This is a genomic window from Streptomyces sp. NPDC048560 (assembly GCF_040650955.1).
Lineage (GTDB): Bacteria > Actinomycetota > Actinomycetes > Streptomycetales > Streptomycetaceae > Streptomyces.
On sequence record NZ_JBEZIJ010000001.1, the window covers coordinates 1,229,897 to 1,341,028 of the forward strand.

Genomic DNA, 111,132 nt, shown 5'->3' on the forward strand with positions numbered 1-111,132 from the left:
GGAGAACGGTCGTCTCCAACGAACTGAGCGCGCCGCCCCCGCCGATCGCGAGCGCGACCGCGGCCATGGACACGTTGTCCGGGGCTTCCCAGAGGCTGTAGCCGTCGTGCCTGCCGAAGGCGTACCAGAAGCCGTGGAGCTTCCCGCCGACGGACTCGATGTACGACTGAGCGGCCTTCGCGCGGTCCTCGGGGTGGCTGATCAGCCTCGCCCAGGTTTCCGGCGTGTAGCTGAATCTCGATAGATAGAGCGGCATTCCGTCTCTCCTTTCGGTGCATCAAGAAGGATGCGCACCGGGCGGGAGACTGAGGGCCGGGCCCGCGACCGGGCGACCCCCGGCTCGTGCGGTACGGCCCTCGCCGTGGGGCTAGTCCCGTTCGCCCTCGGCCTGGGACGGCTCCGTGCGTGGAACCTCCTTGTGCGTCTCGGGGCGGCCTCGTTCGGTGGGTTCGTCGCGCTCACCCTCGGCCTGCGAGGGGGTGTGGGAGTACAGGCCCTCGGGCTCGGTGGATTCCATGGTCGGCCTCCTTCGCCCCCTCCCATCGTGCGCCTCCGGGGCCGCCCCGTCGCGGCGACCGGAGGGCGCCGGCTCAGATCTCGGCCTTGCCCCGCCCGGCGCCCACCTGGCTGCGCACCGCGCCCATGCTCGCGCCGATGACCAGGGCGATGGCCAGCGCGTCCGTGGTCGACAGGGCCTGGTCGAGGATCAGGAAGCCGGCCGTTGCCGCGATGGCCGGTTCCAGGCTCATCAGGATCGCGAACGTGGAGGCGGGGAGCCGGCGCAGGGCGATCAGTTCCAGCGTGTACGGGAGGACCGAGCTGAGCAGGGCCACGGCGGCGCCCAGAGCGACCGTGGACGGGACGAGGAGTTTCGAGCCGGCGTCCACGATGCCCAGGGGCAGGGAGAGCAGCGCGGCCACGACCATCGCCAGGGCCAGGCCGTCCGCCTGCGGGAAGCGGCGGCCGGTGCGGGCGCTGAAGATGATGTAGACCGCCCACAGGGCGCCCGCCCCGAGGGCGTACGCCGCGCCGACCAGGTCCAGGCCGCCGAAGCCCCCGCCGCCGAGCAGGAAGACACCGGCGACCGCGAGAGCCGCCCAGACGAGGTTGACCAGGCGGCGGGAGACGATCACCGACAGGGCGAGTGGGCCCAGCACCTCCAGGGTGACGGCCACGCCCAGCGGAATCCGCTCGATCGACTGGTAGAAGAGGATGTTCATGCCGCCCATCGCGGTACCGAACGCGACGACGGTCCCCCAGTCGGCCCGCGAGTGGCCGCGCAGTTTGGGGCGGCACACGAGCAGAAGGACGACGGCGGCGGCGACGAGCCGCAGGGTGACGACACCCAGGGCGCCGGCCCTCGGCATCAGCAGGGCCGCGACCGCCGCGCCGAACTGCACCGAGAGGCCGCCCGCGACCACGAGAGCGACGGGGCCGAGTGCCATGCCCCTGCCGCCCGGGCGCCCACGCCGTCCGCTGCCGTGCCCCGGCAGCGCGGCGACCGCCTCGGGTACGGCGACTGCTGCGGCCGGTTCTGCGGCACTGCGCGGGACATCCACGTGGGTCCGGCCTTCCGGGAGAGGGATTCACGTCAGTGCACTTCAATGCACTGACGAATACAAGATACTGCACTCAGCGCGTACGCCTCATCCCTTCACCGTAGAGAGGCGGGCGGTTCGCGTGAAATGCCTTTTGCGCTCCGGTTATGCTCCGCACGCATGAACCCGGGACCCGCCGTCGGCCGCACCATCGAACTCCGGCACCTTCGCGCCTTCCTCGCCGTCGCGGACGAGGGCAACGTCACCCGCGCGGCCGCCCGCCTCCACCTGACCCAGCCCGCCGTCTCGCGCACCCTCGCCGCCCTGGAGAAACACCTGGGCGTCCGGCTCGTCGACCGCTCCACCCACCACCTCGCCCTCACCCCCGAGGGCACCGCCTTCCGCGACAAGGCCGCCGCCGCTGTCGCCGCGTTCGACGAGGCGCTCGACCCGGACCGGCTGCGCCACTGGCCACTGCGGATCGGCCACGCCTGGTCCGCCTTCGGCCCGTACACCACCCCGCTGCTCAGGGCCTGGCAGGAGAACCACCCCGAGACCCCGCTCGAACTGCTGCGGATCGACGACCGCACGGCGGGCCTCACGCGTGGCGAGGTCGACGCGGCACTCCTACGAGGGCCGGTCGCCACTCCCGGGCTGGTCACCGAGGTGCTGTTCACCGAGGACCGGGTCGCGGCCGTGACCGCGGACGGCCCGCTCGCCGCCCGCACCTCACTGAGGCTCGCCGACCTGACGGACGGCCCCGTCGTCCTGAACACCGTCTCCGGCATCACCACCCTCGACCTCTGGCCCCCGCACGACAGACCCGCCGCCACGCTGACCGTCGCCAACACCGACGACTGGCTCACCGCCATCGCGGCGGGCCGCGGTTCCGGTGTCTCCGCCGCGTCCACCGCCGCCATGCACCCCCACACCGGAGTCGCCTACCGGCCGCTCGACGACGCCCCCGCCGTACCGGTCCTCCTCGCCAGGCGGGACGCCCCCGGGCACCCCGCACTCCCGGAACTCGCCGCCCTCGCTCGGGAGATCGTCGGCGGAACTCGGATCTGACCAAGGGGAGTTCGGCCCACAGCCGGGCTTCCGGCCACCGCCGCCTTGGCTAACCTGCACGGGTGACCACCGACCTGACCTTCCTGCCGCGTGTCGCCCATCGCGGCCAGGAGGTGACCGCGCCCCGCCTCCGCGGCCTTCTCGCGCTGCTCGCGGGCGACCTGCGCACGGGCTGCAGCAGCGAGCGGCTCGTGGCGGGGCTGTGGCCCGACGAGCTGCCGGAACGGCCGGCCAAGGCCGTGCAGGTCCTCGTGTCCAGGGCGCGGGCGCTGCTGGGCGCCGACGTCATCGCCAGTACGCCCACCGGTTACCGGCTCGCTCTCGCCGAGGACCAGGTCGACACGTCCGCCCTGCTCCTGCACGCCGCCGCGAGCACGGCCCGGGCCAGGGCCGGTGACCACGCGGGATCGCTGGCCGCCGCCGAGGCCGGGCTCGCGCTGTGGGAGGGCGCCCCCGACGGGGCGGGTGACACCGACGACCCCGTGAGCGCGTTGCGTGCCGAACGCGCCCCCGTCCGAGGCACCCTCGTACGCGCGCAGGCACTCGCGCTCGCCAGGCTGGGGCGGCACGCGGAGGCGGCCGGACCGCTGGCCGCGGCCGCGTCGGAGCATCCGCGCGACGAGGAGGTACTCGCCGAACTGCTGCGCGGCCAGGCGGCGACGGCGGGCCCGTCCGCCGCGCTGACGCGGTACGAGGCCTACCGCCGCGAACTCCGCGACGAGCTCGGCACCGAACCGGGCCCCGGGCTCAGGGCCGTGCAGCAGGAGCTGCTGCGCGGCGAGGCCCCGGTCGTCCGGCACGGCGTACCGCACGAGCCGAATCCGCTCCTCGGCCGGGACGAGGACGTCGCGGCGGTACGGGGGCTGCTGCGCACCTCACGCGCCGTCACCGTCGTGGGCCCGGGCGGCCTGGGCAAGACCCGGCTCTCGCACGCCGTCAGCCGCGGGGCCGAACAGCGCGTGGTGTACTTCGTGCCGCTCGCCGGTGTCACCGCGGACGCGGACGTGGCCGCCGAGGTGGCCTCCGCGCTCGGCGCGGGCGAGGGACGGCCCGGCACCCCGGGCGGCCACGGGCAGGCCGACTGGGTGTCAGGCATCACCGGCGTCCTCGGCCCCGGGCCCGCGCTGCTCGTGCTGGACAACTGCGAGCAGGTCGTCCGGGGCGCCGCCGACCTCGTCCAGGCCCTTGTCTCGTCCTCGAAGGGCCTGCGGGTTCTCGCCACCAGCCGGGCCCCCCTCGGTCTCACGTCGGAGGCGGTGTACGCGCTGCCGGAGCTCAGCACCGTCACCTCGGCCGAGCTGTTCACCCAGCGGGCCAGGGCCGCCAGACCCGGGGTGCAGCTGCCGCGTGACGCGGTGGCCGAGCTGTGCCGTCACCTCGACGGGCTGCCGCTCGCCGTGGAACTCGCCGCGGCACGGGTACGGGTCCTGTCGGTGCCGGAGATCGCCCGGCGCCTCGGCGACCGGTTCGCGCTGCTGCGCGGCGGTGCCCGCGACGTGCCGGAGCGCCACCGCACGCTGCACGCGGTCGTGGACTGGAGCTGGAACCTGCTCGCCGAGGACGCCAGGGCGGCACTGCGCACGCTCTCCGTCTTCCCCGGCGGCTTCCTGGGCGGGGCGGCCGAACAGGTCCTCGGCGAGGACGCGCTGTTCCTGCTGGAGCAGCTGGCCGACCAGTCGCTGATCACCGTCGCCGAGACGCCGGCCGGTGTGCGGTTCCGGATGCTGGAGACCGTACGGGAGTTCAGTGCGGCCCGGCGTGCCGAGGCGGGTGAGGACGAGAAGGCCGTGGACCGGTTCCTCCTCTGGGCGCGGGAGTTCGGGGTCGCGAACCACGACGTGCTCTTCGGCTCGGAGCCGAAGGCGGCCCGTGAGCGGATCAAGGCCGAGCAGGACAACCTCGTCCTGGCCCTCCGGCACGCCCTGGACCGTACGGACGGCCCCACGATCGCCGCGCTCACCGCCGTACTCGCCACGCTGTGGTCGTCCGACTCCCACTTCCCCCGCCTTGCCGCACTCGCCGCGGAGACCGGTCCGCCGCTGTCGCACTACCACCCGGCGCCCGAGTACGTCGAAGCCACCCGGGCCGCCGCGGTGGTGTGCACCGCGGGGCTGTTCATGGGCCACGGCCCGGCCGCCGTGCGCCAGCTCGTCACCCTCCGGCGGCTGCCCACGGCGCCGCCGGACACGCTGCTGCGCGCCGCCGCCGTCGTGCTGAGCGCGGTCCCCGAGATGCTGCCCCCGGACCACGACGTACTGCGGAGGCTCTGCGACAGCGACCGGCCGCTGGTCGCCGGCGTCGCCGAGTCCATCGCCACGTACGTCTGGGAGTACGAGCACGACATCGACCGCGCCCTCGCGTCGGCTCGTCGGACGCTCACCGGACTGGCCCCGGTCGACAACCCGTCCATGCAGCTCATGGGCCACTCCCGGCTGAGCGAGCTGTGCCTGCGGACAGGGCGGGGCGAGGAGGCGTACGAGCACCTCAAGGCGACGCTCGACGTGATGCCCAGGATCGGCGACGGCCGCGACTACATCTTCATCCGCTGGCTCCTCGTCCTCGCCTGCCTCCAGCGCGGCGACCCGGACGAGGCCGAGTTCTGGCTGCGGCAGGCGGAGAGCGACAACGCGCCCCAGCAGGATGTCTTCTACCGGCCCGACCGCGGCGGGCGCGCCGAGATAGCGCTGGCCCGCGGACTGACGGAGGTCGGGCTCGGACTGTGGCGCGGCGCCGTGGAGCGGACGTACGAGACCGGCTCGGTGCACAGCGACACCCCCTGGCTCGACCCGTGGGCCCTGCAGGTCCAGTCGGCCGCGGTGACGGCGCACGCGCACGCCTGCCGGCTCGAACCGGTCGCGGAGGTCGTCGACCGGCTGCGGAAGGGACTGCGGACGCTGCTCGCCGGTCCGTCCGGTTCGCCCATGGAACTGCCCGTGCTCGGGACGGTGCTCCACGCCCTCGCCATGGCGGGGCTCGCCACCGACGACGGCGATGCCGCTTCTGCCGTACGGATGCTGGCGCTGGCCGAACGGCTGCGGGTGCTGCGCGACTTCCAGCCGACGATGTCGGCGGACCGCGCCCGGCAGGCGGCCGAGAACGCCGACAGGGCGGCGTACGCCGACGCGGTGTCGGAGTATGCCGCCCTGGCACGCGACGAGCTGCGGGACGCAGCCCGCGCGCTCACTTCGGGTCGCGGTTGAACTGGGCCATCGACCAGCGGTAGCCGAGCGCGATCAGTGCGACGCACCAGGCGACCGCGATCCACCAGTCGTTGCCGATCGGGGTGCCGAGCAGCAGGCCGCGCAGGGTCTCGATCGCGGGGGTGAAGGGCTGGTACTCGGCGATCGGCCGGAACCAGCCCGGCATGGTGTCGGCGGGGATGAAGGCGCTGGAGATGAGCGGGAGCAGGATCAGGGGCATGGCCATGTTGCTGGCTGCCTCGGCGTTGGGGCTGGCCATGCCCATGCCGACCGCGATCCAGGTGAGTGCCGTGGCGAACAGCGCGAGCAGTCCGAACGCGGCGAGCCATTCCAGGGCGGTGGCGTCCGTGGACCGGAAGCCGATGGCGACGGCGACGGCGCCGACGAGGACCAGGCTGGCGAGGACCTGCAGCACGCTGCCGACGACGTGCCCGACGATCACCGAGCCCCGGTAGACGGCCATCGTGCGGAAGCGGGCGATGAGGCCCTCGGACATGTCGGTGGAGACGGATACCGCCGCACCGATCACGGTGGAGCCGATGGTCATCATGAGGATGCCGGGAACGATGTAGGCGATGTAGTCGGAGCGGTCGGCGCCGCCGATGCCCGCGCTCATCACGTCGCCGAAGATGTAGACGAAGAGCAGCAGCATCATGATCGGCGTGAGCAGGAGGTTCAGCGTCATGGACGGGTAGCGCCGGGCGTGCAGCAGGTTGCGGCGCAGCATCGTGGAGGAGTCGCGGACGGCGAGGGAGAGGGTACTCATCGGGCGTTCTCCTTGGTCTGGTCGGCCTGGTCGGCCTGGCTGGGCACGGTGGAGCTGGTCAGGGCGAAGAACACGTCGTCGAGGTCGGGGGTGTGCACGGTCAGTTCGTCGGCCTCGATGCCGGCGGCGTCGAGCCAGTCGAGGATGGCGCGCAGTTCGCGCTGGCTGCCGCCGCTCGGGATCTGGAGCGTCAGTGCCTCGTCGTTCCGGGTGGTCTCGCGCAGGGCGACGGCGGCGTTCTGGTAGGAGTCCGGGTCGGCGAACCGCAGTCGGACGTGTCCGCCGGGGATGAGCCGCTTGAGTTCCTCGGCGCTGCCCTGGGCGGCGATCCTGCCGTCGTGCAGTACGGCGATGCGGTCGGCGAGTTCGTCGGCCTCCTCCAGGTACTGGGTGGTGAGGAAGACGGTGACGCCGCCGGAGACCAGCCCCCGGATGATCTGCCACATGTTGTGCCGTGAGCGGGGGTCCAGGCCGGTGGTCGGTTCGTCGAGGAAGATGATCCGGGGGGCGCCGACCAGGGTCATGGCCAGGTCCAGGCGGCGCTTCATGCCGCCGGAGTAGCTGGAGACCGGCTTCTTCGCGGCGTCGACCAGGTCGAAGCGTTCGAGGAGGTCCGCGGCGACCCGTCGGCCCTCGTCCCTGGGCAGGTGGTGCAGGTCGGCCATGAGGAGCATGTTCTCCTCGCCGGTGATCAGCCCGTCCACGGCGGAGAACTGTCCGGTGACACCGATCGCGGCACGCACGGCCTGCGCGTCGGTCGTCAGGTCGTGGCCGCCGACGTGCAGTTCGCCGGCGTCGGCGCTGATGAGGGTCGAGAGGATCTTGACGGCCGTGGTCTTGCCGGCACCGTTCGGGCCGAGGAGGGCGAAGACGCTACCCGCCGGAACGTGGAGGTCGACGCCGTCGAGGACCGTCTTCTCCCCGTAGGCCTTTCGCAGCCCCTTGGCCGCGATGGCGAGTGAGTGCGCTGTCGTTGTGTTCATGCCGCAGAGCTTGCGGCAGGGCGCATTCAGCGCGGTTTCACGACGGTTTCAGCGCCCTGGAACCGGCTGCGGATGCCCGCGGGGCCGCCGCCCCGCGGGCATCCGCGCTCAGCTGTCCAGGCCCTCCGCCAGCACCTCCGCCAGGTGCCTCGCACGCCTGCCCGCCAGGTGGTCCAGCTGCGTACGGCACGAGAAGCCGTCGGCCAGGAGTTCCGCACCGGGCGCCGCCGCCCGTACGGACGGCAGGAGCCGCTCCTCCGCACACGCCACCGACACGTCCCAGTGGCCGCGCTCGAAGCCGAAGTTGCCGGCGAGCCCGCAACAGCCGCCGCTCAGTTCCCCGGCCAGACCGGCCCGTTCACGCAACCGGCGTTCGGCCGCGTCACCGAGGACGGCGTGCTGGTGGCAGTGCGTCTGGCCGACCACCGGACGGTCGAGGCGCGGCGGGCTCCAGTCGGGCGCGTACTCCTCCAGGTACTGCGCGAAGGTGCGCACCGATGCGGCCAGTCCGGCGGCGCGCGGGTCGTCGGGAAGCAGCTCCGGCAGGTCCGTACGGAGCGTGGCGGCGCAGCTCGGTTCGAGCACGACGACCGGACCGCCGGGGAACGCGCCCGTCCGGTCCAGCGTGCGGCGCATGACCTTGCGGGCCCGGTCGAGCTGGCCCGTCGACACGTAGGTGAGCCCGCAGCACACCCCGCGGTCCGGGGGCAGCACGGTCTTGCCCGCCGCCTCCAGGACGCGCACCGCCGCCCGGCCCACCTCCGGCGAGAGGTACTCGGTGAACGTGTCGGGCCACAGCACCACCACCTCGTCGTTCGACAGGATCACCGTGCCCTTCGGCCGGCGCCTTCGCACCCACCGCCCGAACCGTTCCCGCGCCGGCACCGGCAGGGCCCGTTCCGGGGCGATACCCGCCAGCCGCTTCACCAGCGCGACGAGGGGGCCGATCCGGGCCAGCGCGCCGATGACGCCCGCGAAGGGGGCAGCCGCCCGGAGCCACGTGGGCAGCCGGCCCAGCGCGTAGTGCGCCGCGGGACGCAGCCGGCCCTTGTAGTGGTGGTGCAGGAACTCCGCCTTGTACGTGGCCATGTCGACGCCGACCGGGCAGTCGCTGCGGCAGCCCTTGCAGGACAGGCACAGGTCGAGCGCGTCCCTGACCTCCTTGGACCGCCAGCCGGCCGTGACGACCTCCCCGGCCAGCATCTCGTGGAGCAGCCTGGCCCGGCCCCGGGTCGAGTGGGCCTCCTCGCCGGTCGCCCGGAACGAGGGACACATGACGTCCGCGCCCGCCGCCTCCGTCGTACGGCACTTGGCGACGCCCACGCAGCGGCGCACCGCGGCCGAGAAGTCGCCACCGTCGTGCGGGTAGCCGAAGGCCACGTCGACCGGCCGGCGCGGCAGCACGTCGAAGCGGAGGTTCTCGTCCAGCCGTGCCGGGCGGACGAGGATGCCCGGGTTCATCCCGCCGTCCGGGTCCCAGAGGTCCTTGAACCGGCCGAAGAGGCCGACGAGTTCGTCCCCGTACATCCGTGGAAGCAGCTCCGCACGGGCCTGTCCGTCCCCGTGCTCCCCGCTGAGCGATCCGCCGTGCCCGACGACGAGGGAGGCCAGTTCCTCGGAGAAGCGGCGGAAGGCGGCCACGCCCCGTGGGCTGAGCAGGTCGAAGTCGATACGCACGTGGATGCAGCCGTCGCCGAAGTGCCCGTACGGCGTGCCGCGCAGTCCGTGCGCGGTGAGCAGGGCGCGGAAGTCGCGCAGGTACGCGCCGAGGCGGGCGGGCGGTACGGCGCAGTCCTCCCAGCCGGGCCATGCCTCGCTGCCGTCGGGCATCCGGGTGGCGGTGCCCGCGGCGTCCTCGCGGATGCGCCACAGGGCGCGCCGGGCCGCGGCGTCCGTGACGACCGCGCCGTCGACGGCGCCGTCCGCGCCACCGGCCCGCACGATCCGCTCGGCGTGCGCGCGTGCCTCGGCTGTGGTGGCGCCGCCCGTCTCGACGAAGAGCCACGCCCCGCCGCGCGGCAGCCCCGCCGGTTCGCGTACGAGGTCGGCGGCCATGCCTTCGACGGTGAGCGGGTGGTACGGGAGGAGGCCCGGGGCGGCCTCCGCCGCGGCGGACTCGTCGGCGTACCCGAGGACGGCGAGCGCGCGGGCCTTCGGTGCGTCGACGAGCCGCACGGTCGCCTCCGTGAGCACGGCGAGGGTGCCCTCGCTGCCGCAGAAGGCGCGGACGAGGCCTGTTCCCCGTCCCCGGTCGTGTTCGGGGAGCAGGGCGTCCAGGGCGTAGCCGGAGATGCGGCGGGGGAGGTCGGGGAACCGCGTACGGAGGGTGGCGAGGTTGGCGTCGACCAGCCCCGAGAGCCCCTGGAGTGTGCCGGCCCCCGCCGGTCCGAGCCGCAGACGCTCGCCGCCGTAACGGATGACGGACAGGTCGAGGACGTTGTCGGCGGTGGTGCCCCAGGCGACGGAGTGCGAGCCGCAGGAGTTGTTGCCGATCATCCCGCCGAGGGTGCAGCGGCTGTGGGTGGACGGGTCGGGCCCGAAGGTCAGTCCGTGCGGGGCGGCGGCGTCGCGCAGGTCGTCGAGGATCACGCCGGGCTGGACGACGGCGGTGCGGGCGTGGGGGTCCAGGTCCACGATCTCCCGCATGTGGCGGGTGAAGTCGAGCACGACGCCGGTGCCGGTGGCCTGACCCGCGATGGAGGTGCCGCCGCCGCGCGGGACGACCGGTGTGTCGTGCTCGCGGCAGACGGCGAGTGCGGCGGCGACGTCGTCGGCGTCGCGTGGGGCGACGGTGCCGAGGGGGACGCGGCGGTAGTTCGAGGCGTCCATGGTGGTGAGCGCGCGGGCGGACGTACCGAAGTCCACCTCTCCGCGGACGGCGGCGGCGAGGGCGCGGGCGAGGTGGGGTCGGGCCATGGGTTCAGCATGTCGTGCCTTCGGGTTTCCGGAGCCCCGGTCCTCGGGCCGGGGGCCTTCGTCCGCAAGCGCCGGACGGGCTGTCCGGCGGAGCCCCGGCCCGTCGGTTGCCCCGTTCGGGGTGGTCCGGCCGGAGTGTGCGGCGTGGGCCGTGCCGCCGGGGGTACGCCCGACCCGGCCCCGCCGGCGGTCAGCCGGACCACGCGGGCCGCACCCGGTCGGGCGACCCGGACACCCGGGCCCGGCAGGGCTACTTCGCGCAGACCGGCTTGTCGGCTTCCACACGCTGGATGTCCTTCGGCGCCTTGGACGGCGCCGTCAGCGGGGTGCCCGCCGCCGTGAAGTCCGGGCCCAGGGTCAGCCGCATCGGTTCCGTCTCGCCCGCGTCCGTCGTCGTCGGCTTCAGGGCCGCGGCCGACAGCCCCATGATGTCGGCGAGTTGGCGGGCCTGGTCCGCCTGGTCGGGGCCGTAGACGAGCTGCGTCTTCGCGACCTTCTCCGGCGCGTTCGCCCTGTTGCTGGACTTCAGGACGCCCTCCGAGTTCTGCAGCCAGTCGATGGCCTCCTGCGCGGATCCGGCCGGAGCGCCGCCGTTGTAGACGTCGACCCGTACGTCCGCCGATGCCGCGCGGGGCCCCTTGAGCTTCGCCTCGGCCTGGGCCTTCTTCTGCTTCTTGACCTCGGTGAGGGAGATGTCGTCGCGGATCATCGAGAAGAGCTGCGGAGCCTTCGTCTTGTCCAGGACGACGGTGGCCTTGACCGTCTCCGCCGGATTGTCGATCACCGGCACCGTCGTGAACGTGATGTTCTTCATCTCGACGGAGCTCAACTCCATGCCGAGCTTGCGCAGTTGGTTGATGTCGTTGATCCGCTCGTCGACCGTGAGCGCCTTGGTCGCGGCCTCGGCGAGCTTCCACATCTTGGTGGGGCTCGTGAGCGTGTCGTTGGACTTCAGCTTCCGCATCAGCGAGCCGAGGAACTGCTGCTGGATCTCGATGCGGCTCAGGTCGCCGCCGAAGCCCACGGAGTGGCGCGTGCGCAGGAAGGCCAGCGCCTCCTCGCCCTGGAGGGTGTGGTCGCCCTTGGGGAGTTTGAGGTGCGAGTCGGGGTCGTCGATGTCCTTGGCCAGGCAGACGTCGACACCGTCGACCGCGGAGGTCAGCGTCTTGACCGCGTTGAAGTCCGCCACCATGAAGTGGTCGGCCTTGACGCCCGTCAGCTCGGTGATGGTGCGCATGGTGCAGCTGGGTGTGCGGTCGTACTGCCCGAGGCTCTCGTTGAACCGCTTGCCCGGCGTTCCGGGGATGTCCTTCGTCGAGCCGTCGCTCTGGGTGGTGGGACAGTCCGGGATGTCGGTGATCAGGTCGCGGGGGATGCTGAGCGCGGTGGCGTTGGTGCGGTCCTTGGAGACGTGCAGCAGGATCGTCGTGTCGGCGTGGCCGGCGCTGCCCGCGTCGCCGTAACCCTCGTTGCCCGCGCCGGTGCGCTTGTCCGTGCCGATCACCAGGACGTTGATCGCCCGGTCCTTGCTGAAGCCGCCGGTGCCCGCGCCGTCGTCCGGAATGGCGGTGATGTTGCCGTTGAAGTGCTGGTAGACGAGGTAGCCGCCGGTGCCGACGGCCACCAGCAGGAACGCCGTGACACCGCCGGTCCAGACGAGCGCCTTCTTCTTGCCGGCCTTCTTCGGCTTGGGCCTGCGGCGCCCGGTCTGCTGTTCCGGCTGCCGGGAGGAGCGTCCGCGGGACTGCCGGGACGGCTGTGGGTCGGGGCGTCCCCGCTGGCCGGGGACCGTGGCGCTCCGAGCGCCGCCGGACCGGCGGCGCTCGGAGCGGCCGGGTACGGAAGGGGCTGCCGGTTGCTCTTCGGACGGAGTCAGTCGCAGTTCGTAATCGCCGGTGTCCGGGTTGAGCACCCACTGGTCAGCGGGGTCGACAGCCTCGCCCCGACCACGGCCTTGCGCGTCCACGGTTCCCTGCTTCCTCGATCGGGTCGCTCAGCCTATCCGCCCGGTCCTCCCACCGGCCCGGGGCCGGTGGGAGATCCTCACATCTCGCCGCCCGTCAACCCGGCGCACACGCTCCGAACGCCCCGGCGCGTAGGCGGCCCTACAGAAAAGCCAAACAGAAATGACCACAAGGAATCCCCAAACAAGTCGTCAATTCTCCTATAGTTGCCGAGACTTGATCAGGAATTGTCAGCTCCAGTTATGACGTTCCGCCCTTCATCAAGCGAATTGCCCCGCCCCGTACCGTCCGCCCCCAAGGACTCCGATTGCGCCCCATTTTCCGGCCGACCGCACTCGCCCTGCTGGTCTCCGCAGCCGTAACCGGTTCCCTGTGTCTGTGGGCGGTCGCCGCCGCCCCCGAATCGGTGCGGGCCCCACTCGCCTGGGGTGCGGGCTCCGCCGCCGTGCTGCTGTGCGCCGCGGTGACCGTCGCCGTCCACTGCCTGCTCACCGCACGTGGTGTGCGCGCGATGCGGGCCGCCGACGCCCAGCGGTTCACCTCCGAGACCTCACGGCTCGTCTCCTCGTCCGCCGCCGACGCGCAGCGCTTCACCGCCGAGACCGCCCGGATCAGGGCCGCCGCCGCCACCGAGACCGCCCGGGTCACCGCCGAGGCTGCCGCCGGGACGGCCCGGGTCACCGCCGAGGCCGCCGAGGAGCGCGCCCGCCTCGGCGACGAGGTGAAGCGGCTGACCGCACGCGCCACCCGCAGCGAGACCGAGCGTTCCGCGGCCGTCGCCGCCTGCGCCAACGCCGCGGGACGGATGCAGGCGCTGGCCACGAGCATGCTGGCCGACCTCCGGGAGATGGAGCACCGGCACACCGCCGAGGACGTGCTCGGTGACCTCCTGTACCTGGACCACCGCACCGCCCAGGCGGGCCGGCTGGCCGACTCCATCGCCGTGCTGACCGGAGCGCGCTCCGGCCGCCGTTGGGCGAAGCCGATCGTCATGGAGTCGATCCTGCGCGGAGCGATGGGCCGCATCGGCAGCTACCAGCGTGTACGGCTGCACTCGACCAGCGACGTCGCGATCGCCGGGCACGCCGCCGAGGGCATCATGCACGCGCTCGCCGAACTCCTCGACAACGCGGCGAACTTCTCGCCGCCCACCGCCGAAGTACACGTGTACGTCGAGGAGGTGCCGGCGGGCATCGTCATCACCGTCGAGGACAGCGGCCTCGTGATGAGCGATGTACAGCTGCGCCGCGCCGAGCGCGCCGTGTCGTCCGAGCACCAGGACCTCACCGGCCTCTCCGGCACCCGGCTCGGTCTCGCCGTCGTCGGCCGGCTGGCCCGCAAGCACGGGCTCACCGTCTCCTTCAGGCCGTCCGCACGCGGTGGCACGGGCGCGCTGATGATGCTGCCGCAGGAGCTCATCTCGCGTACGGCGGTCCCCGCGGCCCCGGAGTTCCCCGCACCCGCACCCCTGCCCGCGGTCCCGGAACCGGCGCCCGAACCCGCCCGGACACCGGACGCGGACACGGGCGCCACGCAGGAGGAGCCGCAGGAACCGCAGTCCTCCGGATCGGAGACGACCGGCTCGCTCCCGCAGTTCGGTGAGAGCGGCCTTCCCAAGCGCCGCCGCGGCCGCACCCTCGCCGCCGCCGAATCCCGTACCGGCAACGCCTCTTCGGGCGACGCCGACACCCCCAGGCCCCGTACCACCGACCCGAAGGTCCAGGCAGCCCGCTTCAGCACCTTCAGCAAGGCGGTCCGGGCCAACTCCCCGCACCTGGAAGGCAACACCCGATGACCGCGACCACCGACGAGAAGCTCAACTGGCTGCTGGAGGGGCTGCTCGACCGCACGCCCGGCGCCCGGCACGCCCTCGTCCTGTCCAGGGACGGCCTCAAGCTGTGCCGTACCCCGGAGCTCTCCGTCGACCAGGCCGACCAGCTGGCCGCGATCTCCGCCGGCATCCAGAGCCTGTCGCACGGCGCGTCCATCGAGTTCGGTGACGGCACCGGCGGCGTGCGGACCGCGATGGCCGAGTTCTACGGCGGCGTGCTGTTCATCGTCGAGGCCGGCGCGGGTGCGCACCTCGCGGTCGTCGCATCGGAGGACTCCGACGTCGGCCTCGTCGGCCACAACATGAGCGAGCTCGTCGAGCAGCTCGGCGAACACCTCGTCGCCCCGCCGCGCACCCCCGCCGAGGCGGCTGCGCACGCGGCGGCCGCGGAAACCGCGGACGTATGACGGCGGCGCCCCGTCGCCGCCCGGGCCGCGACGACGATCCGGACCGGCTGTACACCCTCACCGGTGGCCGCAGCCGGTCCGACTCGGCCGCCTTCGACCTGGTGACACTCGTCGTCTCCGAGTGCGAGCCGTCCCCCGGGATGCAGTCGGAGCACGTCGCGATCCTGCGGATGTGCGAGCGGCCCCATGCGCTCGTCGAGATCGCCGCGAGCCTGAACCTGCCCGTCAGCATCGTGCGCATCATGCTGTGCGATCTGCTCGACACCGGCCGGATCAGCGCCCGCCACCCCCGTACTGCCCGTGTCGCGGACCGGCTCCCCGACCCCGACATCCTGGAACAGGTGCTCGTTGGACTCCGCAACCTCTGACCGTGACGCCCTGCAGGCGACGGCCGACAACGGACTGAAGATCGTCGTCGTCGGCGGCTTCGGGGTCGGCAAGACCACCATGGTCCGTTCCGTGAGCGAGATCCGTCCGCTCAACACGGAAGAGACCATGACCCGCGCGGGCGAGGCCGTCGACCACCTCGACGGCGTGCAGTCGAAGACGTCCACCACGGTCGCCTTCGACTTCGGCCGCATCACGCTCGACGCCCGCTCGGTCCTCTATCTCTTCGGCGCCCCCGGACAGGAGCGCTTCTGGTTCCTGTGGGACCGGCTGTTCTCCGGCACCCTCGGCGCCGTCGTCCTCGTGGACACCCGGCGGCTGTCCGACTCCTGGTACGCGATCGACCGGCTGGAGCACCACGGGACGCCGTTCATCGTCGCGTGCAACGACTTCGGCGGTCCGCTCCACAGCGAGCAGCAGATACGGGAGGCACTCGACCTCTCCCCCGACGTCCCGCTCGTCGAGTGCGACGCCCGGGACCGTTCGTCCAGCAAGTACGTGCTGATCACCCTGGTCGAGCACCTTCAGCAGCTGGCTGCCGCCCGCACCACCGAGGCGGCCCTGGCGGCGGCCCCTGCCGCCCTGACTCCGGAGCCCACCCCGTGACCCAGTGCCCCGTGTCCCACGGCTCCGCCTCCCTGCCCGTGCCGCTGTCCGGCCCGCGGTTCCAGACCGACCCCGTCCAGCTGTACCGGGACATGCGCCGCGACCACGGAGCCGTGGCCCCGGTCGTCCTGGACGGGGACGTACCCGCCTGGCTGATCCTCGGCTACCGCGAGCTGCACCAGGTCACCAGCGACCCGGTGCTGTTCAGCCGGGACTCCGAGCTGTGGAACCAGTGGGACCGCATCCCGGACGACTGGCCGCTGCTCCCCATGATCGGCCGCAAGCAGCCGTCGATCCTCTACACCGTCGGCGAACGGCACAGCCGGCGTGCTGCGATGATCAGCGAGGCACTGGAGGGGGTGGACCCCTTCGCCCTCAAGCGGTACGCCGAGGAGTTCGCCGACGCCCTCATCGACCGGTTCTGCTCCACGGGCCGTACGGAGATCATCGCCGAGTACGCGACGCTCCTCCCCGCCCGTGTCCTGGCGAAGATCTACGGCTTCTCCAACGAGACCGGAGAAGCGCTCGTCGGCTCGATCAACGACATGATCGACGGCCGCGAGCGGGCGCTCGCCGGGCAGATCCATCTCGCCACGTCCATGGTCGAACTGCTGGCGGCCAAGCACGCCGAGCCCGGCGACGACGTGGTGACGCGGATGATCGCCAACACGGACGGCTTCTCGGACGAGGAGATCGCCCAGGACCTGATGGTCATGATGGCCGCCGGCCACCAGCCGACCGCCGACTGGATGGGCAACTCGCTGCGGCTGATGCTCACCGACGACCGGTTCGCCGCCTCGCTCTCGGGCGGCCGGCACAGCATCGGCGAGGCGATGAACGAAGTGCTCTGGGAGGACACCCCCACCCAGAACGTCGCGGGCCGCTGGGCCGCCCGCGAGACCCGCCTCGGCGGGCGCCACATCCAGGCCGGCGACCTGCTGCTCCTGGGCATCGCCGCGGCCAACGGCGACCCGCAGGTACGCACGGACGGCTCGGCGCTCACCGGCGGAAACAACGCGTTCCTCTCGTTCGGTCACGGTGAGCACCGCTGCCCGTTCCCCGCGCAGGAGACCGCCGAGGTCATCGCCCGTACCGGCATCGAGGTCCTGCTCGACCGGCTGCCGGACATCGACCTCGCGGTGCCGGAGGCGCAGCTCACGCGGCGCCCGTCCCCGTGGCTGCGCGGTCTCACGGACCTGCCGGTCCGCTTCACTCCCACGCCCGCCCTCGGAGGCCAGCAATGACCCGGATCGTCCTCGACCCCTTCGTCACCGACCTCGACGCGGAGAGCGCCGCACTGCGGGCGGCCGGGCCGCTGGCCGAGGTCGAACTGCCGGGCGGGGTGCACTGCTACGCCGTCACGCATCACGCGGCGGCACGCGCGCTCCTCACCGACAGCCGTGTCGTGAAGGACATCAACGTGTGGGGCGCCTGGCAGCGCGGCGAGATACCCATGGACTGGCCGCTGATCGGGCTCGCCAACCCTGGCCGCTCCATGCTGACGGTGGACGGGGCCGACCACCGCAGGCTGCGGACGCTGGTGGCGCAGGCGCTGACGGTGAAGCGGGTGGAGCGGCTGCGTGCGGGCATCGAGGCGCTGACGAACGCGAGCCTGGACCGCCTCGCGGCGCTCCCCAAGGGCGAGAGCGTCGACCTGAAGGCGGAGTTCGCCTACCCGCTGCCGATGAACGTCATCAGCGAGCTGATGGGCGTGGACGCCGCCGACCACCCCCGGCTCAAGGAACTGTTCGAGATGTTCTTCTCGACGCAGACACCGCCGGAGAAGGTCCCGCAGATGATGGCGGACCTCGGTGCACTCTTCACGAAGATCGTGGACGGGAAGCGCGCGAACCCGGGCGACGACCTGACGAGCGCCCTGATCGCGGCCTCGGAGAACGGTGACCAGCTCTCCGACGAGGAGATCGTCAACACGCTCCAGCTGATCGTCGCGGCCGGCCACGAGACGACGATCAGCCTGATCGTCAATGTCGTCCAGGCGCTCCAGACCCATCCCGAGCAGCGCGAGCGGGTGCTGAACGGCGAGGTCGCGTGGGAGAACGTGATCGAGGAGACGCTCCGCTGGAACACGCCGACCTCGCACGTCCTGATCCGCTTCGCGACCGAGGACGTCAAGGTCGGCGACAGGATCCTCCCGAAGGGTGAGGCGCTGATCATCTCGTTCGGCGCACTGGGCCGGGACGAGGAGCAGTACGGGCCGACGGCGGGCGAGTTCGACGTCACCCGCTCCCCCAACCGCCACATCGCCTTCGGTCACGGCCCGCACGTGTGCCCGGGTGCGGCCCTCTCCCGCCTGGAGGCGGGGGTGGCGCTTCCGGCGCTCTACGAGCGCTTCCCGGAGCTGGATCTCGCCGTGCCGGCCTCCGAACTCCGCAACAAGCCGATCGTCACCCAGAACGACCTGTTCGAACTCCCGGTCGACCTGGGCTGACCCGGCCGCCGTCCACGAGCTGGAGCGCGCGTCTCATCCGACGGACAGGGCCTGCCACCCTGCACCGGACCGACTACGCTCCGGCTCGTGGCCGACATCCAGATCCCCGCTGACATCAAGCCCGCCGACGGACGCTTCGGCGCCGGTCCTTCCAAGGTGCGGACGGAGGCGCTCGACGCGCTGGCCGCCACCGGCACCTCCCTCCTCGGTACGTCCCACCGCCAGGCTCCGGTGAAGAACCTGGTCGGCGAGGTACGTGACGGTGTACGCAGCCTCTTCTCCCTCCCCGAGGGTTACGAGGTCGTCCTCGGCAACGGCGGCTCCACCGCCTTCTGGGACGTCGCGACGCACGGTCTGATCGAATCGAAGTCCCAGCACCTGAACTTCGGCGAGTTCTCGTCCAAGTTCGCGAAGGCCGCCAAGCTCGCCCCGTGGCTGGCCGACCCGACCGTCATCGCCTCCGACCCGGGCACCCACCCGGACCCGCGGGCCGAGGCGGGCGTGGACGTCTACGCGTTCACCCACAACGAGACCTCGACGGGTGTCGCGGCGCCCGTCAAGCGGGTCGCGGGCGCCGACGAGGGCTCCCTGGTCCTGGTGGACGCCACCTCGGGCGCGGGCGGCCTCCCGGTCGACATCACCGAGACGGACGTCTACTACTTCGCCCCGCAGAAGTCCTTCGCCTCCGACGGTGGCCTCTGGATCGCGGCGTTCTCCCCGGCGGCCCTGGACCGCGCGGCGCGCATCCACGCGTCGGGGCGCCACATCCCGGAGTTCTTCTCGCTCCCGACGGCGATCGACAACTCGCTGAAGAACCAGACGTACAACACCCCGGCCCTGGCGACGCTGTTCCTCCTGAACGAGCAGCTGAAGTGGATGAACACCCAGGGCGGCCTGGACTTCACCACCGGCCGCACCGCGCAGTCGGCGCAGAACCTGTACGGCTGGGCGGAGGAGTCGAAGCACGCGACCCCGTTCGTCACCGACCCGGCGAAGCGCTCGCAGGTCATCGGCACGATCGACTTCTCGGACGACATCGACGCCTCGGCGATCGCGAAGGTGCTGCGCGCCAACGGAATCGTCGACACGGAGCCGTACCGCAAGCTGGGCCGCAACCAGCTGCGCGTGGCGATGTTCCCGGCGATCGACCCGTCGGACGTCCAGGCCCTGACGGCCTGCATCGACTACGTGATCGAGAAGCTGTAGCGCTGACGCACCTCGGAGGAACGGCCCCGCACACACCCCGTGTGCGGGGCCGTTCCCGTTTCACTCGACCGGGTGGCCCATCGCGTACAGGACACGCGTCCGGGCATCGTCCTACGATGATGCTCTCGACACCAGCCATTCCAGGAGGCCCGCAATGTCTGCAGCAGCAGTCGAGCACCCCTGTGACGGTGAGCCGGAATCCCTGCTCGACAGCGCCGGCCGGCTCTCGGAGCAGCTTCCCCCGGGTTACCGCGTCGAGATCATCGGAGGCGTCATCACCGTGGCCCCACCCCCGGACGGCCCGCACGCCGACGCACTGACCAGCCTCATGGTCCCCTTCCTCGCCGCAGGACTCCACGGCGAGGAGTCGAGGGTCCTCCAGGGAATCGGCCTGTGGCTGCCTGGCGGGCCCGAGGACTACGCCATCCCCGACCTCGCCGTCGTCGACGCGGATTTCGACGATCACCGGGCCGAGAACTCCACCTACGACCCCGCCGTCTTCCGCCTGGTCCTGGAGGTCACCTCCAGCAACTATCAGAACGACCTGCGCCACAAGGTCGCCGCCTACGCGTACGCCAAGATCCCGGTGTACGTGATCCTCGACCGCCGCCATGGCCGCGTCCACGTACTGACAGAGGCCGTCGGCGGCGCCTACGACCGGCACGAGGTGTACGCGCCGGGGCAGTCGGCCGTTCTCCCCGCGTCCATCGGCGCCGAAGTAACCCTCGACGTAGCCGAGTTGGTCAAGGCCGGCCGGTCCCGCCCGTGAACGCTGTCAGTGCCCGCTGCTAGTTTCCCCGGCATGACGAAGCCCGTGCCGTACACCGCAGGCGGCGAGAAGGAATCGCTGCACGCCAGCCTCGACAACCACCGCGATGTGATGCTGTGGAAGCTGGAAGGGCTGGACGACGAACAACTGCGCCGCCCCATGACACCCACCGGGACGAACCTGCTGGGACTGGTCAAGCACCTCGCCACCGTCGAATACGGCTGGTTCTGCTCGGCGTTCGGCCGCGAGACCGAGAAGCTGTGGTTCGACCCGTACACGGACGACATGACGGTCTCCCCTGACGAGACGACCGAGCAGATACTCGCCTTCTACGGCCGCGCCCGCGCCGCCGCGGACCGGGCCATCGAGGAGACGGACCTGGACGAGGCGGGCACCTCGTGGGACGGGAAGACCGTGTCGATGCGCTGGGTCCTCATCCACATGCTGGAAGACCTTGTACGCCATGTCGGGCACATGGACATCGTCCGCGAACTGGTCGACGGGGCGACCGGCACCCACCGCACCGACTGAGCGTCACCCCGCCGCCCTCGCCAGCACCTCCCGGAGCTCGGTGATGCCCGCCGCCCACAGTCCGTCCGCCCCGGCATCGGCCCACAGCTCGGGGAGTTCGGACTCCGCGCCCACCACCCGGTCCAGAGCACTCACCGCCAGGGCGCGAAGCTCGGGAGCGAGCGGGGGCAGCGGTTCGTCCGGCCCGTACGGCGTGGTCACCGGCTTCCCACCGGGGCACTGCGCGGCGATCAGCGCGGCGGCGGCCACCGCCACCGCCGCCTCGTCGCCGTCGAGGTACTCCCCGGGCCCCGTGCCCGTCACCGCCGTCAGCGCGTCCCTGAGCAGCGCCTCACGCTTGCCCGGCGGGGCGTCGTCCAGGGTGCCGCCGAAGTCGGCGGCCGTGTCGTTGTCGAAGTGACCGATGTCCCAGGTGCCCATGACGGCCTCCCCCTCAGTTGGTGCCACCATCCTCGCGCGCACCACTGACAATCGGCTTCCGCGCCAGCAGGAACGCCTGCGGGGTCCTCTCCGGGAACTCGCCCTCGGTATCGGTCTCGCGCACCATGCGGGCCGTCATGGTCAGCCCGGCCTCGATCAGCTGCCCTGCCATCCACTCCGGCCGGCGGCGGCGGAAGTCGAGGTCGATGTCGCTCCCCCACGCGTCCGTCAGGTGCAGCACCTCGTCCCCCGTCTGGAACCCCAGCAGGAGGTGACCGCCGGGAGCCAGCACCCGGAAGAACTCGCCGAACGCCTGAGGCAGCCGCTCGTCCGGCACGTGGATCGTGGAGTACCAGGCCAGCAGCCCGCCGAGGCCGCCGTCCGGCAGGTCGAGGCCGAGCATCGACCCTTCCTCGAACCGCACTCCGGGAAGGTTCCGCCGGGCCACCGCCAGCATCCCCGGCGACAGGTCGATGCCGAACGCGTCCAGGCCGAGCCCCCGCAGATGGCCCGTCACCCGCCCCGTACCGCAGCCGACATCGGCCACGGGCCCGCCCCCGCCCTCCCGGACGAGTTCGGCGAACCCGGCGAGCACCGCCCGGTCCAGCGGCTTGGCGGCCAGCTCTTCACGGAAGCGCTCGTCGTATCCGACGGCCATGGTGTCGTACGAGGTCCGGGTGGCGTTCAGGAAGTCGGCTTCGGTCATGGTGGCGCACCTTAGAGGCAGTGCGCGTCCACGCGCCACCGCACCTCGCCGTCCTCCCGCTCCTCGGTCGGGGAGAGCCCGGCCGCCGAGGCCACGGCGGCGGAGGCGGCGTGGTGCGGGTGGATGTGTGCGACGACCGTACGGACGACTCCGCCGCCCAGCAGATGCACGACCAGGCCCCCCGCCGCCTCCTTCGCGTACCCCCGGCCCTGCATACCGGTTCCCACGACCCAGGCCACCTCCGCCCGGGAGCCGCGCACGGTCGCCTGCACATAGCCCGCCAGGCGGTCCTCCTCGCGCACCCGGAGCACCCAGTTCCACCAGAGTTCCGCCGGGTCGGGTGATCCCGCGCTCTGGCGTTCGTAGCGGGCGCGCAGGGTGTCCGCGTCCTCCGGCGCTCCCCCGGTGTACGTGTGCAGGGCGGGGTCCAGGAGGACTACGGCCATTTCCTGCGCGTATCCGGCTTCCAGGGGCAGTGCGTCGAGGCGCGCGGTGGAGAAGGGCCGGGGCCCGTTGATCGGCATGGGGCCGGAGCTTAGGGGGTGCGCGGCGGACGCGCCCTGCCGCTCCGTGCGGCGACAGGCGTTTCGTGCGGCAATGGAGGTATGGACACCGTTCCGGAGCTCCGCCCCTTCGTCAGGCAGTACACCGTCCTGCTCAGCAGCCGCCGGCCGGACGGATCCCCCGCCCACACCCCCGTGAGCATCGCCGTCGAGGGCGATCACGCCTACATCCGTACCTTCTCGTCGGCGTGGAAGGTCGACCGGATGCGCAACCACCCCGTCGTCGACATCGCCCCCTGCACCGTGCGGGGCGCGCCCACGGGGCCGCCGGTCCGCGCCTGGGCGCGGCTGCTGCCGCAGGACTCCGAGGAGAACACCCACGCGGCACGGACACTGTCGCGCAAGTATCCGGCGCTGCACGGCGTGGCCGTTCCCCTGATCCACAAGATCAAGCGCGACCGGACGCTCCACTACGAGCTGCGCCCCGTCACGGACGAGGTCTGACGCGCCCGGTTCACCCGGCCCTGCGGCGCCGCCTCAGGACCAGCGCGCCGACGGCCGCCGCCCCGACGATCACCGCGCCGAGCGCGGCGCTGCCCTTCTGGCCGTCGCCCTCGTCGCCGTTCGCGCCCGTGTCCGCCGCGGCCCCGTCCCCCGGCTTCCCTGACGGCGCCGCCGAACCCCCTCCGCCCCCGTCCCCGACGTCCACCCGCACCACACCGCTGCCCGCCCCCTCCGAGCCGAACATCAGCGCCGAACCGTCCGCCGTGTACGTCACCGACTCGGCCTGGCCCTGGAACGGCGCGTCCACCCGGTTGTCGTCGCCGAGCCTGCCGTCCTCGAAGGCGTACCCGCGCGCGCTGAAGTAGGAGCGCAGCACCAGGCGCGTACCGTCGGGCGAGAACGCCCCGTCCGTCACCCACGGCACCTCGCCCACCCGCCGGAACACGTTGTTCCCGCCCGTGGAGAGCCGCGCGGGCCCCTCGTACAGCCCGCCGCCGTCCTCGTTCTTCGAGGCGATGTAGACCCGTCCGGTCTTCGGGTGCACCATCATCGCCTCGGCGTTGCGCGCCCCGTCCGCGTACGTCACGTCGAACTGGGTCGCCCGCACCGTGGCGTCGCCCAGCCGCTTCGGCTCGGGGAAGCGGTAGATCCAGACGTGGTCCCACGACCCGTCGAGGTTGTCGCCGATGTCCCCGACGTACAGGTTCCCGTCCGGCCCGATCGACACCGCCTCCACGTCGCGGGGCTCCCCCACCCCTCGCATGGTGATCGTCGCGACGGTCTTCCCGGTGCGGGAGTCGACGGCGTACAGGTAGGGGCCGTCCTCGCTGTCGTTGTGCGTCCAGTAGACGCCCGGGTGGAGCCGGCTCGCGGCGAGGCCGCTGGACTCGGTGATCCTGGGGTCCTCAATCGTGAAGCTCTGGTCGGCTCCGTCGTCGGCCACGGCCGGGGCCGCCCCCGTCAGCACGAGCAGGAGGGCGGCCGCGGAAGCAGTCAGATACGCACGCATGGCACAAGTGTCCATCGTCACGTCGCAGGCCGGAGCGTTGATCGGCAATGATTGCGCCATGCGTTTTCTCTTCGTCGGCGACTCCATGACCATCGGGAGCTCCGGCGACCTCACCTGGCGCTACCGGATGTGGCAGCACCTGGAAGCGACTCTGCCCGGCGGGTACGAGATCGTCGGCCCGCGCACGGAGCTGTACGACACCGGGGCGAACGCCCCCGTCTCGTACGCGTACGGCGACCACGCCTTCCCCGCCGCCGCGCGGCGGCACCTGGCAGGCTGGGGCGAGGGCTGGCTCCACATGGCCCCGGCGATCGCGAGCACGGTCACCGCGACGGGCGCCGACGTCCTGCTTGTCTCGCTCGGCCTGATAGACCTCGGCTTCTACACGAACAGCGAGCAGACCGCCGCGAACGCGAGGGCCTTCATAGCAGCGGCCCGCACCGCGAACCCGCACGTCAGGGCCGTGCTCCTGCCCGTGATACCGAACGTCCGCGCCGAGTCCGACGCCCCCTTCGCCGCCGAGTGCGACCGCTTCAACGTGCTCCTGGCCAAGGCTGTCGCCGACCTCGACGAACCGACGTCCCCCGTCCTGCTGGCCTCGCACCCGTCGGACTACGACATCCACGAGGACACGTACGACGGCACCCACCCCGGCCCCACCGGCGAACACAAACTGGCCGCCGCCTTCGCGGACGCGATGCACCAGGCGTGGGGCGTCGGCGGACCGTACGTGGCCGCGGGCCCGAGAGTCTCCGCCACGTCGTGCACGGCGGCGCCGTCATCCGTCGCCCAGGACTCGATCATGACCGCGGCGGTCTCACAGCCGGCCGGGTAACCCGGCGTACGCCGGGCACCGTGATCCCGCCTGCTCCGCTGCCCGGCCCGTCCCCTATCCGGCCGTCAGCAACGTGAGCGCCAGGTACGTCAGTTCACCCGATACGTCTTCCGGCCGTGCCCGGCGGGGGCGGCGGCTGTGGTGGGCCATGAGTTCCAGGATCGTGTTGACCATGACGATCACGTCGGCCCTGTGGTCGGTGTTCACCGCCTCGCCCCGGCCCACCGCCCGATCCGTCGCGGCGGCGTAGAACTCGACCCAGGTCTCCCGCCAGCGCCTGCAGTGCTCGTCCACGGCCGGGCTGACTCCCAGAACCTCGACGAACGCCACGCGCGCCTCGCGCGGATCCCGCGTCACGGCCGCCACGTACGCGTCGAAGAGCCGCCGCACCCGGGCCTGAGGAGTGCACTCGTCGATGTCCTCGGCGAGCTGGACGTTCTCCGCCGCGCGCATCCCGTTCGTCGACACCCGGTTGTGCAGCGCGATCAGCAGACCTTCGGGGGAGTCGTACTCCTGCCGGAACACCTCCTCCGGCACCCCCGCCTCGTCGCACAGGGCATCCACGGTCGTATCGGCGTACCCGTACACCCCGAACAACTCCAGCCCCGCTTCGAGCAGTTGTTCGCGCACCTGCGTCCGAAACCGGTCCCCCGATGCTCCGGTCCGCTGCTCCACCTTGGTGTCCGTCACCGGTCCTCCTCAGGATCATGGGCACAGCAGGCGGCTGCACCACCCCGTCTTGGGAGCCCCACATTGTCCTCGCCCCACGGGCGGGGCGTCGGCTACGCCACACCATCGGCCGCCCGCACCTGCGACCGTCAGAGCTCGGACTCGCGGGCACGCAGCGCGGCCAGTTCAGCGAAACGCTCCCGCCAGGGGAGAGGTTCGGGCAGGGTCGCCGCCTCCTCCTTCCAGGCCGCCCAGACCTCCCGCAACTCCTCCCGCCCGCACGGCCCGCAGTGTGTCGCACCGCCCACGGACCGGAACACGTGCTCCTCGCCCGGCCCGGCACACATCACGAACTGCGGCGCGGGCTCCGGGGACCGCGGCTCAGACGGCACGGCCTCGCCGGGCAGCTTGTGTACGAGCCGATGGCGCAGGAATCCGACCGCCGACCGCACACCGCCCTCGGGCAGCCCGCTGGTCAGCGCCCTGCGCAGGTCATCCGCGCCGACACCCCGCCGCAACCACTCGGCGGCGGTCTCCGCAAGCCCTCTGGCCTCCCGCACCCCGAGGTGCAGCCCGCGCCGCTCATGCCGCAGGGACAGCAACACGCGCTCGGCCTCGGCGACTTCGGGAGCCGTCTCCGCTTCGGGAGGGAGGTGGGGTGTGTTCTTCTCAAGTTCTTCGTCCACCGGTAGTGAGCCACCGGCCGTCCGGTCCCTCGGACGGCCGACCGTCGGAGACTGCTTACTCGGCGGGACCTCGCCGTCGGCCGCGCCCCCCACCCGCAGTCGCGCCGCCTGGTCGTCGGTCAGCGGCACATTGGAGAAGAGCTGCACGGTGACCCAGCGCCCGCCTCCGGCGGTCTCCCGCCGCTCATGCACGAACCCGTGCATGACCAGCTCGGCCTTGGCCCGCTGATACGCCCGCCCGGTGATCCCGAGCTTGCGCGCGTGCTCACCGAGCGGCCGGTCGATGTTCTCGCCGGGGAGCCCCTGCACGTACAGGAGGAGGATCTTCGCGTCACTGCACAGACGCGGATGCCGCACGACATCGTGCGAAGCCTTCGTGAAGCGCCGAGAGGGCGCGATAGCATGCCAAAGCATCCTGGTGGACTCGTGCTTCCACTGGTGGGTGAAGGTCCCCGGAGAGGTGTTGGTAGCACCGCCGGGGACCGCCCTATGCGCGGACGCGCACAGAGCGTAATGACGCGATCACGGTACCGCAGATCCCGCCGCCTTCGATATCAAACCCCTCCAGGGACAGCTCGTGGGCCGGAGATTCGGGGGGTGCTCGCAGTGCGGAGTCTTCGTGGCGCGTACCGGCCCATCCGCTCCTCAATGGCTCTGGGCCAGGACCCCCAGGGTCAGTTCGTGCAGCAACGACGGGTCGACGTACGGCACCTCGGCCGACGGCCGGGAGCGCCAGTCCAGTGGCCAGGTCGCCCCGTCCAGCGCGGGCACCCCGACGAACGCAGCCCCCCGCCCGTCCCTCGTGAGCGCCCGCGTCCCCGGGGGCCAGTGGTAGGCGGCCACGGTCTGCGGCGGCAGCAGGAAGAACATGCTGCGCTCACCGATGCCCGAGCGGACGATCGGCCCGGCCTGGAAGTCGGTGAACTGCATGATCTCGTACGCGATCTGCTCCCCGAGCAGACCGATCGCCCGTACCGCGTCGGAGTGGATTCCCGCGTGCCGGATGGCGTGCCCGGAGGCGGGCACCCAGCTCGGCACCGGAGTAAGTGAACTTCGCTGTTCCATGCGTAAAGCGTTGCGGCAAACACTTAACGTGACCAGGGCCACATGAAGTCTGTGAACAGCGGTGTACGTAAGAGGTGGGCTGTGCACTCCAGTGATCAACGGGACGGCAACGCCGAGATGTTCGGCCAGTTGCTCCGCCACTTCCGCGAAAGGGCAGGGCTGTCACAGGAGGCACTGGGCGCCCGGATCGGCTACTCCAAGTCCCAGGTGGCCATGGTGGAACGGGGTGATCGACCACCGAAGGGGGCGTTCACCCAACAGGCGGACGAGGCAGTGGGTGCACAGGGTGCACTGATCGCCGTCACGTTGAAGCTGAGCACCAATCCGCTGCCCCACTGGTTCACGGGCTTCGCGGAGGAGGAGGCCGGGGCGGTTGCCCGCCACGCGTACGAAACCCATGTGATGCCCGGCTTGCTTCAGACGGAGGCCTACGCACGAGCCGTCCTGTCGGGCCGCTACCCGACGTACGACGACGAGGAGGTCGAGGCCAAGGTCGCGGCGCGTATCGACCGGCAGAGCCTTCTCTCGCGCAGACCGCTGCCCGACATCAGCTTCGTTCTGGAGATGGTCGCGCTCACCCGACCGGTCGGCGGGCGACGGGTCCTCAAGGAGCAGCTGCACCACCTGCTGCATGTGGCCCTGCAGCGGCACGTGAAGATCCAGTTGATGTCACCGGAGCGGGAGAGTCACCCCGGACTCGACGGACCCTTCGTTCTGCTGGAGAACGCCGAACGACGGCAGTTGGCCTACATCGAAGGCCAGGGCGGTAGCTTCTTCGTCACTCAACAGCCGGACCTAGGGATTCTGTTCGGCAAGTATGGCGCTCTCAGAGCCCACGCATACACTCCGGAGGAGTCATTGGAAATGATCGAGAAGATGGCAGAGGAACTATGAGCCCCGACCTCCACTGGTTCAAAAGCAGCTACAGCGGAAACGAGGGCGGGGACTGCGTGGAGGTCGCCACCTGCCCCCACGCCGTCCACGTCCGCGACTCCAAGGATCTCGCCGTCCCCGCTCTCGCCCTTTCCCCCGCCGCCTGGGTGTCCTTCGTCGGATTCGCGGCCGACGCCTCCGTCTGAGTCACCCGGACAGCCTCGCGGCGGAGTGACGTGTTCACGGCCAAGTCGTTAGCCGACCATGAACAAGACAACCGCCGCTGTCGCGGCCGTTCTCCTCGGCATCGGCCTGGCCGGTACGTCCCACGCCGCCGCCCCCTCCCTCGCGTCGACGCCCGGCCCCGCATCCGCCCCCGTCCCCTCCGGCTCGTTCGCCGTCGAGGAGTTCGGCCTGGCGCTCTCCGTCACCGGGTCCGGGAGGACTTGGGCACGCACCGTCGTGCTCACCTGCCCCGCCACCGGTACCGACCGTCACTCCGACCCTGCGGCAGCCTGCGCCGAGCTCGTCGAGGCGGGCGGGGAACTCGACGCGCTGCCCGGCGATGCCCACGGGTGCACGAGGGAGTTCGACCCGGTCACCGCCTGGGCGGACGGCACCTTCCGGGGCCGCCCCGTGCACTGGAGCAGGACGTACCCCAACGCCTGCGCGCTGGACTCCGCGACCGGGGCCGTCTTCCGCTTCTGACGGCGGACAGCGGTAACGGACGGCGGACAGCGCAACGGGCCTGCCCCTCAGCGCCCCGCCAGCCGCTCCCCGCACTCGGCGCAGAACTTCGGCGCCGTTCCCTCCGCCACCCGGCCGCACCCCGGGCAGACCCGGTCCAGCAGGCAGGGAGCCTCCCCGCCCTCGGCCGTGACCGGAGCCGGAGCCGCGATCGACAGGCCCGGCCGGCGCCGGTGCACCGTCAGGTACGACAACCCCTCCGGCCCCGCCGCCAGGGCGCGGCGGGACGTACGCGGCAGCCACGTCACCGCACTCGGGGTGAGGTCGAGGGCGGTATCCGGTCCCGTCGTCAGACGGCCGGAACCCGCGAGGACGACCAGGAGGACGTCCAGGGTGTTCTCCTGGTGCTCGCCCACCTCCGCACCGGCCGGAAGGTGCACCAGATTGGCGTCCAACTCACGACCCTGTTCGGACAGTTGCCACAGGGAGCCCCGGTCGTCCGGGGTGAGGGAGGCGAGTACGTCGTCGAGTACGGCCAGTACGTGCGGGGTCGCGTTCACGGCGTCCAGGCTACGCCGGGGGCACCGGAAAGAGCTTGCCGTGCCCGGCACCCTCCCGGATGATCGCTTGCCGTGACTACCACCGAACATCCTCGCCCTGTCGCTCTGATCACCGGCGTGGGACGCACCGTCGGCATCGGGGCCGGGATCGCCCGCCGGCTGGCCGCCTCGGGCTGGGACATCGCCTTCACCTACTGGACTCCGTACGACAAGCGCATGACGTGGGGCGTCGAGGAAGGTGCCCCCGAGGCCATATCCACCGCACTCGGTGCCTCCGGGGCACGCTCCACCTCCATCGAGGCGGATCTCTCGGACCCCGACGCGCCGTCCAGGATCTTCGACGAGGCGGAACGCCGCCTCGGCCCCGTCACGGCCCTGGTCCTCTGTCACGCCGAATCCGTCGACTCGGGCTTGCTGGACACCACCGTCGAGAGCTTCGACCGGCACTTCGCGGTCAACGCCCGCGCCACCTGGCTGCTGATCCGCGAGTACGGGCTCCGTTTCCGGGCCGCCGCCGGGACCGGCAGGATCGTGGCCCTCACCAGTGACCACACCGTCGGCAATCTTCCCTACGGGGCGAGCAAGGGCGCACTGGACCGGATCACCCAGGCCGCTTCCCACGAGCTCGCCCATCTGGGGGTCACCGCGAACGTCATCAACCCCGGGCCGGTGGACACCGGCTGGATGTCCGAGGAGATCGAGGAGGCCTGCCGCGCCGCCACACCGCTGGGCCGTCTGGGCACCCCTCAGGACACCGCCCACCTGGTGGAGTTCCTGTGCTCCCCGCAAGGCCAGTGGGTCAACGGCCAGCTGCTGAAGAGCAACGGGGGATCCGCTTCCTAAGGGCTTTCCCGTCCGGGAGGGCGGTCGTTGCGGAATCGCAAGTCGTCGTACCGCACGCCGGTTTGGGCGAACGTCTACTGTGGCGTGATCCACGGAGAGCGCGAACAGGGGGGCCGTATGTCCGAGGAAGACATGGCCGACGGCGGTGAGCACGACGGTTCCGCCAGCGGTCCCGACGGTTGGCCCGACGCCCGACGCCACGAGGCGGACGCGCACGCTGCCCAGGCACCGCCCGGGACGGTGCGGCACACGGGGCCTCCCGTACCGGGCATGGTGATCAACGGCCGCTACGAGCTGCTGACACCGATCGGGCACGGCGGGATGGGCGAGGTCTGGAAGGCCCAGGACACGAAGCTCCGCCGTTTCGTCGCCCTCAAGGGACTCCTCGACCGGAACGCCATGACGGGCGCGTCGCAGGCGGAGGCGATGGAGCGGGCGCGCCGTGAGGCGCAGGCCATCGCGAAGATCGAGCACCAGAACGTGGTGACGGTCCACGACCAGGTGGAGACCGACCGCCAGGTGTGGATCGTGATGAAGCTCCTCGACGCCAGGAGCCTGGCCGACCTGCTGCGGAGCGAGGAGACGCTCACCGTGCCGAGGGCGGCCCGCATCGCCCTCCAGATCCTCCGGGGCCTGCGTGCCGTCCACGCGGCGGATGTCGTCCACCGGGACGTGAAGCCGCACAACGTGGTCGTCGGCGAGGACGGGCAGGCGATCCTGGTCGACTTCGGCATCGCCACGTTCGACGGCGCGCTGACGGTCACCCAGGTGGGGGCGGTGATCGGGACCCCCGAGTACCTGGCGCCCGAGCTCTTCGACTCCTCGGCGCCCGCGCCCCGTACGGCCACGCCCGCGTCGGACCTGTGGGCGCTGGGCGTCACGCTGTACGAGATGGTCGAGGGCCGCAGACCCTTCCGCGGGGCGAACCAGTGGGAGGTACAGGTGGCTGTCGACGCGTCGCCGGTGCCGCCCTTCCGGTACGCGGGGCCGCTTGCTCCCGTCATCGAGGGGCTGCTGTCCCGGGACCCGCGCCGGCGCCTGAGCGCGGCCCGCGCCGAGGCGATGCTCCAGCGCGTCCTCGACCCGGGGCCGACGACGGGATCCGGCACGCCCCCTCCATCACCGGAGCCGGCACCCTCGCCCGCACCCGCTCCCCTGCCCGCTTCCCGCCTCCGGACGACGCCCGTCAAGGCGGCGGCCGTGGCGCTGGGCGCCGTCGTCCTGGCCGGCGCGGGCTGGATCGCACTGCCCGACGGCGACGATGACGGCAGGAGCGGAAAGGCCGGCGAGAGCGGCGAGAGCGCCGACCCGGGCCGAGCCGGGCCGAAGACGCGGTGGAAGGACAGCCACCCGGAGCTCCAGATCGGCGTCAAGGGCGATCAGCCGGGCCTGAGCAAGCACGACAAGAAGACGGACACGTACACGGGTTACGACGTCGACCTGGCCTACGAGATCGCCGAACGCATGGGATACGAGCGCGGTGAGGTCCAGTTCAGCACCATCGCCAGCGACTACCGGGACGACGCTCTGGAGGTCGAGGTCGTGGACCTCGTCATCGCCTCGTACAGCATCACCGACGAGCGGAAGACCGCGCCGCCCACCGGCTACAGCGTCGACTTCGCGGGGCCGTACTACAAGGCGAGCCGTGGATTCCTGGTGCGGGAGAAGTCGAGCAGGTACGAGATCAACGACACCAGCGATCTCAAATCGCTCCAGGTCGAGGTGTGCACCGCCCGGGAGTCCACCTACGAGTCGTGGCTGCCGACAGCCGGGTTCAAGCTGGTGCCGTCCCCGCCCAACACCTACCAGGACTGCCTGGACAAGCTCCTCGACAAGACGTCGGACATCTACGCGGTGGCCTCGGACGACGTGATCCTCGCCGGCTACGTGAAGGCGAACCCGGGCAAGGTGCGCCAGTTGGAGAACGTCGGTGGTGCGGAGGGATACGGCGTGGGGATGCGCCCCAATTCGCCGCTCCTGAAAGGTGAGGTGTGTGCCGCGCTGAGGGACGTCATGGGCGGCAAGGTCTGGGCGAACCTCTACAAGAAGAACCTCTCCCCGCTCACGGGCCGCGAGAACCCGCCCGGCCTGCCCGAGCTCACCGAGTGCAAGGGCCACTGATCCATGGAGCGCGACCGTCACGCGAAGTACCCGCCCATCGAGCCGTACGACCAGGGAATGCTCGACGTCGGCGACGGCAACCTCGTCCACTGGGAGGTCTGCGGCAACCCGGCCGGGAAGCCCGCGCTCGTCGTCCACGGCGGCCCGGGGTCGGGCACCGGCGCCGGGTCACGGCGGTACTTCGACCCGGAGCGGTACCGGGTCGTCCTCTTCGACCAGCGCAACTGCGGCCGCTCCACCCCGCACGCGAGCGACCCGGCCGCCGACATGCGGCACAACACCACGGCCCACCTGGTCGCCGACATGGAGCGCCTGCGCACCCGGCTCGGGATCGACAGGTGGCTGCTGTACGGGGGTTCCTGGGGCTCCACACTGATCCTGGCGTACGCCGAGAAGTACCCGGAGCGTGTCTCGGAGATCGTCATCCCGGCCGTGACGACGACCCGGCGCAGCGAGATCGACTGGCTGTACCGGGGTGCGGGTGCCATCTTCCCGGAGGCCTGGGACGCGTTCCGGGCGGGTGTGCCGGAGGCGGACGGCCCCGGCGGTCTCGTCGCGGCGTACGCGCGCAGGATGGAGAGCGCCGACCCGGAGGTACGGGCGGCGGCGACGGCCGACTGGTGTGCCTGGGAGGACGCCGTGCTCTCCCAGGAGACGTACACGGGCCCTTCCCCGTACAGCGGCCGTCCGGACCGCGCGCAGCGGGCGTTCGTCCGGATCTGCTCGCACTACTTCGCGCACGGCGCCTGGCTGGAGGAGGGGCAGCTGATCCGCGACGCGGGGCGGCTGGCCGGCATTCCCGGTGTGCTGATCCACGGCCGTTTCGATCTGGGCGGGCCCCTCGTCACGGCGTGGGAACTCTCCAAGGCCTGGCCGGACGCCGAGCTGACCGTCATCGACGGCGCGGGCCACCTGGGCGGTCCCGCGACCACCCGGGCGGTGCTGTCGGCCCTCGACCGGTTCGCCGCGGGGTAGAGCCGGACACCGCCCCTTGCTTCGAGCGCGCTCGAAGGCGTTGGCTTGGGCGTCATGAAGTACACGCAGCTCGGACGCACGGGACTCAAGGTCAGCCGGCTCGTCCTCGGGACGATGAACTTCGGACCGCAGACCAACGAGTCCGACAGTCACGCGATCATGGACTCCGCCCTGGAGGCAGGGGTCAACTTCTTCGACACCGCGAACGTCTACGGGTGGGGGGTGAGCAAGGGGCGCACCGAGGAGATCCTCGGCACCTGGTTCGCCGAGGGCGGTGACCGCCGCGACAAGGTCGTCCTCGCCACCAAGGTCTACGGCAACATGGCCGCCGACGGGGACGCCTGGCCGAACCACGACAAGCTCTCCGCACTCAACATCCGCCGGTCCGTCGAGGCGAGCCTCAAGCGGCTCCAGACGGACCACATCGACCTCTACCAGTTCCACCACATCGACCGGCAGACCCCGGTCGAGGAGATCTGGCAGGCCGTCGACGTACTCATCCAGCAGGGCAAGATCCTTTACGCGGGCTCGTCCAACTTCCCCGGATGGGGCATCGCCCAGGCGAACGAGACGGCCAAGCGGCTCGGCTCGTACGGACTGGTCAGCGAGCAGTGCATCTACAACCTGATGCAGCGCGGCGCCGAGATGGAGGTCATCCCGGCCTCCCAGGAGTACGGCCTCGGTGTCATCCCGTGGTCGCCGCTGCACGGCGGGCTGCTCGGCGGTGCGCTCCGCAAGGAGCGCGAGGGCGGCGGCGCCCGGTCCACCACCGGCCGGTCCGGTGAGGCGCTGGCCGATCCCAAGGTGCGGGCGCAGATCCAGGCGTACGAGGACCTGCTCGACAAGCACGGTCTGGAGCCCGGCGAGGTGGGTCTCGCCTGGCTGCTGACCCGGCCGGGCGTCACCGGGCCGATCAGCGGCCCGCGCACGCAGGAGCAGCTCGACTCCGCTCTGCGCGCGATCGAGCTGGAACTCTCGGACGAGGTGCTGGCCTCACTGGAAGAGATCTTCCCGGGCCCGGGGCCGTCCCCGGAGAATTTCGCCTGGTAGTCGGATCAGCCGTGCGGCCGTCGTCGTCATCCTCCGACGGCGGCCGCCACGGCGACGACGAGGAACATGAGCACGAGCACGGCGGCCATGATGCGGTTTCTGGTCTTCGGGTCCACCCGTCGAGCGTAACCGCACCGCTCAGCGTCCCAGTGGCCAGGCCCTGACGACCTCGTAGCGCGGCTGCTCCCCCGGCACCCCGTCCACGGGCAGCCGGCTCCGCACGAGGCTCAGCTCGTCCGCCTCCCAGTGCATCCCCTCGAAGCCGCCGAGCGCGGCGGTGTACGGGGTCAGGTCGATCGTGGCCCGGCTGCGGGCGAGCGTGAGGTGCGCGGTGTAGCGGCGGTGCTCCTCCATGGCCACCCCGGACCTGCGGGCGGCGGCGTCGGCGCGTTCGGCGAGCAGGCGCAGGCTGTCGAGCCCGCCCGCGGCCCCGGCCCAGAGCGCCCGCCCGTCGAAGCGTCCCGCACCGTGCACGCGCAGCGGGAAGGGGTCGGTGCGGTGGGCTGCGCGCTCCATCCGCCGGTACAGCTCGGGCAGCAGCTCCTCGTCCACCTCGCCGAGAAACGCGAGTGTGTAGTGCCAGCTCTCCCGGGCGGTCCAGCGGAGGGTGACGGCCCCGGGAAGCGCCCGGACGGGGACGAGGGCCCGGTCCAGCTCCTCGACGGCCTCGGCGGGCGGCAGGACGGCGGCGAACAGTCTCATGCGCGGAGTCTGGCAGCCGTGGGGGCCACACCCCGCGCATACGCGAAACCGCCCTCCTCCCGCGTTGTCCGTGCGGGAGGAGGGCGGTCCGGCGTGGTCACGCCGCCGTGGCCAGCTGCTCGCGCGGGACGAACCGTACGTGCGGGTGTCCCGGGCGCAGGTCGACCTTCAGGCGCAGGCCGCCGACGCGGGCCAGGGCGAAGCCCACGCCCAGTGCGGCGAGCAGCGAGAACACGCCGCCGGCCGCCATGCCGGTGCGGACGCCGTAGAGGTCGCTGATCCAGCCGACGATCGGGGCGCCCACCGGCGTACCCCCGGCGAACACCATCATGTAGAGGCTCATCACCCGGCCGCGCATCTCCGGGTCGGCGGCCATCTGGACGCTCGTGTTCGCGGTGATGTTCGTCGTCAGGCCGAGCATCCCGATCGGGACGAGCAGCAGCGAGAACATCCACACGGACGGCGACAGGGACGCGGTGATCAGCAGGAGACCGAACGCGCTGCCCGCCGCGACCAGCATCCGCAGCCGCGTGGAGCGGCGGCGGGCGGCGAGGAGGGCGCCGGCGAGGGAGCCCAGTGCCATGAGGATGTTGAAGAACGAGTACATCCCGGCGCCGCCGTGGAAGATCTCGTCCGCGAAGGCCGTCAGCCAGATCGGGAAGTTGAAGCCGAACGTGCCGACGAAGCCGACCAGGACGATCGGCCAGATCAGCTCGGGGCGGCCCGAGACGTAGCGCAGGCCCTCCCGCAGCTGGCCCTTGGCGCGGGGCACCGTCACCGAGGCGTGCATCTCGCTCGCCCGCATCATCAGCAGGCAGACGAGCGGGGCGAGGAACGAGAGACCGTTGAACATGAAGGCCCAGCCGCTGCCGACCGTCGTGATCAGGACACCCGCGACGGCGGGGCCGATCAGCCGGGCGGACTGGAAGTTCGCGGAGTTCAGACTGACCGCGTTGCGCAGCTGTGCGGGGCCGACCATTTCGGAGACGAACGACTGGCGGGCCGGGTTGTCTACCACGGTGACCATGCCGAGCAGGAAGGCGATCAGGTACACGTGCCAGACCTCGACCGCGCCGGAGAGCGTGAGGACGGCCAGCGCGATGCCGCACAGGCCGAGCATGGCCTGGCTGACGAGCAGGATCTGCTTCTTCGGAAGGCGGTCGGCGATGACACCGCCGTACAGGCCGAAGAGGAGCATGGGGAGGAACTGCAGCGCCGTCGTGATGCCGACGGCGGTGGCGGAACCGGTGAGGCTCAGGACGAGCCAGTCCTGCGTGATGCGGGACATCCAGGTACCGGTGTTGGAGATCACGGCGCCCGTGGCGAACAGGCGGTAGTTACGGATCTTCAGCGACGAGAAGGTCCCGCCGGTCTTGCTCTCGTGGGTGGAAGTCGGTGCGGGGGCGGAGTCTGCTCCGGATCCCGTACTCAAAAGGGTTCGCCTCCTCGGGCGTATACGGCGTTCTGGCTGACGGGGACGTGACGGCGGGCGCCCCGGCGGTGGTCCGGTGGCGCCCGGGGGTCACATGTGTGCGAGCTTCTCCAGTACGGGCGCTGCGGCCCGCAGCGTCGCCCACTCGTCCTCGTCCAGGCCCTCGACGAGGTGGGTGAGCCAGACGTTCCGCTTGGCGCGGCTCTCTTCGAGCATGGCTTCCGCCTGCTCGGTCTGGCTGACCCGCTTCTGCCGACGGTCGTCGGGGTGCGGCTCCAGCCGGACCAGTCCCTTGGCTTCCAGCAGCGCGACGATGCGGGTCATCGACGGGGGCTGTACGTGCTCCTTGCGGGCCAGCTCACCCGGGGTGGCGGAACCGCAGCGGGCGAGGGTGCCGAGCACCGACATCTCGGTGGGGCTCAGCGACTCGTCGACTCGCTGGTGCTTGAGACGTCGGCTCAGCAGCATCACGGCGGAGCGGAGGGAGCTCACGGCGGCCGCACTTTCGCCGTCGTGGATCAGGTCAGGCATGTTCGTTAGCTTAACTCATTACCTACTCTAAAGACCACTCGGTTACACCCAGGTCACGGATGGAATGCCCATGGGCCCGCCTTTTGGCCGTACGCAAACAAGAACTGATCACTCGAACGAGTGAGCCGACTTCAAAAAGCGGCGTGCGGGGCCCCTCGGGAACGTAACCCTGCTTCCCATGGGATCGACAGTGCTCAGCCTGCGGATAGACGGTGAGCTGCTCGACCGGCTCCGGCAGCACGCCGCCAGACGGGGAATGAGCGTCCAGGACTACGTGCTCCAGACGCTCGTCCGCGACGACTTCGACGAACGCTTCAAGGTGGCCGTCGACGAGACGGAGAAGTTCTACGGGGCGGGCCCCCGCAACGCCGGCCCGGCCGACCGGGTCACGTAGCGGGGATCCGCCCCGTAGGGGTGGAGCAGGGTCGTGCCGGTTACGTCAGGCCGAGAGCCGGCATCGCGTAGTAGAAGACGAAGACGGCCGACACCACGTACATGGCGACCGGGACCTCGCGGCCCCGTCCGGCCGCCAGCCGCAGCACGCAGAACGCGATGAAGCCGATGCCGATGCCGTTGGTGATCGAGTAGGTGAACGGCATCATCACCATGGCGAGGAACGCGGGGACCGCGAGCGTGTAGTCGCTCCAGTCGATGTCCCGCACCGAGCCCGCCAGGATCAGGAAGCCGACCGCCAGCAGCGCGGGGGTGGCCGCCTGGGACGGGACCATCGTCGCCAGCGGCGTCAGGAACAGCGCCACCGAGAACAGCAGACCGGTCACGACGCTGGCCAGCCCGGTGCGGGCCCCTTCACCCACGCCCGCCGTGGACTCCACGAAGCAGGTGGAAGCGGAGGAGGAGCTCGCGCCGCCCGCGGCGACCGCGATGCCGTCGACGAAGAGCACCTTGTTGATGCCGGGGAAGTTGCCGTCCTTGTCCATCAGCTTCGCCTCGTCGCCGACACCGAGGATGGTGCCCATCGCGTCGAAGAAGCAGGACAGCAGCACGGTGAAGACGAAGAGGACACCGGTGAGGTAGCCGACCTTCTCGAAGCCGCCGAACAGGCTGACCTCGCCGATCAGCCCGAAGTCGGGTGAGGCGACAGGGTTGCCCGGCCACTCGGGGACGGTGAGCCCCCACGCCTGGCCCGGCAGGTCCGCGACCGCGTCGATGACCAGCGCGACGACCGTCATGGCGACGATGGAGATCAGGATCGCGCCGGGCACCTTGCGCACGATGAGCGCGAGGGTCAGCAGCGAACCGAGCACGAACACCAGGACCGGCCAGCCGTTGAGGTGGCCGTCGCTGCCCAGCTGGAGCGGCACGGTGGTGTGGGCGATGTCCGGGATGCGGGAGACGAAGCCCGAGTCGACCAGACCGATCAGCATGATGAAGAGGCCGATACCGATCGCGATGCCCTTGCGAAGCGACTTCGGAACCGCGTTCATCACGCGTTCCCGCAGGCCGGTCGCGACCAGCAGCATCACGACGATGCCCGCGAGGACGACCATGCCCATCGCGTCCGGCCAGCTCATCCGGGGGGCGAGCTGGAGGGCGACGACGGTGTTGACGCCGAGACCGGCGGCGAGCGCGATCGGCACGTTGCCGATGACGCCCATCAGGAGCGTGGAGAAGGCGGCCGTCAGCACGGTGGCGGTGACCAGCTGACCGTTGTCGAGCTGGTTCCCGTACATGTCCTTCGCGCTGCCGAGGATGATCGGGTTCAGCACGATGATGTACGCCATCGCGAAGAACGTGGCGAAACCGCCACGGACCTCACGGGCGACCGACGACCCCCGCTCGGAGATCTTGAAGAACCGGTCCAGGCCGCCCTGGGGCTGCGGAGTCGGCGGCTGGCCGGAATCGACCTGAGCGATGGCCGAGGGGGACATGTATGACCTCAGTCGCACGTAGAGGGGGGAAGGAAAGTGATCGCTTTTGGACATTCAGACGAACAAATCGAGACAGCCCTAAGCAGATTCAGTATGAATATATAAGTCGAAGATCGCTATCTCCGCGCGTAGACCCATGGGCCGACTGGGCCGACAGGCCGTCCGCGCGTGCCCCATACACTGAGGTCATGGAGAAGTGGACACCGAAGCACGAGGCACCCGCGCCCCTGGAGGGCCCCGTCGTCGCCACCGTCACAGGCGGCACGATCCTCTGGTTCGTCCTCTTCCTCGTCCAGCTGCCCTTCTACGGCTGGTTCGACGACCACGGACACACCTGGTGGGTGTGGACCCCACTGGCCGGCGCCGGCCTCGGGCTGATCGGCATCTGGTACGTCCGGGGCCGTGAGGCGGCACTCGCGCGCGCCGCCGAGGGCGAAGCCGAAAGCGACCCCTCCGGGGGGTGAACCCGGCGTTCCGCCCTTACGGTCGGAACCATGACGCAGCGGATCGACGCCGGCTCCGAACTCGACCCCGTACACCCGATGCGACCACCCGCCTCGGCCAGGCGCGCGCCCGGCCTGACGACGGCCGAGGTCGCCGAGCGCGTCGCGCGGGGTGAGGTCAACGACGTACCGGTGCGCTCCTCCCGCTCCGTCACCGAGATCGTCCGCGCCAACGTCCTCACCCGCTTCAACCTGATCATCGGCGTGCTCTGGGTGATCATGCTGTTCGTCGCGCCGATCCAGGACAGCCTCTTCGGCTTCGTGATCATCGCCAACACCGGGATCGGGATCGTCCAGGAGTGGCGCGCCAAGAAGACCCTCGACGGGCTCGCGGTCATCGGTGAGGCGAAACCCACCGTGCGGCGCGACGGGATCGCCGCCGAGCTCCCCACCTCCTCGATCGTCCTGGGTGACGTCATCGAGCTGGGTCCCGGCGACAAGGTCGTCGTCGACGGTACCGTCGCCGAGGCGGACAGCCTGGAGGTCGACGAGTCACTGCTGACCGGCGAGGCCGACCCCGTACTCAAGCAGCCCGGCGACGTGGTGATGTCCGGCAGCTTCGTCGTGGCGGGCGGCGGCGCCTTCACCGCCACCAAGGTCGGCCGCGAGGCGTACGCCGCCCAGCTCGCCGAGGAGGCGTCCCGCTTCACGCTCGTCCGCTCCGAGCTGCGCAGCGGCATCTCCACGATCCTGAAGTACGTCACCTGGATGATGGTGCCGACCTCGATCGGCCTGATCATCAGCCAGCTCGTCGTCAAGGACAACAACTTCAAGGACTCGGTGGCCCGCACCGTCGGCGGCATCGTCCCGATGATCCCCGAGGGCCTGGTCCTGCTCACCTCCGTCGCCTTCGCGATCGGGGTGGTGCGTCTGGGACGTAGGCAGTGCCTCGTCCAGGAGCTCCCCGCGATCGAGGGCCTGGCCCGCGTGGACGTGGTGTGCCTGGACAAGACGGGCACGCTCACCGAGGGCGGCATGGACGTCACGGAGACCCGGCCGCTCAACGGGTCCGACGAGGCGTACGTCCAGCGGGTGCTGGGTGAGCTCGGCGCGTCCGATCCCCGGCCCAACGCCAGCCTCCAGGCGATCATCGACGCCTACCCGGAAGGCGGCGGCTGGCAGTGCACCGGGACGCTGCCGTTCTCCTCGGCCCGCAAGTACAGCGGCGCCACGTTCGCCGAGGGCGGCGGGCGGACCTCCACCTGGCTGCTCGGCGCCCCCGACGTGCTCCTCGACGGCCAGGATCCGGTGCTCTCCGAGATCCAGCACCTCGACGAGCAGGGGCTGCGGGTCCTCCTCCTCGCCCGGGCGAACGGCGACCTCGGAGCCCCCGACGTGGCCGAGGGGGCGGAACCGAGCGCACTCGTGGTGCTGGAGCAACGGCTGCGGCCCGACGCCCACGACACCCTCGCCTACTTCGCCGATCAGAACGTCGCCGTGAAGGTCATCTCCGGCGACAACGCCGTCTCGGTCGGCGCGGTCGCCCGGAAGCTGGGCCTGGCGGGCGCCGAGCACACCCTGGACGCCCGGCGGCTGCCCACCGACCCCGACGGCATGGCGACGGCCATGGAGCAGAACGCGGTCTTCGGGCGGGTCACCCCGCAGCAGAAGCGGGACATGGTCGCCGCCCTCCAGTCGCGCGGCCACACGGTCGCGATGACGGGCGACGGCGTCAACGACGTCCTCGCGCTGAAGGACGCGGACATCGGCGTCTCGATGGGCTCGGGGTCGGAGGCGACCCGGGCCGTCGCGCAGATCGTGCTGCTGAACAACAGCTTCGCGACGCTGCCGTCCGTCGTCGCCGAGGGCCGCCGGGTCATCGGCAACATCACCCGCGTCGCGACGCTGTTCCTGACGAAGACCGTCTACTCGGTGCTGCTGGCGGTCCTGGTCGTCTGCTTCCAGGTGGAGTACCCGTTCCTGCCGAGGCACCTGACGCTGTTGTCCACGCTCACGATCGGGGTGCCCGCGTTCTTCCTGGCCCTGGCCCCGAACAAGGAGCGGGCCCAGCCGAACTTCGTACGCCGGGTGATGCGGTACGCGATCCCCTCCGGCGTCGTCGCGGCGGCGGCCACCTTCACCACGTACCTGGTGGCGCGGCACTTCTACTCCGGACCGGGCTCCCTGAGTGCCGAGACGAGCGCGGCGACGCTCACGCTGTTCCTCGTCTCGATGTGGGTCCTGGCGATCATCGCCCGCCCGTACACCGTGTGGCGGCTCTGTCTGGTCGCCGCGATGGGGCTGGCGTTCGTGATCGTGCTGCTCGTGCCGTGGCTCCAGGACTTCTTCGCCCTGAAGCTGGTGGGTGCGCCCATGCCCTGGATGGCGGTGGGGATCGCGGCGGTGGCGGCGGCTGCCCTGGAGTTCGCCTGGCGACTGGTCAGCCGCCGCTTTCCCGCTTAGTGCTGGTACAGCTGGTTACCCGGTCGGCTAGCGCACGTCGAGGTAGTCACCGGCGGCCGAGACGGCCGGGGTGGTGGACGTGCCCGCGAACGAGTAGCGCCAGTAGCCGTCCGACGCCGCCGTGACCGAGGTCTTCAGCGAGCCGGTGGAGCTGGACGTGACGGTCTTGACCGTCGTGTAGGTGGAGGTGCCCGCCTTGCGGAACTGCAGCTTCACGGGCTGGTTGGTGTAGCCCATGTACGTGTTGGTGTTCCAGTTGGCGCGCGTCAGGCTGCCGGTGACCGTGAGGGTCTTGCCCTTCAGCACGGGCTCCGGGCCGGCGTTCGCGGTCAGCTTCGAGAAGCGCTGCAGGTAGGTCTTGGAGATGTACTCGCTGTCGCCGATCTGCCCGTCGTTGGAGAGCGCGGCGGCGCCCACCTTCCACGTGCCCGCGTCCGAGTTGATCAGTACGGCCGGGTCGAAGGTGACCGTCATCTTGCAGGTGGTGGTGGTCGCGCTGACCGCCGTGCAGGAGGAGCTCTCCTCGTTCTGGTTGACGCCGAAGCTGTTCTCGTCGTCGATGCTCGCGCCGGTCCAGACGAAACCGAATATGTCGGACACACCTGAGGGGTGGGACGCCGTGATGGCCAGGCTGTACGTCTGCGGCGACTTCGTGCCCACGACGACGGGCTTGCCGCCGTTCACGACAGCCTTGGTGAAGACCGGGAGCTCTTCCGCGGCGGCGGCGGCCGAACCGGCGAAGCGCTCGGTACCGCTCGTCTTCTGGGCGGAGAAGGTGTGGTCGTTGGACCACGTGCGGCTGTCGTCGGCCTGCGCGGCCGGGACGACGAGGGCGGACAGGGCCAGGGCGCCGGAGACAGCGGCAACGGTGGCACGAATACGCATGTGTTCCCCAGTGGAGAAAGGGCCCCCGCGGTATGTGATGCACCCTGCGGGGTCCGTGTGGTCTATGAGTCTGCTGACTCGATAGACCAGACGGACCACCGCACCGAAAGGTTGTACGAATGATGTATGTGGCGTGAAGATCACACGTCTCAGTCGAACCAGCGGTCCCGCGCCAACTCCTCCGTACGGGACGGGTCCTCCAGCAGCGCCGCGACCTCGAAACGGCGAGGCCACTGGCCCGCCGCCCAGGCCAGCCCGGCCGCGACCCCCTCCAGCGTGGCGGCGTGCACCACCCCGTCCGGGGTACGGCGCCAGTCCAGCTCGACGCCGCCCGCACGCAGCTCCTCGTGCTCGATGTACGAGTCCGGGGTCCCGGCGCCGAGGAGAATCCGCACCGCGTCCGGTACCCGGTGCTCCTCGCCCTCGCTCGTCACCTCGGCGTCGACCGTCTCGCCGAGGCGCCGCACCTGGAGCAGGTCGGCGAGCTCGGCGGCGCGCGCGGGGGCCACGGGCAGCAGGGGCAGTCCGGCGGTGAGCGCCAGTACGTCCGGCGCGTCGGCGATGACCGCGTCCGCCGCGTCGACCACCCGCACCTCGTCGTCGACGACGGCCCGCAGCTCCTCCGGCAGCGTCACCTGGTCGGGGTCGAGTTCGGCGAGGGCGGTGTACAGCGAGTGCAGTTGTACGGGTCCGACGGGACGGTCCTCGTCCGCGAGGCGGCCCAGCAGCTCGGCCGCGCCGCCCGGTTCGTCGAGGAGGGCCGCCACGGAGGTCCGTACGCCGAGCGCGCGCAGGACCTGCGCGTCGTCGAAGCCGGTGGCGTCGACGGAGTCGTACAGCCCGGCCAGCCGGGGATCGCCGCCCGCCGCCCGCAGGCCGGCGGGGCGCCGGCCGTCGAGGACGGGGTGGTCCCGGAGCCACCAGGCGGTGTACGGGCGCACCGACTGGGTGGTGCCGTCCGGGAGCAGCACCCGCACCGGCTGGGTCAGCGCGTCGCGCAGCGGGGGCAGGGCGAGCATCGCGAGGGCCTGCGGCCAGGCGTCGTCGTCGACGAGGTCCAGGTCGCGCACGGCGACGAGCTCGGTGGCGACCGGCGGCACCGGGGTGTCGGGCAGCTGGTCGAGCACGTCCTCGCACCACACGTCGACGGCGTCGAGGAGTCCGGCGTCGTCCGGCTCGGCGAAGTCGCTGTCGCGGGGCTCCAGCTCGTCCGGGTCGAGGACCACGTCCGTGGTCCGTACGAGCGCGAACGTCGCCAGCACCCCACAGGCGGTGAGCGGCTGCTCACCCCACTGGTCGGCCAGTTCCTGCTCGCACAGGGCGAGTTCACCCTCCCGCATGATCTGGGCGAACGGGCTGCCGGGCAGGACGAGTTCACCGGCGGGAGCGGGTTCGCCGTCCTCGTCGGGCAGGGCGAGCGCACCCAGCCAGGGCTCGTCCCCCGGCGCGAGCTCCGCGTCGCGTACGAGGGTGAGGACGGTCTCCGCGAGTTCGTCGCCGTCCAGCGCGTCCTCGTCCCACACCTCGCCCGCGTCCAGCGAACCGGCGACGGCGGCCCGCACCTGCGGGGTCGTCAGGACGGCGCGGGGCGTCGCGGGCAGGGCACCGAGCTTCTCCAGGAGCGGGTGGGCGGCGTCCGGGTGGGCCACCTTCAGGCCGAGGCGCGCCAGCCGGGCCAGGACGGGACCGGTGAGCGCGTCGGGCAGCGGCAGGAGGACCTGACGCGGGCCGATCGTCGTGCGGGGCTTCCCCCCGTCCGGTGCCTCGGGATCCCCGGCCAGCGGCACGGGCAGTCCGGAGAGCCGGTCGGGGTCGATGCCGGCCAGGCTGTCGTAGAGCCGCCGCCACCACTCCGGTTCCCGTTCGAGGCCGGCGAGGCGGTCGATGGCCTCGGTCAGCGGGACCCGGGCGACACCGAGGCTGCGCAGTTCGGTGCGGCGCTCAAGTCCTGCGGGCAGCAGACAGGGCAGCACCTCGGCGAGGACCTGCACGGTCTCCGCGCCGACACCCTCCACGACCTCGGCCTCTACGGGCCGCAGTGCGGTGGTGGTCCGGCCGGGGCCACCGTCGCCGGGCCCCTCCCAGCTGTCCCACTGGTCCGGCTCGACGGAGGGGTCGTGGGGCGCGGCGGGCGCCAGGAAGGCGATGCGGGGCAGCCGTTCCAGGATCGCGCCGCGCAGCGCGCCGTCCAGTTCGCCCTTGCCGAGCGGTCCGGGGACGAGCGAGATCGTGGCGGTGGACACGGGCTGCCACTGGGCGAGCAGTTCGGCGTACGCGTCGGCCGCCCGCTGCACCAGGAAGTCGGTGAGGGGGCCGGGGGCGGGGTGGCGACGGGCCGTGTCGAGCGGCAGCGAGGCGATGAGCAGGGCGGGCACACCGAGGGGTTCGTCGGTGGGCGTCGGGGCGTGGACGACGGCGGTGGTACGCGGGGACTGCGGCGCCCCTTCCGCGTCCACGGGGACGGCCCAGGTGACCGACCAGTACGGACGCAGCCGTTCCTCGACGGGCCGGTCGGCGAGCAGGGCGGGCTCGACGGGGCCGTGGTTCGCGACGGTGCGCCAGCGGTTGAGGCCGCGCACGGAGTCGTCGACGTGGGTGTAGGCACCGTGCAGGGATCGCCGCAACGTCCGTACGCCCTCAGGCGTTTCGATGACGATCTCCTCCAGCCCGGGCAACGTGAGGAGGAGGGCGTCGTCGACGGCGGCGAGCAGCCGGCCGACGAGGTCCTCGGCACCGCCGTCGCGCAGCGGGAGGACGACGACGGTGTCGTACCCCTCGGGCGCGGTGCCCTCGGCGGGCAGCGGGAGCCGGAGCAGCGGTACGTGGCCGTCGCGGCGGCGCAGCTCGTCGCCGAGTCCGGGGCTGCCGACGGCGGCCTGCCGGGCGAGTTCACGCGCCTCGGCGAGGGACCAGCGGACGCCGCCGTGCCGGCCGATGACGGCGGGCTCGTCGCTGACGGCGAGGACGGCGGCGAATCCGACGCCGAACCGGCCGACGGCGGACTCGTGCCCTTCGCGCTTCGCGGAGGCGCGCAGGGTGCTCAGCGACTCGACCCCGGTGGCGTCGAGCGGGGCGCCGGTGTTGGCTGCGGCGAGGACGGCGGGGGTGTCGGCGGCGTCGTGGGCCGCCGGGTGCAGGGTCAGGCGGAGCCGGCCGGGTACGCCCGCGCGGGCGGCGGCGTCGGCGGCGTTCTGGGCCAGCTCGACGACGAGGCGGTCGCGGTAGCCGCCGAGCGCGAGGTCCTCCTCGGCGTTGGCGTCCTCACGGAACCGGGCGGGGCCGGCGCCCCAGGCATCGAGCACCCCGCGCCGCAGCCGTGCCGTTCCGAACGGATCGGCGCCCTCGGTCGCATTCATGCCCACGCTCTGACTCCGCTCTTGATCCTGCGGGTACCCGGTGTACCCATGACGCCAGTGTGCGCCCGAAGGTACCGCGAGCCCGCCGTGGACGACGCGGAGCACGTGCGGGGTGACCGGATGTCCTACCCGCTCGACCGGCCTGACCAGCCCCTGCCCCGGGCCGCGTGCGCGCCACCGACCTGCGCCGGATCATTCCCGCCTACCCGGCCCTGGTGACGCGACGCCCGCCCCGGGTCCTCAATCGCAGGACGGGCTGGGATGGCGCACATGACCGGGAAAGGCCCGACGACGCAATCAGCCGGTCCGACGCTTGAGGACGGACCGGTGCGCCGGTAGGACCGGCACCGGAAAAAAGGCCATCGGCCGGTGCACCGACCGGACGGCCGCACATCAAGCCCGTCCGGCGCTTGAGTACGGACCGGTGCGCCTGTCGGACGGCACCGGAAAAAGGCCCCCGCGTCTCAAGCCCGTCCGCGCTCGAGGACGAAGCAGGGCCCGGAGGGGCCGGGCGCCGTGTCCGGCCCCGGCCCGCCGGGGCTACGAGTGGCCCAGGTCCTCCGGCGCCACGTCCGCGTCCACCGGGACCGAGCCGCTGTCGCGAGCCGGCCGCAACGGATACTCGTCCACCTGCAACGTGTCCAGCGCGTGCGGCGCCGGCTTCGGCGGCTTCGGCATGACCGCCGCCTCCGAGTGCCCACCGCACCCGTACGACAGCGAGACCACACGCCCGTCCGCCGGAGCGAACTCGTTCGCGCACACCCCGAACGCCTGCTTCAGCGAGCCCGCCAGCGGGACCAGGAACGCACACGTGTCACATGCCGCGGGCGCCGCCTGGGCCATCGGGGTCTTCGCGCCGAACGCCTCGTCCCAGCGGTCCGCCGCCACGTGCAGCCCGTACCGGGACAGCACCCGCGCACGCCGCATACCCAGTTCGTCCGCGACCGCACCGATCGAGCCGCGGCTCGTGCCACGCGGCAGCGTCGTCAGTTCCGCGTCCTCCGTGTCGACGAGGTCCGCGAGCTCCTCGGAGAGCTCGGTCTCCTCCGACTCCACGGAGTTCGGCGGCGGCTCGTCCTCGCCCGTGTAGCCGGGTTCCAGGCGGAGATCCTCCGCCTCGGTGGGCAGCAGGTCGCCCGGACCCATGTCACCGGGCCGCAGCCGCTCGCTCCACGGCACCCACTCGGGCGCGAGGAGGGCGTCGGAACCGGGCAGCAGCACCGTCTCGTCGAGGGTGACGTTCTTGGCACGGGAGGCCCTGGCGACCGTCACCGCCCAGCGCCAGCCCCGGTACCCGGGCTCCTTGCACTCGAAGAAATGCGTGACGACCCGGTCCCCCTCGGAGACCAGGGACACATGTTCACCGACCACGCCGGGCGCGGCAGCCTCTTCGGCCGCCGCACGGGCGAGGTCTACCGCCTCGGCGCACAGGCGGTCGGGCGCGGGGGTACGGGCAGTACGGCTTCGCGTCGTCGCAGCACTCACAGGTCTCGCTTCTCTCCATACGCCGTCTCGAGCGCGCCAGCTGCTACACGATTGCCGATTTCGGCCATGACAGCTGTGGGCGGAGCGGACCTGGGGGCCGCGTCGACGTCCACACCCGTTGTGCCTGCCTCGGGCGCGCCTTCTGTCACCCATTCTGCGGGATCGCCGAGAGGCGCGCGGCCAAGAACAACCGCCGGTGGCGCGTTACGCACGCTACCCTCTCCGCCGCTCTCCGCCCACCTGCGTGTCCCAAACAAGGCCGTATCCGGTGCCCTGTCCGGTGTCGGCGCCCCCGGCGTGTCCCGGCCGGGAGGTCCTCCGGGCCGATTTCCGGCCTCGCGAATTGCCTCGCGATCCATGTCTCCGTCCGCGTCCGGACCACCCCCGCACCACCCTCGCACCGCCCGTACACCGGCGTGCGCGTACGCCTCCGCGCCCCCGCCGGTCCCGGTGTCCACTGAGCCGACGGAGCGGAGTCCACGGCCCTGTCGCGCCGATCATGGTTCACCGCGGCAGCGGTTGGGGCACTATGACGGGGTGGCTGCCGCCAGGTCGCACGACGGTCCCGGCCCGCTTCGCACGGCGGGCCGGTCGATGGGTCGCGCCCTGCACCGCCCGTTCACAGGCACCGCGAAGGGCATCCGCAAGGCGACCCACGCCCATGGCGCCGGTGAGTCTGGCCTCGGCAAACTGATCGAACTGCACGCGGTGAACGGCGCGGGCGACGTCATGATCACGGTCGCCCTCGCCTCGACGGTGTTCTTCTCCGTACCGACCGACGAGGCCCGCGGCCGTGTCGCGCTCTACCTCGCCATCACGATGCTGCCGTTCACGCTCCTCGCCCCGGTGATCGGTCCGCTGCTCGACCGGCTGCCCCACGGCCGCCGTGCGGCGATGGCCGGCGCGATGCTCGCCAGGGCGCTCCTCGCCATCACGATGTCGGGGGCGGTCGCCACCGGCGGTCTGGAGCTGTATCCGGCGGCGCTGGGCGTCCTGGTCTCCTCGAAGGCGTACGGAGTGGTCCGCAGCGCCGTCGTGCCACGGCTGCTGCCACCCCGCTTCTCCCTGGTGAAGGCGAATTCCAGGGTCACCCTCGCCGGGCTGCTGGCCACCGGTGTCGCGGCGCCCATCGGGGCGGGGCTCCAGACCATCGGCTCCGCGTGGCCGCTCTACGGGGCCTGCGCGATCTTCCTGGCCGGGACGTTCCTGGCCTTCACGCTGCCGCACAAGGTCGACTCCGCGAAGGGCGAGCGCAGGGCCCGCCTGATCGTCCCGCACGACGAGGAGGCCCTTCGCCGGCCGCCCGCCCGGAAGGGCGACAGGACCAACGGCAGCAGGGTCGACGGCGAGAAGCGGGCCAAGGACAAGCCACCGGGCCTCCGGTCCGTCGGCCCGTCGGTGCTCCACGGCCTCCAGGCCAACGCCTCCCACCGGGCCCTCTCCGGCTTCCTCATCTTCTTCCTGGCGTTCCTGCTGCGCGATCACCCGCTGGCCGGTCAGAGCGCCGCCGTGTCGCTCGGCATCGTCGGTGTCGCGGCGGGCGTCGGCAACGCCTGCGGTACGGCGGTGGGCTCCTGGCTCAGGGCCCGCGGCCCCGAGTTGATCATCGCGACGGTGCTGGGCCTCGCGCTCGGCGTCGCCGTGCTGGCCGCGATCTTCTTCTCCACCGTCATGGTCGCCGCGCTCGGAGCGGTCGCGGGGTTCACCCAGGCACTGTCGAAGCTGTCGCTGGACGCCATGATCCAGCGGGACGTGCCCGAGGAGGTCCGCACGTCGGCGTTCGCGCGCTCCGAGACCCTGCTCCAGATGGCGTGGGTGGTCGGCGGCGGTATCGGCATCGCCCTCCCCCTCAACGGAGTACTGGGGATGGCGGTCGCCGCGGGCATTCTCGCCCTGGGCGCCGCAACCGCCGTACGGGGGCTGCTGAGCGCCGCGCGGCGCGGCACGCCGCACCCCCGCGTGGCGTGAGCCCGGGCGACCGATAGCCTTCGGCCCATGACCGTTGCGTTCTTCTCAGGTAAGGGCCGTCGAATCGGCGTCGCTCTTGGTGCCGTGTCCGCGGGCCTCCTTGTCCTGTCCGCCTGCGACAAGCCGACGCCGCTCGCGACCGTGACGGTCGGCGACAAGTCGGTGGGCGTCGAGGCGTCCTGCTACAACGACGGCGATCCCATCAAGGAATCGCTGATTCAGGGCTGCCTGAACAAGAAGGCAGAGCACTCCATCGACGTGGCGATGGACGACAAGGTCCGCTTCGGCGTCGACCCGGAGATCGCCGAGAACGGCTGGACGCTCTTCATCAACGGCCAGCAGGCCGAGCAGGAGCCCTACAAGAAGACCTACCGGTCCATCCCGGGCAGTGCCTTCTTCGCCAGCCAGACCGGCGAGACCACGGACAAGACGCAGATCAGCATCGTGGAGACCCAGGGCAAGAGGCTCACGGGCATCTGGCAGTTCCAGCTCAAGAAGACCGACTGACCTTGCAGGACTCCCCCGTGCGTGTGCTCGTCGTGACCGCTGTCCCCGTCGAACGGGACGCGGTCACGCGTGCGTTCGGGGACGGGCAGCCGCAGGCGCACTTCGTCCGGGGTGCGGAGATCCACCGGGCCGGCGGCTTCGACGTCCTGGCGGGCGGCGCGGGTCCGGCGGCCGCCGCGGCTTCGGCCGCGTTCGCCCTGGCCGCCGCCCCCGTCCCGTACGAGCTGGTCGTGTCCGCCGGAATCGGCGGCGGTTTCGCGCCCGCCGCCCCGGTGGGCTCCCTCGTCGTGGCGAGCGGCATCGTCGCCGCCGACCTGGGTGCGGAGACGCCCGACGGGTTCGTCCCGGTGACCGGTCTCGGTTTCGGCCGCGACCGGTATCTGCCGCCCCGTTCGCTGGTACGGGCCGTGGCCTCCGCCACCGGGGCCGTGTCCGGCACGGTGCTGACCGTCTCCACCGTGACCGGCAGCGCGGCACGCGCCTCGGCGCTGCTCGCCGCACACCCGGGTGCCGTCGCCGAGGCGATGGAGGGGTTCGGTGTCGCCGAGGCCGCCGAGCGGTTCGGCGTGCCGGTGCTGGAGCTGCGGGCCGTCTCCAACGCCGTCGGCCCGCGTGACCGGGCCGCCTGGCGCATCGGCGAGGCTCTTTCCGCCCTCACCGAGGCGTTCGGGAAGATCGCCCCCGTACTGGAAGGTTGGACTCTGCATGACCGACACCTCGACTGACGCCACGGGCGCCGTGGCCGCCGACGCGAAGCTGCGGATCGCCTTCTCCCCGTGCCCGAACGACACGTTCGTCTTCGACGCCTGGGCGCACGGCAGGGTCCCCGGGGCACCCGCCCTCGATGTCACGTTCGCCGACATCGACATCACCAACGGCATGGCCGAGCGGGGCGAGTTCGACGTACTCAAGGTCTCGTACGCCGTCCTGCCGTGGGTCCTGGACGAGTACGCGCTGCTGCCGTGCGGCGGTGCGCTCGGCCGCGGCTGCGGGCCGCTGGTCCTGACGAAGGAGCCGGGCACCGATCTGACGGGCCGAACGGTCGCCGTGCCGAGCGAGCGCTCCACGGCGTACCTGCTGTTCCGGCTCTGGGCCGCCGAGGCGGTGCCGGGCGGGGTCGGCGAGATCGTCGTCATGCCGTTCGACGAGATCATGCCCGCGGTGCGGGACGGCCGGGTGGACGCGGGACTCGTGATCCACGAGGCACGGTTCACGTACCGGAACTACGGGCTCCACAGCCTCGCCGACATGGGCGAGCACTGGGAGGCGACGACGGGGCTCCCGATCCCGCTCGGCGCGATCATCGCCAAGCGGTCGCTGGGCAGGGAAACGCTCGAGAACCTGGCCGAGTCGGTCCGTACGTCGGTCCGGATGGCATGGGACGACCCGGAGCGCTCCCGGCCGTACGTGCTGGAACACGCCCAGGAGATGGACCCGGCCGTGGCCGACCAGCACATCGGGCTGTACGTCAACGAGTTCACCGCGGACCTCGGTGAGGACGGCTACGCGGCGATCCGCGGACTGCTGACGCGCGCCGCGGCCGAGGGCTTGGTACCGCCGCTCGGCCGGGACGCGCTGACGTCTCTCTGAGGGACTTCTCGGGCTTCTCGCCCGAGGCTTCCCGCCTACACGTCGAGCTGGTCGGCCACCGCGCGGAGAAGACCCGCGATCTGGGCGCCCGCGGCCTTGTCGGGGTAGCGGCCCCGCTCCAGCATCGGCGTGATGTTCTCCAGCAGGGTCGTCAGGTCCTGGACGATCGACGCCAGCTCGTCCGGCTTGCGGCGCTGCGCCGCCGCGACGGACGGGGTGGGGTCGAGGATCGCTACGGAAAGGGCCTGGTCGCCGCGCTGACCTGCGACGACACCGAACTCGACCCGTTGGCCGGGCTTGAGGGCGTCGACGCCGGCAGGGAGTACCGACGAGTGGACGAAGACGTCACCACCGTCGTCACGCGAAAGAAAGCCGAAGCCCTTTTCCGAATTGAACCATTTGACCTTACCCGTGGGCACGTCTGTCCTCGTCCTCGTACTCGTCGGTGCGCGGGAGAGCCGTGAAACGGCTCCGGATAGCAGTACAGCGGGTCTCCATGACCCGCCATGCCCAAGGCTAATGGCCCAGGGGCCGGTGACAAGACGTCGCCCGATGGTTCCTCCGGGCTGGGAACTACCCTGGCTGGGTGAGTACTACTCCTTCCGGCGCCGGCGACCGGCTCGTCCAGGTCGGCGCGATCGTTTTCTTCATCGGCGCGGTGGCCACTCTGGTCACTGTCGCCCCACTGTTCCTGGGAACCGATCCGTTCCCGACCATCGCCTACGCGGTGTCCATGCTGATGGGCGTGGGCTTCCTGATCGCCGGGGCGGGAGTCGTCCGGAGCGTGTGGCTGAGCAGGTCAGACCTGTCCGGCACCTGAGGAGGCGACCCACGCGGACAGCCAGGCCGGGAAGCCGGTGAGGTCGGGCATCACGACGTCCGCGCCCGCCGCGCGCAGCTCGTCCGCGTCGCACGGTCCGGTCGTCACGCCGAAGGACAGGCAGTCCGCCGCCCGGGCTCCCCGTACGTCTCCGGTGTGGTCGCCGACGTAGATCCGCGCCCCGTGCGCGAGCAGCGCCTCCGCCTTGGCCTCCGCCCAGAGCCGGCCGACGACCGTGTCCGGTTCGATGCCGAGGTGGGCGAGGTGCAGTTTCGCGCTGGGCTCGTGCTTGGCGGTGACGACGATCGCCCGGCCGCCCAGCGCCCGTACCGCGGCGACGGCCTCCCGGGCGCCGGTCATGGCCAGGGTCGGTGTGATCGCGTGCGCCGGGTAGATCTCGCGGTAGCGGTCGGCCGTGGCGGCCACCTCGGCCGCCGGGAACCAGTTGGCCAGTTCCTGCTCGACCGGGGGGCCGAGCCTGCTGACGACGAGATCGCAGTCGATGGGGACCCCCGTCTCCGCCGACAGGGCCAGGTAGGCGGCCCTGATGCCCGGCCGGGAGTCGATGAGCGTCATGTCGAGGTCGAAGCCGACCGTGGGAGGGGGCTTCGGCAGGGCGGTCGGCGGGGTCTGAGGTATCGGAGCCATGGGGGCCATTGTGCCGACCCGCGCCGGGGCCCTCCCACCCGTTCGTCCGGGGCACGCGACGCCCGGGCACAGGCGGCCTGGCTCCCCGCGCCCCTCAGCCCGTGAGCCGCCGGGAGCGCCAGATCAGGTACAGGGCCGAGGCGACCGCCGCCGTGCGGAGCACCACCGGCCAGGTGGCGGCGAGGGCCTCGCCCATGCCGCTCTCCCGGATCGGGTCGCCCCACCGGCCGTCCAGGCGGCCCCAGAGCCAGACGAGGGCTCCCGCGACCACCACGCCGGGCAGGCCCATCGCCACCCACTTCGCCTCGGCCCTCGACAGCTTGCGGGAGCTGTAGGCGAGCAGCCAGCCGCCCGCCAGGGCCAGCCAGGACCCCATGAAGGCTCCCGCGAGCAGCAGGGCGGCGGCCAGCAGCAGGAAGGGGTTCGAGAGGCGGGGGCGGGAGGGAGCGGACGGTTCCGCGGTCTCCTCGGGAGCTTTCGCCGTGGTCTTCCTACGAAGGCGCAGAGGGAATTTCCCGACTGCCCGGGACTCCGGCTCCTCGGCCTCCTCCTCTTCCTCCTCCTCGGCCGCCTCCTCGGGGCGTACGGGAGGAGACGGCGGCCTCAGCATCTCGGGGATCTCCACGCCGCCGACGAAGCCCGGCACGCTCACCCCCTCGCCGAGCGGGCCGGGTTCGACGCGCCACCACTCCGGAGTGCCGGTGCCGGGCGCCGACGGTGCCTGGTCCAGGCCCGCCATGTGAGGGGCCTGTGCGGACGGCCAGCCGGGGACCGGGCCCGTGTCGTCGGCCTCGGCGGGGGCAGGGGCCGGGGCCGACGCGCCCTTGCGGGAAGTGTCTTTGCGGAGCATCCCGCGCCGCGGCCGGGGCACGGCTCGGGTGCTCTTCGGGGCCGGCTCCGCCGCCGTACGCGGTGAGGGCATCAGCACCGTCCCGTCGGCCGACTTCGCTGCCGCGGCGACCAGTTCGTCCGGTGTGCCCAGCCTGCCGATGATGCGGCGCACCACCGCCGGAGAGTCCGCACCTGCCGTGCCGCGCTGCCGCTCGATCTCGCCCCGCAGCGTCGACACGAGTCTCATCCGGGCGCCCGAGGACAGCTGTTGCTGCTGGGCCAGGTCCCCGACCCGGCTCAGATAGTCGTAGACGAGCTGGTCGCTCTCGATACCCACTCGGCTGTTCCCCTCTACCCGCCCTGCCCCGACCGTAGCGTTTCACCGGCTACCGTGGGACGGATGGGGACGACCACACCACCGCGCACGCTCGCCGAAGCCCTGCGCGCCAGGGGCGACGAATCGCTGGCACGGCTTCTGCGTGCCCGCCCCGACCTGCTCAGCCCCGTACCGAACGACATCACCCAACTCGCCACCCGGGCAGGCACCCGGGCCTCCGTGGTCCGTGCGCTGGAGCATCTGGACCGCTTCGTGCTGCAGACCGCGGAGGCGCTGGCCGTGGCTCCGGACCCGGCTCCGTACGACACGCTGCTCTCGCTGCTGACCGGTGACGGCCAGGACGACGGCGAACACCGCGACGACGCGGGTGCGGCGATCGCCGCCGCGCTGCCCGGCGCGCTGCGGAACCTGCGCGAACAGGCCCTGGTCTGGGGCGAGGACGAGCGGCTGCACCTGGTGCGTACCGCACGCGAACTGCTCGCCCCGTCCCCGCAGCACCCCTCCCCCACCGGGCTCGGCCCGACCGTCGCCGAGGCCACGGCGGGCATGTCACCCGGGCGGCTCCAGGACATCCTGACGGCCGCCGGGCTGCCCGCCACGCACGACCCGGTCTCCGCGGTGACGTCGCTCGCCGGGCTGTTCACCGACCGGACGAGGATGGCGGCCCTGCTGGACACCGCGCCGGTCGAGGCCCTGTCCGTCCTGGACCGGCTGGTGTGGGGCCCGCCGTACGGGGAGGTCACGCCGAACCCGACCCCGCCCGTGAAGTGGCTGCGCGACCGCGGGCTGCTGCTGCCCGTATCGACCCGCACCGTCGTGCTGCCCCGCGAGGCGGCGCTGCACCTGCGGGCAGGTCGCGCCCATCGCGTTCCTGAACCGGTGGCGCCGGCCGTCGAGGCCGCGGCCGAACGCGATCCCCAGGCTGTGGACAGGGCCGCCGCCGGGCAGGCGTTCATGGCGCTGTCCACCATCGAGGAGCTGCTGAAGCTCTGGAACGGCGGCGGCCCCACCGTCCTGCGGGCGGGCGGCCTGAGCGTGCGCGAGCTCAAGAGGGCCGCGAGCGCGATGGACGTCTCCGAGCAGACCGCCGCCTTCTGGATCGAACTCGCCTACGCGGCGGGGCTGCTGGCCTCCGACGGTGAGACCGAGGAGCGGTACGCGGCGACGCCCGCCTACGACGACTGGCTCGAACTCCCCGCACAGGACCGCTGGGTGCGCCTCGCCACCACCTGGCTCACCGCCACCCGCACCCCGGGCCTGGTCGGCGGCCAGGACGCCAAGGGGCGGGCGCTCTCCGCGCTCGGCCCCGAACTGGACCGCTCCGCCGCGCCGGAGGTACGCCGCCGGGTGCTGGAGCTCCTCGCCGCCCTGCCGCCCGGCACCGCGCCCGACCCGGCGGGTCTGCTCGCCCGGCTGCGCTGGGAACGCCCGTTGCGTGCCGGAGCCCGTGGCGGGGCGACGCCCCCGCCCGGCTCCTCGGCGGGCACCCCGTCCAGGGCCGCCGGTACGGGGTACGGCACGTCGTCCGCGACGGGCGCCACCGCCCCCGGCGACACGTCCGACCTGCGCTCACGGCTCGCCCTGTGGACGCTCAACGAGGGCGAACTCCTCGGTGTCACCGGCCGGGGCGCGCTCTCCTCCCAGGCCCGCGCCCTGCTGGCGGACGGCCCGGCCGAGGCGGCCGCGCGACTCGCCCCGCTCGTCCCCGAACCGCTCGGCCACGTGCTGCTCCAGGCCGACCTGACGGCCGTCGCCCCGGGCCCCCTGGAACGCCCCCTCGCCGAGATGCTGTCGGTGCTCGCGGACATCGAGTCGAAGGGCGGCGCGACCGTCTACCGGTTCACCCCCGGGTCCGTGCGCCGCGCCCTGGACGCCGGACAGGCCGCCACCGATCTGCACGCCTTCCTCGCCGCGCACAGCCGTACGCCGGTGCCGCAGCCGCTCAGTTACCTCATCGACGACGTGGCGCGCCGCCACGGACATCTGCGGATCGGTGGCGCCTCCGCGTACGTACGCTGCGACGACGACGCCGTGCTCAACGAGATCCTCGCCGACAAGCGCTCGGCGACGCTGCGGCTGCGCCGCCTCGCGCCGACCGTCCTGGCCGCGCAGACCGATCCGGCGTCCCTCCTGGAGGGTCTGCGGGAGATGGGGTTCGCCCCGGCCGCCGAGTCCGCGGAGGGCGACGTCCTGATCACCCGGGCGGGCGCCCGCCGTACCCCGGCCCGCTCGGCCCCCGCTCCCGTCCCCGAGGGCCCGCCCGTCCCGGACGACACCCTGCTGGGCGCCGCGGTCAGGGCGATCCGGGCCGGGGACACGGCGGCGACCGTCGTCCGCAAGGACGGCACCGAGGCCCCGTCGGCCGGCTCCCTGCCCCGTACGACCTCGGCCGAGACCCTGGCGACGGTGCAGGCCGCCGCGATGACGGGCTCCGCGGTCTGGATCGGCTACGTGAACGCGGAAGGTGCGGCGAGCCAGCGGGTGATCGCCCCGGTCCGGGTCGAGGGCGGCTTCGTCACGGCCTTCGACCACACGGCCGACGAGATCCGTACGTACCCTCTGCACCGCATCACGGGCGTCGCGGAACTGGCGGACGACTCGGGGTCGTGAGCCGCACCGGAGGTGACGTTCCCGGTCTCCGGGGCGCTGGAAGAGACATGTTCCGTCCCTCCCCGCGTTCCTGGCTGCTCCTGGCCGTGCCCGTCCTCGCGCTCCTCGTCCTGGTGGCGTGGCAGACGTACCGCCAGGCGGCGCCCGAGCACCGCGCGCACTCCCGGCTCGATCTCCCGCCAGGGCCGCTGACGGACATCCCGCTCGCCGGCCGTGGCGGTCCGACGGCCCTGCTCTCCCGGTGCGGGGTGGACGACTGGCCACGCCCCCCTGCGCGCGGCGACGGCGAGCGGGGCGACAATCCGCAGCTGGTGTTCGGCGGCTGGGGCTCGACCGGTCCCGGCGCCGGCAAGCCGGGCAAGCCGCGCTTCACCGTCCATCTGGCGCTGCGCGCGAAGCGTCTGCCGCTGCTGCTGCCCACGCCCCCCGGCACCGGCAGGGTCACCCTCGACATCTTCGGGCCGCACGGCGAGGGCCGCCGCGCCTCGGCGCGGGGCCTGTCGGCCACCGTCGTCGACGCGGAGGACGGGAAGCCGTCCCCGCTCCCGGAAGCGGGTTTCCTCCGCGTCGACCCCGGCACGACCGTGTACCTCGACGTGGCCCTGCCGGCCGGCGCCGTGTGCCCGGGCTACACCGCGAGCGATGTCGGCGGGTGCGCGCCCGAGCACACCAACGACTCCGCCGACTGCCCCGTTCTGACCCTCACCTTCACCGACCCGTCGATCCGGGCCCACCGCGCGCTGACCACGGGGAAGCCTCCGGCCGGGCTGAGCGACCGGCTCGTCGTGGTGTCGGAGGAACCGGACGTCTCCGAGGTCTGACCGGGCGGCCGGGAGCCCGTGTGACGGAGGCGTTCACACGTCACACCTTCGAGCCACGCACCGATCGCCCCTCATGCTGCACACTGGACGTTTGGCCCTTCCCGGCCGTCCCAGCAGCAGAGCAGAAAGGGCCGAAGCGCGTGACCGGACCCCTCATCGTCCAGAGCGACAAGACGCTGCTCCTCGAAGTCGACCACGAGCTGGCGGATGCCTGCCGCCGCGTGATCGCCCCCTTCGCGGAGCTGGAGCGTGCGCCCGAGCACATCCACACCTACCGGGTGACCCCCCTCGGCCTGTGGAACGCCCGCGCCGCCGGGCACGACGCCGAGCAGGTCGTCGACGCCCTGGTGGAGTACTCCCGCTACCCCGTGCCGCACGCGCTCCTGGTCGACATCGCCGAGACGATGGCGCGGTACGGCCGCCTCACCCTGTCCAAGCACCCGGTGCACGGTCTCGTCCTGACGACCACCGACCGTCCGGTGCTGGAGGAGATCCTCCGGTCGAAGAAGGTCGCGCCCCTCGTCGGCGAGCGCATCGACCCGGACACCGTCGCCGTGCACCCCTCCGAGCGCGGTCAGATCAAGCAGACGCTGCTGCGGCTCGGCTGGCCCGCCGAGGACCTCGCGGGGTACGTCGACGGGGAGGCCCACCCCATCGAGCTGGCCGAGGACGGCTGGTCGCTGCGCCCGTACCAGAAGCAGGCCGTCGAGGGCTTCTGGCACGGCGGTTCCGGTGTCGTCGTCCTGCCTTGCGGGGCGGGAAAGACGCTGGTCGGAGCCGGTGCGATGGCCGAGGCGAAGGCAACGACGCTGATCCTGGTCACCAACACCGTCTCCGCCCGCCAGTGGAAGAGCGAGCTGGTGAAGCGCACCTCGCTGACCGAGGAGGAGATCGGCGAGTACAGCGGTACGCGCAAGGAGATCCGCCCGGTCACCATCGCCACCTACCAGGTGCTGACGACCCGCCGTAAGGGCATCTACCCGCACCTGGAGCTGTTCGACTCCCGCGACTGGGGTCTGGTGATCTACGACGAGGTGCACCTGCTGCCCGCCCCCGTCTTCAAGTTCACCGCCGACCTCCAGGCGCGGCGGCGGCTCGGTCTCACGGCCACCCTCGTCCGTGAGGACGGGCGCGAGTCGGACGTCTTCTCGCTCATCGGACCGAAGAGGTTCGACGCGCCGTGGAAGGAGATCGAGGCGCAGGGCTACATCGCGCCCGCCGACTGTGTCGAGGTCCGGGTCAACCTGACGGACTCGGAGCGCCTCGCGTACGCGACGGCGGAGGCCGAGGAGAAGTACCGGTTCTGCGCCACGACGGCGACGAAGCGGAAGGTCACCGAGGCCCTGGTCGCCAAGCACAAGGGCGAGCAGACACTGGTGATCGGCCAGTACATCGACCAGCTCGACGAGCTGGGTGAGCATCTGAACGCCCCGGTGATCAAGGGTGAGACGAGCAACGCCCAGCGCGAGATCCTCTTCGACGCCTTCCGGCAGGGCGAGATCAGTGTCCTCGTCGTGTCGAAGGTCGCCAACTTCTCGATCGACCTGCCGGAGGCCACCGTCGCCATCCAGGTGTCGGGGACGTTCGGCTCGCGCCAGGAGGAGGCACAGCGGCTCGGCCGGGTGCTGCGGCCGAAGGCGGACGGGCACGAGGCCCGCTTCTACTCGGTGGTGGCGCGCGACACGATCGACCAGGACTTCGCGGCGCACCGCCAGCGGTTCCTGGCCGAGCAGGGGTACGCGTACCGGATCGTGGACGCTGACGAGCTGCTGACCGAGAGCTGAGCGGCGGCGCGGGGTGCCCGCCGCCGCTCCGGGGGGCTCAACGGCGGCGGCGGACGCCCGCCTCTTCCGCGTACTCGCCGAGGACGGCCACGCGGAACGCGGTGCGCAGGAAGACCGAGGCGGCGCGGAGCGCGTCGCCGACGCGGTGGCTGTAGTGATGACCGGTGGCCGCGCTCGCGCCGTGCGCGGGGCCGGTTCTGCGGGGGTTCAGCTGCACGGTGCTCATGTCTTCCATGGTGCTCCGCCCGGCTCCGTGGGGCGTCGGTCCGCGGGCTGAAGCATGTGGGGACGGTCGTCACCCTCGGGTCGGACGGCATCCCCTACGGGGTGGAGCCGCCCCGATTCGTTCGACCGGGCGGGCCGGCGTGGATACAATCGCCGGTCTGCCCGCCTCCCGCACCGTGGTACCGGCCTCCGCCGGCAGCCGGGGGAGCGCCGCCGGCCGGACGGAAACCGGCCGACACCTACGCATTCATCCCTGAGCGGATCACGTCGTCTCCTGTCGTACCGGAGTACGCGGTCCGCCGTCCTGCGTTGAAAAGTCGGAGGCAACACCGTGCCCGCGCACGAAACGGACAGCGACACCACCACCACCGAGCCTCTGGACCTCCCGGATTCCGCGGATCCCCTGGACCCGCTGGCGCACGAACGCGCCCATCTCGCCGCGTCCCGCGCCGCGCTCCGCGCGATGCGTGAGGACGTGCAGGCCCTCGACATCCGCGACGTCACCGCGAACTGGGTCAACTCCGTCGTCCTCCAGGCCCAGATGGACGACCGCATCAAGGCACTCGCCGACCTCTCCCACACCCCGCTGTTCTTCGGGCGCCTGGACTACCTGCACCGGGTCGGTGCGGATCAGGCGGAGGGCGCCGAGGGCGAGCAGTTCTACATCGGGCGCCGCCACGTCCATGACGGCGACGGCGACCCGATGGTCATCGACTGGCGCGCGCCGGTCTCCCAGCCGTTCTACCGGGCGTCCAGGAAGGACCCGCAGGACGTCGGCCGGCGGCGGCGCTTCGGTTACACGGGCGGCGAGCTGACCGCGTACGAGGACGAGCACCTCAGCGACCCGGCCGAGGCGGCGCAGACCAGCAAGCTCCTCCAGGCGGAGATCGAGCGGCCCCGCGTCGGCCCGATGCGCGACATCGTGGCCACGATCCAGCCCGAGCAGGACGAGATCGTCCGGAGCGGGCTCGGCGGGACGGTGTGCGTGCAGGGAGGCCCCGGTACCGGCAAGACCGCCGTGGGACTGCACCGTGTCGCGTATCTGCTGTACGCGCACCGCGACCGGCTGGCCCGCACCGGGACCCTGGTGATCGGTCCGAACCGGTCCTTCCTCCACTACATCGAGCAGGTGCTGCCGGCGCTGGGCGAGCTTGAGGTGAAGCAGGCCACGGTCGACGACCTGGTGACGGCGCACGTCGAGGTCCGTGGCTCGGACGAGGCGGCCACCGCCGTGGTCAAGGGCGACGCCCGCATGGCGGAGGTCCTGCGGCGCGCGATCCGTTCGCACGTGACGCTGCCGACGGAGCCGGTCATGGTGGTGCGCGGCTCGCGCCGCTGGCGGGTGCCCGTGTACGAACTGGAGGAGATCGTGAAGGAGTTGCTGGCCCGCGACATCCGGTACGGCGCCGCCCACGAGGCACTCCCCCAGCGCATCGCCCACTGCGTCCTGACCCGGATGGAGGAGGCGGGCGAGGCCCCCGACGACCGGGTGCAGAACGCGGTGGCCCGCACCCCCGCGGTGAAGGCGGCCGTGAAGGCGTCCTGGCCCGCCGTCGACCCGGCGAAGCTGGTGCTGCGGCTCCTGTCCGACCCGGAGTTCCTGGCCGCGCACGCGGACGGCGTCCTCAGCGGGGACGAGCAGAAGGCGATTCTCCTGGCCAAGCCTCCGCGCAGCGTGAAGTCGGCGAAGTGGTCGCCCGCGGACGCGGTGCTGATCGACGAGGCAGGTGACCTGGTCGCCCGTACGCACTCGCTCGGCCACGTCGTCATCGACGAGGCGCAGGACCTGTCGCCGATGCAGTACCGCGCGGTGGGCCGCCGCTGCTCGACCGGTTCGGCGACGGTGCTCGGCGACCTCGCGCAGGGCACGACGCCGTGGTCGACGGAGAGCTGGGAGCAGGCGCTCTTCCACCTGGGCAAGCCGGACGCGCTGGTCGAGGAACTGACGGCGGGCTTCCGTGTGCCGCGTGAGGTGATCGCGTACGCCTCACGGCTGCTGCCCGCGATCTCGCCGGGTCTGGCCCCGGTGGAGTCCGTGCGTGAGTCGCCGGGTTCCATGGCCGTACGGGAGGTGGCTGATCCGGCCGGTCTGGACGCGGCGGTCCTCGCGGCCTGTGAGGAGTCGCTGACCCACGAGGGCTCGATCGGCCTGATCGCCGCCGACGCCCGCATCCCGGCTCTCGCCGCGGCGCTGGAGGCGGCGGGTCACGCCTACCTCTCCCCCGGCGAGGAGACGACGGCGGAATCGCGCCTGACTCTGGTCCCCGCCTCTCTGGCGAAGGGTCTGGAGTACGACTACGTGGTACTGGACGACCCGGCGGCCGTGGTCGACGGCGAACCCGACGAACGCACCGGTCTGCGCCGCCTGTACGTGGCACTGACCCGCGCGGTCTCCGGGCTCGTGGTGCTGCACGCGGCGCCCTTGCCGGAAGCACTGGGGCAGGCGTAGGGGAGCCCCGCCGGGGCAGCGAAATTCGATCGGCCATGAAGGGCGGAAGGTACTCCGGGTGGCTTCCGTAGCCATGGGCGTCCGTCACGGGTTCCTTCCGCCCGGCCCTCACCCGTCCAGGGCCGCTCTCCATTCCCGTACAGCCGCCTCGTCCACCGGTGCCGACCAGCCGCCGGGGCGCGCCGCGCCGCCGATGTGGACGGCGTCGATGCCGCCGGCGAGGAGCCGGGGGAGGTGGTCCAGGCGGAGGCCGCCGCCGACCAGGATCCGGGCCTCGTAGCCGGGTGTGCCCGAACGGGAGGCTTCGGCCAGGAGGGTCGGGATGCCGTCGTCGACGCCGGTCGCCGCACCCGCCGTGAGGTAGGTGTCCAGGCCCGGCAGATCGGCGAGGGCCTTGCGCAGGGCGTCACGGTCGGCGGCGCGGTCGATCGCCCGGTGGAACGTCCACCGGCAGCCGTTCAGCTCGGCGAGGAGCCGTTCGACGGCCACCAGGTCGGGGTGGCCCTCCTCGTCGAGGAAGCCGAGGACGAACTCCTCCGCGCCCTCGGCCCGCATCTCACGGGCCTTCTCCACCAGTACGTCGATGTCACCGGCGGCGAATCCGTCCGCGACCCTGAGCATGACGCGCAGGGGAATGTCCACGGCGGACCGGATCGCCGCGAAGGTCTCGCGGGTCGGCGTGAGGCCGTCCGCGGCCATGTCGGCGACCAGTTCGAGTCGGTCCGCACCACCCGCCTGGGCAGCGACCGCGTCCTGCGCGTCAAGAGCGATCACCTCCAGGACTGCACGGTTGCTCATGGGTCCCCATTCCTCCAGATAACGGCCACAGGTCTAGTCCAGTGACCCAGCCTACGGGGCGCGCACCGGAAGGTGCGGCTCCCCATGTAAACGTGCGGCGAAGGAGATGCGTGAGACCGCACCGCTGCCGCGCGGATCATCCCTTGCGTTTCATAGGGGTGGGGGGTATACATAGGAGTGACAGATACCCCAGGGGGGTATACAGAAGCGAGCCGGGACAGGAACCGGAAGCCAGGGAGGGACCCCGTGTCCGCGCACACCACCACACCCGACGCCGGTGCCGTCGGCACAGCCGCCGAGGTCGAGCTCGCCATCGGCGGCATGACCTGCGCCTCGTGCGCGGCCCGCATAGAGAAGAAGCTGAACCGGATGGACGGGGTCGAGGCCACCGTCAACTACGCCACCGAGAAGGCCAAGGTCAGCTACCGGGGCGAGGACATCTCCGTACGGGACCTGATCGCCACCGTCGAAGCGACCGGATACACCGCCCAGGAGCCCGCTCCCCAGGTGACGGCCCGCGCCGGGGAGGAAACCGCGGAGGACGACGAGGCCGACGAGCTGCGGCCCCTGCGGCAGCGGCTGCTCACCGCCGTCGCGCTCGCCGTGCCCGTCATCGCGATGGCGATGGTCCCGGCGCTCCAGTTCGACTACTGGCAGTGGCTCTCCCTCACCCTCGCCGCCCCGGTCGTCACCTACGCGGCCTGGCCCTTCCACCGGGCCGCCTGGACCAACGCCAGGCACGGCGCGGCGACCATGGACACGCTGATCTCGGTCGGCACCTCGGCCGCGTTCCTCTGGTCGGTGTGGGCACTCTTCCTCGGCACCGCCGGCATGGCCGGCATGACCCACCCCTTCGAGCTGACCATCGGCCGCAGCGACGGCGCGGGGAACATCTACCTCGAAGCCGCAGCCGGAGTCACCGCGTTCATCCTTGCCGGGCGCTACTTCGAGGCCCGCTCCAAGCGCAAGGCGGGCGCCGCGCTGAAGGCGCTCCTGGAGCTCGGCGCCAAGGAGGTCACCGTCCTGCGGGCCGGCGGCGAAGTGACCGTCGCGACCTCGGCCCTCCAGGTCGGGGACCACTTCCTGGTCCGCCCCGGCGAGAAGATCGCCACCGACGGCACCGTCGTCGAGGGCTCGTCGGCCGTCGACGCCTCGATGCTCACCGGCGAATCCGTCCCCGTCGAGGTCGGTACGGGCGACTCCGTCACCGGCGCCACCCTCAACGCGGGCGGCCGGCTGGTCGTCGAGGCCACCCGCGTCGGCGCCGACACCCAGCTCGCCAGGATGGCCAGGCTCGTCGAGGACGCCCAGAACGGCAAGGCCGCCGCCCAGCGCCTCGCCGACCGCATCTCCGCCGTCTTCGTCCCCGTCGTGATCGCGCTCGCCCTCGGCACACTCGGCTTCTGGCTCGGCAACGGCGCAGGCCTGACGGCCGCGTTCACCGCCGCGGTCGCCGTACTGATCATCGCCTGCCCCTGCGCCCTCGGCCTCGCCACACCCACCGCCCTCATGGTCGGCACCGGACGCGGCGCCCAGCTCGGCATCCTCATCAAGGGCCCCGAAGTCCTGGAGACCACCCGCCGCGTCGACACGATCGTCCTCGACAAGACCGGCACCGTCACCACCGGCCGCATGACCCTGCTGGACATCCACACCACCGAAGGCACCACCGAAACGGACGTCCTGCGAATCGCGGGCGCCCTGGAACACTCCTCCGAACACCCCATCGCCCAAGCCGTCGCGGCGGGCGCCACCGTCGAGGTGGGCACCCTCCCCACCCCCGAGGACTTCGCCAACATCGCGGGCCTCGGCGTCCAGGGCATCGTCGAGGGCCACGCCGTCCTCGTCGGCCGCGAGCAGCTGCTCGCCGAGTGGGAGATCCACCTGCCGGTGGAACTGGCCCGCAGCAAGGCCGCGGCGGAGGCCGCCGGCCGGACGGCCGTCGCGGTGGCCTGGGACGGAGAGGCGCGGGCGGTCCTCGAAGTCGCCGACGCCGTCAAGGACACGAGCGCCGAGGCGATCCGCCGGCTGCGGGACCTGGGGCTGACCCCGATCCTGCTCACCGGGGACAACAAGGCCGTCGCGGAAGCGGTCGCGGCGGAGGTCGGGATCGACGAGGTGTACGCGGAGGTCATGCCGGAGGACAAGGTCGACGTCGTCAAGCGCCTCCAGGCGCAGGGCCGTTCGGTGGCCATGGTCGGTGACGGCGTCAACGACGCCGCCGCTCTCGCCCAGGCCGATCTGGGCCTGGCGATGGGCACGGGCACGGACGCCGCGATCGAGGCCGGTGACCTGACCCTCGTACGCGGAGACCTGCGGGCCGCGGCGGACGCCATCCGGCTCTCGCGCCGGACGCTCGGCACGATCCGCACGAACCTGTTCTGGGCCTTCGCCTACAACGTCGGCGCCCTGCCGCTCGCCGCGGCGGGCCTGCTCAACCCGATGATCGCGGGTGCCGCGATGGCCTTCTCCTCGGTCTTCGTCGTCGGCAACTCGCTGCGGCTGCGGGGGTTCAAGGCGACGGCGTGACAGGCCGCGCACGTGCGGTGGACCGCTCGGGGCTCCGCCCCGTACCACCGCAGCCGGACGCCGGCGGGGCAGACACCAGCCCCACCGGCGTCCGGCGTACGCGCGGTGCGGGGCGTCGGCCGGCCGCGGTCCGGAGGCCGGCTCAGGCCGGGGTGCCCCCTCCAGCCAACCCCACGCGGGCGCAGGACGCCGACTGGCATCATGGAGAGGGTCATGTACGTGGCAGCCTGCCCTGGCAGGCGAGTTGGGGGAAAAGTGGACGCTTTAACGGTCGCAGGCGAGATCGCGCCCTACGTGACGGCAGCCGTCGGTGCCTACGGCACCGCCGTACTGACCCTCGCCACCGACGCGAGCGCGGACGCCACGGTCGGCCTCGGCCGCCGCATCCTCCAGCGCATCCGCGGCAACCAGGAGGACCCCGCCGACCTCGACCGGCTGGAGCAGGCCGTCGCCGAGGCGGCGCAAGCACCCGAGGACGAGGACTTCCAGGCCATGCTCCGGGTCCAGATCAAGAAGGCGCTGCTCGCCGACGCCGAACTCACGGCGGACATCGCACGCATGGTCTCCGAGTCCTCGGTGTCCTTCACCGCCTCCGGCGAAGGCGCGGTGGCCGTCCAGCACAACTCCGGGGTCATCAGCACCGGAAGCAACGCACAGATCCAGCGGTGAGCGCCATGACTCCCGTACAGCCGCCCGAGCATCCCGCCCCCGCCGGTTCCGCGCGCTGGGAGGCGTCGGGCGACCGTGCCGTCGCCGTGGACGCCAACGCGGGGATCATCAGTACGGGACCGGGGGCCACCATCTATACGGCCCCCGCCGTCCAACTCCCCCCGGCACAGAGCGTCGCGGAGCCCCGCGGGCAGCGTAACCACAACCTTCCGCGCCCGCCCAGTGCCCTGTTCGTGGGCCGGGACGCCGACGTCGTCAGGCTCGGTACGGCGCTGGCGGAGGAGAACGAGCCGGTCACTCGGATCCTGGTCGGGCTCGGCGGAGTCGGCAAGACGAGCCTCACCCTGCAGTACGCCCACCGGTACCGGGAGCGGTACACGACGGTCTGGTGGATCACCGCCGACAACCCGGACGCCATCACGGCCGGGCTCGCCTCGCTCACCAGCCGGCTACTGCCCGACCTCGCCACCCCGGCCACCACCAACGCCCTTGCCGAGTGGGCGATTTCGTGGTTCCAGACGCATCCGGGCTGGCTCGTGGTGTTCGACAACGCGGACGACCCGAGCCACCTCGCGCCGGTCATCAGCCAGCTCGACACCGGCCGCCACCTGATCACCAGCCGCCGCACGGCCGGCTGGCACCACCTCGCCTCGCCGCTGCGCCTCGACGTCCTCAGCCCGGCCGACGCAGCCGAACTGCTGATGCGCACAGCCGGTCGCACCGCGACAGGTAACGCGGCCGACGCGGCGACCGTGGCCGAGCTGGCCGCGGAACTCGGCCACCTGCCGCTCGCCCTGGAGCAGGCCGGTGCCTACGTGCACAACCACGCCATCGACTTCGCCGCCTATCTGGAACGGGTGCGGCGCTACCCGGCGCGGATGTTCGCGACCGCCTACGCGGGCAGCACCGACCGTCGCACCATCGCCCGTGTCTGGCGCGTGACGCTCAGCACCATCGCCGACCGGGACCCGCTCGCCGTGGAGATCCTGCGGACGCTGGCCTGGTTCGCGCCGGACCACATGCCGCTGGACCTCATCACGTCGATCGACGACGACCTGCTGGCGGTGGACGACGCACTGGCGCTGCTCGCCGGCTACAGCATGATCACGCTGGCGCCACCCCATCTGCGCGTCCATCGCCTGGTCCAGGCGGTGGCCCGCACGGCGGACCCCGCCGACCCACTGCGTACCGAGGAGGCGATCCTGATGGCGCGAGACCGGGCCGCGAGGTTCCTGCTGGACAGCCTGCCGCGCGAGGGGACCGAGGGGGAGTCGGGCGCTGCTTCGATCGCCGTCCCCCAGTGGCCCGGCTGGCGGAACCTCCGTCCGCACATCGAAGCCTTCATGGAACTGATGCCGCAGGACCAGGACACCGCCGAGGTCGCCGTCGTGCTGCACGAGACGTCCCGCTTCCTGCTGGACCAGGGCCACGTCCCCCAGGCCGCCCGCTACAGCGAACGGGCCCTCGCCGCCCGCGAGCGCGTACTCGGCGACGACAGCCCCGAGACGCTCTCCACCCGCAACCAGCTGGGGAACATCTACCGCGCCGCCGGAGACCTCGGCCGGGCGATCCCGCTGTACGAGCGGACCGTCGCCGCCCGCGAACGCGTCCTCGGCGCCGACCACCCGGACACCCTCTCCACCCGGAACTACCTGGCCAACGCCTACCGCGACTCGGGCCGCGTCGACCGGTCGATCCCGCTGTACGAGCGCACCCTCGCCGACCGCGAGCGGGTCCTCGGCCGGGATCACCCGGAGACGCTGATCTCCCGCAACAACCTGGCGAGCGGCTACCGCGACGCGGGCGACCTCCGGCGCTCGATCCCCCTCTTCGAGACGACGCGCACGGAGGCAGAGCGCGCACTGGGCCAGGACCACCCCCGTACGCTCCTCTTCCGCAACAACCTCGCCACCGCCTACGAGGCAGCGGGCGACCTGGCCCGCGCCCTCCCCCTGTACGAGCGCACGCTCGCCGACCGGGAGAGCCTCCTCGGCGACACCCACCCCGACACGCTCACCACGCGCAACAACCTGGCCGGCGCGCTGCAGGACACCGGCAGTCTGCCGCGCGCCCTTGAGCTGTACGAGCGCACGCTCGCCGACTCCGAGCGAGTGCTCGGCCACGAGCACCCCCGTACTCTCCTGGTCCGCAGCAATCTGGCCGACGCGCTGGCGCAGGCGGGCGACCGGGGCGCGGCCCGGGCCCTCTGGGAGGCGGTCGTCACCGACTCCGAACGCCTGCTGGGCACCGACCACCCCGACACCCTCCTGGTCCGCGGCAACCTGGCCGGTGTCCTGGAGGAGACCGGTGACCCCGGGCGAGCCGCCGCGCTCTGGGAATCGGTCGTCGCGGACTCGGAACGGGTCCTCGGCACCGACCACCCGGACACGCTCCTCGCGCGCTGCAACCTCGCCCGCGCAGAAGGCTCGGTCGGACTCTCGCAACGGGCGCTCGCCGACTGCGTACGCGTGCTCGGCGACGACCACCCCCGCACCCTCACCGCGCGCCGCGAACTGGCGCTCGCCCTCGACGCGGCGGGCGACCTGCCGCAGGCGCTCGCGATGTGCGAGCGCGCGGCCGAGGACTCCGCGCGGGCGCTGGGCGCGGACCACCCGCGAACCCGCTCCGCACGGGCCACGCTGGCGCGCCTGCGCCGCACGTTGATCGTGCGGGTGCCCCCGCTCGACGGATCGGCGTCCCGGCGGGTCATCCTGAACAACGCCACCCCGGACAGGCCCTAGGGTCGCCCCATGACCGACGACAGCGCCCAGAGCCACCTCCGCACCCGCTGGCACGCGGCCCTCGTCGCCGTCCGGGGCGGCGCCGAGGATCCCGATCCGCTGCCGTACGCCGACAACCTCCTGGCGCGCTGGGCCGAACCCCAGCGGCGCTACCACACCACCGCCCATCTGGCCGCGGTCCTGGACCGCGTCGACACGCTCGCGAGCCACGCGGCGGATCCGGACGCGGTGCGGCTCGCCGTCTGGTTCCACGACGCGGTGTACCGCCCCGACCGCTCGGAGAACGAGGAGCGCAGCGCCGTACTCGCCGAGCGCGCCCTGCCCGAGGCCGGGGTTCCGGACGCCATCACCGCCGAGGTGGCCCGCCTGGTCCGCCTCACGGTCACCCACGATCCGCAGGACGGCGACACCGACGGCGAGGTGCTGTGCGACGCGGACCTGGCGATCCTGGCGTCCGGCCCGAAGGAGTACGCGGAGTACGCGGCGCAGGTGCGCGAGGAGTACGCCTTCGTCCCCGACGAGGCGTTCCGGGAGGGCCGGGCAGCGGTGCTGCGGCAGCTCCTGGGGCTGCCCAGGCTGTTCCGTACGCCGCACGGGGTCGCGGAGTGGGAGCCGAGGGCGCGACAGAACCTGACGACGGAGCTGGAGCTGCTCACGGGAATGTGAGCGTCGGAATGTGTGTTGCCGAGTGTCATGCCCGATTCCGTCTCCAGCCCTTCCCGTCGTGCCCGTATGCCCCTGGCCGTATACATCCTGGGTCTCTCGGTCTTCGCCCTCGGTACCAGCGAGTTCATGCTGTCCGGGCTGCTGCCACCGATCGCCAAGGACATGAACGTGTCCATCCCGCAGGCCGGGCTCCTCATATCGGCCTTCGCGATCGGCATGGTGATCGGCGCCCCGCTCCTGGCCGTGGCCACGCTGAGACTCCCGCGGCGGACCACCCTCATCGCGCTGATCTCGGTCTTCGGCCTCGGGCAGATCGCGGGTGCGCTGGCTCCGACGTACGAGGTGCTCTTCGTCTCGCGGGTGGTCAGCGCCTTCGCCTGTGCGGGGTTCTGGGCCGTGGGCGCCGCCGTCGCCATCGCGATGGTGCCGATGAACGCGCGGGCGCGGGCCATGGCCGTGATGATCGGCGGGCTGTCGATCGCCAATGTGCTGGGTGTGCCCCTGGGCGCGTTCCTCGGTGAGCACCTGGGCTGGCGTTCGGCGTTCTGGGCGGTGGGCGCGGCGTCCGCCGTGGCGCTGGTCGGGGTGGCGACGCTCATCCCCCGCATCCCGCTCCCGGACCGGAAGCCGCAGCTGAAGCGGGAGATGTCGATCTACCGGGACCGGCAGGTCTGGCTCTCCGTGGTGATCACGGCGCTCGCCGCCGGTGGTGTCTTCTGCGCGTTCAGCTACCTCGCACCGCTGCTGACGGATGTGGCGGGGCTGGGTTCCGGCTGGGTGCCGTGGGTGCTGGGGCTTTTCGGAGTCGGTGCGCTGATCGGTACGACGATCGGCGGCCGGGTCGCGGACGCGCACCTCTTCGGGGTGCTGCTCAGCGGGATCACGGCGTCCACGGTGTTCCTGGTGGCGCTGGCCCTGTTCGCCTCCAGTCAGGTGGCCGTGGTCGTGCTGGCGTTCCTGCTCGGTCTGTCGGCGTTCTTCACGGCGCCCGCGCTCAACGCCCGGATGTTCAACGTGGCGGGCGCGGCCCCGACCCTGGCCGGAGCGACGACGACGGCCGCGTTCAACCTGGGCAACACGAGTGGCCCGTGGCTCGGCGGCACGGTGATCGACGCGGACTTCGGCTTCGCGGCGACGGCCTGGGCGGGCGCCGCGATGACGGTGCTGGCCCTGGTGGCGGTGTTCTTCTCGCTCCGGCTGCACCAGGGGCAGGGCACCCGGTCCCGCCTGGTCGCCTCGGCGAAGTCGACAGCGGATGCGACGGGGCCGAGGCCCGCCACGGCCGACAGGACCTGACGCCCCGCACCACCCCGAACCACCCCCGCCGCCGGACTCGCACCCCTCAGGCGGGGCCGTCACCCCCCGGCGCGGGCCGCCCCTTCGGCCGCCGCAGACCGGCCGCCGTGATGCGCCGCACCAGCTCCTTCGAGCCGATCTCCCGCGCCCCGGCGCGGACCGCGTCGGGGTACCGCGCGGCCGGTACGTCGTAGTGGTCGCGCTCGAAGGCGCGCGGCGGGCAGCCGATCGCGGCCGCGAAGGCATGGAGTTCGTCGAACGACTCGTCACTGACGAGATGCGACCAGAACTGTCCGTGTCCCGGCCAGTCCGGCGGGTCGATGTAGACCGTCAACGTCTCAGCACCCCGCCCAGCCCGCCCACCGGGGCCACCTGCACGGTCGCCTTGGTGCAGACCCAGTGCGGGTCGGCGCCGAGCTCGGGCTCGACGTCGAGCGCGTGCGGCCCGTCCTCGACACAGACGGGGCACAGGGGCCAGCGGCCGTACGAGTCCAGCAGTGCGTCCTGGACGTCCTGGGCGATCAGGCCGACGACGAAGTCCGCGCCCTCGGGCCACTGCTCGACCCACCAGCGCCGGTTCGTCACGGCGTCCTCGACCAGCGAGACGATCTCGGCCTCGGCGACGTCGCCCGCGACAAGATCGGCCATGACGAGCGCCCGGGCCGTGTGCAGCGCCTGTTCCAAGGGGTTCATCTCCATGCAGCCATTGTCCTCCACCCCCGGCGCGCAGCGGGCCGCAAGGGGTGACGCTCTCCACCCGAGGTACCGCCCCGAGGGGGTTGACGGCGCGCAGGCTTGAAAATATCTTTCAAAGGTGACCAATGAAGTGAAGGAAAGTTTCACCGCTGCTTCCCCGCCCGCTCCCGCCGCGCTCGCGGCCAAGGTCCGGACCCTCGCACCGTCCATGACCCGCTCCATGCAGCGGGTCGCCGAAGCCGTCGCGGGGGACCCTGCGGGGTGCGCCGCCCTCACCGTCACCGGTCTCGCCGAGCTCACCGGCACCAGCGAGGCCACCGTGGTCCGCACCGCCCGCCTCCTCGGCTATCCCGGCTACCGCGATCTGCGCCTCGCGCTCGCCGGACTCGCCGCCCACCAGCTGTCCGGCCGGGCGCCCGCCGTCACCGCCGACATCACGGTCGACGACCCGATCGCGGACGTGGTCGCCAAGCTCGCCTACGACGAGCAGCAGACCCTCGCCGACACCGCGTCCGGGCTCGACACCGTGCAGCTCGGCGCCGCCGTGGCCGCCGCGTCGACCGCCCGCCGCATCGACATCTACGGCGCCGGCGCCTCCTCTCTCGTCGGCCAGGACCTGGCGCAGAAGCTGCTCCGCATCGGCCTCATCGCGCACGCCCACGCAGACCCGCACCTCGCCGTCACCAACGCCGTGCAGCTCCGCTCCGGTGACGTGGCCATCGCGATCACGCACTCCGGCTCCACCGGCGACGTCATCGAGCCGCTCCGGGTCGCGTTCGACCACGGCGCCACGACCGTCGCGATCACCGGCCGCCCCGACGGCCCGGTCTCGCAGTACGCCGACCACGTGCTGACCACGTCCACGGCCCGCGAGAGCGAGCTGCGGCCCGCCGCCATGTCGAGCCGTACGAGCCAGCTCCTCGTCGTGGACTGCCTGTTCATAGGCATCGCGCAGCGCACGTACGAGACGGCCGCGCCCGCACTCGCCGCGTCGTACGAGGCACTCGCCCACCGCCACAACCCCCGCACCCGCTGAACCACTCGAACCGCTCGAACCGCCGAACGTACGAGATCGAGAAAGCAGAGCCGCTCTCCATGACCTCATCCACTGACACCGGCACCGAGTCCGGCGCCGGATCCACCACCCCCGCCGGATACGGGGAACTGCGCGCCGAACTCGCCACGCTCACCACCGAGGCCTTCCGCCCGGAGCTCGCCGACATCGACCGGCTGCCGACGCGGGAGATCGCGGAGATCATGAACGGCGAGGACGGCACCGTCCCCGCCGCCGTCGCCGACAAGCTGCCGCAGATCTCCGCGGCGATCGACGCCACCGCCGAGCGCATGGCGCGCGGCGGCCGGCTGATCTACGCGGGCGCCGGCACCGCCGGCCGCCTCGGTGTCCTCGACGCCAGCGAGTGCCCGCCCACCTTCAACACCGACCCGTCCGAGGTCGTCGGCCTCATCGCGGGCGGCCCGAGCGCCATGGTCAAGGCCGTCGAGGGTGCCGAGGACAGCAAGGAGCTGGCCGCCGCCGACCTCGACTCCCTCTCCCTCACGGAGAACGACACCGTCGTCGGTATCTCCGCGTCCGGCCGCACTCCCTACGCGATCGGCGCCGTCGAGCACGCCCGCGCCCAGGGCGCGCTGACCATCGGCCTGTCCTGCAACGCGGACTCGGCGCTGGCCGCCGCCGCCGAGCACGGCCTCGAAGTAGTCGTGGGCCCGGAGCTCCTCACCGGCTCCACCCGCCTCAAGGCCGGAACGGCGCAGAAGCTCGTCCTCAACATGCTCTCGACGATCACGATGATCCGTCTCGGTAAGACGTACGGGAATCTGATGGTCGACGTCCGCGCCTCCAACGAGAAGCTGCGGGCCCGTTCGCGCCGCATCGTCTCGCTGGCCACCGGCGCCTCCGACCAGGAGATCGAGGCGGCGCTCGCCGCCACCGACGGCGAGGTGAAGAACGCGATCCTGACCATCCTCGGCCAGGTCGACGGCCCCACCGCCGCCTCGCTCCTCACGGAGTCGGACGGGCACCTCCGCGCCGCCCTCGCGGCCGTTCACAGCACCACCTGACCCACCCGCACCACTCCCGTACCCCCGCACAGCAAGGCACCACGCCCCATGGCTACTGAAGACAAGAACCGCGCCACCGCCGCCGCGATCCTTCCGCTCGTCGGTGGCGCAGCGAACGTCGACTCCATCGCCCACTGCATGACCCGGCTCCGCCTCGGTCTGCACGACCGTTCACTGGTCGACGACGAGGCCCTCAAGGCGATCCCCGCCGTCATGGGCGTGGTCGAGGACGACACGTACCAGATCGTCCTCGGTCCGGGCACGGTCGCCCGGGTCACCCCGGAGTTCGAGCGCCTGGTCGAGGAGGAGCGGGCAGCCGCCCCCGTCGTCCACACCGCCGACGAACTGGCCGCCCAGGGCGCGGCGATCAAGGCGCAGCAGAAGGCGAAGAACGCCACGCCGTTCAAGCTGTTCCTGCGCAAGATCGCCAACATCTTCGTCCCGCTGATCCCGGCCCTCATCGGCTGCGGCATCATCGCCGGACTCAACGGCCTGCTGGTCAACCTGGAGTGGCTGCCCGCCGTCACCCCCGCCCTCGCCGCGATGGCCTCCGGTTTCATGGCGCTGATCGCGGTCTTCGTGGGCTACAACACGGCGAAGGAGTTCGGCGGTACGCCGATCCTGGGCGGTGCGGTCGCCGCGATCATCGTCTTCCCGGGCGTGGCCAACATCGAGGCGTTCGGCCAGCAGCTCTCCCCCGGCCAGGGCGGTGTGCTCGGCGCGCTCGGTGCCGCGGTCCTCGCGGTGTACGTGGAGAAGTGGTGCCGCCGCTGGGTCCCCGAGGCCCTGGACGTGCTGGTGACCCCGACGCTCACCGTGCTGGTCTCCGGCCTGGTGACGATCTTCGGCCTGATGTACGTGGCCGGGGAGATCTCCTCCGCGATCGGTACGTTCGCCGACTGGCTGCTCTCCAACGGCGGTGCGGGCGCGGGCTTCGTGCTGGGCGGTCTCTTCCTCCCGCTGGTGATGCTGGGCCTGCACCAGGCGCTCATCCCCATCCACACCACGCTCATCGAGCAGCAGGGCTACACCGTCCTGCTCCCCATCCTCGCGATGGCCGGTGCGGGCCAGGTCGGTGCGGCCGTGGCCGTCTACCTCCGGCTCCCCCGCAACGAGTCGATCCGCCGCACCATCAAGTCGGCCCTCCCGGCGGGCCTTCTGGGTGTCGGTGAGCCCCTGATCTACGGCGTCTCGCTCCCGCTGGGCCGCCCGTTCATCACGGCCTGCGTCGGTGGTGCGTTCGGCGGCGGCTTCGTAGGACTGTTCAACCAGCTCGGTGACACGGTCGGCTCCACGGCCATCGGCCCGTCCGGCTGGGCGCTGTTCCCCCTCCTGGACGGCAACCACGGCCTGGGTTCGACGATCGCGGTCTACGCGGGCGGCCTGGTGGCCGGTTACGTCGCCGGCTTCGTCGCCACGTACTTCTTCGGCTTCAGCAAGGACCTCCTGGCGGAGTTCAACGTCTCCCAGGAACCGGCCCTTTCGAAGATCGCCGCCACCGGCCCGGCCGGCACGGCTCCGGCTCCCGCACCGGCCCCGACTCCGGAAGGAATTGCGGTCCAATAGCGTGCGAGTGGTGTAGGGAATTAGTTCGGGGGCACCAGAAGCCCTGGAGGTTGATATCAATGGTTCCCCTGCTTCTCGTACTTCTGCTCGCCCTGCTCCTCTTCGGTGCAGGTTTCGCACTCAAGGCACTCTGGTGGATTGCGGTCATTGTGCTGGTGGTGTGGCTGGTCGGTTTCTTCGTCCGCCCGGCCGCCAGCGGCGGCCGTCGTGGCCGCTGGTACCGCTGGTAGACGCCGTCCACAAGCATCAGCGCGGGTGGGCCCGGACATCGATGTCCGGGCCCACCCGCGCTTTGTGTGCCGGGCGAAAAGAATACGAAGGACGAAGGTGTGAGGCCCAGACATGCGGGCAGTCGATAGTTCGAGCGGCTTTCACCGGCATTTCGGTGAGGGTCCACACGCCGAATACGTCTTCTGGAAAGGAGCCAGCAAATGAGCGACAACCTGTGGGGTTACCAGCCTTCGAGCGGTCACACCGAGGGCGCCGATCTGACCGGATATTCGGTCGAGGCAACTGACGGAAGTATCGGCAAGATCGACAAGCACTCCGACGAGGTCGGCTCGGCCTACCTGGTCGTCGACACCGGAGTGTGGATCTTCGGGAAGGACGTCCTGCTGCCTGCGGGCACGGTCCGGGCCATCGACACGGAGGACCGCAAGGTCTTCGTCGACCTGACGAAGGACCAGATCAAGGACTCCCCGGAGTTCGACAAGCACAAGCACGCGGATGACCCGGGCTATCACGAGCAGGTCGCCGGCTACTACGGCAGCTATCGCCTCATGTGACCCGGCAGCGCCCCCAGAGGCGGCGGGCCCGACCCTGAGGAAGGGTCGGCCCCGCCGTCCGCCTGTGCGCTCCGGCCCGCCGATTGGCCGGGCCGGAGCGCACTTTCGGCGCCCCGGCGCCGCCGCGCCCTCCGCCTCACCCTCCCCCCGGCCAGGGGAACCCGAGCTCCGCCGCCCGTTCGGGGCTGCCCCCGCACACGCGCGCGTACGTCTTCGGGTCCTCCTCGCCCAGCCGTCGCAGCACGGCGGCGGCCTGCGCCCCGGGCGGACCGCCGTCGTCCGGCAGGACCCAGCGGAACTGGAGCGCGTCCTTGAGCGTGTCCGCGGCGGCGAGCCCCGGCGCGTACCAGAAGGTCACCACCGTGCTGTCCGGTTCCTCGGCATCGCTGCTGATCCAGCCCCGGCGGGCGTCCCACCGCCGCAGGATCTCCGGCCGTTGCGTCAGCCCCTCACGGATCAGCCGCGCGATGGTGCGCGCGGGCCAGGACCATGACCGGTCGGCGTCCGCGCGCGCCACCTCGGCGTCGTACGCGGCAGCGTCGAAGCGGTACGCGGGCACCTCGGGCACGTTCCGCGAACGCGGCGCGTACGACGGCCGCTCCCACCCGTCCCACACCACCTCGTCACCGTCGCGACGGATGGTGACGCGGAGCGCGCCGCAGCACCCTTCGGCGCAGTACGCCTCCGCGAGCCGCACCTCACGCGGCTCGGGCCCCGCCCGCAACGCGCCGTTCTCCAGCAGGGATTCAGGACTGTCGGCGCCGCCCCGCGAGAAGATCGCCGGGACCAGCGGACGCCCGTCGACGAGGATGCGGGTCTCGACGGGCTCACGGTCCAGCGGGTCGCCCGCCACCACCTCGATGCGCAGCCGCCCCGCGACGCCCGGAAGCTCGAAGGGCCTGCGCCCCGTACGCCGTATCCACCCCGCACGCAGGCGTTCCTCGGCCTCACCTCCGGCCGCGTCCACGACCGCGGCCCAATGGCGCTCGGCCAGCAGCCGCCCCAGGGATGCCAGCAGGAAGTCCCTCCGCCCGGGCGGCCAGTCCAGCAGCGCGCCGACCCCGCTGCTCAGGCCGAGCGCGAGCGCCAGCAGGGTGGAATGGTGCGCGAGCGTCGGCGGCAGCAGACCGGCCCGCATGACGACCCGCCCGTACACGCCGACGGCGTCCTCGTACGCGAGCAGTTCGGTCGGCGCGTCGTTCCCGCACCCCATCCGCACGAGCAGCCTGGCGGCCCGGGCGACGAGCGCCGGGTCGTCCGGGTGGCGGTCCAGGAGATCTGCCAGCCGCGCGGCCTCCGCGATCCGGCGGGCCGAGGCGTTGCCGAGATGGCGGGAACCTGCGGGGAATGCGACGAGCTGTGTGAGAACGGCCTCCTGATCCTGCGACCACAAGGCCTCTACGAGCGGGCGCAGTTCCTGCCGCCTCGTCCGGACGACGAGACTCGCCAGGGCTTCGGCCCGGCGGTCGAGCCTGCCCAGTGCCTGGATCGCGGGCCCGGACAGGTCCCGGATCGTCGCGAGGGCGCAGAGGCAGGGGATGTCCTCGGGTTCCCCGAGGCGGACGAGCAGGTAGAGGCCGACGGTGACGGCGGGCACTGTCGTACCGGTCCGGGTCAGCTCCCGCGCCAGCGCGCGGACCGCCTGCCGCTCTCCGTCCGGCAGCGGCAGCGCGTCGACGGCAAGCCTGATCATGTTCGTGTACCGGTGCGGATCACGGAGCCGCGCGAGTCGGCGGTGCACGGTGGCGGCGTCGCCGGGCAGAGGGGTGAGCGCATCCCGGACGGCAGCGGTCAGTTCCTTCCGCGACAGCCCGCCCGTGTCCGGTCGGGAAGCCTGCGGCAGCACGAACCCGCGTCGTACCGGGACCCCACGGGGGGCCTCGCGCAAGAGCGACAAGGCGCGGTCGTGAAGAGCCGGAGGAGCGGGCTGACGGGTGAGCGGGAGGTCGAGCGCGTCGCGCTCTTCCTGGGCGCTCAACGGGCGGGGTGGGACTCGATTCCATAGGTCATGCGCGCAGCCTGACAGCCCGACCGGCTTCCGTCGAGCGAGAAAACCGGCGGCCCGACGCACCGGCGCCTGGGAGCATGAGCGTTCCCGCACGCACCGAAGCGTTCTCGCACACACCGAAGGGAATTGCCGTGCCCCGTGCCATCACCCTGATCCGTTCCAGCTCGCTGTCCGGCGTCGCCGAGTACGCGTACGCGGCCACCGCGCCGGCCGAAGCACGTCTGATCTTCCTCGCCGGCGCCTGCCCGCTGAACGAGGACGGCTCCACAGCGGCGGTCGGGGACTACGCGGGACAGGCGGCCAGGGCAGTGGAGAACATGCGGACCGCTCTGGCCGACGCCGGTGCCTCGATCGAGGACGTCATCAGCACCCGCGTGCTCGTCGCGTCGACCTCCCAGGCAGACCTGGTGACCGCCTGGAAGGTGGTCCGCTCCGCATTCGGGGACCACGACGTCCCCAGCACCCTGCTCGGAGTCACCGTGCTCGGCTACGACGACCAGCTCGTGGAGATCGAAGCCGTCGCCGCGGTGATCGACTGAGGGGGTCGCGCTCCGCGTCCCCCTCCGGTCCCTCATCTCGGCAGCTGTCCCTCCCGGTTGATCTCGGTCACCCGGGCCCGCAGCACCACTCCCGGCGGCGCCGGCCGCACGAGATCCGGTGGACAGTCCCACTCGGCTCCCCCACCCGGAGGACGCAGCTGTACGTACGGCCCGACGCGCCCCATCACCCGCCCCACCCGCCCGTCCCGGGCATCCACGGCGAACGACCCCGGCTCCGGCGTACACGGCTCAAGAGACACCTCACCGGTCATGGCCGGCCGCCTTCGCCTCCAGGACCTCACTCAGCCGCCGCGCCGTATCGAGGTTGCAACAGCCGAGGTCGATCAGCGGCGACGGCTCGTTCCCCGCACACGACACGGGGTCGATCCGCAGCGACGGCAGCTTCACACCCACCCCCGCGAGACCCTCCCGCAACCTCTCCACAGCGTCCTCCGCCACCCGCACCCTGCCCGCCGCCGCCCGGCGCCGCTCCGTCGCTGTCATGCCGTTCACCTTCCACGCTGAGTAATGGGAATGCCTACCCAGAGTGTCCAACGCGCGGCTAGCCTGGAAGAGGCGCTGTTCCAACAACCGCACGTGTGTCACAGGGAGTTGCCATGCCAGGTCCCCGCAAGCTCGACCCCTCCTCGTCACCGCGCGCGCTCCTCGGCGCGGAGCTCCGCCACCGCCGGGAACAGGCGGGCCTCTCGCAGGACGAGCTCGGCGCCCCCCTCTTCGTCAGCGGCTCGTTCATCGGACAGCTGGAGATAGGGGTCCGGCGGATGCAGCTGGACCAGGCGGAGAAGTTCGATGAAGTGCTGGGCGCGGACGGCTTCTTCGTACGGAACTGCGCGGCGCTGAAGACGTCGAAGTATCCGGAGCACTTCGCGGAAGCGGCTGAGGCGGAAGCCCGCGCGGAGGCCATCAAGGAGTACGCGCCGCAGCTCGTCCCGGGCCTGTTGCAGACGGAGACGTACGCGCGAGCGGTTTTCCGGGAGTACCAGCCGACAGCTACGGAAGACACCATCGACGAGTTGGTGGCAGCGAGGCTTGAGCGTGCCCAGCTCCTGGCCGATCCAACCAAGCCTGTGTTGTGGGTGGTGCTGGACGAGGCGGTGTTACGTCGAAGGGTGGGCGGACCTGCGGGAATGGCCGTGGCCCTGCGTCACATCGCTGCACTCGTCCGACAGCACCGGATCATCGTGCAGGTGCTGCCGTTCGACGAGGGCGCCCATATGGCACTTGAAGGATCGCTCAAGCTCATGGCCTTCCCTGACGCACCGCCGCTCGCATACCTCCAGGGTCTGGGCACAGGCCAGTTGCAGGACGATCCGGCCTCGGTACGCCGGTACGAACTCACCTACGATCTGGTGGTGGCCAGCGCGGCCTCACCGGCAGCGTCTCTGGCCTTGATCGAATCGGTGGCGGAGGATTACGACCATGAAGCTCAACAGCTCTGACTACGACCTGTCGACGGCGATCTGGCACAAGTCCTCGTACAGCGGCGGCGACGGCGGCGACGGCGGCGACTGCCTCGAAGTCGCGACCTGGCGGAAGTCCTCGTACAGCGGCGGCAGTGGCGGCGACTGCCTCGAAGTCCTCGACGGCGTACCCGAGGTCGTCCCCGTCCGGGACTCCAAGGTGACCGACGGACCCGCGATCATGTTCCGGACCGCTGCCTGGACCGCGTTCGTGGGCGGCCTCAAGCGCGACTGACCGTCCGGGGAGCGCGGACACGCAAGCGCGGAGAAACCAGGCCGGATCGCCGGTTTCTCCGCGCGGGCCGACGGGACGATCTACCGGTAGACGTCAACGACGACCCGGTCCGGCTGGGTCAGCTTGAAGACCTTGTAGCCGGTCGAGGAACCGAGGGAGATGCCGAACTGGGCCCGGGCCGCATGGAAGTTCGTCAACTGGACGCCCTTGATGGCGGGAAGGGCGAATGCCTGGTTCAGAACCGCACCGGAACCCAGGTGGACCGGGTCCATCGTGAGGTAGAGGTACGAGGTGCCCTTGACGTCCAGGTAATGGGTCTGACCGTCCATCGGGACGAACTCGCCCGTGGTGTTCGTGTACGTGTTGCTGACCAGGGTGCCGGCGGTGAGGTCGAAGACGAGACGGTCGAAGTCGGGGTGCGTCGCGGCACGGATTCCCGTCACGCAGGGGTCGTCATAGCACGTGACGGCTGCGGTGGTGGCGCCCGCCTCCGCCGAGTTCACTGCGGTGGCCGCAGGCGCCATGAGTACGGAGAAGAGAGCAGTGGCGGCAAGAGGCGTAATGATTCGAGCCCACCGTCGCGATGCACGCACGATATTCAAACCCTTCACATAGGGACATTTCGCTGGAGTGAAGCGATAAAAGCGATCGAACGCTACATCGGCCACTAAAAGCAGGGCCCGTTGCGGCTTGAAATGATTCGCAGATTGACCAGATGGTGACCGGCGAAGGGAACGCGAACGTCCTCATCCGCTTTTCTTCGCGTCACGGAGTGTGTGAGCCACCGCTCCGGGTGTGGCTCCGGGCCACAGGCACGGACGACTGGTGCGAGGTGGACTGGTGCTGGGACTGCTGCGAGGCGGAGCCGTGGTGCGCCACCTGCAGGCCCGCCGCCGCGGCGACGCTGAAGCCCGCCTCCTGGACCGGGGAGGCGCTCCGGGGTGAAACGTCCCAGGCCGGGTTGGGCGGAGTCGTCGGGATGATCCCGTCTCCGCCCTGATTGACCCCGGCGGCATTCATCAAGTGTGCGGAATCGCCGATGTGCGCACGCTGCTCGGCGGCCGGACGGGGCACGATCTCCCTCTTGTAGTACACGAACGGGTATCTGGAATCCCGGGCCGCGTGGTTGGTGAACGCCTCCACCGGGCCCGCGTATCCGTACTCGGTGAGCGGCCCTCGGTTGCTCTTACTCATGAATCGCGTACTGCCGTCACCCTTGTTGTAGACCGCGTCCGCCCTTATCCGGGCATCGGGGAATTCCCGCCCCATATTCTCCGCGAACTCCTGGAAACGGCACTTGCAGCCGTTGCAGGGGCCGATGTTGCTGACGAACTCGACCGAGATCGTCGTGACACCGTCCCGCTGCGGGGAGTTCGGCGGATAGTGCTCCTCAAGGTACTGATGCACCGCGTCCAGAGCGCCGACCTCCGCGTCCTTGGCCGATACCCTCATCTCCTCCCTGAGTGCCGGTACGTCCACGTCGCCGTAGGACCCTCCGCTGTACCCGCCTCCGACGCTGCCCGAACTGAAGACGGCCCCGTCGGCGACCGTGACGTGCTGATCGTTCACCAGGAGGATCGGTTTGACGTGGACGCCCTTCCGCGGCTCGAACACATCGTTCATGGCATGCATCCGCAGTTCGCTGAGGCTGGGGCGCTCGGCGGTCGGGGCCTCGGCGGTCGGGGCCTCGACGTCCGGAGTGGGAGCGGACTGCATGTTCTGCCCGGCGTCAAGGGCGTAGCCCGCCACCCAGTCCACTTCCCCCTGGGCATCGGTCCTGTAGCGCGGGTACGCAGGGTCGCTCTCGTGATACCAGGTGATGAAGCCACCGTCCGGCACGCCGGTCATGCGGTGGGCGTCGTCCCAGTGGTAGAACTGCCCCCCGGCCTCCTGCCAGCCGACCACCGTCCCGCCGCGGGAGTGGTAGTTCCGCTGTGACGGCTCGTCCCAGTGGGTTTCGACCTCATACGGAGTGCTCAACTCGATGCTCCCTCGACACGGTGGTTGTCAGCAGTTCCCACAACGCGGCTCAGAGGGGCGGGGTTCACCGGTCCCGGCGCCCGGGGTGACCGCATTCGTGTGCGCAACGTGCGGCGCCGAGCTGACCGGGCCGCTCACGCTTCTGCCCGCAGTGCCCGAACCTCCCTTCCACGCGTGGTGGGAAGCCGGGACGATGGGCCCTTCACCGGCCACGGTGCCGTCGGGCTGCTACGCCATCGAGACGGAACCGTACGGCGCGCCCTTCGTCGTCGCCGACGAACCGGGCCCGGTGATGCCGCGCCACGGACAACGCTCCGACGCGCGCCGACGGCCCCTGGTCTCCCAGGGGCCGCGGGGCAACATCGTGATCAACCCGGACGACGCCCGCGGCCTGGAGACGCGGCACGCGTCCGCGGCCTGTTGCGGGGCGACTCCGAACGGCGGGCTGAACCAGCTTTGCACCGCGTGCGGGACGCTCGTCGCGACGCTCTGCTCCGACTGCTGCCTGCCGTACGAACTGCATCTCCCGCCCGACCACGTCCGCGGGCTGCCCCACTCCTGACGGGGGCCGCCCTGCGGTCGGGTCCCGCGTCAGCGGCTCGTGAGGATGACGAGCCGCTGCGTCGCCCGGGTCATCGCGACGTAGCGGTCGACCGCTCCCTCGATGCCCGTGCCGAACGACTCCGGGTCGACGAGGACCACGAGGTCGAACTCCAGGCCCTTCGACAACGACGGCGTCAGCGAACGGACGCGGGACGTCGGCCGGAAGGTGGGATCACCGATGACGCAGGCGATCCCGTCGGCGTGGGTGTCGAGCCAGGTGTCGATGACCTCGTGCAGATCCTCGGTGGAGCCGTGGACGACGGGGAGGTCGCCGCTGCGGATGGAGGTCGGCACGTTGGCGTCCGGGAGCGCGGCACGGATGACCGGCTCCGCCTCCGCCATGATCTCCGCCGGTGTCCGGTAGTTGATGCTGAGGGAGGCCAGGCTGATCCGGTCGAGCCCGACCCGCCGCAGCCGCTCCTCCCACGACTCCGTGAACCCGTGCCTGGCCTGGGCGCGGTCGCCGACGATGGTGAAGCTGCGGGACGGGCAGCGGAGCAGCAGCATCTGCCATTCCGCGTCGGTCAGTTCCTGGGCCTCGTCCACCACGATGTGGGCGAACGGGCCGGCGAGCACGTCCCGTTCGATGTCGAGCGATGCCGCTCCGTCGAACACGGTCTCCTTCAGGTCCTGGCCGCGCAGCATCGTCAGCGCGCCCTCGCCGTCCTGATCGGTTTCGATCAGACCGTCGATGACCTTGGTCATCTGTTCGCGCTCGGCGGCGACGGAGGCCTTGTTCCTTCGCGTGCGCCGCGAGGCCTCCGGGTCGCCGAGCCGCTGCCGTGCCGCGTCCAGGATCGGCAGGTCGGACACCGTCCATGCCTGGGCGTCCTCCCGCTGGAGCCGCATCACGTCCGCACGGTCGAGCCAGGGGGCGCACTTGCGCAGATAGGCGGGCACCGTCCACAGGTCCCCGACCAGGTCGGTCGCTTCGAGCAGGGGCCACGCGCTGTCGAAGACCGCGAGCAGCTCCCTGTTCTTGTGGAGTGACTTGCGGAGCGGCTCGGCCGTGTCCTCGTCGTCGTGCTTGTCGACCAGGATCGTGAGCAGTTCCTCCCAGATCTGGTCGCGGGCCTCGTTGTGCGGGATGCCCGGTGCGGCGTCGAACGCGACGGCCCAGTCGTCTGCGCTCAGCCGGATGTCGGACCAGTGGGTCGTGACCGTCATGCCCGCGGCGGGCGGCTCCTCGTAGAACCTGGCGGCTTCCTCGACCGCCTTCACCATGTCCGCGGACGACTTCAGACGGGCCACGTCCGGGTCGGTCTCGGCCGCCGCCTTCGCTCCCTCGGGGAGGAGGTCGCGCAGGGTGCAGGTCTGTACGCCCTCCTCGCCCAGGCTCGGGAGGACGTCGGCGACGTATCCCAGGTACGGCTGGTGGGGGCCGACGAAGAGCACGCCGCCCCGGCGGTGACCGAGGCGCGGGTCGGAGTAGAGGAGGTACGCGGAGCGGTGCAGGGCGACGACGGTCTTGCCCGTGCCCGGCCCGCCGTCGACGACGAGGGCGCCGCGCGAGCTCGCGCGGATGATGGCGTCCTGGTCGGCCTGGATGGTGCCGAGCACGTCACGCATCCGGGCGGACCTGTTGGTGCCCAGGCTGGCGATGAAGGCGGACTGGTCGTCGAGCGCGGCGCGCCCCACCATGCCGTCCGGGGTGAAGACCTCGTCCCAGTAGTCGCTGATGCGGCCGCGCGTCCACCGGTACCTGCGGCGGCTCGCCAGGCCCATCGGGTTCGCGTGGGTGGCGCCGAAGAACGGCTCGGCGGCCGGGGAGCGCCAGTCGAGCAGCAGCCGGCGGCCCGTACTGTCCGTGAGGCCGAGGCGTCCGACGTACACGGGCTCGGAGTCGTCTCCGCCGACCATGTGCCCGAGGCAGAGGTCGAGCCCGAAACGCCGCAGCGCGCGCAGGCGCGCGGTGAGCCGGTGGACCTCCAGGTCCCGGTCCATCGCCTGCTGGCCCACTCCCCCGGGCGCCCTGCGGGTGGCGGTGAGAAGGTCCGACAGTTCGGCGATCGACTGCTCCAGGCACTCCGCGACGGCCGCGAAGTGCTGTTCGTCACCGGCGATCAGTGCCGGGTCGGCCTTGTCGGCGAGACGGTCGGGAAGGTCGAACGCACTGGTGGTCACAGGGTTCATGTCAGACGCTCCGGTCCTGGTCCGCACCCGCGAGATCCGGCGTCGCGCGCCCCACCACCGGCCCCATTGGCTCGACGGCGGTGCCCAACCCGTAAACCGACAACAAACAACGCACTTAGTGAATCTCCCATTTCCGCAGGTTCCGGCCTCAGCGAGCGATTGTGCGCCATCACCCGGGCCTTGTCGCAAGCCCCCCTGTGCGCTATAAGTTGAAAGTGGCGAGAGGTGGGTAATCCCTCTGCCCTTCCGGCCTACTCCGCACCCAGGGCCTCCCGCACCGCCTTCGCGGTGACTCGTGCGTCGTATCCCTCGGCAACACCTTCGACCATGATGATGTCGCCTTTGATGTGCCGTGCGCGCAGCGGGGCGATCTCCTGGTACGCGGGCGAGTCCCACCAGGCCCTGGCCTCGGCGATTCCGGGGAAGCCGATCATGACCACGCTGCCGGGCCAGCTGCCCTCCTTCACCTCGTGCGGGGTGACGTGCACGAGGAAGCGCCCTCCGTACGGCTCGAAGGTGCCGGGGATGCGCTCCATGTACTCCGCGATGTCCTCGTGCGGGGCGGCGTCCTGCAGGTGGGCGATGGCGTAGGCGGGCATGGTGTCCTCCACAGTGGGCCGGTCGGTCGGGCTCCGTACGCCGAGCTTGGCATCACGGCCAACCCGGGTCGATTACCTCTCGGGTAATGGCCGGCCCGCCCGGTGCGGGCTTCATCCCCGGCCGTCCCTGGCAGCGGGCCGGTCACGACCGGCGGCGCGGCACTCGGGCGGCAGACGGAGGGGAACGTCACACCGAGCTCCGCCTCCGCCACCTCCGCCCGGTCAGGGGCGGCAGCGGAACCTGCGTCGGAGAAGGCGTCATGCGTGCGAGCGCAGGGGCCCCGAACGGGGCCAGTGAGGTGGCGTGGGGTGTACGCACGGCTACGGTGCGGAACGTTGCCGGGTACGGGAGGGCGTCGCCCTCCCCGCATCCGCCTCCCACCCCCCGGCCCCAGGAAGTGCCCGTGTACGGAACCACGTTCTCCACCGCCCTCGCCTCCCTGACCCTCGCCCTGCTGGCGCCCACGGCCTGCACCCCGGCCTCCGCGTCCCCCGCCCAGGAGGACCCGCGCTTCGAGCTCCGGAGCGACCTGAGTCACGACTGCCTCGGCACCGACGGCTCGACGCTCACGCTGCGTGGCTGCGACGGTTCCGCCGGCCAGGTGTGGATGGCGAACGACGACGGCCAGTTCGAGAACGTCGGTACGGGCGTCTGTCTGCACAGCGACGAAGCGGGGGCCGTCTCCGTCGGGGAGTGCCTGGACCTGCCGCTCCTCACCTGGAAGCCGCACACGCACGACCGGGTCATCAACTCCGGTACGGGCTTCTGCCTCGCCGCGCAGGACCAGGGCGTCTCCTCCTCGGCGTGCGGCTCCGGCCCGTCCCAGACCTGGACGCTCATCCATCGGGCGCCCTGAGGCAGGGGCGTCAGCCCAGATGCGTGTCCCCCAGTGACATCAGCAACCGCCGCAGCGCTCCGTCGAGCGCGCGGCGCTCCTCGGCGGTCAGGCCCGCCAGCATCCGCTCCTCGTTGGCCACGTGATCGACCACGGCCCGGTCGACGAGGGCCAGGCCCTCCTCGGTCAGGCGGACGCGGATGGCCCTGCGGTCGGCGGGGTCCGGGCGGCGCTCGATCAGCCCCTTGCGTTCCAGCTTGTCGAGCCGGTTGGTGATCGCGCCCGAGGTCACCATCGCGGACTTCAGGAGACCTCCCGCGGTGAGCTCGTGCGGGGCTCCGACCCGGCGCAGCGTGGCGAGTACGTCGAACTCCGCGAACTCCAGACCGTGTGCGGCGAAGACCGGCTTCATGCCCCTGCTCAACAGGTGATCGGCCCGCTTGATGCGGCCCACGAGGGCCATCGCGTCCAGTCCCGCCAGGCCCATGTCCGGGCGCTCGCGGCGCCACTGCGCACGCAGTTCGTCGATGGCGTCGGTGTCCGCCTCCGGCTGCCGCCCCGCCTCACGCTCGCTCATTCCCGCGCTCCTCCCTCAACCGAGTCTCACCCGAGTCTCACCCGGGCCACATCTCTCAACGTTCAGATACTTGACGTTCACAGACCCTGGGGTTCATATTTATCTCAACGTTGAGAATAACAGCGTTGAGGAGAAACGAGGGGGAGCGTCATGTCCGCCACCACAGCCACCACGTCCAGAGCCCTCAAGCCCACCACCACCGAGCCGGCGCCCCCCACACCCTCCCACCGCACCTCCACCAGGGCCGCCATCGGTATCGCCGCGCTCGCCGCCCTCGGGCCCGCCACCTGGGGCACCACCTACGTCACGACCACCGAACTCCTCCCCGCCGACCGGCCGTTGCTCGCCGCCGCCCTGCGCGCACTGCCCGCCGGACTCATCCTGCTCGCCCTCACCCGGCGACTGCCGCGCGGCGACTGGTGGTGGAAGGCGACCGTGCTCGGGATGCTCAACTTCGGCGCGTTCTTCCCGCTGCTGTTCTTCGGCGCCTACCGCCTGCCCGGCGGTGTCGCCTCCACGGTCAGCGCGGTCACGCCCCTGCTGGTGGCCGGCCTCGGTGCCGGAGTGCTCAAGATCCGGCCCACGCGCCGCACACTGGCCGCCGGTTTCGTCGGGGTCGCGGGCGTCGGACTGCTCGTGCTGCGCGGAGACGCCGAGGCCGATGCCGCCGGGATCGCGGCGATGCTGGCGGCCACCGTACTGATGGCCCTCGCCGTCGTCCTGAGCAAGCGGTGGGGCCGCCCCGCAGGCGTCTCGCTGCTCGCCTTCACCGGCTGGCAACTGACCGTCGGCGGGCTGGTACTGGCACCCGTCGCCCTCACCGCCGAGGGCCTGCCCGGCCACTTCACCGGCGCGAACATCGCCGGTTACGTCTACCTCGGCGTCATCGGCACCGCGGTCGCGTACGCCCTCTGGTTCCACGGCATCGAGCGCCTCCCGGCCTCCTCCGTCTCCTTCCTCGGTCTGACGAACCCGGTCGTCGCGACGCTCGCCGGACTGCTCTTCCTGGGACAGACCCTCACCGCCTGGCAGATCGGCGGCCTGACCCTGGTGATCGGCAGCGTCGCGCTCGGCCAGAACCTCCGCCCGGCGTCACGGCGCCGTGCGCGGACCGACGGTCAGGGTGGGGCCGGGGACGCAGCCGTACTCGGCCGCCGTTCGAAGCGGTGAACGGCCGGCCTCCGCGAACTCAGACGATCGACTTGATGGTCCTGTCCGCGTACCGCAGCGTCTCGTCGATGGCCTTGTCCATCTCGCGCAGATCATCGGGCTCCGCCGTGAGGAGGGCGGGAACGTTGATCATGCTGACGGCCAGGAAGCAGCCCGCCACGGTGAGGAACTCCTTGTACCGCTCCCGCCCCTCGTGCCCGAGCGAATCCCAGCGCCGGGGCTCCGGCGGCAGACCCGCCCACCACTTCTCCAGGGCGTGGGTGCCGTGGACCTCGACGTACTCCATGAGGGCCGTGGCGCGCGGCAGCACCTCGACCATGGTGTCGAAGCCCTTCTGCGACTGGTCCAGAGCCGCCTCCGCGGCCTCGACCTCGGTCCGCAGACGCGCCTCCTCCTTCTTGTTCCGGCGCTGCTTCACGACGTAGAAGCCGGCGGCCGCCAGGGCTGCCACCGGGGCGGCGACCATGCCGGTGAGCAGGAGAATTCCCCCCGCCATGCCCGCACCGCCCGCGGCCAGCGCGCCTCCTCCCAGGAGCGCCAGAGCCGCATTGGTCGCGGCGACCCCGGACAGCGCCGAAATGGCCGCTCCGGTGGAGGCGGTCCCGAACAACGCGGCGGCGGTGAAAGCGCCGTAGGCCGCTGCGCCGCCGACCGCCGCCCCGGCCGCGCCCCCGGCGGCGGCACCACGGATCGCGTGGGCGATCCCGGCGGACATGGCCTCGATACGCATCGCCGTGGGGGTCTCGCCCGGGCTCCCGGTCTCCCCCTCACTCGGCCTCTCCGGCTCGGGCGCCCCGCTGACGCTCCTGGCCAGTTCCACGAACCTCATGAAGAACTCGTCGCGGACGACGTCATGGACACGGTTGAAGGCTTCCCCGTGCTCCTGGGTGATCTTCGACCGCTGGGCCGCCTTCTCGTTGATCTCGGCATGGCGCCTCTTCGTCTCCGCGACCTGGTCGCGCAGCTTCACAGGCCGCTGGCCCCGCTGCCGAGCGAGAGACCTGGTCCGGTCCTCCGCCTCCTGCTCAAGTTGCCCGGGTGTCAGCCGGAGCGCCAGGGCGAGGGCGGCCAGACGGTGTTGCCCGGGGCTTACGAGCCCGCGCTCGATCCGGGAGATCGAAACCGCACCGCCCTTCCCGTAATCGGCCTGCTCGGCCAGCTCTTCCTGGGTCATGGCAGGTCTCCGGGCCTGGCGGTGCTCACGGATCACGAGGCCCATCGCCTCCGCGCTGAACTCATTCATCGGTTCCGGCCCCCTTGGTCAGCGGGCTGTGGCGCCGCCAGGAGGACTTGGCCTCACGCGCCAGCGCGGCACCCGAGCGGAGAGCCTGGGCACTGTCTTCCGCGAACCGCTTGGCCGCCTTGACGACGGCCGGGTCACGACGGACCTGATCAGCGGTGTGGATCCGGGCCGCGGCGAGGGCCAGGTGGTCGAGGTTGAGGCGAGGCATGGCAGTGGGCCTTTCATCGCTGATGTGCCTGCGTCTGTGCAACATAGCGTCACTTAGTGTTCGACGTAGGCACTATGACGAAGCCGAGAGAACCTCCCGGAGCTCAGGGGCCGAGTTCCGAGCGCTCTTAACAAGGATTGGGTGGATGGGTCCGTCTTCCCACCCACCCACCCTGCGTTGGGGGTTGACTTCTCGTGACCGACTTGCCACGCATGGTCATCGCGCTCTAGCGTGCGTCGGAGACAACAAAACGACCCCCGCCGGTGCTGGAACACCTGACAGGGGTCTGACCACAAGAACGAACTCGGAGACGATCTCATGGCTGACGCCCAGCTTAGTGCTGCCCATTTCGCCCCGCACGTATCAGTGCCCGCAGCGCCTCACCCGATGGCCAACCCGGGTTACGGCAAGCGCACCGCGCCGCACGAACGCCCCCGCTCCGAGCGCGACTTCGCACACCTGCATCCCCGTGACGCGTCCATCGCCTCGTACGTCGACCGCCTCCCCGACGGCTCCGACATCTCCGTGAAGGCCCTCGCCAGGGCACTCCCGTACGGGCAGTGCGCCGTACGGACCACGCTCAACCGGCTCCAGGAAGCGGGGCATCTGCGTCGCGGCAGCGAGTGCGTCGCAACCGATCAGGTCCTGCTCTGGGTGACGCGCACGTTCTTCTCCCGTACCGCACGGGACGACACCTGGTGGGCGGCGTTCGCACACGGCGACGTACCGAAGGAACAGCAACGGCCCACCCGGTCCCGGTCGTTCATTCTGCTGGCCTCGCTCGGCAGGGCCGCCCCCACCCTCACCCTCTCCTCGGCCGACTGCGCGAGCCTGGAACCACAGGTCAGCGAGTGGTTCGAGCGGGGCGCCACGGAAGCCGAAGTCCTCCAGGCCCTGACCGCCGGACTGCCCACCCCGGTCCACCACGCCGCATCACTCGTCCGCAGGCGGCTGCGGGACAAGATGCCTCCCGAGCGGGTCCTTCCGGCCCACCGGACCGTCATGCGTGCCCTGGAATGCAGCGAATGCCGCGCCCCGGGCACCCCGGAAGCACTCCTCGGCGGCCGCTGCGCCCCCTGCCGGGGCACCGAGCCCGACGGCCATGCCGGCCCACCCGGCGCCGTACAGGCAGGACAGGTCCGCGACCGCATGAGCCAGGTGCGGGCGGCACTGGTCCCACGCCCCGAGCGGCCGTCCGTCAGGCGCTGAACCGGACACCCCGCCCACACCCGCCGGCTGACCGCTCGTGGGACCCGGAGCCCCTCAGGCACGCCGACGACGCCGGACGACCGTGTAGCCGACCGCACCTGCCGACGCGCCGACCACGAGGGCCAGGCCGACACCGGCTTCACGGGCGGTCGGACCCGACGCGCCACCGAGACCGCCCTCGGAGCCACGCGACGGAATCGCGGTGGGGCTCGCCGACCCGGCGGTAGGGGTGGGGCTCACCGGCTGAGCCGTGGCGGTAGGGCTCGGAGGCTGCGGGGTGGGGGTGGGGCTCACGGGCCGGGGCAAAGACGTGCTGCTCGTCACGCCTCGACTGGGAAGCCACTCGCAGGCGATGCCGTCGTCGGGGCCGGCATCCTCGTCGAGGTCGTTCGGATCGCTCGGGTCCCTGTTGAACTCGGCCTGCGCGTCTTCCTGGAAGGCGAAGTCCTGGCAGTCCTGCGCGAACGCGACGCCGGAGAGAGGAACGACGGAAGAGACAGCCAGGGCTATGCCCGCCACGGCGGTACGACAGTTCATGTGGAGCCTCCTTGGACGGATGGCCTTCGAACCGACCCTAGGATCGGCGGCGCCGAACGGCTCGGCACGCTAGACCGAATGGGCCGCCGCCAAAGCCCTGACCAGGTGCGACGGCTCCCCGCCCGCCCGTCTCCCCATGAGGAACGCGCCCCGGGTCCCGGCGTGCGTACGGTCCGCCGGGCCTCCGGCCTCCACGCTCCGCGACGGCACGGGGGAGCGGAGGGCGCCCGCTCACACGACTTGGTCACGAACGCCGACGTGTCATCGGGCAGCGGGCAAGGACGCCCGGCCAAAACCTGCCCCCGCTTCTGTCGTTGGCCGTGTCGACGAATGCTCCCGTTCAGAGGACGCCCATGCGCCGCCGCTTCACCAGGTCCCGTGCCGGAATCCTCTGCGCGGTGCTCGTCATGGCCACCTTCGTCGGGTTCCAGCTGACGTCGCTGACCGGGCGGGATTCCCCCGACTCGAAGAACTACCTCTCCTACGCCCTCCGGCTCGGCGGCGAGAGCCGGACCTCGGCGACCGCTCAGGCGATCGACTACACGTGCGCCGACGAGGCCGACAGCCCCTCGGTACGCAGATGCGTGCGCAAGCTGACGGCCTCGACCGAGTTCTGGAAGCGGCACGGCAACACCTCGGGCATGACGGGCCCGTTCTTCAACTCCCGTTTCATGGCGATCTACGAGGCACGGCCCGGATACCCGCTGCTGCTCGTGCCGTTCATCGCCGTGTTCGGGCTGGTCCTGGGCGTCTGGCTGGCCGGAGTGGCCGTCGCCCTCGCCGGCAGCCTCTTCGTCCTGGCCACGCTGCGCGCCGCCGGTGCCAACCGGGTGGCCGCCCTGTGCGGGCAGATCCTCTATCTGACGCTGCCCACCGGCGCCATCGCGATGCTGCCCATGGCCGACGGGCTGACGCTGGCCTGCACGGCGGCGGTGGCACTCGGCTGCACCTTGACCCTCAACGGTGAGCACCGGACGGCGGGGACCGTCCTCGTCACCGGCGGCCTCTTCGTCGCCTTCCTTGCGCGCTACTCCCAGGCACTCCTGCTGGCCGTCGCCCTCGCCACGGCCTTCGGCGGGCTCGCCCTGTACCGGAAGCACCGCGACCGCTCGCCGCAGCCCGCCCTGGGGCTGTTCGTCCTCTGCGGCAGCCTCGCGGTCGCCATACAACTGACCACGTACGTGCTGGGCTGGCCCTCCGGGTACGACAGCGCCCAGGACCTCCTGACCCACCACTACCAGCGCCCCGACGTGCCCGCGCCCTGGCCCAGGTTCCTCGCGGAGGAACGGATCTTCTGGTCGGCCTGGGCGGACCACCAGCTCAAGGAACCGTTACTCCTGATCACCCTGGCCCTCGCCGCCGCCGCCACGCTCCGGCGCCCCACGTACCTCGGCCTGATCGCCGCCGCCACGGCCGCGGGCGGTGTACTCAACCAGGCAGGACACCCCAACCTCGACATGCTGGCCGGTCAACGCCTCATCGTCCTGGTCTGGTTCCTGCCGGTCCTGACGATCCCTCTGCTCCTCACCGCACGCGCCGAGGCGCCCTGACGGGAGGGCAGCACGCGGACGACCCCGGCCTCCGGGACGAATCCCAGGGGCCGGGGTCGGCAACGTTCACTTACGACTACGACTGCACCACTGATCCGGGAGGGATCAGAAGTCCATGTCGCCGCCCGGCATACCGCCCGGGGCAGCAGCGCCGGCCTTCTCGGGCTTGTCGGCGATGACAGCCTCGGTGGTGAGGAAGAGCGCGGCGATGGACGCGGCGTTCTGCAGAGCGGAGCGCGTGACCTTCGCCGGGTCGATGATGCCCTCGGCGATCATGTCGACGTACTCACCCGTCGCGGCGTTGAGGCCGTGACCGATCGGCAGGTTGCGCACCTTCTCGACGACGACTCCACCCTCAAGACCACCGTTGACGGCGATCTGCTTGAGCGGGGCCTCCAGCGCGAGCTTCACGGCGTTGGCGCCCGTGGCCTCGTCACCGGTCAGGTCGAGCTTCTCGAAGACGGCCGTGGCCTGGAGCAGAGCCACGCCACCACCGGCGACGATGCCCTCCTCGACAGCGGCCTTGGCGTTGCGCACCGCGTCCTCGATGCGGTGCTTGCGCTCCTTGAGCTCGACCTCGGTCGCGGCGCCGGCCTTGATGACGGCCACGCCGCCGGCCAGCTTCGCGAGGCGCTCCTGGAGCTTCTCGCGGTCGTAGTCCGAGTCGGAGTTCTCGATCTCGGCACGGATCTGCTTGACGCGACCCTGAACCTGGTCGCTCTCGCCCGCACCGTCGACGATCGTGGTCTCGTCCTTGGTGATGACGACCTTGCGGGCGCTGCCGAGCAGGTCCAGGCCGGCGTTCTCCAGCTTGAGACCGACCTCCTCGGAGATGACGGTGCCACCGGTGAGGATGGCGATGTCGCCGAGCATGGCCTTGCGGCGGTCACCGAAGCCCGGAGCCTTGACGGCGACGGACTTGAAGGTGCCACGGATCTTGTTGACGACCAGGGTCGACAGGGCCTCGCCCTCGACGTCCTCCGCGATGATCAGCAGCGGCTTACCCGACTGCATGACCTTCTCGAGCAGCGGAAGGAGGTCCTTCACGTTGCTGATCTTGGAGTTGACGATGAGGATGTACGGGTCGTCGAACGACGTCTCCATACGCTCCATGTCGGTCGCGAAGTACGCCGAGATGTAGCCCTTGTCGAAGCGCATACCCTCGGTGAGTTCCAGCTCCAGACCGAAGGTCTGGGACTCCTCGACGGTGATGACGCCTTCCTTGCCGACCTTGTCCATAGCCTCGGCGATCTTGGCGCCGATCTCGGTGTCAGCAGCGGAGATGGAGGCGGTCGAAGCGATCTGCTCCTTGGTCTCCACGTCCTTCGCCTGCTCCAGAAGAGCGGCGGAGACGGCCTCGACGGCCTTCTCGATGCCACGCTTCAGAGCCATCGGGTTGGCACCCGCGGCGACGTTGCGCAGACCCTCGCGGACGAGAGCCTGGGCGAGAACGGTGGCGGTGGTCGTACCGTCGCCGGCGACGTCGTCCGTCTTCTTGGCGACCTCCTTGACCAGCTCCGCACCGATCTTCTCGTACGGGTCCTCGAGCTCGATCTCCTTGGCGATGGAAACACCATCGTTGGTGATCGTGGGCGCGCCCCACTTCTTCTCGAGGACGACGTTACGGCCCTTGGGGCCGAGGGTGACCTTGACGGCGTCGGCGAGCTGGTTCATCCCGCGCTCGAGACCGCGCCGTGCCTCCTCGTCGAACGCGATGATCTTGGCCATGTGAAGTGGTCCTCCCGGACAGGGGTGGATTCTCCGGACCGAGAGGCGCCCGCGACGGACGGCCAGCGGCTGTGCGGTTCCTTGCCCCGCACAACCTGCGGGCCTCACCGGCCCGGTCCAAGTTTCTGTCACTCTCACCTGGAGAGTGCTAACGCCAATGATTAGCACTCGACCCCTGCGAGTGCAAGCGTCCCCCTCGGGATGTGGACAAAGAAGGGGGCCGCATGGGGACACACGAAGGGCGTCCGAACCCCTGGACGGAGCCGGAGCCCATGGACGTACGAGGGGTCCCCGTGCGCCCCGGGACGCACGGAGGGCCCGCACCCCTGGGGGTACGGGCCCTACGCGCGTGAGTAGTGTCGTTGGCCGACTGCGCCGAACTCAGCCGACGGCGAGCTTGACCATGTCCGCCTGCGGCCCCTTCTGGCCCTGCGAGATCTCGAATTCAACTCGCTGACCCTCTTCGAGGGTGCGGTACCCGTCCATCTGGATCGCGCTGTAGTGGACGAAAACATCCGCACCACCGTCGACCGCGATGAAGCCGTACCCCTTCTCCGCGTTGAACCACTTGACGGTGCCCTGAGCCATGCCTAACTCCCCTATTACTGGCCCTTGCACAGGACCGCACTTCGCGGGCCCGGGTCAGAACTCACCCTCCGACAGGAGAGGGTGTGTGCGCCGGAACGCGTCGACCGCGGCCGAATGTATCTGCCCAACTGCCCTCTGCAACAGGTCAATCGGACGAGAATTCTGGGCATGGCCGATCGCCCCTTTATGGGGAATTTATGAGATTCCTGGGCAAGTCGGGCCCGACAAAGGCCACTTATGCCATAAGGGGTGCACGTACTTTGGCTGCTTCTCATCGTGACCGGGCGCATTCTCATATGCGGGCGGCACAGGCAGCGGAGGGGACTTCCCAACTCTACCGCGTCTAACCATGCAGAATTGCCCCCTCCGCTTCTCTCGCGGAGGGGGCAACAGGGATAACTCCGGGAAGCCGGCGCAAGGGCGCGCCGGCCCGCGCTCAGCCTCCGGCGACGGCCGGGATGATCGAGACGCCGGCACCGTCCGGGGTGGCCGCGTCCAGGCCGCCCTCGAAGCGCACGTCGTCGTCGTTGACGTACACGTTCACGAAGCGTCGCAGCTTGCCCTGGTCGTCCAGGACGCGGGCGGCGATGCCCGGGTGGTTCTTCTCCAGGGAGTCGATCACCTCGGAGAGGACCGTGCCCTCGGCCTGGACCTCGGCCTGGCCGCCCGTGTAGGTGCGGAGGATGGTGGGGATGCGGACCTTGACGCTCATGGTGGGTGCCTTCCTTCGGTCTCGGGTGATCAGCTGGTGGCGAGGCCGGCGGCGCGGAACGCGTCCAGGCTCGGCCGGATCGTCGCGGTCGCCTGCGAGGTCTCGGCCACCGCGTCGAGCGTCTTGAGGCCGTCACCCGTGTTCAGGACGACGGTGGTCAGCGTCGGGTCGAGCAGACCCGCCTCGATCAGCTTCTTCGTCACGCCGACCGTGACTCCGCCCGCGGTCTCCGCGAAGATGCCCTCCGTCTGCGCGAGCAGCTTGATCGCGTCGACGATCTGCTCGTCGTTCACGTCCTCCACGGCCCCACCCGTGCGGCGGGCGATGTCCAGGACGTACGGGCCGTCGGCCGGGTTCCCGATCGCCAGGGACTTGGCGATCGTGTTCGGCTTCTGCGGGCGCACCACGTCGTGACCGGCCTTGAAGGCCACCGACACCGGGGAGCAGCCCTCGGCCTGGGCGCCGAAGATCTTGTACGGCTTGTCCTCGACCAGCCCGAGCTTGATGAGCTCCTGGAGGCCCTTGTCGATCTTCGTGAGCTGCGAGCCCGAGGCGATCGGGATCACGAGCTGGTCGGGCAGCTGCCAGCCGAGCTGCTCGCAGATCTCGTACGCGAGGGTCTTGGAGCCCTCGCCGTAGTACGGACGCAGATTGACGTTGACGAAGCCCCAGCCCTCGCCGAGCGGGTCGCCGATGAGCTCGGAGCAGAAGCGGTTGACGTCGTCGTAGTTGCCCTCGATGCCGACCAGTTCACCGCCGTACACCGCGGCCATGACGACCTTGCCCTGCTCCAGGTCGTGCGGGATGAACACGCAGGAGCGGAGGCCGGCGCGGGCGGCGGCGGCACCCACGGCGCCGGCGAGGTTGCCGGTGGAGGAGCAGGAGAGCGTGGTGAAGCCGAAGGCGCGGGCGGCCTCGACGGCGATCGCGACGACCCGGTCCTTGAAGGAGTGGGTCGGGTTCCCGGAGTCGTCCTTGACGAACAGACCGCCGGTGACGCCCAGTTCACGGGCGAGGTTGTCGGCCTTGACCAGCTTGGTGAAACCGGGATTGAGGTTGGGCTTGTCCGCGACATCGGCGGGGACCGGCAGCAGCGGCGCGTAGCGCCAGATGTTGTCGGGTCCGGCCTCGATGCGCTTCTTCAGCTCGTCGGGGGAGCCGCTCGGCAGGTCGTACGCCACTTCGAGCGGCCCGAAACAGGACGCGCAGGCGAAAAGGGGACCGAGCTCGAAGCGCTCGCCGCACTCGCGGCAGGAAAGCGCCGCGGCGGGACCGAGATCCACAGTGGAGGGGGTGTTCTTCGTTTCAGTCTGCACAGCCATGCTGGCGGAGGCCCTTTCTCCTCATCTTCCTCATGGCGAATTTCGCCACAAGACGGATTTGGCACCTTCCCCATCGTGACCTCGCGGTCGATGGGGGGGTTGCCGGGACTTCAACGGGCCGTTCCCTCAGTCCCTCTGGATGAGCGCTATGGCACTGGATCACCGATCCAGGCGTTTGTCGCGGGCGGACCCCCGAGATGCGAGGGTCGTCCGCGTTGTTCAAGACTGTAACCGAAGCCTCGGACGGTTGAGTGAGTCGTCCGAACCGCGAGATGGATCACACGCAGGGAGATTCGACCGTGATCGAAGAGGTGGAACGTTGGCTGACCAGGCGTTCCTGGTCGGCCGCCGATCGTCCGCTGGATCGTCTCGCGGCCGCCAGGACCCGGGACCCACGCCGCTGCAGCATCAGCGTCGTCCTGCCGGCCCTCAACGAAGAGGCGACGGTCGGCGACATCGTGACGATCATCCGGCGTGAGCTCATGGAGCGCGTGCCGCTGGTCGACGAGCTGGTGGTCATCGACTCCGGATCGACCGACTCGACCGCGCGGGTCGCCGCGGAGGCGGGTGCCCGGGTGGTGCACCGGGACGCGATCCTCCCGCGAATACCCGCCCTGCACGGCAAGGGCGAGGTCCTGTGGCGGTCACTGCTGGTCACGAGCGGTGAGATCGTCTGCTTCGTCGACGCCGACCTGAAGGACTTCTCCCCGGACTTCGTGTCCGGGACCGTCGGGCCGCTGCTCACCGATCCCTCGGTGCAGTTCGTGAAGGCGATGTACGACCGGCCGCTGGGCAACACCGCCGGTCAGGGCGGCCGTGTCACTGAACTGGTCGCAAGGCCGCTGCTGAACCTGCACTGGCCGCAGCTGGCCGGCTTCGTCCAGCCGCTCGGCGGCGAGTACGCCGTACGGCGCTCCCTGCTGGAGCAGCTGCCCTTCCCCGTCGGTTACGGGGTGGAGCTGGGTCTGCTCATCGACTCGCTGCACATGGTGGGTCTGGACGCGCTGGCGCAGGTCGACGTCGGCGTGCGCAAACACCGCAACCAGGACAGCCAGGCCCTCGGAAGGATGGCGGCGACCATCTACCGCACCGCGCAGCTCCGGCTCTCCCGGGGTCACCTCGTGCGGCCGGAGCTCACCCAGTTCGAGCGGGGTGAGAACGGCTTCGTGCCGTGCACCCACGCGGTCGATACGGAGGAGCGGCCCCCGATGCGTGAGATCGAGGAGTATCTGGCTCGCCGCGCGGCGTAACAGGATTAGTCATAAAAGTTCCCTACATTCACTTTTATGGCTTCTCCTCGACCGAGGGCCGCCCTGCGCCGGCTGCCCGCACACGCCGCTGTCCTGCCCGTCCTGCTCGCCGGGGCCGTGCTCGGCCCCCTCGCGGGCGGCCCGGCCACGGCCGCCGTACACGCCCCGCAGGTGCCGCGCCCCGCGCACGCCACCCTGGCCGAGACCGGTGGCACCGGTGAGCGGCTGTGGCTGCTCGGTGGCCTCGGGCTCGCTCTGACCGGGGCCGGGGCGGTCGCCCGCGCGGCCTCGCGCGGGCGGGGCCGGGAGCGCGATCACGGCTGACGGACCGAACCCGGGCCCGTCCGGCCGGGTGCCGTACTCACGTTTGGAGGCTTCCGGAACGGGCTAGGTTCCGGTACATGGTCTCCGAGCACGCTGCCCAGGTTCTCGTCGCGTCCAACCGCGGCCCCGTGTCGTACACACAGGGCGAGGACGGCTCGCTCACATCGAAACGGGGCGGAGGCGGCCTGGTCTCCGGGCTCAGCGCCGTCGACGACAAGCTGTGGGTGTGCGCGGCCCTGAGCGACGGCGACCGCGAGGCGGTCCGGCGGGGCATCGCCGAAGAGGGCGTCCGGATGCTCGACATCGACGCGGATCTCCACGCCGACGCGTACAACGGCATCGCGAACTCGGTGCTCTGGTTCGTCCACCACATGCTGTACCAGACGCCGCTGGAGCCCGCGTTCGACGCGGAGTTCCGGCGCCGGTGGGCCGCGTACGAGGCCTACAACCGGGCCTTCGCCGAGGCGCTCGCCGAGGAGGCGGGCGAGGGAGCGGCGGTCCTGGTGCAGGACTACCACCTGGCGCTGGTGCCCGGGATGCTGCGGGAGCTCCGCGCCGATCTGCGGATCGGCCACTTCTCGCACACCCCGTGGGCGCCCGTCGACTACTTCCGCCTGCTGCCCGACGACATCGGCGAGCAACTGCTTCGGGGCATTCTCGGCGCGGACCGGGCGGCGTTCCTCACCCGCCGCTGGGCCGACGCGTTCATCGGCTGCTGCACGGAGATCATCGGCGGCACCGGGCACACCCGGATCGGGGTGCACGGGCTGGGGGCGGACGCGGACTTCCTGCGCCGGCGCTCGCGCGAGGCGGACGTGGACGAGCGGATGGCGGCCCTGCGGGAACAGGTGGGTCCGGACCGCCGGACGATCGTGCGGGTGGACCGCACGGAGCTCTCGAAGAACATCGTGCGCGGGCTGCTCGCCTACCGGGCCCTGCTTGAGGAGCACCCGGAGTGGCGCGAGCGGGTCGCCCACATCGCGTTCGCCTACCCCTCGCGGCAGGACCTCGCGGTCTACCGGGAGTACACGGCGGCGGTGCAGACGCTGGCCGACGAGATCAACGCGCAGTACGGGACGCCTGGCTGGACCCCGGTGATCCTGCACGTGAAGGACGACTTCGCACGCTCCCTGGCGGCGTACCGGCTGGCCGACGTGGCCCTGGTCAACCCGATCCGCGACGGGATGAACCTGGTCGCCAAGGAGGTCCCCGTGGTCTCCGACGACGGCTGCGCACTGGTGCTGTCGCGCGAGGCCGGGGCGTACGAGGAGCTGGGTGACGCCTCGATCGTGGTGAACCCGTACGACGTGTCGGCCACGGCGGAGGCGCTGCACCAGGCGCTGTCGATGCCGCACGGCGAGCGGGCGGACCGCACGAAGGCACTGGCCGCGGCGGCTACGGCGCTGCCGCCGCAGCAGTGGTTCCTGGACCAGCTAGAGGCGCTGCGCCAGGGCTGACAGGAACGCGACGACGTCGGCGGGTCCCGGCACCGACAGGTCGGCCCGTTCGGCGAGTTCGGGCACTTCCGCGCGGCCGCTGCAGATCAGCAGGCCGGGGATGCCGTCGGGGCCCTCGGTGCGGAGCTTCTCCACCGCCGCGTACGCGGCGAGGTCGCCGAGGTCGTCGCCTGCGTACAGCACGGACTCGGCGTCCGTCTCGCGTACGTACTCGGCGAGCGCGACGCCCTTGTCCATGCCGGGCGGGCGCAACTCCAGTACGAGGCGGCCCGGTTCGACGATCAGCCCGTGCTCGGCCGCGAGCCGGCCGAGGGGGCCGCGCAGGGACTCGAAGACGGCCTGCGGGTCGTCGGCCCGGCGGGTGTGTACGGCGACGGCCTGTCCCTTCTCCTCCACCCAGCTGCCATGCCAGGCACCCAACTCGTGCAGCACACCGGGCAGTTCGGCCCGGACGGCGGCGACACCGGGGTGCGGGGCAGGGGCGTGCACGGTGCCGGACACCGCGTCCCAGCGCTCGGCGCCGTAATGGCCGAGCACGACGAGGTGATCCAGTCCGGGCACACCGGCGAATCCGCCGTACCGCACGGCGACACCGGCCGGACGACCGGTGATCACGGCGACGGACGCCACACGCGGCGCGAGCGCGGCGAGCGCGGGGACGGCGCCGGGGTGGGCGCGCGCCTGTTCCGGGTCGGGGACGATGTCGGCGAGCGTGCCGTCGAAGTCGAGGGCGACCACGGCCCGGTCGGGCCGGGCGAGGATGGCCGCGAGGCCCTCGCGGCCGGCCGGGGTGGTCGGGGTCGGCAGGTGATCGGGGTGACTGCCCATGGGTCCGACCCTATAGGGACGCGCCTTCTCCCGGGGCCCGGCCGCGAACCCCCGTGTCCTGAAACGCGGACGGCCGGGCGGGGCGCAGCCGGTCCGCCCGGCGGTGGACGGCCCGGTTCGGGCGGTGGCCCGGGAGGGTCAGCGGCGATCCCGGCGGGCGGCTCGGACCGCTCGCAGGCGGTTCACCGTCACCGGGTCCGCCTCCAGGGCCCGCACGTCGTCGATCAGCGCGTTGAGGAGCTGGTAGTAGCGGACCGGCGACATCCCGAGCTCCTCGCGGATCGCCCGCTCCTTCGCCCCCGGCCCCGGCCACGAGCGCCGCTCCAGGGCGAGCAGGGCTCGGTCCCGGTCGGAGAGTGGGGGGTCTTCGGTCATATGAACAACCTAATCGGCCGCACGGACAACCGCGTCAACCGCTGCTCCATCCGCTCCGCCCGCCCGGCCGGCCCCGCCTACTCCGCCTGCTCCGCCCGCGACGCCTTCTTCGCTATCTGGCCGAGCACGAGCTCCGGGCTGCCGTCCGGCTCCACCGCCGTACCGATGCTCGCCTTGATCGCCTCGCTGGCCTGTGCCCAGGACGTCTTGGCGAACGGGTAGAACTGCGAGTTCGGCAGCGCGGCCAGGAACTCGCGCAGCGGCTTGTGCCGCTCGTCCGCCTCCATCGCCGCGGAGGCGCTGTCCGTGACGGGCAGCATGTCGTACTCGTCCGCGAACGCGAGAACGTTCTCGTCGTTGTACGCGAAGTCGAAGAACTTGCCGATCTCCTCGCGGTGCTCGTTCTGCTTGAAGCCCATCATCCAGTCGGCCACGCCCATCGAGCCCCTGGTCGGCCCGTCGACGCCGGGCAGCGGCACCATGCCGACCTCGACGCCCTCCTTCTCGGCGTCCTCCATCAGCGTCGGGTGCCCGTTGAGCATCCCCACCTGGCCGCGGGTGAACGCCTCGAACGCCTTGGCCCGGTCCAGCTCGCCCGGGGCGACGGGTCCGGTGAGCCCCTTGCCGACGAGGTTGTCCCGCAGCCAGGTGAGCGTGGCGATGTTCTGCGGGGAGTCGATGTCGTACGAGCCGACGTCGTCCGTGTAGCCACCGCCGCCGCTGAGCAGCCACATCAGGGTCTCGGCCTGGGACTCCTCCGGCCCCAGGGGCAGGGCGAAGGGGTAGCGGACGCCGCGCTCCTTGAGCCGGGCGGCGCCGCTCTGGATGTCGGCCCAGGTCTTGGGTGCTTCGAGGCCGGCGGCGCTGAAGAGCTTCTTGTTGTAGAAGAGCAGCCGGGTGCTCGCGATGAACGGCAGTCCGTACTGCTCGCCGTTGACCTTGCCCGCGTCGCTCAGCGAGGGCAGGAAGTTGGCCTGTGTGCGGATCGCGAGCATCTCGTCGACCGTGTAGAGCTTGTCCTTCTTCGCGTAGTCGGCGTACGCGCCGATCTGGGCGATGTCCGGGGCCTTGTTCTGCTCCACCATCTCGGAGACCTCGCGGTCGACGTCCTTCCACGCGTACACGTGGACGTCGACCTTGATGCCGGGGTGAGCGGCCTCGAACTTCCGGGCGAGGTCGGTCCAGTAGGTCTCGGACGTGTTCGCCGCGCTGGTGCCGTAGTCGGCCGCCACGAACTTCAGGGTGACGTCACCGGAGTCACCACCCTCGGCGCCACAGCCCGACAACGTTGCCGTCAAACCAAGCGCGGCCACCGCCGCGGTCACACCCAAAAAGCGCCGCTGCACGGCCTCGCCCATCCTCGTCGAATACTTCGCTTACATGGCCCCCACCGAAAGGGGATTTTCCCCCACGATCATCAAGAGGTCTACACCACAGCAGTCTCGCTTCGGCAACGTATGGTCGGCGCCGGTTTTGTATGGAGCCTCAACAAACCTCGATAGTGGACTAGACCTTTTCATCCGGACGGGCGAAACTGTCTCCCGTGAGACATGTCATCGCGCTCGATGTGGGCGGCACAGGAATGAAGGCTGCACTGGTCGGGGCCGACGGCACCCTCCTCCACGCGGCACGGCGGGCCACCGCCAGGGAACGCGGTCCCGAAGCCGTCGTGGAGACGATCCTCGCCTTCGCCGCCGAACTGCGCGCCTACGGCGAGGAGCACTTCGGCACCAGCGCGGTCGCTGCGGGCGTCGCCGTTCCCGGCATCGTCGACGCCAGGAACGGCATCGCCGTGTACGCCGCCAACCTCGGCTGGCGCGACGTACCCATGCGCGCGCTGCTCGGCGAGCGCCTGGGCGGCGTACCCGTCGCGCTCGGCCACGACGTCAGGACCGGCGGCCTCGCCGAGGGCCGGATCGGCGCGGGCAAGGACGCCGACCGCTTCCTCTTCGTACCGCTGGGCACCGGGATCGCCGGCGCCATCGGCATCGCGGGTTCCATCGAGGAGGGCGCCCACGGTTACGCGGGCGAGATCGGCCATATCGTCGTGCGGCCCGACGGCCCCGACTGCGGCTGCGGCCAGCGAGGCTGCCTGGAGACCCTGGCCTCCGCCTCCGCGGTGACCCGCGCCTGGGCCGCGGCCTGCGGGGACCCCTCCGCGGACGCCGCGGACTGCGCGAAGGCCGTCGAATCCGGAGACCCGGCCGCCGTACGCGTATGGCAGGAAGCGGTCGACGCGCTCGCCGCCGGACTCGTCACCGCCCTCACGCTCCTCGACCCCCGCACGCTCATCATCGGTGGCGGTCTGGCCGAGGCGGGGGAAACCTTGTTCACACCACTGCGTGCGGCTGTCCAGGAACGCGTCACGTTCCAGAAGCTGCCCGACATCGTTCCGGCGGCCCTCGGGGACACCGCCGGATGCCTGGGCGCAGGGCTGCTCGCCTGGGATCTTCTCTCCACGGAGGTATCCGCCTGATGGCCGGACGCGCAGACAGCACAGTTCTCGCAGGTGCCCGGGTGGTGCTGCCGACCGGGACGGTCGAGAACGGCCGGGTGATCGTCGAGGGCGGCAGGATCGCGGGCAGTGCGACGGAGGACGCCCGGACCCTCGATCTGACCGGCTACTGGGTCGTGCCCGGCTTCGTCGACATGCACAACCACGGCGGCGGCGGCGCGTCCTTCACCTCCGGCACCGTGGACGAGGTCCTGACCGGGGTCCGTACCCACCGCGAGCACGGCACCACCACTCTGGTGGCCTCCACCGTCACCGGCGAGATGGACTTCCTCGCCCAGCGGGCCGGCGTCCTCTCCGAGCTGGTCCAGCAGGGCGACCTCGCGGGCATCCACTTCGAGGGCCCGTTCATCTCCCCGTGCCGCAAGGGCGCCCACAGCGAGGGCCTGCTGCGCGACCCGGACCCGGCCGAGGTCCGCAAGCTGATGGACGCGGCGCACGGCACGGCGAAGATGTTCACCCTCGCCACCGAGCTGCCCGGCGGCATCGAGTCCGTACGGCTGCTCGCCGAGCACGGGGTGATCGCGGCGATCGGGCACACCGACGCGACGTACGAGCAGACCGTCGAGGCGATCGACGCGGGCGCCACCGTCGCCACGCACCTCTTCAACGCCATGCCGGGACTCGGCCACCGCGCCCCGGGCCCGATCGCGGCCCTCCTGGAGGACGAGCGGGTCACCGTCGAGCTGATCAACGACGGCACGCACCTGCACCCCGCCGCCCTGGAGCTGGCCTACCACCACGCGGGCGCCGCCCGCGTCGCGCTGATCACCGACGCGATGGACGCGGCCGGGTTCGGCGACGGCCGCTACCAGCTCGGCCCGCTCGCGGTCGAGGTGAAGGACGGCGTCGCCCGTCTGGTCGAGGGCGATTCGATCGCCGGCTCCACGCTCACGCTGGACACCGCGTTCCGCCGGTCGGTGACCGTCGACCGGATTCCCGTCGGTGACGTCGTGCAGTCCATCTCCGCCAACCCCGCGCGACTGCTGGGGGTGTACGACAGGGTCGGCTCCCTGGAGCCGGGCAAGGACGCGGACCTCGTGGTCCTCGACGAGGACTTCGTCCTCAAGGGCGTCATGCGCAAGGGCGAGTGGATCATCGAGCCCCGCCTCGCCTGACAGCGTGTCGGGCGACGGCCCCAGGACGTAACGAAGAGACGGCGGTTGACCCGGAGACCTGGGCCGGCCGCCGTCTCTTTGGCATGATCGTCGCGGCGGGAGCCCGCCACGGAGCAAGCGCGTACTACGGCGCGCCACAACGGACCGGAGACCGGCGCAGGTGATTCTGACCGTCACGCTCAACACCGCGCTCGATCTTACGTACACCGTCCCGGCCCTCGTTCCGCACACCAGCCACCGGGTCACCGAAGTCGCCGAGCGCCCCGGCGGCAAGGGCCTCAACGTCGCCCGGGTGCTCGCCACGCTGGGCCACGACACCGTGGTCACCGGCTTCGCCGGCGGCCCGACCGGAGCCGTCCTGCGCGACCTGCTCGCCGCGCTCCCGCCGCGCGACGCACTCGTCTCCGTGGCAGGGAACACCCGCCGCACCATCGCCGTCGCCGACGCCGCCACCGGTGACACCACACAGCTGAACGAACCGGGCCCGCACATATCCGCCGCGGAGTGGGCCGGCTTCCTGCGGACGTACGAGAACCTCCTCGCCGGAGCGGACGCGGTCGCCCTCTGCGGCAGCCTTCCGCCAGGCATCCACGTCGGCGCCTACGCGGAGCTGGTCCGCGCCGCCCGTACCGCCCGGGTCCCCGTACTCCTGGACACCAGCGGGGAACCCCTGCGCCGGGGCATCGCCGCCCGCCCCGACATCGTCAAGCCCAACGTCGACGAACTGGCTCAGCTCACCGGGGCCCGCGAGCCCGTGCGCGCCGCCCACGACGCCCGCCGTCGCGGCGCGCACAGTGTGGTCGCGTCCCTGGGCCCGGACGGGATGCTCGCCGCCACCCCGGACGGCGTCTGGCGCGCCGCACCCCCCGCGGCCGTGCGGGGCAATCCGACGGGCGCGGGCGACTCCGCGGTGGCCGGCCTGATCTCCGGCGTCGCCGAGGGCCTGAGCTGGCCGGACCGGCTGACCCGGGCCGTGGCCCTGTCGACGGCGACGGTACTGGCGCCGGCCGCCGGTGAGTTCGACAGCGCCGCGTACGAGGATCTGCTGACGCGCGTCGGCGTGGAGCGGCACGCGGCCTGACACCGCGGAGCACACGGCGAACGTCCCTCGAAACACCTCGTCCCGGCTCGCGCGGGGCGAAGACCGGGACGGAGACGGTGGCCCCTGCGGGCCGGACGGGCTAGCTGGTCTGGCCCGCCGTCAGCGAGAGCTGGTCGAGATTGGCGTCGCACTGGTCGCCCGTCTCGCACGAGAGCTTCAGCGTGTTCGTGCCCTTGGTGAGGTTGACGTAGGCGTACGTGTTCGTCCACCCCTTCTCCAGATCACCCTCCGCGGCGCGCGCGAAGTTCTTCATGTTGATGGAGCGGGGAGCCTCGCCGTTGACCGTGAGGGTCGTCTTGGCGTCCTTGCCGGGCACGCCGTACGTCACGTGCAGCGTGTACTCCCCGGCCTCCGGCACCTCGACCGTCCAGGTCGCCGAACGGCCGACCTCGTTGAGGCTGATGTATTGGCCGTTCGCACTCTTGGCGCCCTTGACCGTGTTCTCCAGAGCCGCCGTGCCACCGAGAGACAGCGCGGCCGCGTCCTGCTCCGGGAGCTCGGCGGGCTCCTCCTGCTTCTTCTCGGTCTCCCGGGGCTTCGGGGACTCCTCGACCTCGGTGCCGGGACCGGCCGACGTACCGGCCTGGTCCTTCGTCTTGCCCGGGTCGTCATCGTTCGACATGAGCGCGGCGCCGATGCCGACGACCACGACCGCGACCACGGCGACCGCCGCGATCAGCAGCGCCTTGGTGTTGGGGCCGCCCCTGCCGGAGCCGCCGCCCCGGCCGCCCTGCTGCAGGCCGCCCTGGGGCGAGCCGGCGTAGCTGTCGGGAGCCGCGTACTGCGGGTGCGGCTGGCCGTACGGTGCCTGCGGCTGACGGTAGGGCTGCTGCGGAACCTGCTGCCCGTACTGGCGCTCGCCGACGGTCCGCACCTGGTTGTACGAGGTTCTGGGCACGCCGGGCTGCGCGGCCGGGCCGGGGTAGCCGTAGCCTCCCTGGCCGGGCGCCTGGGCACCCGCCGCCTGTCCGTCCTCGTACAGGTAGCCGAACGGATCGTCGTCCTCGGGCTTGCTCGAACCGTTGTTTCCGGCCGTCATCCCTGGGTCACTCCTCACCATGTCGCCAGCCGTCGCCGACCGGCCGAGCCTACCCCGAACGGAGCACGCCTCTCATTGCCGCTTCCACTCATGGACGGCATCGGAAACCGGGGCGGGGTAAGGGGATGGCCGTGCCGTAAACCTCAGCCGGCTCTGCGGTGAACCTTCGACCGGGAGCGCTTTTCGACGTACATCCGCTGGTCGGCGGAGCGCAGGACCTCTTCGGCCGTCATGCCGCACTCGGCCCAGCCGATGCCGAAACTCGCACCTACCCTGACCGCCCTGCCATCCACCCGGATGGGCGGAATGATGGCATTCCGCAAGCGTACGGCCAGGTCGGCCGCGTCCGCGGCCCCGAGGCCGTCCGCGAGGACGACGAATTCGTCACCTCCGAGCCGCGCGACCGTGTCTCCGTCCCGCACACAGGTGGTGAGCCGCCTGGCCACCTCGATGAGGACGGCGTCCCCGGTGTGATGTCCGAAACGGTCGTTGATGGACTTGAAGCCGTCGAGGTCGCAGAACAGCACCGCGAGGCCCTTCGACCCGTCGTCGTGCTCGGTGTCCGGAGCCGCCGTGTGCACATGGTGGTCGTACGGGCCGCCGCCCGGCACCGGGTCGGCGTCGTAGCCGTCGGCCTGGTAGCCGTGCGCCCGGGATGCCTCCGCATCGCCGTACGCCGCGTCGAGCGCCTCGATCGCGGTGGAGGCGACGGAGTGGGGCCTCTCACACAGACGCGCGCCGAGCCTGGTCTTCAGCTCGGCGCTGTTGGGCAGGCCGGTGAGCGCGTCGTGCGAGGCGCGGTGGGCGAGGTGCAGCTCATGACGCTTGCGCTCCTCTATGTCCTCGACGTGGGTGAGGAGGAAGCGCGGGCCGTCGGCGGTGTCCGCGACGACGGAGTTGCGCAGCGAGACCCAGAGGTACGTGCCGTCCCTGCGCCCGAGCCGCAGCTCGGCCCGGCCGCCCTCGGCCGACGTACGGAGCAGGGTGCCGATGTCCTCGGGGTGGACGAGGTCGGCGAAGGAGTAGCGGCGAAGGACGGAGGCGGGGCGGCCCAGGAGACGGCACAGGGCGTCGTTGGTGCGCAGGAGCCTGCCGTGCTGGTCGCCGCCCATCTCGGCGATGGCCATACCGCTGGGCGCGTACTCGAAGGCCTGGCGGAAGGACTCCTCGCTGGCCCGCAGCGCCTGCTGTTCGCGTTCGAGCCGGACGAGGGCCCGCTGCATATTTGCTCGGAGGCGAGCGTTACTGATCGCAATCGCCGCCTGGGAGGCGTACATCTGGAGCGCTTCGCGCCCCCATGCGCCGGGCCTGCGCATGTTGCGCGGCCGGTCGACGGATATCACGCCGAGCAGGTCGAGCCCGCCGCCCGAGGCGTACATCGGGGCGTAGAGGCGGTCCAGGGGGTGCCACTCGTCCTCGAAGCGAGGCTCGGGACCGTCGGTGTGCCACTGGGGCACGTCGTCCTCCAGGAGGACCCAGCCCTCGGTGTGGGGTATGAAACGGAGTTCGTCCCATGCCTCGCCCATGGACAGGCGGCGCTCCCAGGACTCGCGGGAACCGACCCGTCCGGTGATGAGCGCCTCGGCCGCGGAGTTGCCCGCGAAGGCGGCGACGACGAGGTCCCCGTCGGGCCGCACGAGGTTGACGCAGCCCAGTTCGTAACCGAGGCCGGAGACGATTCCGTCGGCCACGGTCTGCAGGGTGTCCGCCAGACTCCGTGCCGTGTTGAGATCAGCGACGGCCTGGTGCAGCTGCCGCATGGTCGCAAGGCGGACGTAGGGTTCCGACTCGGCCTCCATTGCTCGCACTCCCCGAGACCTCGACAGCAACTCCAGGTTTCATATCGACGTACTTGTTGCAGTGTCACGGTCACTGAATCACAGTGAGCTGTGCACTCGGTACTCAGGGTCAACAAATATTGCGCTCTGTGAGCCAAGTCACAACAGGTGGTGAAGGGGAGCTGAAGCGCTTCCTGGTGCCTTCGTCGTTTTCTTGAACGCAAATCCGTACGTTGCAGCCGGTTGCGGGCCGTGGCGTTCCTTCCTCCCCGGAGAGTCCGGTCCGTCATCTGCTTCCCGGGTCCTAGGACCTGGCTGGTCCCCTGGCCCGATGCGGCCCGGAGCGGCACGCGACTAGCGTGCCGGGTGTGTTGCAGACGAAGCCCTCCACCCCGCGCCCCGAAGCCATCCCCCATGCTGAGGGGGTGAGCAACGACGAGTTCCGCGCCGCCCTCGCCCGCCTGGCCGCGGGAGTCGTGCTGGTCACCGCCCAGGAGCCACCGCTCGACGAGCACGGCCGCGGCGAGGACGTCGGCATGACGGCGACCGCCTTCATGTCGGTGTCCCTGGACCCGCCCCTGGTCCTGGTCAGCCTGCGCAACGACTCCCGGATGGACGACCTGCTGGCCGAGCAGCCCCTGTGGGCGGTCTCGGTCCTCGCGGAGAGCCAGCGCCAGGTCGCGAGCCGGTTCGCCATGAAGGGCCGGATCAGCGACCGGCTGCTGTTCGCGGACCTCCCCTACATACGGGGCGAGGTGACGCACGCCCCGCTGATCGGCGGAGCGCTCGCGACGCTGGAGTGCCGGACGGAGCAGCGGGTCCTGGCGGGTGACCACACGCTGGTGATCGGGCGGGTGCTGACGGCGGACCTGCCGACCACGGACGGAGAGCCGCTGACGTACTTCAAGGGGCGCTACCGGCAGCTGGGCTGAGAAGGGGCCGGCGGTGGGGCGGTCACCCGCCCGGTCACGTCACAGGCCGCAGGCGTCACCGGCCACAGGTCACCGGCGTAACCCGTCGCAGGCGTCACCCCCCGGGGCCGTCATCCGCCGGGTCTGACACCGGTCGGGCCTGTCACCGGTCGCGGCCGTCACCAGTCGCGGCCGGAGCGTCCGCGCTTCGTGTCGCCGCGCTGCTTCTTCTCCCGCAGCCGGCGCTCGTTGATCCCGCGTGGAATCCGGCGCTTCACGCGCGCCTTGGGCGGCGGCGCCGTGGCCTCCGCGAGGAGTGCGGCGAGCCGGACGGCCGCCGTTTCCCGGTTGCGCCACTGCGACCGGTGCTCGGACGCCCGTACGACCACCACACCGTTGACCAGCTTGGCCGCCAGCCGCTCCAGCGCGCGCGCCTTCCAGACCTGGGGGAGCGACTCGGTCGCCGCGAGGTCGAAGCGGAGTTCCGCCTGCGAGTCGCTGGTGTTGACGTGCTGCCCGCCGGGCCCGGAGGACCGCGAGAAACGCCACATGAGCTCGGCCTCCGGCAGGGAGACCGCACCGCGGATGACATAGGGCCCGGACATGACACCCATGTTCCCTGTCCCACAGCCTGTTCGTCACCTTCTTTTGCCGTACCCGCTGTCCGGATTGGGCCAGAAGTTCGGCAAAGAAAGTAAAGGGAACAGGAACCTCGTGGTCTGTTGCCTGCGTTATGACGGGTGACGGTAGCTTTCGTGATGGCACGAATGCCCGTACACGACGAGGAAAGGGACTTCCCATGGCAGTAAGCCTGTCCAAGGGCGGCAACGTCTCGCTCACCAAGGAGGCACCGGGCCTTACCGCCGTCACGGTCGGCCTCGGCTGGGACGTCCGCACCACCACCGGTACCGACTTCGACCTCGACGCCTCGGCGATCGCGGTCAACACCGCCGGCAAGGTCTTCTCCGACGGCCACTTCGTCTTCTTCAACAACAAGGCGACGCCGGACCAGACCATCGTCCACACCGGTGACAACGTCACCGGCCAGGGCGAGGGCGACGACGAGCAGATCAACGTCAACCTGGCGGGTCTGCCGGCCGACATCGACAAGATCGTCTTCCCGGTCTCGATCTACGACGCCGAGAACCGCAGCCAGAACTTCGGCCAGGTCCGTAACGCGTTCATCCGCATCATCAACCAGGCCGGTGGCACGGAGCTCGCGCGCTACGACCTGAGCGAGGACGCCGCCACCGAGACCGCCATGGTCTTCGGCGAGCTCTACCGCAACGGTGCCGAGTGGAAGTTCCGCGCTGTCGGCCAGGGTTACGCATCGGGTCTGCGCGGCATCGCGCAGGACTTCGGCGTCAACCTCTGATCTCCGCGCCCGGGCGCCCCCGGCGGTAGACCGCCGCCGGGTACCGCCCCAGTGCTCCGGGAGCCCCCGGCCGCGTC

108 protein-coding genes and 1 riboswitch (1 of these 109 running past the window's edge) are annotated in these 111,132 nt (G+C 71.3%); of the genes, 58 read left to right on the plus strand and 50 right to left on the minus strand.

What is annotated here, in order from left to right; genetic code table 11:
* The 3 genes from AB0C82_RS05535 to AB0C82_RS05545 form a co-directional block, all read right to left on the minus strand.
* Positions 1-256: the 5' portion of a GYD domain-containing protein gene (locus AB0C82_RS05535; protein WP_362836492.1), read on the minus strand. Its footprint begins 71 nt before the window's first position; the window shows 256 of its 327 coding nt (coding positions 1-256); it begins with the start codon at positions 254-256; its stop codon lies off the left edge, out of view.
* Between the two features lie 111 nt (positions 257-367).
* Entirely contained in the window at positions 368-517 is a 150-nt protein-coding gene (locus AB0C82_RS05540; protein ID WP_362836494.1) for a hypothetical protein, read from the minus strand.
* A 73-nt stretch (positions 518-590) separates the two neighbouring features.
* A complete protein-coding gene (locus AB0C82_RS05545) occupies positions 591-1,559 on the minus strand; it encodes an EamA family transporter (RefSeq protein ID WP_362836496.1) in 969 nt (322 codons plus the stop codon).
* A 159-nt stretch (positions 1,560-1,718) separates the two neighbouring features.
* Here AB0C82_RS05545 and AB0C82_RS05550 point away from each other — a divergent pair, with 159 nt between their 5' ends.
* Both AB0C82_RS05550 and AB0C82_RS05555 read left to right on the plus strand, forming a co-directional pair.
* Positions 1,719-2,606: a LysR family transcriptional regulator gene (locus tag AB0C82_RS05550; RefSeq protein WP_362836498.1), complete on the plus strand. Its 888-nt coding sequence runs from the start codon at positions 1,719-1,721 to the stop codon at positions 2,604-2,606.
* Between the two features lie 62 nt (positions 2,607-2,668).
* On the plus strand, positions 2,669-5,806 hold the full coding sequence (locus tag AB0C82_RS05555) for a BTAD domain-containing putative transcriptional regulator (RefSeq protein ID WP_362836500.1): 3,138 nt from the start codon (positions 2,669-2,671) through the stop codon (positions 5,804-5,806).
* Here the strand turns inward: AB0C82_RS05555 and AB0C82_RS05560 are convergent.
* From AB0C82_RS05560 to AB0C82_RS05575, 4 genes are all read right to left on the minus strand, one after another.
* Positions 5,787-6,572: an ABC transporter permease gene (locus AB0C82_RS05560; protein WP_362836502.1), complete on the minus strand. Its 786-nt coding sequence runs from the start codon at positions 6,570-6,572 to the stop codon at positions 5,787-5,789. The two genes, AB0C82_RS05555 and AB0C82_RS05560, sit on opposite strands and share 20 nt — an antisense overlap.
* Positions 6,569-7,555, minus strand: coding sequence for an ATP-binding cassette domain-containing protein (locus AB0C82_RS05565; protein ID WP_362836504.1), 987 nt, complete (start codon positions 7,553-7,555; stop codon positions 6,569-6,571). Before AB0C82_RS05565 ends, AB0C82_RS05560 begins: the two co-directional genes overlap by 4 nt.
* Positions 7,556-7,663: 108 nt before the next feature.
* Positions 7,664-10,471 (minus strand): FAD-binding and (Fe-S)-binding domain-containing protein, encoded by a 2,808-nt coding sequence (locus AB0C82_RS05570; RefSeq protein ID WP_362836506.1) that lies wholly within the window; start codon positions 10,469-10,471, stop codon positions 7,664-7,666.
* 250 nt (positions 10,472-10,721) lie between these two features.
* A complete protein-coding gene (locus AB0C82_RS05575) occupies positions 10,722-12,437 on the minus strand; it encodes an LCP family protein (RefSeq protein WP_362836508.1) in 1,716 nt (571 codons plus the stop codon).
* 305 nt (positions 12,438-12,742) lie between these two features.
* Here AB0C82_RS05575 and AB0C82_RS05580 point away from each other — a divergent pair, with 305 nt between their 5' ends.
* The 9 genes from AB0C82_RS05580 (at position 12,743) to AB0C82_RS05620 (ending at position 20,621) form a co-directional block, all read left to right on the plus strand.
* The gene (locus AB0C82_RS05580) at positions 12,743-14,230 is read left to right on the plus strand and encodes an ATP-binding protein (RefSeq protein WP_362836510.1); all 1,488 of its coding nucleotides are present in this window, start codon (positions 12,743-12,745) and stop codon (positions 14,228-14,230) included.
* Positions 14,227-14,673, plus strand: coding sequence for a roadblock/LC7 domain-containing protein (locus tag AB0C82_RS05585; RefSeq protein ID WP_362836512.1), 447 nt, complete (start codon positions 14,227-14,229; stop codon positions 14,671-14,673). Before AB0C82_RS05580 ends, AB0C82_RS05585 begins: the two co-directional genes overlap by 4 nt.
* Positions 14,670-15,041 carry a DUF742 domain-containing protein gene (locus AB0C82_RS05590; RefSeq protein WP_362836514.1) on the plus strand — a complete coding sequence of 124 codons (372 nt, stop codon included), beginning with the start codon at positions 14,670-14,672 and terminating at the stop codon, positions 15,039-15,041. Before AB0C82_RS05585 ends, AB0C82_RS05590 begins: the two co-directional genes overlap by 4 nt.
* Entirely contained in the window at positions 15,022-15,666 is a 645-nt protein-coding gene (locus AB0C82_RS05595) for an ATP/GTP-binding protein (protein WP_362836516.1), read from the plus strand. Before AB0C82_RS05590 ends, AB0C82_RS05595 begins: the two co-directional genes overlap by 20 nt.
* Positions 15,663-16,910, plus strand: coding sequence for a cytochrome P450 (locus AB0C82_RS05600; RefSeq protein WP_362836518.1), 1,248 nt, complete (start codon positions 15,663-15,665; stop codon positions 16,908-16,910). The genes AB0C82_RS05595 and AB0C82_RS05600 overlap by 4 nt, the downstream gene beginning before the upstream one ends.
* Positions 16,907-18,115, plus strand: coding sequence for a cytochrome P450 (locus AB0C82_RS05605; protein ID WP_362836520.1), 1,209 nt, complete (start codon positions 16,907-16,909; stop codon positions 18,113-18,115). The genes AB0C82_RS05600 and AB0C82_RS05605 overlap by 4 nt, the downstream gene beginning before the upstream one ends.
* An 87-nt stretch (positions 18,116-18,202) precedes the next feature.
* Positions 18,203-19,321 carry a phosphoserine transaminase gene (gene serC / locus AB0C82_RS05610; protein WP_362836522.1) on the plus strand — a complete coding sequence of 373 codons (1,119 nt, stop codon included), beginning with the start codon at positions 18,203-18,205 and terminating at the stop codon, positions 19,319-19,321.
* 154 nt (positions 19,322-19,475) lie between these two features.
* A complete protein-coding gene (locus AB0C82_RS05615) occupies positions 19,476-20,090 on the plus strand; it encodes a Uma2 family endonuclease (RefSeq protein WP_362836524.1) in 615 nt (204 codons plus the stop codon).
* A 33-nt stretch (positions 20,091-20,123) separates the two neighbouring features.
* Entirely contained in the window at positions 20,124-20,621 is a 498-nt protein-coding gene (locus tag AB0C82_RS05620; protein ID WP_362836526.1) for a DinB family protein, read from the plus strand.
* A 3-nt stretch (positions 20,622-20,624) separates the two neighbouring features.
* On the opposite strand, the gene AB0C82_RS05625 is transcribed toward AB0C82_RS05620, so the two are convergent.
* Genes AB0C82_RS05625 through AB0C82_RS05635 form a run of 3 tightly spaced genes read right to left on the minus strand, consistent with a single transcriptional unit; the run spans position 20,625 to position 22,271 of the window.
* Positions 20,625-21,041: a DUF4259 domain-containing protein gene (locus tag AB0C82_RS05625; RefSeq protein WP_362836528.1), complete on the minus strand. Its 417-nt coding sequence runs from the start codon at positions 21,039-21,041 to the stop codon at positions 20,625-20,627.
* Positions 21,042-21,054: 13 nt separating this feature from the next.
* Positions 21,055-21,747, minus strand: coding sequence for a class I SAM-dependent methyltransferase (locus AB0C82_RS05630; protein ID WP_362836530.1), 693 nt, complete (start codon positions 21,745-21,747; stop codon positions 21,055-21,057).
* An 11-nt stretch (positions 21,748-21,758) separates the two neighbouring features.
* Positions 21,759-22,271: a GNAT family N-acetyltransferase gene (locus AB0C82_RS05635; RefSeq protein WP_362836532.1), complete on the minus strand. Its 513-nt coding sequence runs from the start codon at positions 22,269-22,271 to the stop codon at positions 21,759-21,761.
* A gap of 81 nt (positions 22,272-22,352) precedes the next feature.
* Between AB0C82_RS05635 and AB0C82_RS05640 the strand changes: the two genes are divergently transcribed.
* Positions 22,353-22,754 carry a PPOX class F420-dependent oxidoreductase gene (locus tag AB0C82_RS05640; protein ID WP_362836534.1) on the plus strand — a complete coding sequence of 134 codons (402 nt, stop codon included), beginning with the start codon at positions 22,353-22,355 and terminating at the stop codon, positions 22,752-22,754.
* A gap of 10 nt (positions 22,755-22,764) precedes the next feature.
* On the opposite strand, the gene AB0C82_RS05645 is transcribed toward AB0C82_RS05640, so the two are convergent.
* Entirely contained in the window at positions 22,765-23,763 is a 999-nt protein-coding gene (locus AB0C82_RS05645; protein ID WP_362836536.1) for a WD40 repeat domain-containing protein, read from the minus strand.
* 58 nt (positions 23,764-23,821) lie between these two features.
* Between AB0C82_RS05645 and AB0C82_RS05650 the strand changes: the two genes are divergently transcribed.
* Positions 23,822-24,598, plus strand: coding sequence for a GDSL-type esterase/lipase family protein (locus AB0C82_RS05650; protein ID WP_362836538.1), 777 nt, complete (start codon positions 23,822-23,824; stop codon positions 24,596-24,598).
* Positions 24,599-24,652: 54 nt separating this feature from the next.
* On the opposite strand, the gene AB0C82_RS05655 is transcribed toward AB0C82_RS05650, so the two are convergent.
* The 3 genes from AB0C82_RS05655 to AB0C82_RS05665 form a co-directional block, all read right to left on the minus strand.
* Positions 24,653-25,288: a TetR/AcrR family transcriptional regulator gene (locus tag AB0C82_RS05655; RefSeq protein WP_362836540.1), complete on the minus strand. Its 636-nt coding sequence runs from the start codon at positions 25,286-25,288 to the stop codon at positions 24,653-24,655.
* Between the two features lie 128 nt (positions 25,289-25,416).
* Positions 25,417-26,367: a hypothetical protein gene (locus AB0C82_RS05660; RefSeq protein WP_362836542.1), complete on the minus strand. Its 951-nt coding sequence runs from the start codon at positions 26,365-26,367 to the stop codon at positions 25,417-25,419.
* Between the two features lie 231 nt (positions 26,368-26,598).
* Positions 26,599-27,018, minus strand: a complete 420-nt coding sequence (locus tag AB0C82_RS05665; RefSeq protein WP_362836544.1) for a hypothetical protein — start codon at positions 27,016-27,018, stop codon at positions 26,599-26,601.
* 81 nt (positions 27,019-27,099) lie between these two features.
* Between AB0C82_RS05665 and AB0C82_RS05670 the strand changes: the two genes are divergently transcribed.
* Genes AB0C82_RS05670 through AB0C82_RS05680 form a run of 3 tightly spaced genes read left to right on the plus strand, consistent with a single transcriptional unit; the run spans position 27,100 to position 28,599 of the window.
* Positions 27,100-27,912 carry a helix-turn-helix transcriptional regulator gene (locus AB0C82_RS05670; protein ID WP_362836546.1) on the plus strand — a complete coding sequence of 271 codons (813 nt, stop codon included), beginning with the start codon at positions 27,100-27,102 and terminating at the stop codon, positions 27,910-27,912.
* On the plus strand, positions 27,909-28,097 hold the full coding sequence (locus AB0C82_RS05675) for a DUF397 domain-containing protein (RefSeq protein ID WP_362836548.1): 189 nt from the start codon (positions 27,909-27,911) through the stop codon (positions 28,095-28,097). Before AB0C82_RS05670 ends, AB0C82_RS05675 begins: the two co-directional genes overlap by 4 nt.
* A 58-nt stretch (positions 28,098-28,155) precedes the next feature.
* Positions 28,156-28,599: an SSI family serine proteinase inhibitor gene (locus AB0C82_RS05680; protein WP_362836550.1), complete on the plus strand. Its 444-nt coding sequence runs from the start codon at positions 28,156-28,158 to the stop codon at positions 28,597-28,599.
* Between the two features lie 47 nt (positions 28,600-28,646).
* Here the strand turns inward: AB0C82_RS05680 and AB0C82_RS05685 are convergent, their stop codons facing one another.
* Entirely contained in the window at positions 28,647-29,138 is a 492-nt protein-coding gene (locus AB0C82_RS05685; protein ID WP_362836552.1) for a hypothetical protein, read from the minus strand.
* A gap of 72 nt (positions 29,139-29,210) precedes the next feature.
* Between AB0C82_RS05685 and AB0C82_RS05690 the strand changes: the two genes are divergently transcribed.
* The 4 genes from AB0C82_RS05690 (at position 29,211) to AB0C82_RS05705 (ending at position 34,127) form a co-directional block, all read left to right on the plus strand.
* Positions 29,211-29,981 (plus strand): SDR family oxidoreductase, encoded by a 771-nt coding sequence (locus AB0C82_RS05690; protein WP_362836554.1) that lies wholly within the window; start codon positions 29,211-29,213, stop codon positions 29,979-29,981.
* Positions 29,982-30,251: 270 nt separating this feature from the next.
* The gene (locus AB0C82_RS05695; protein ID WP_362837077.1) at positions 30,252-32,102 is read left to right on the plus strand and encodes a serine/threonine-protein kinase; all 1,851 of its coding nucleotides are present in this window, start codon (positions 30,252-30,254) and stop codon (positions 32,100-32,102) included.
* A 3-nt stretch (positions 32,103-32,105) separates the two neighbouring features.
* Positions 32,106-33,077 (plus strand): prolyl aminopeptidase, encoded by a 972-nt coding sequence (gene pip, locus AB0C82_RS05700; RefSeq protein ID WP_362836556.1) that lies wholly within the window; start codon positions 32,106-32,108, stop codon positions 33,075-33,077.
* Positions 33,078-33,131: 54 nt separating this feature from the next.
* Positions 33,132-34,127: an aldo/keto reductase gene (locus tag AB0C82_RS05705; protein WP_362836558.1), complete on the plus strand. Its 996-nt coding sequence runs from the start codon at positions 33,132-33,134 to the stop codon at positions 34,125-34,127.
* A gap of 138 nt (positions 34,128-34,265) precedes the next feature.
* Here the strand turns inward: AB0C82_RS05705 and thpR are convergent, their stop codons facing one another.
* From thpR to AB0C82_RS05720, 3 genes are all read right to left on the minus strand, one after another.
* Complete coding sequence (thpR, locus tag AB0C82_RS05710) at positions 34,266-34,829, minus strand: RNA 2',3'-cyclic phosphodiesterase (RefSeq protein ID WP_362836560.1); 564 nt, start codon at positions 34,827-34,829, stop codon at positions 34,266-34,268.
* 97 nt (positions 34,830-34,926) lie between these two features.
* Positions 34,927-36,261 (minus strand): MFS transporter, encoded by a 1,335-nt coding sequence (locus tag AB0C82_RS05715; RefSeq protein ID WP_362836562.1) that lies wholly within the window; start codon positions 36,259-36,261, stop codon positions 34,927-34,929.
* 90 nt (positions 36,262-36,351) lie between these two features.
* Positions 36,352-36,792, minus strand: coding sequence for a MarR family transcriptional regulator (locus AB0C82_RS05720; protein WP_362836564.1), 441 nt, complete (start codon positions 36,790-36,792; stop codon positions 36,352-36,354).
* Between the two features lie 178 nt (positions 36,793-36,970).
* Between AB0C82_RS05720 and AB0C82_RS05725 the strand changes: the two genes are divergently transcribed.
* Positions 36,971-37,186, plus strand: coding sequence for a hypothetical protein (locus AB0C82_RS05725; RefSeq protein WP_362836566.1), 216 nt, complete (start codon positions 36,971-36,973; stop codon positions 37,184-37,186).
* Positions 37,187-37,226: 40 nt separating this feature from the next.
* Here AB0C82_RS05725 and AB0C82_RS05730 read toward each other — a convergent pair whose 3' ends face one another.
* A complete protein-coding gene (locus AB0C82_RS05730; protein ID WP_362836568.1) occupies positions 37,227-38,681 on the minus strand; it encodes an NCS2 family permease in 1,455 nt (484 codons plus the stop codon).
* Between the two features lie 188 nt (positions 38,682-38,869).
* On the opposite strand from AB0C82_RS05730, the gene AB0C82_RS05735 reads away from it, so the two are divergent.
* Entirely contained in the window at positions 38,870-39,145 is a 276-nt protein-coding gene (locus AB0C82_RS05735) for a DUF2530 domain-containing protein (protein WP_362836570.1), read from the plus strand.
* Positions 39,146-39,175: 30 nt separating this feature from the next.
* Positions 39,176-41,587: a cation-translocating P-type ATPase gene (locus AB0C82_RS05740; protein WP_362836572.1), complete on the plus strand. Its 2,412-nt coding sequence runs from the start codon at positions 39,176-39,178 to the stop codon at positions 41,585-41,587.
* Between the two features lie 27 nt (positions 41,588-41,614).
* Here AB0C82_RS05740 and AB0C82_RS05745 read toward each other — a convergent pair whose 3' ends face one another.
* The 3 genes from AB0C82_RS05745 to AB0C82_RS05755 form a co-directional block, all read right to left on the minus strand.
* Positions 41,615-42,472 (minus strand): DUF5707 domain-containing protein, encoded by an 858-nt coding sequence (locus AB0C82_RS05745; RefSeq protein ID WP_362836574.1) that lies wholly within the window; start codon positions 42,470-42,472, stop codon positions 41,615-41,617.
* 149 nt (positions 42,473-42,621) lie between these two features.
* On the minus strand, positions 42,622-45,828 hold the full coding sequence (locus tag AB0C82_RS05750; protein WP_362836576.1) for a molecular chaperone Hsp90: 3,207 nt from the start codon (positions 45,826-45,828) through the stop codon (positions 42,622-42,624).
* Positions 45,829-46,368: 540 nt separating this feature from the next.
* Positions 46,369-47,313: a DUF3027 domain-containing protein gene (locus tag AB0C82_RS05755; protein ID WP_362836578.1), complete on the minus strand. Its 945-nt coding sequence runs from the start codon at positions 47,311-47,313 to the stop codon at positions 46,369-46,371.
* A gap of 537 nt (positions 47,314-47,850) precedes the next feature.
* Between AB0C82_RS05755 and AB0C82_RS05760 the strand changes: the two genes are divergently transcribed.
* The 4 genes from AB0C82_RS05760 to AB0C82_RS05775 are packed head-to-tail and all read left to right on the plus strand — an operon-like array spanning position 47,851 to position 51,378.
* Positions 47,851-49,281 carry an MFS transporter gene (locus tag AB0C82_RS05760; protein ID WP_362836580.1) on the plus strand — a complete coding sequence of 477 codons (1,431 nt, stop codon included), beginning with the start codon at positions 47,851-47,853 and terminating at the stop codon, positions 49,279-49,281.
* Between the two features lie 27 nt (positions 49,282-49,308).
* The gene (locus AB0C82_RS05765) at positions 49,309-49,788 is read left to right on the plus strand and encodes a DUF2771 domain-containing protein (protein WP_362836582.1); all 480 of its coding nucleotides are present in this window, start codon (positions 49,309-49,311) and stop codon (positions 49,786-49,788) included.
* A 17-nt stretch (positions 49,789-49,805) separates the two neighbouring features.
* The gene (locus tag AB0C82_RS05770; protein WP_362836584.1) at positions 49,806-50,513 is read left to right on the plus strand and encodes a futalosine hydrolase; all 708 of its coding nucleotides are present in this window, start codon (positions 49,806-49,808) and stop codon (positions 50,511-50,513) included.
* Positions 50,494-51,378, plus strand: coding sequence for a 1,4-dihydroxy-6-naphthoate synthase (locus AB0C82_RS05775; RefSeq protein ID WP_362836586.1), 885 nt, complete (start codon positions 50,494-50,496; stop codon positions 51,376-51,378). Before AB0C82_RS05770 ends, AB0C82_RS05775 begins: the two co-directional genes overlap by 20 nt.
* Before the next feature lie 35 nt (positions 51,379-51,413).
* Here the strand turns inward: AB0C82_RS05775 and AB0C82_RS05780 are convergent, their stop codons facing one another.
* Entirely contained in the window at positions 51,414-51,797 is a 384-nt protein-coding gene (locus tag AB0C82_RS05780; protein ID WP_328905117.1) for a cold-shock protein, read from the minus strand.
* 167 nt (positions 51,798-51,964) lie between these two features.
* On the opposite strand from AB0C82_RS05780, the gene AB0C82_RS05785 reads away from it, so the two are divergent.
* Positions 51,965-52,198, plus strand: coding sequence for a hypothetical protein (locus tag AB0C82_RS05785; protein WP_362836588.1), 234 nt, complete (start codon positions 51,965-51,967; stop codon positions 52,196-52,198).
* On the opposite strand, the gene AB0C82_RS05790 is transcribed toward AB0C82_RS05785, so the two are convergent.
* Together AB0C82_RS05790 and AB0C82_RS05795 are read right to left on the minus strand one after the other, a co-directional pair.
* Positions 52,178-52,846: a haloacid dehalogenase-like hydrolase gene (locus AB0C82_RS05790; protein ID WP_362836590.1), complete on the minus strand. Its 669-nt coding sequence runs from the start codon at positions 52,844-52,846 to the stop codon at positions 52,178-52,180. The two genes, AB0C82_RS05785 and AB0C82_RS05790, sit on opposite strands and share 21 nt — an antisense overlap.
* Before the next feature lie 94 nt (positions 52,847-52,940).
* Positions 52,941-54,014: a hypothetical protein gene (locus tag AB0C82_RS05795; protein WP_362836592.1), complete on the minus strand. Its 1,074-nt coding sequence runs from the start codon at positions 54,012-54,014 to the stop codon at positions 52,941-52,943.
* A 63-nt stretch (positions 54,015-54,077) separates the two neighbouring features.
* Here AB0C82_RS05795 and AB0C82_RS05800 point away from each other — a divergent pair, with 63 nt between their 5' ends.
* The 3 genes from AB0C82_RS05800 to AB0C82_RS05810 all read left to right on the plus strand — a co-directional run bounded on the left by AB0C82_RS05800 (position 54,078) and on the right by AB0C82_RS05810 (position 59,229).
* Positions 54,078-56,624, plus strand: a complete 2,547-nt coding sequence (locus AB0C82_RS05800; RefSeq protein ID WP_362836594.1) for a helicase C-terminal domain-containing protein — start codon at positions 54,078-54,080, stop codon at positions 56,622-56,624.
* Positions 56,625-56,671: 47 nt separating this feature from the next.
* Complete coding sequence (locus AB0C82_RS05805) at positions 56,672-57,445, plus strand: hypothetical protein (RefSeq protein ID WP_362836596.1); 774 nt, start codon at positions 56,672-56,674, stop codon at positions 57,443-57,445.
* Positions 57,446-57,585: 140 nt separating this feature from the next.
* Complete coding sequence (locus AB0C82_RS05810; protein ID WP_362836598.1) at positions 57,586-59,229, plus strand: DNA repair helicase XPB; 1,644 nt, start codon at positions 57,586-57,588, stop codon at positions 59,227-59,229.
* A gap of 37 nt (positions 59,230-59,266) precedes the next feature.
* Here AB0C82_RS05810 and AB0C82_RS05815 read toward each other — a convergent pair whose 3' ends face one another.
* Complete coding sequence (locus AB0C82_RS05815) at positions 59,267-59,455, minus strand: hypothetical protein (protein ID WP_362836600.1); 189 nt, start codon at positions 59,453-59,455, stop codon at positions 59,267-59,269.
* A gap of 375 nt (positions 59,456-59,830) precedes the next feature.
* On the opposite strand from AB0C82_RS05815, the gene AB0C82_RS05820 reads away from it, so the two are divergent.
* Complete coding sequence (locus tag AB0C82_RS05820; RefSeq protein ID WP_362837079.1) at positions 59,831-61,903, plus strand: ATP-binding domain-containing protein; 2,073 nt, start codon at positions 59,831-59,833, stop codon at positions 61,901-61,903.
* 108 nt (positions 61,904-62,011) lie between these two features.
* On the opposite strand, the gene AB0C82_RS05825 is transcribed toward AB0C82_RS05820, so the two are convergent.
* A complete protein-coding gene (locus AB0C82_RS05825; RefSeq protein WP_362836602.1) occupies positions 62,012-62,701 on the minus strand; it encodes a copper homeostasis protein CutC in 690 nt (229 codons plus the stop codon).
* A gap of 246 nt (positions 62,702-62,947) precedes the next feature.
* Between AB0C82_RS05825 and AB0C82_RS05830 the strand changes: the two genes are divergently transcribed.
* The 5 genes from AB0C82_RS05830 (at position 62,948) to AB0C82_RS05850 (ending at position 70,602) form a co-directional block, all read left to right on the plus strand.
* Positions 62,948-65,230 carry a heavy metal translocating P-type ATPase gene (locus tag AB0C82_RS05830; protein WP_362836604.1) on the plus strand — a complete coding sequence of 761 codons (2,283 nt, stop codon included), beginning with the start codon at positions 62,948-62,950 and terminating at the stop codon, positions 65,228-65,230.
* A 255-nt stretch (positions 65,231-65,485) separates the two neighbouring features.
* Positions 65,486-65,899: a hypothetical protein gene (locus tag AB0C82_RS05835; protein ID WP_362836606.1), complete on the plus strand. Its 414-nt coding sequence runs from the start codon at positions 65,486-65,488 to the stop codon at positions 65,897-65,899.
* Between the two features lie 5 nt (positions 65,900-65,904).
* Positions 65,905-68,640 (plus strand): FxSxx-COOH system tetratricopeptide repeat protein, encoded by a 2,736-nt coding sequence (gene fxsT / locus AB0C82_RS05840; RefSeq protein WP_362836608.1) that lies wholly within the window; start codon positions 65,905-65,907, stop codon positions 68,638-68,640.
* 9 nt (positions 68,641-68,649) lie between these two features.
* Positions 68,650-69,306, plus strand: coding sequence for a hypothetical protein (locus AB0C82_RS05845; RefSeq protein ID WP_362836610.1), 657 nt, complete (start codon positions 68,650-68,652; stop codon positions 69,304-69,306).
* A 66-nt stretch (positions 69,307-69,372) separates the two neighbouring features.
* Positions 69,373-70,602, plus strand: a complete 1,230-nt coding sequence (locus tag AB0C82_RS05850; RefSeq protein ID WP_362836612.1) for a Cmx/CmrA family chloramphenicol efflux MFS transporter — start codon at positions 69,373-69,375, stop codon at positions 70,600-70,602.
* Between the two features lie 46 nt (positions 70,603-70,648).
* Here AB0C82_RS05850 and AB0C82_RS05855 read toward each other — a convergent pair whose 3' ends face one another.
* On the minus strand, positions 70,649-70,936 hold the full coding sequence (locus AB0C82_RS05855) for a DUF4031 domain-containing protein (protein WP_362836614.1): 288 nt from the start codon (positions 70,934-70,936) through the stop codon (positions 70,649-70,651).
* Entirely contained in the window at positions 70,933-71,301 is a 369-nt protein-coding gene (locus AB0C82_RS05860) for a hypothetical protein (protein ID WP_362836616.1), read from the minus strand. The genes AB0C82_RS05855 and AB0C82_RS05860 overlap by 4 nt, the downstream gene beginning before the upstream one ends.
* A gap of 115 nt (positions 71,302-71,416) precedes the next feature.
* Between AB0C82_RS05860 and AB0C82_RS05865 the strand changes: the two genes are divergently transcribed.
* From AB0C82_RS05865 to AB0C82_RS05885, 5 genes are all read left to right on the plus strand, one after another.
* Positions 71,417-72,334: a MurR/RpiR family transcriptional regulator gene (locus AB0C82_RS05865; protein ID WP_362836618.1), complete on the plus strand. Its 918-nt coding sequence runs from the start codon at positions 71,417-71,419 to the stop codon at positions 72,332-72,334.
* A 59-nt stretch (positions 72,335-72,393) separates the two neighbouring features.
* Positions 72,394-73,377: an N-acetylmuramic acid 6-phosphate etherase gene (gene murQ, locus AB0C82_RS05870; RefSeq protein ID WP_362836620.1), complete on the plus strand. Its 984-nt coding sequence runs from the start codon at positions 72,394-72,396 to the stop codon at positions 73,375-73,377.
* A 48-nt stretch (positions 73,378-73,425) separates the two neighbouring features.
* Positions 73,426-74,943 carry a PTS transporter subunit EIIC gene (locus tag AB0C82_RS05875; protein ID WP_362836622.1) on the plus strand — a complete coding sequence of 506 codons (1,518 nt, stop codon included), beginning with the start codon at positions 73,426-73,428 and terminating at the stop codon, positions 74,941-74,943.
* A gap of 59 nt (positions 74,944-75,002) precedes the next feature.
* Positions 75,003-75,173 (plus strand): hydrophobic protein, encoded by a 171-nt coding sequence (locus AB0C82_RS05880; RefSeq protein WP_362836624.1) that lies wholly within the window; start codon positions 75,003-75,005, stop codon positions 75,171-75,173.
* 201 nt (positions 75,174-75,374) lie between these two features.
* Positions 75,375-75,728 carry a PRC-barrel domain-containing protein gene (locus tag AB0C82_RS05885; protein ID WP_362836626.1) on the plus strand — a complete coding sequence of 118 codons (354 nt, stop codon included), beginning with the start codon at positions 75,375-75,377 and terminating at the stop codon, positions 75,726-75,728.
* A gap of 136 nt (positions 75,729-75,864) precedes the next feature.
* Here the strand turns inward: AB0C82_RS05885 and AB0C82_RS05890 are convergent, their stop codons facing one another.
* Complete coding sequence (locus AB0C82_RS05890) at positions 75,865-77,574, minus strand: hypothetical protein (protein ID WP_362836628.1); 1,710 nt, start codon at positions 77,572-77,574, stop codon at positions 75,865-75,867.
* Between the two features lie 293 nt (positions 77,575-77,867).
* Between AB0C82_RS05890 and AB0C82_RS05895 the strand changes: the two genes are divergently transcribed.
* Positions 77,868-78,275 carry a Rid family hydrolase gene (locus tag AB0C82_RS05895; protein WP_362837081.1) on the plus strand — a complete coding sequence of 136 codons (408 nt, stop codon included), beginning with the start codon at positions 77,868-77,870 and terminating at the stop codon, positions 78,273-78,275.
* 32 nt (positions 78,276-78,307) lie between these two features.
* Here AB0C82_RS05895 and AB0C82_RS05900 read toward each other — a convergent pair whose 3' ends face one another.
* Positions 78,308-78,547, minus strand: coding sequence for a hypothetical protein (locus AB0C82_RS05900; protein WP_362836630.1), 240 nt, complete (start codon positions 78,545-78,547; stop codon positions 78,308-78,310).
* The gene (locus AB0C82_RS05905) at positions 78,537-78,779 is read right to left on the minus strand and encodes a hypothetical protein (RefSeq protein WP_362836632.1); all 243 of its coding nucleotides are present in this window, start codon (positions 78,777-78,779) and stop codon (positions 78,537-78,539) included. Before AB0C82_RS05905 ends, AB0C82_RS05900 begins: the two co-directional genes overlap by 11 nt.
* Before the next feature lie 113 nt (positions 78,780-78,892).
* Here AB0C82_RS05905 and AB0C82_RS05910 point away from each other — a divergent pair, with 113 nt between their 5' ends.
* Positions 78,893-79,735 carry a helix-turn-helix transcriptional regulator gene (locus AB0C82_RS05910; protein WP_362836634.1) on the plus strand — a complete coding sequence of 281 codons (843 nt, stop codon included), beginning with the start codon at positions 78,893-78,895 and terminating at the stop codon, positions 79,733-79,735.
* Positions 79,716-79,991, plus strand: coding sequence for a DUF397 domain-containing protein (locus AB0C82_RS05915; protein ID WP_362836636.1), 276 nt, complete (start codon positions 79,716-79,718; stop codon positions 79,989-79,991). The genes AB0C82_RS05910 and AB0C82_RS05915 overlap by 20 nt, the downstream gene beginning before the upstream one ends.
* Positions 79,992-80,071: 80 nt before the next feature.
* Here the strand turns inward: AB0C82_RS05915 and AB0C82_RS05920 are convergent, their stop codons facing one another.
* Together AB0C82_RS05920 and AB0C82_RS05925 are read right to left on the minus strand one after the other, a co-directional pair.
* On the minus strand, positions 80,072-80,434 hold the full coding sequence (locus AB0C82_RS05920; RefSeq protein ID WP_362836638.1) for a hypothetical protein: 363 nt from the start codon (positions 80,432-80,434) through the stop codon (positions 80,072-80,074).
* A 322-nt stretch (positions 80,435-80,756) separates the two neighbouring features.
* Positions 80,757-81,971 carry a hypothetical protein gene (locus tag AB0C82_RS05925; RefSeq protein WP_362836640.1) on the minus strand — a complete coding sequence of 405 codons (1,215 nt, stop codon included), beginning with the start codon at positions 81,969-81,971 and terminating at the stop codon, positions 80,757-80,759.
* Between the two features lie 193 nt (positions 81,972-82,164).
* Between AB0C82_RS05925 and AB0C82_RS05930 the strand changes: the two genes are divergently transcribed.
* Positions 82,165-82,533 carry a hypothetical protein gene (locus AB0C82_RS05930; RefSeq protein ID WP_362836642.1) on the plus strand — a complete coding sequence of 123 codons (369 nt, stop codon included), beginning with the start codon at positions 82,165-82,167 and terminating at the stop codon, positions 82,531-82,533.
* Positions 82,534-82,562: 29 nt separating this feature from the next.
* Here AB0C82_RS05930 and helR read toward each other — a convergent pair whose 3' ends face one another.
* On the minus strand, positions 82,563-84,707 hold the full coding sequence (gene helR, locus AB0C82_RS05935) for an RNA polymerase recycling motor ATPase HelR (RefSeq protein ID WP_362836644.1): 2,145 nt from the start codon (positions 84,705-84,707) through the stop codon (positions 82,563-82,565).
* Between the two features lie 251 nt (positions 84,708-84,958).
* Positions 84,959-85,306 (minus strand): DUF1330 domain-containing protein, encoded by a 348-nt coding sequence (locus AB0C82_RS05940; protein ID WP_362836646.1) that lies wholly within the window; start codon positions 85,304-85,306, stop codon positions 84,959-84,961.
* 404 nt (positions 85,307-85,710) lie between these two features.
* On the opposite strand from AB0C82_RS05940, the gene AB0C82_RS05945 reads away from it, so the two are divergent.
* The gene (locus tag AB0C82_RS05945; RefSeq protein WP_362836648.1) at positions 85,711-86,163 is read left to right on the plus strand and encodes an RICIN domain-containing protein; all 453 of its coding nucleotides are present in this window, start codon (positions 85,711-85,713) and stop codon (positions 86,161-86,163) included.
* A gap of 10 nt (positions 86,164-86,173) precedes the next feature.
* On the opposite strand, the gene AB0C82_RS05950 is transcribed toward AB0C82_RS05945, so the two are convergent.
* Complete coding sequence (locus AB0C82_RS05950) at positions 86,174-86,719, minus strand: MarR family transcriptional regulator (protein WP_362836650.1); 546 nt, start codon at positions 86,717-86,719, stop codon at positions 86,174-86,176.
* 150 nt (positions 86,720-86,869) lie between these two features.
* On the opposite strand from AB0C82_RS05950, the gene AB0C82_RS05955 reads away from it, so the two are divergent.
* Positions 86,870-87,889 (plus strand): EamA family transporter, encoded by a 1,020-nt coding sequence (locus AB0C82_RS05955; protein WP_362836652.1) that lies wholly within the window; start codon positions 86,870-86,872, stop codon positions 87,887-87,889.
* A gap of 19 nt (positions 87,890-87,908) precedes the next feature.
* On the opposite strand, the gene AB0C82_RS05960 is transcribed toward AB0C82_RS05955, so the two are convergent.
* Positions 87,909-89,132 (minus strand): helix-turn-helix transcriptional regulator, encoded by a 1,224-nt coding sequence (locus AB0C82_RS05960; RefSeq protein WP_362836654.1) that lies wholly within the window; start codon positions 89,130-89,132, stop codon positions 87,909-87,911.
* Positions 89,125-89,340, minus strand: a complete 216-nt coding sequence (locus AB0C82_RS05965) for a hypothetical protein (RefSeq protein ID WP_362836656.1) — start codon at positions 89,338-89,340, stop codon at positions 89,125-89,127. Before AB0C82_RS05965 ends, AB0C82_RS05960 begins: the two co-directional genes overlap by 8 nt.
* A 387-nt stretch (positions 89,341-89,727) precedes the next feature.
* Between AB0C82_RS05965 and AB0C82_RS05970 the strand changes: the two genes are divergently transcribed.
* The gene (locus AB0C82_RS05970) at positions 89,728-90,549 is read left to right on the plus strand and encodes a hypothetical protein (RefSeq protein WP_362836658.1); all 822 of its coding nucleotides are present in this window, start codon (positions 89,728-89,730) and stop codon (positions 90,547-90,549) included.
* A gap of 54 nt (positions 90,550-90,603) precedes the next feature.
* Here AB0C82_RS05970 and AB0C82_RS05975 read toward each other — a convergent pair whose 3' ends face one another.
* The gene (locus tag AB0C82_RS05975) at positions 90,604-91,086 is read right to left on the minus strand and encodes an excalibur calcium-binding protein (RefSeq protein WP_362836660.1); all 483 of its coding nucleotides are present in this window, start codon (positions 91,084-91,086) and stop codon (positions 90,604-90,606) included.
* A gap of 353 nt (positions 91,087-91,439) precedes the next feature.
* On the opposite strand from AB0C82_RS05975, the gene AB0C82_RS05980 reads away from it, so the two are divergent.
* On the plus strand, positions 91,440-92,636 hold the full coding sequence (locus AB0C82_RS05980) for a hypothetical protein (RefSeq protein ID WP_362836662.1): 1,197 nt from the start codon (positions 91,440-91,442) through the stop codon (positions 92,634-92,636).
* Between the two features lie 105 nt (positions 92,637-92,741).
* Here AB0C82_RS05980 and groL read toward each other — a convergent pair whose 3' ends face one another.
* From groL to thrC, 4 genes are all read right to left on the minus strand, one after another.
* Positions 92,742-94,364: a chaperonin GroEL gene (gene groL, locus AB0C82_RS05985; RefSeq protein ID WP_328905074.1), complete on the minus strand. Its 1,623-nt coding sequence runs from the start codon at positions 94,362-94,364 to the stop codon at positions 92,742-92,744.
* A gap of 381 nt (positions 94,365-94,745) precedes the next feature.
* Positions 94,746-94,952, minus strand: coding sequence for a cold-shock protein (locus AB0C82_RS05990; RefSeq protein WP_003967346.1), 207 nt, complete (start codon positions 94,950-94,952; stop codon positions 94,746-94,748).
* Between the two features lie 436 nt (positions 94,953-95,388).
* Positions 95,389-95,664, minus strand: coding sequence for a MoaD/ThiS family protein (locus AB0C82_RS05995; RefSeq protein ID WP_362836664.1), 276 nt, complete (start codon positions 95,662-95,664; stop codon positions 95,389-95,391).
* Between the two features lie 29 nt (positions 95,665-95,693).
* Positions 95,694-96,986: a threonine synthase gene (thrC, locus tag AB0C82_RS06000; RefSeq protein ID WP_362836666.1), complete on the minus strand. Its 1,293-nt coding sequence runs from the start codon at positions 96,984-96,986 to the stop codon at positions 95,694-95,696.
* Between the two features lie 18 nt (positions 96,987-97,004).
* Positions 97,005-97,132: riboswitch (SAM riboswitch) on the minus strand.
* Between the two features lie 153 nt (positions 97,133-97,285).
* On the opposite strand from thrC, the gene AB0C82_RS06005 reads away from it, so the two are divergent.
* From AB0C82_RS06005 to AB0C82_RS06015, 3 genes are all read left to right on the plus strand, one after another.
* Entirely contained in the window at positions 97,286-98,236 is a 951-nt protein-coding gene (locus tag AB0C82_RS06005; protein WP_362836668.1) for a glucosyl-3-phosphoglycerate synthase, read from the plus strand.
* Positions 98,237-98,272: 36 nt separating this feature from the next.
* Positions 98,273-98,560: a hypothetical protein gene (locus tag AB0C82_RS06010; RefSeq protein WP_362836670.1), complete on the plus strand. Its 288-nt coding sequence runs from the start codon at positions 98,273-98,275 to the stop codon at positions 98,558-98,560.
* A gap of 77 nt (positions 98,561-98,637) precedes the next feature.
* The gene (locus AB0C82_RS06015) at positions 98,638-100,017 is read left to right on the plus strand and encodes a trehalose-6-phosphate synthase (protein ID WP_362836672.1); all 1,380 of its coding nucleotides are present in this window, start codon (positions 98,638-98,640) and stop codon (positions 100,015-100,017) included.
* Here the strand turns inward: AB0C82_RS06015 and otsB are convergent.
* The 3 genes from otsB to AB0C82_RS06030 all read right to left on the minus strand — a co-directional run bounded on the left by otsB (position 99,994) and on the right by AB0C82_RS06030 (position 102,578).
* The gene (gene otsB, locus AB0C82_RS06020) at positions 99,994-100,845 is read right to left on the minus strand and encodes a trehalose-phosphatase (RefSeq protein ID WP_362836674.1); all 852 of its coding nucleotides are present in this window, start codon (positions 100,843-100,845) and stop codon (positions 99,994-99,996) included. The genes AB0C82_RS06015 and otsB overlap by 24 nt on opposite strands.
* A 138-nt stretch (positions 100,846-100,983) precedes the next feature.
* Positions 100,984-101,220, minus strand: coding sequence for a DUF3263 domain-containing protein (locus AB0C82_RS06025; protein WP_362836675.1), 237 nt, complete (start codon positions 101,218-101,220; stop codon positions 100,984-100,986).
* Positions 101,221-101,297: 77 nt separating this feature from the next.
* Positions 101,298-102,578, minus strand: a complete 1,281-nt coding sequence (locus tag AB0C82_RS06030; protein ID WP_362836677.1) for an extracellular solute-binding protein — start codon at positions 102,576-102,578, stop codon at positions 101,298-101,300.
* Between the two features lie 185 nt (positions 102,579-102,763).
* Here AB0C82_RS06030 and AB0C82_RS06035 point away from each other — a divergent pair, with 185 nt between their 5' ends.
* From AB0C82_RS06035 to AB0C82_RS06045, 3 genes are all read left to right on the plus strand, one after another.
* Positions 102,764-103,696 (plus strand): ROK family protein, encoded by a 933-nt coding sequence (locus AB0C82_RS06035; RefSeq protein ID WP_362836679.1) that lies wholly within the window; start codon positions 102,764-102,766, stop codon positions 103,694-103,696.
* Positions 103,696-104,850 (plus strand): N-acetylglucosamine-6-phosphate deacetylase, encoded by a 1,155-nt coding sequence (gene nagA / locus AB0C82_RS06040; protein ID WP_362836681.1) that lies wholly within the window; start codon positions 103,696-103,698, stop codon positions 104,848-104,850. Before AB0C82_RS06035 ends, nagA begins: the two co-directional genes overlap by 1 nt.
* Positions 104,851-105,010: 160 nt before the next feature.
* Entirely contained in the window at positions 105,011-105,931 is a 921-nt protein-coding gene (locus tag AB0C82_RS06045; protein ID WP_362836683.1) for a 1-phosphofructokinase family hexose kinase, read from the plus strand.
* Between the two features lie 100 nt (positions 105,932-106,031).
* Here the strand turns inward: AB0C82_RS06045 and AB0C82_RS06050 are convergent, their stop codons facing one another.
* Both AB0C82_RS06050 and cdgB read right to left on the minus strand, forming a co-directional pair.
* On the minus strand, positions 106,032-106,991 hold the full coding sequence (locus tag AB0C82_RS06050) for a CBM35 domain-containing protein (RefSeq protein ID WP_362836685.1): 960 nt from the start codon (positions 106,989-106,991) through the stop codon (positions 106,032-106,034).
* 143 nt (positions 106,992-107,134) lie between these two features.
* Positions 107,135-108,790 (minus strand): diguanylate cyclase CdgB, encoded by a 1,656-nt coding sequence (gene cdgB / locus AB0C82_RS06055; RefSeq protein ID WP_362836687.1) that lies wholly within the window; start codon positions 108,788-108,790, stop codon positions 107,135-107,137.
* 404 nt (positions 108,791-109,194) lie between these two features.
* On the opposite strand from cdgB, the gene AB0C82_RS06060 reads away from it, so the two are divergent.
* The gene (locus AB0C82_RS06060; RefSeq protein ID WP_362836689.1) at positions 109,195-109,701 is read left to right on the plus strand and encodes a flavin reductase family protein; all 507 of its coding nucleotides are present in this window, start codon (positions 109,195-109,197) and stop codon (positions 109,699-109,701) included.
* A 158-nt stretch (positions 109,702-109,859) separates the two neighbouring features.
* On the opposite strand, the gene arfB is transcribed toward AB0C82_RS06060, so the two are convergent.
* Complete coding sequence (gene arfB, locus AB0C82_RS06065) at positions 109,860-110,285, minus strand: alternative ribosome rescue aminoacyl-tRNA hydrolase ArfB (RefSeq protein ID WP_362836691.1); 426 nt, start codon at positions 110,283-110,285, stop codon at positions 109,860-109,862.
* Positions 110,286-110,479: 194 nt separating this feature from the next.
* On the opposite strand from arfB, the gene AB0C82_RS06070 reads away from it, so the two are divergent.
* On the plus strand, positions 110,480-111,055 hold the full coding sequence (locus tag AB0C82_RS06070) for a TerD family protein (protein ID WP_173314538.1): 576 nt from the start codon (positions 110,480-110,482) through the stop codon (positions 111,053-111,055).
* The last annotated feature ends 77 nt before the right edge of the window (positions 111,056-111,132 follow it).

What these genes read in the sequence shown, in the direction of transcription:
- AB0C82_RS05540 (WP_362836494.1), bottom strand. Translation starts at nt 517, where the DNA reads ATGGAATCCACCGAGCCCGAGGGCCTGTACTCCCACACCCCCTCGCAG.
- AB0C82_RS05550 (WP_362836498.1), top strand. Translation starts at nt 1,719, where the DNA reads ATGAACCCGGGACCCGCCGTCGGCCGCACCATCGAACTCCGGCACCTT.
- AB0C82_RS05560 (WP_362836502.1), bottom strand. Translation starts at nt 6,572, where the DNA reads ATGAGTACCCTCTCCCTCGCCGTCCGCGACTCCTCCACGATGCTGCGC.
- AB0C82_RS05565 (WP_362836504.1), bottom strand. Translation starts at nt 7,555, where the DNA reads ATGAACACAACGACAGCGCACTCACTCGCCATCGCGGCCAAGGGGCTG.
- AB0C82_RS05570 (WP_362836506.1), bottom strand. Translation starts at nt 10,471, where the DNA reads ATGGCCCGACCCCACCTCGCCCGCGCCCTCGCCGCCGCCGTCCGCGGA.
- AB0C82_RS05585 (WP_362836512.1), top strand. Translation starts at nt 14,227, where the DNA reads ATGACCGCGACCACCGACGAGAAGCTCAACTGGCTGCTGGAGGGGCTG.
- AB0C82_RS05590 (WP_362836514.1), top strand. Translation starts at nt 14,670, where the DNA reads ATGACGGCGGCGCCCCGTCGCCGCCCGGGCCGCGACGACGATCCGGAC.
- AB0C82_RS05605 (WP_362836520.1), top strand. Translation starts at nt 16,907, where the DNA reads ATGACCCGGATCGTCCTCGACCCCTTCGTCACCGACCTCGACGCGGAG.
- AB0C82_RS05615 (WP_362836524.1), top strand. Translation starts at nt 19,476, where the DNA reads ATGTCTGCAGCAGCAGTCGAGCACCCCTGTGACGGTGAGCCGGAATCC.
- AB0C82_RS05620 (WP_362836526.1), top strand. Translation starts at nt 20,124, where the DNA reads ATGACGAAGCCCGTGCCGTACACCGCAGGCGGCGAGAAGGAATCGCTG.
- AB0C82_RS05625 (WP_362836528.1), bottom strand. Translation starts at nt 21,041, where the DNA reads ATGGGCACCTGGGACATCGGTCACTTCGACAACGACACGGCCGCCGAC.
- AB0C82_RS05630 (WP_362836530.1), bottom strand. Translation starts at nt 21,747, where the DNA reads ATGACCGAAGCCGACTTCCTGAACGCCACCCGGACCTCGTACGACACC.
- AB0C82_RS05635 (WP_362836532.1), bottom strand. Translation starts at nt 22,271, where the DNA reads ATGCCGATCAACGGGCCCCGGCCCTTCTCCACCGCGCGCCTCGACGCA.
- AB0C82_RS05640 (WP_362836534.1), top strand. Translation starts at nt 22,353, where the DNA reads ATGGACACCGTTCCGGAGCTCCGCCCCTTCGTCAGGCAGTACACCGTC.
- AB0C82_RS05645 (WP_362836536.1), bottom strand. Translation starts at nt 23,763, where the DNA reads ATGCGTGCGTATCTGACTGCTTCCGCGGCCGCCCTCCTGCTCGTGCTG.
- AB0C82_RS05650 (WP_362836538.1), top strand. Translation starts at nt 23,822, where the DNA reads ATGCGTTTTCTCTTCGTCGGCGACTCCATGACCATCGGGAGCTCCGGC.
- AB0C82_RS05660 (WP_362836542.1), bottom strand. Translation starts at nt 26,367, where the DNA reads ATGCTTTGGCATGCTATCGCGCCCTCTCGGCGCTTCACGAAGGCTTCG.
- AB0C82_RS05665 (WP_362836544.1), bottom strand. Translation starts at nt 27,018, where the DNA reads ATGGAACAGCGAAGTTCACTTACTCCGGTGCCGAGCTGGGTGCCCGCC.
- AB0C82_RS05675 (WP_362836548.1), top strand. Translation starts at nt 27,909, where the DNA reads ATGAGCCCCGACCTCCACTGGTTCAAAAGCAGCTACAGCGGAAACGAG.
- AB0C82_RS05680 (WP_362836550.1), top strand. Translation starts at nt 28,156, where the DNA reads ATGAACAAGACAACCGCCGCTGTCGCGGCCGTTCTCCTCGGCATCGGC.
- AB0C82_RS05695 (WP_362837077.1), top strand. Translation starts at nt 30,252, where the DNA reads ATGGTGATCAACGGCCGCTACGAGCTGCTGACACCGATCGGGCACGGC.
- pip (WP_362836556.1), top strand. Translation starts at nt 32,106, where the DNA reads ATGGAGCGCGACCGTCACGCGAAGTACCCGCCCATCGAGCCGTACGAC.
- AB0C82_RS05705 (WP_362836558.1), top strand. Translation starts at nt 33,132, where the DNA reads ATGAAGTACACGCAGCTCGGACGCACGGGACTCAAGGTCAGCCGGCTC.
- thpR (WP_362836560.1), bottom strand. Translation starts at nt 34,829, where the DNA reads ATGAGACTGTTCGCCGCCGTCCTGCCGCCCGCCGAGGCCGTCGAGGAG.
- AB0C82_RS05720 (WP_362836564.1), bottom strand. Translation starts at nt 36,792, where the DNA reads ATGCCTGACCTGATCCACGACGGCGAAAGTGCGGCCGCCGTGAGCTCC.
- AB0C82_RS05725 (WP_362836566.1), top strand. Translation starts at nt 36,971, where the DNA reads ATGGGATCGACAGTGCTCAGCCTGCGGATAGACGGTGAGCTGCTCGAC.
- AB0C82_RS05730 (WP_362836568.1), bottom strand. Translation starts at nt 38,681, where the DNA reads ATGTCCCCCTCGGCCATCGCTCAGGTCGATTCCGGCCAGCCGCCGACT.
- AB0C82_RS05735 (WP_362836570.1), top strand. Translation starts at nt 38,870, where the DNA reads ATGGAGAAGTGGACACCGAAGCACGAGGCACCCGCGCCCCTGGAGGGC.
- AB0C82_RS05740 (WP_362836572.1), top strand. Translation starts at nt 39,176, where the DNA reads ATGACGCAGCGGATCGACGCCGGCTCCGAACTCGACCCCGTACACCCG.
- AB0C82_RS05745 (WP_362836574.1), bottom strand. Translation starts at nt 42,472, where the DNA reads ATGCGTATTCGTGCCACCGTTGCCGCTGTCTCCGGCGCCCTGGCCCTG.
- AB0C82_RS05750 (WP_362836576.1), bottom strand. Translation starts at nt 45,828, where the DNA reads ATGAATGCGACCGAGGGCGCCGATCCGTTCGGAACGGCACGGCTGCGG.
- AB0C82_RS05765 (WP_362836582.1), top strand. Translation starts at nt 49,309, where the DNA reads ATGACCGTTGCGTTCTTCTCAGGTAAGGGCCGTCGAATCGGCGTCGCT.
- AB0C82_RS05775 (WP_362836586.1), top strand. Translation starts at nt 50,494, where the DNA reads ATGACCGACACCTCGACTGACGCCACGGGCGCCGTGGCCGCCGACGCG.
- AB0C82_RS05790 (WP_362836590.1), bottom strand. Translation starts at nt 52,846, where the DNA reads ATGGCTCCGATACCTCAGACCCCGCCGACCGCCCTGCCGAAGCCCCCT.
- AB0C82_RS05800 (WP_362836594.1), top strand. Translation starts at nt 54,078, where the DNA reads ATGGGGACGACCACACCACCGCGCACGCTCGCCGAAGCCCTGCGCGCC.
- AB0C82_RS05805 (WP_362836596.1), top strand. Translation starts at nt 56,672, where the DNA reads ATGTTCCGTCCCTCCCCGCGTTCCTGGCTGCTCCTGGCCGTGCCCGTC.
- AB0C82_RS05815 (WP_362836600.1), bottom strand. Translation starts at nt 59,455, where the DNA reads ATGAGCACCGTGCAGCTGAACCCCCGCAGAACCGGCCCCGCGCACGGC.
- AB0C82_RS05825 (WP_362836602.1), bottom strand. Translation starts at nt 62,701, where the DNA reads ATGAGCAACCGTGCAGTCCTGGAGGTGATCGCTCTTGACGCGCAGGAC.
- fxsT (WP_362836608.1), top strand. Translation starts at nt 65,905, where the DNA reads ATGACTCCCGTACAGCCGCCCGAGCATCCCGCCCCCGCCGGTTCCGCG.
- AB0C82_RS05845 (WP_362836610.1), top strand. Translation starts at nt 68,650, where the DNA reads ATGACCGACGACAGCGCCCAGAGCCACCTCCGCACCCGCTGGCACGCG.
- AB0C82_RS05850 (WP_362836612.1), top strand. Translation starts at nt 69,373, where the DNA reads ATGCCCCTGGCCGTATACATCCTGGGTCTCTCGGTCTTCGCCCTCGGT.
- AB0C82_RS05860 (WP_362836616.1), bottom strand. Translation starts at nt 71,301, where the DNA reads ATGGAGATGAACCCCTTGGAACAGGCGCTGCACACGGCCCGGGCGCTC.
- murQ (WP_362836620.1), top strand. Translation starts at nt 72,394, where the DNA reads ATGACCTCATCCACTGACACCGGCACCGAGTCCGGCGCCGGATCCACC.
- AB0C82_RS05875 (WP_362836622.1), top strand. Translation starts at nt 73,426, where the DNA reads ATGGCTACTGAAGACAAGAACCGCGCCACCGCCGCCGCGATCCTTCCG.
- AB0C82_RS05880 (WP_362836624.1), top strand. Translation starts at nt 75,003, where the DNA reads ATGGTTCCCCTGCTTCTCGTACTTCTGCTCGCCCTGCTCCTCTTCGGT.
- AB0C82_RS05885 (WP_362836626.1), top strand. Translation starts at nt 75,375, where the DNA reads ATGAGCGACAACCTGTGGGGTTACCAGCCTTCGAGCGGTCACACCGAG.
- AB0C82_RS05900 (WP_362836630.1), bottom strand. Translation starts at nt 78,547, where the DNA reads ATGACCGGTGAGGTGTCTCTTGAGCCGTGTACGCCGGAGCCGGGGTCG.
- AB0C82_RS05905 (WP_362836632.1), bottom strand. Translation starts at nt 78,779, where the DNA reads ATGACAGCGACGGAGCGGCGCCGGGCGGCGGCGGGCAGGGTGCGGGTG.
- AB0C82_RS05910 (WP_362836634.1), top strand. Translation starts at nt 78,893, where the DNA reads ATGCCAGGTCCCCGCAAGCTCGACCCCTCCTCGTCACCGCGCGCGCTC.
- AB0C82_RS05915 (WP_362836636.1), top strand. Translation starts at nt 79,716, where the DNA reads ATGAAGCTCAACAGCTCTGACTACGACCTGTCGACGGCGATCTGGCAC.
- AB0C82_RS05930 (WP_362836642.1), top strand. Translation starts at nt 82,165, where the DNA reads ATGGGCCCTTCACCGGCCACGGTGCCGTCGGGCTGCTACGCCATCGAG.
- helR (WP_362836644.1), bottom strand. Translation starts at nt 84,707, where the DNA reads ATGAACCCTGTGACCACCAGTGCGTTCGACCTTCCCGACCGTCTCGCC.
- AB0C82_RS05940 (WP_362836646.1), bottom strand. Translation starts at nt 85,306, where the DNA reads ATGCCCGCCTACGCCATCGCCCACCTGCAGGACGCCGCCCCGCACGAG.
- AB0C82_RS05950 (WP_362836650.1), bottom strand. Translation starts at nt 86,719, where the DNA reads ATGAGCGAGCGTGAGGCGGGGCGGCAGCCGGAGGCGGACACCGACGCC.
- AB0C82_RS05955 (WP_362836652.1), top strand. Translation starts at nt 86,870, where the DNA reads ATGTCCGCCACCACAGCCACCACGTCCAGAGCCCTCAAGCCCACCACC.
- AB0C82_RS05960 (WP_362836654.1), bottom strand. Translation starts at nt 89,132, where the DNA reads ATGAATGAGTTCAGCGCGGAGGCGATGGGCCTCGTGATCCGTGAGCAC.
- AB0C82_RS05965 (WP_362836656.1), bottom strand. Translation starts at nt 89,340, where the DNA reads ATGCCTCGCCTCAACCTCGACCACCTGGCCCTCGCCGCGGCCCGGATC.
- AB0C82_RS05970 (WP_362836658.1), top strand. Translation starts at nt 89,728, where the DNA reads ATGGCCAACCCGGGTTACGGCAAGCGCACCGCGCCGCACGAACGCCCC.
- AB0C82_RS05975 (WP_362836660.1), bottom strand. Translation starts at nt 91,086, where the DNA reads ATGAACTGTCGTACCGCCGTGGCGGGCATAGCCCTGGCTGTCTCTTCC.
- AB0C82_RS05980 (WP_362836662.1), top strand. Translation starts at nt 91,440, where the DNA reads ATGCGCCGCCGCTTCACCAGGTCCCGTGCCGGAATCCTCTGCGCGGTG.
- groL (WP_328905074.1), bottom strand. Translation starts at nt 94,364, where the DNA reads ATGGCCAAGATCATCGCGTTCGACGAGGAGGCACGGCGCGGTCTCGAG.
- AB0C82_RS05990 (WP_003967346.1), bottom strand. Translation starts at nt 94,952, where the DNA reads ATGGCTCAGGGCACCGTCAAGTGGTTCAACGCGGAGAAGGGGTACGGC.
- AB0C82_RS05995 (WP_362836664.1), bottom strand. Translation starts at nt 95,664, where the DNA reads ATGAGCGTCAAGGTCCGCATCCCCACCATCCTCCGCACCTACACGGGC.
- thrC (WP_362836666.1), bottom strand. Translation starts at nt 96,986, where the DNA reads ATGGCTGTGCAGACTGAAACGAAGAACACCCCCTCCACTGTGGATCTC.
- AB0C82_RS06010 (WP_362836670.1), top strand. Translation starts at nt 98,273, where the DNA reads ATGGCTTCTCCTCGACCGAGGGCCGCCCTGCGCCGGCTGCCCGCACAC.
- AB0C82_RS06015 (WP_362836672.1), top strand. Translation starts at nt 98,638, where the DNA reads ATGGTCTCCGAGCACGCTGCCCAGGTTCTCGTCGCGTCCAACCGCGGC.
- otsB (WP_362836674.1), bottom strand. Translation starts at nt 100,845, where the DNA reads ATGGGCAGTCACCCCGATCACCTGCCGACCCCGACCACCCCGGCCGGC.
- AB0C82_RS06025 (WP_362836675.1), bottom strand. Translation starts at nt 101,220, where the DNA reads ATGACCGAAGACCCCCCACTCTCCGACCGGGACCGAGCCCTGCTCGCC.
- AB0C82_RS06030 (WP_362836677.1), bottom strand. Translation starts at nt 102,578, where the DNA reads ATGGGCGAGGCCGTGCAGCGGCGCTTTTTGGGTGTGACCGCGGCGGTG.
- nagA (WP_362836681.1), top strand. Translation starts at nt 103,696, where the DNA reads ATGGCCGGACGCGCAGACAGCACAGTTCTCGCAGGTGCCCGGGTGGTG.
- AB0C82_RS06050 (WP_362836685.1), bottom strand. Translation starts at nt 106,991, where the DNA reads ATGACGGCCGGAAACAACGGTTCGAGCAAGCCCGAGGACGACGATCCG.
- cdgB (WP_362836687.1), bottom strand. Translation starts at nt 108,790, where the DNA reads ATGGAGGCCGAGTCGGAACCCTACGTCCGCCTTGCGACCATGCGGCAG.
- arfB (WP_362836691.1), bottom strand. Translation starts at nt 110,285, where the DNA reads ATGTCCGGGCCCTATGTCATCCGCGGTGCGGTCTCCCTGCCGGAGGCC.
- AB0C82_RS06070 (WP_173314538.1), top strand. Translation starts at nt 110,480, where the DNA reads ATGGCAGTAAGCCTGTCCAAGGGCGGCAACGTCTCGCTCACCAAGGAG.